96 protein-coding genes and 3 tRNA genes (2 of these 99 running past the window's edge) are annotated in these 115,343 nt (G+C 33.4%); 51 read left to right on the top strand and 48 right to left on the bottom strand.

Going from position 1 to position 115,343, the window contains the following annotated elements:
* The 25 genes from LG651_RS00985 to tsaB all read left to right on the top strand — a co-directional run.
* Positions 1-498 carry the 3' portion of a carbohydrate kinase family protein gene (locus LG651_RS00985; RefSeq protein WP_226694298.1) on the top strand. It extends 435 nt beyond the left edge of the window, so 498 of the gene's 933 nt are visible here — the last part of the coding sequence; its start codon lies beyond the left edge, outside the window; its stop codon occupies positions 496-498.
* Positions 499-518: 20 nt separating this feature from the next.
* Complete coding sequence (gtfA, locus tag LG651_RS00980) at positions 519-2,072, top strand: sucrose phosphorylase (RefSeq protein ID WP_226694297.1); 1,554 nt, start codon at positions 519-521, stop codon at positions 2,070-2,072.
* A gap of 77 nt (positions 2,073-2,149) precedes the next feature.
* The gene (locus tag LG651_RS00975; RefSeq protein ID WP_226694296.1) at positions 2,150-3,355 is read left to right on the top strand and encodes a sensor histidine kinase; all 1,206 of its coding nucleotides are present in this window, start codon (positions 2,150-2,152) and stop codon (positions 3,353-3,355) included.
* Positions 3,356-3,488: 133 nt separating this feature from the next.
* Positions 3,489-5,783, top strand: a complete 2,295-nt coding sequence (locus LG651_RS00970; RefSeq protein ID WP_226694295.1) for an NADP-dependent malic enzyme — start codon at positions 3,489-3,491, stop codon at positions 5,781-5,783.
* A 54-nt stretch (positions 5,784-5,837) separates the two neighbouring features.
* Positions 5,838-6,419 (top strand): Holliday junction branch migration protein RuvA, encoded by a 582-nt coding sequence (ruvA, locus tag LG651_RS00965; RefSeq protein ID WP_226694294.1) that lies wholly within the window; start codon positions 5,838-5,840, stop codon positions 6,417-6,419.
* 67 nt (positions 6,420-6,486) lie between these two features.
* Positions 6,487-13,767 (top strand): T9SS outer membrane translocon Sov/SprA, encoded by a 7,281-nt coding sequence (gene sov, locus LG651_RS00960; RefSeq protein WP_226694999.1) that lies wholly within the window; start codon positions 6,487-6,489, stop codon positions 13,765-13,767.
* Positions 13,768-13,834: 67 nt separating this feature from the next.
* Complete coding sequence (gcvH, locus tag LG651_RS00955) at positions 13,835-14,215, top strand: glycine cleavage system protein GcvH (protein ID WP_226694293.1); 381 nt, start codon at positions 13,835-13,837, stop codon at positions 14,213-14,215.
* Positions 14,208-14,585 carry a VanZ family protein gene (locus tag LG651_RS00950; RefSeq protein ID WP_226694292.1) on the top strand — a complete coding sequence of 126 codons (378 nt, stop codon included), beginning with the start codon at positions 14,208-14,210 and terminating at the stop codon, positions 14,583-14,585. The genes gcvH and LG651_RS00950 overlap by 8 nt, the downstream gene beginning before the upstream one ends.
* 61 nt (positions 14,586-14,646) lie before the next feature.
* Entirely contained in the window at positions 14,647-15,369 is a 723-nt protein-coding gene (locus tag LG651_RS00945; RefSeq protein WP_226694291.1) for an energy transducer TonB, read from the top strand.
* Positions 15,370-15,495: 126 nt separating this feature from the next.
* Positions 15,496-16,287, top strand: coding sequence for an energy transducer TonB (locus LG651_RS00940; protein WP_226694290.1), 792 nt, complete (start codon positions 15,496-15,498; stop codon positions 16,285-16,287).
* A gap of 145 nt (positions 16,288-16,432) precedes the next feature.
* Positions 16,433-18,535: a gliding motility protein RemB gene (locus LG651_RS00935; RefSeq protein ID WP_226694289.1), complete on the top strand. Its 2,103-nt coding sequence runs from the start codon at positions 16,433-16,435 to the stop codon at positions 18,533-18,535.
* Positions 18,536-18,610: 75 nt separating this feature from the next.
* Positions 18,611-19,504: a heme o synthase gene (gene cyoE, locus LG651_RS00930; RefSeq protein ID WP_226694288.1), complete on the top strand. Its 894-nt coding sequence runs from the start codon at positions 18,611-18,613 to the stop codon at positions 19,502-19,504.
* A 3-nt stretch (positions 19,505-19,507) separates the two neighbouring features.
* A complete protein-coding gene (locus tag LG651_RS00925; RefSeq protein ID WP_226694287.1) occupies positions 19,508-20,089 on the top strand; it encodes a cytochrome c oxidase subunit 3 in 582 nt (193 codons plus the stop codon).
* A gap of 116 nt (positions 20,090-20,205) precedes the next feature.
* Entirely contained in the window at positions 20,206-21,174 is a 969-nt protein-coding gene (locus tag LG651_RS00920) for a cytochrome c oxidase subunit 3 (RefSeq protein ID WP_226694286.1), read from the top strand.
* Positions 21,175-21,191: 17 nt separating this feature from the next.
* A complete protein-coding gene (locus LG651_RS00915) occupies positions 21,192-21,572 on the top strand; it encodes a cytochrome C oxidase subunit IV family protein (RefSeq protein ID WP_226543779.1) in 381 nt (126 codons plus the stop codon).
* Positions 21,573-21,657: 85 nt separating this feature from the next.
* Complete coding sequence (locus LG651_RS00910; RefSeq protein ID WP_226694285.1) at positions 21,658-22,383, top strand: hypothetical protein; 726 nt, start codon at positions 21,658-21,660, stop codon at positions 22,381-22,383.
* Positions 22,370-23,113 (top strand): SCO family protein, encoded by a 744-nt coding sequence (locus tag LG651_RS00905; RefSeq protein WP_226694284.1) that lies wholly within the window; start codon positions 22,370-22,372, stop codon positions 23,111-23,113. The genes LG651_RS00910 and LG651_RS00905 overlap by 14 nt, the downstream gene beginning before the upstream one ends.
* Before the next feature lies 1 nt (position 23,114).
* A complete protein-coding gene (locus LG651_RS00900; RefSeq protein ID WP_226694283.1) occupies positions 23,115-23,642 on the top strand; it encodes a DUF420 domain-containing protein in 528 nt (175 codons plus the stop codon).
* A 36-nt stretch (positions 23,643-23,678) separates the two neighbouring features.
* The gene (locus tag LG651_RS00895; RefSeq protein WP_226694282.1) at positions 23,679-23,900 is read left to right on the top strand and encodes a hypothetical protein; all 222 of its coding nucleotides are present in this window, start codon (positions 23,679-23,681) and stop codon (positions 23,898-23,900) included.
* Between the two features lie 91 nt (positions 23,901-23,991).
* On the top strand, positions 23,992-24,693 hold the full coding sequence (locus tag LG651_RS00890) for an ABC transporter ATP-binding protein (RefSeq protein WP_226543784.1): 702 nt from the start codon (positions 23,992-23,994) through the stop codon (positions 24,691-24,693).
* Positions 24,686-25,915 (top strand): ABC transporter permease, encoded by a 1,230-nt coding sequence (locus LG651_RS00885; RefSeq protein ID WP_226694281.1) that lies wholly within the window; start codon positions 24,686-24,688, stop codon positions 25,913-25,915. Before LG651_RS00890 ends, LG651_RS00885 begins: the two co-directional genes overlap by 8 nt.
* Position 25,916: 1 nt before the next feature.
* Positions 25,917-27,161 carry an ABC transporter permease gene (locus tag LG651_RS00880; RefSeq protein WP_226694280.1) on the top strand — a complete coding sequence of 415 codons (1,245 nt, stop codon included), beginning with the start codon at positions 25,917-25,919 and terminating at the stop codon, positions 27,159-27,161.
* Between the two features lie 12 nt (positions 27,162-27,173).
* Positions 27,174-28,292: an efflux RND transporter periplasmic adaptor subunit gene (locus tag LG651_RS00875; protein WP_226694279.1), complete on the top strand. Its 1,119-nt coding sequence runs from the start codon at positions 27,174-27,176 to the stop codon at positions 28,290-28,292.
* Positions 28,279-29,724, top strand: coding sequence for a TolC family protein (locus LG651_RS00870; RefSeq protein WP_226694278.1), 1,446 nt, complete (start codon positions 28,279-28,281; stop codon positions 29,722-29,724). The genes LG651_RS00875 and LG651_RS00870 overlap by 14 nt, the downstream gene beginning before the upstream one ends.
* Positions 29,725-29,833: 109 nt before the next feature.
* Positions 29,834-30,508 (top strand): tRNA (adenosine(37)-N6)-threonylcarbamoyltransferase complex dimerization subunit type 1 TsaB, encoded by a 675-nt coding sequence (tsaB, locus tag LG651_RS00865; RefSeq protein ID WP_226694277.1) that lies wholly within the window; start codon positions 29,834-29,836, stop codon positions 30,506-30,508.
* A 62-nt stretch (positions 30,509-30,570) separates the two neighbouring features.
* Here tsaB and LG651_RS00860 read toward each other — a convergent pair whose 3' ends face one another.
* The 5 genes from LG651_RS00860 to LG651_RS00840 form a co-directional block, all read right to left on the bottom strand.
* Positions 30,571-31,386: a mechanosensitive ion channel family protein gene (locus LG651_RS00860; RefSeq protein ID WP_226694276.1), complete on the bottom strand. Its 816-nt coding sequence runs from the start codon at positions 31,384-31,386 to the stop codon at positions 30,571-30,573.
* Positions 31,387-31,517: 131 nt separating this feature from the next.
* On the bottom strand, positions 31,518-31,877 hold the full coding sequence (locus tag LG651_RS00855) for a DUF1304 domain-containing protein (protein WP_226694275.1): 360 nt from the start codon (positions 31,875-31,877) through the stop codon (positions 31,518-31,520).
* Positions 31,874-33,982: a thioredoxin domain-containing protein gene (locus tag LG651_RS00850; RefSeq protein WP_226694274.1), complete on the bottom strand. Its 2,109-nt coding sequence runs from the start codon at positions 33,980-33,982 to the stop codon at positions 31,874-31,876. Before LG651_RS00850 ends, LG651_RS00855 begins: the two co-directional genes overlap by 4 nt.
* Before the next feature lie 84 nt (positions 33,983-34,066).
* Complete coding sequence (locus LG651_RS00845; RefSeq protein WP_226543793.1) at positions 34,067-34,267, bottom strand: dodecin family protein; 201 nt, start codon at positions 34,265-34,267, stop codon at positions 34,067-34,069.
* Between the two features lie 83 nt (positions 34,268-34,350).
* Positions 34,351-35,253, bottom strand: a complete 903-nt coding sequence (locus LG651_RS00840) for a NifU family protein (RefSeq protein WP_226694273.1) — start codon at positions 35,251-35,253, stop codon at positions 34,351-34,353.
* A 170-nt stretch (positions 35,254-35,423) separates the two neighbouring features.
* On the opposite strand from LG651_RS00840, the gene LG651_RS00835 reads away from it, so the two are divergent.
* Positions 35,424-36,428, top strand: a complete 1,005-nt coding sequence (locus LG651_RS00835) for a PorP/SprF family type IX secretion system membrane protein (protein WP_226694272.1) — start codon at positions 35,424-35,426, stop codon at positions 36,426-36,428.
* Between the two features lie 9 nt (positions 36,429-36,437).
* On the top strand, positions 36,438-36,956 hold the full coding sequence (locus LG651_RS00830) for a gamma carbonic anhydrase family protein (protein ID WP_226694271.1): 519 nt from the start codon (positions 36,438-36,440) through the stop codon (positions 36,954-36,956).
* A gap of 124 nt (positions 36,957-37,080) precedes the next feature.
* Here the strand turns inward: LG651_RS00830 and murI are convergent, their stop codons facing one another.
* The 8 genes from murI to LG651_RS00790 all read right to left on the bottom strand — a co-directional run bounded on the left by murI (position 37,081) and on the right by LG651_RS00790 (position 45,290).
* Positions 37,081-37,860 (bottom strand): glutamate racemase, encoded by a 780-nt coding sequence (gene murI, locus LG651_RS00825; protein ID WP_226694270.1) that lies wholly within the window; start codon positions 37,858-37,860, stop codon positions 37,081-37,083.
* Between the two features lie 66 nt (positions 37,861-37,926).
* Positions 37,927-38,427: an OmpH family outer membrane protein gene (locus LG651_RS00820; protein WP_226694269.1), complete on the bottom strand. Its 501-nt coding sequence runs from the start codon at positions 38,425-38,427 to the stop codon at positions 37,927-37,929.
* Positions 38,428-38,457: 30 nt separating this feature from the next.
* Positions 38,458-39,468 carry an OmpH family outer membrane protein gene (locus tag LG651_RS00815; RefSeq protein WP_226694268.1) on the bottom strand — a complete coding sequence of 337 codons (1,011 nt, stop codon included), beginning with the start codon at positions 39,466-39,468 and terminating at the stop codon, positions 38,458-38,460.
* Between the two features lie 171 nt (positions 39,469-39,639).
* The gene (locus LG651_RS00810; RefSeq protein WP_226694267.1) at positions 39,640-42,282 is read right to left on the bottom strand and encodes a BamA/OMP85 family outer membrane protein; all 2,643 of its coding nucleotides are present in this window, start codon (positions 42,280-42,282) and stop codon (positions 39,640-39,642) included.
* Positions 42,215-42,955: an isoprenyl transferase gene (locus tag LG651_RS00805; protein ID WP_226694266.1), complete on the bottom strand. Its 741-nt coding sequence runs from the start codon at positions 42,953-42,955 to the stop codon at positions 42,215-42,217. The genes LG651_RS00810 and LG651_RS00805 overlap by 68 nt, the downstream gene beginning before the upstream one ends.
* Before the next feature lies 1 nt (position 42,956).
* Complete coding sequence (porG, locus tag LG651_RS00800) at positions 42,957-43,640, bottom strand: type IX secretion system protein PorG (protein ID WP_226694265.1); 684 nt, start codon at positions 43,638-43,640, stop codon at positions 42,957-42,959.
* Between the two features lie 93 nt (positions 43,641-43,733).
* Entirely contained in the window at positions 43,734-44,627 is an 894-nt protein-coding gene (locus LG651_RS00795; RefSeq protein ID WP_226694264.1) for an NAD kinase, read from the bottom strand.
* A 3-nt stretch (positions 44,628-44,630) separates the two neighbouring features.
* A complete protein-coding gene (locus LG651_RS00790) occupies positions 44,631-45,290 on the bottom strand; it encodes a CBS domain-containing protein (RefSeq protein ID WP_226694263.1) in 660 nt (219 codons plus the stop codon).
* A gap of 86 nt (positions 45,291-45,376) precedes the next feature.
* Here LG651_RS00790 and LG651_RS00785 point away from each other — a divergent pair, with 86 nt between their 5' ends.
* The 6 genes from LG651_RS00785 (at position 45,377) to clpX (ending at position 50,838) form a co-directional block, all read left to right on the top strand.
* Positions 45,377-46,090, top strand: a complete 714-nt coding sequence (locus LG651_RS00785; protein WP_226694262.1) for a pyridoxine 5'-phosphate synthase — start codon at positions 45,377-45,379, stop codon at positions 46,088-46,090.
* Positions 46,090-46,857 carry an alpha/beta fold hydrolase gene (locus tag LG651_RS00780; RefSeq protein WP_226694261.1) on the top strand — a complete coding sequence of 256 codons (768 nt, stop codon included), beginning with the start codon at positions 46,090-46,092 and terminating at the stop codon, positions 46,855-46,857. Before LG651_RS00785 ends, LG651_RS00780 begins: the two co-directional genes overlap by 1 nt.
* Before the next feature lie 29 nt (positions 46,858-46,886).
* The gene (locus LG651_RS00775; RefSeq protein ID WP_226694260.1) at positions 46,887-47,234 is read left to right on the top strand and encodes a phage holin family protein; all 348 of its coding nucleotides are present in this window, start codon (positions 46,887-46,889) and stop codon (positions 47,232-47,234) included.
* A gap of 172 nt (positions 47,235-47,406) precedes the next feature.
* Complete coding sequence (tig, locus tag LG651_RS00770) at positions 47,407-48,735, top strand: trigger factor (protein ID WP_226694259.1); 1,329 nt, start codon at positions 47,407-47,409, stop codon at positions 48,733-48,735.
* A gap of 131 nt (positions 48,736-48,866) precedes the next feature.
* Positions 48,867-49,541 carry an ATP-dependent Clp endopeptidase proteolytic subunit ClpP gene (gene clpP, locus LG651_RS00765; RefSeq protein ID WP_044632868.1) on the top strand — a complete coding sequence of 225 codons (675 nt, stop codon included), beginning with the start codon at positions 48,867-48,869 and terminating at the stop codon, positions 49,539-49,541.
* Positions 49,542-49,605: 64 nt separating this feature from the next.
* Positions 49,606-50,838: an ATP-dependent Clp protease ATP-binding subunit ClpX gene (gene clpX, locus LG651_RS00760; RefSeq protein ID WP_226694258.1), complete on the top strand. Its 1,233-nt coding sequence runs from the start codon at positions 49,606-49,608 to the stop codon at positions 50,836-50,838.
* A gap of 118 nt (positions 50,839-50,956) precedes the next feature.
* Here the strand turns inward: clpX and LG651_RS00755 are convergent, their stop codons facing one another.
* Together LG651_RS00755 and LG651_RS00750 are read right to left on the bottom strand one after the other, a co-directional pair.
* A complete protein-coding gene (locus LG651_RS00755; RefSeq protein ID WP_226694257.1) occupies positions 50,957-52,585 on the bottom strand; it encodes an OmpA family protein in 1,629 nt (542 codons plus the stop codon).
* A 126-nt stretch (positions 52,586-52,711) separates the two neighbouring features.
* Entirely contained in the window at positions 52,712-54,226 is a 1,515-nt protein-coding gene (locus LG651_RS00750) for a GH3 auxin-responsive promoter family protein (RefSeq protein WP_226694256.1), read from the bottom strand.
* 42 nt (positions 54,227-54,268) lie between these two features.
* Here LG651_RS00750 and LG651_RS00745 point away from each other — a divergent pair, with 42 nt between their 5' ends.
* Positions 54,269-55,063 carry a DUF2797 domain-containing protein gene (locus LG651_RS00745; protein WP_226694255.1) on the top strand — a complete coding sequence of 265 codons (795 nt, stop codon included), beginning with the start codon at positions 54,269-54,271 and terminating at the stop codon, positions 55,061-55,063.
* A gap of 104 nt (positions 55,064-55,167) precedes the next feature.
* On the opposite strand, the gene rpsU is transcribed toward LG651_RS00745, so the two are convergent.
* The 6 genes from rpsU to mutS form a co-directional block, all read right to left on the bottom strand.
* Positions 55,168-55,362: a 30S ribosomal protein S21 gene (rpsU, locus tag LG651_RS00740; protein ID WP_226694254.1), complete on the bottom strand. Its 195-nt coding sequence runs from the start codon at positions 55,360-55,362 to the stop codon at positions 55,168-55,170.
* A gap of 40 nt (positions 55,363-55,402) precedes the next feature.
* On the bottom strand, positions 55,403-56,266 hold the full coding sequence (locus tag LG651_RS00735) for a sigma-70 family RNA polymerase sigma factor (RefSeq protein WP_226694253.1): 864 nt from the start codon (positions 56,264-56,266) through the stop codon (positions 55,403-55,405).
* A gap of 152 nt (positions 56,267-56,418) precedes the next feature.
* Positions 56,419-59,088 (bottom strand): AsmA-like C-terminal region-containing protein, encoded by a 2,670-nt coding sequence (locus tag LG651_RS00730; RefSeq protein WP_226694252.1) that lies wholly within the window; start codon positions 59,086-59,088, stop codon positions 56,419-56,421.
* A 269-nt stretch (positions 59,089-59,357) separates the two neighbouring features.
* Positions 59,358-59,441 (bottom strand) — tRNA-Leu (locus LG651_RS00725).
* A 27-nt stretch (positions 59,442-59,468) separates the two neighbouring features.
* Positions 59,469-59,540, bottom strand: a tRNA-Gly gene (locus LG651_RS00720).
* A 98-nt stretch (positions 59,541-59,638) separates the two neighbouring features.
* Positions 59,639-62,251 (bottom strand): DNA mismatch repair protein MutS, encoded by a 2,613-nt coding sequence (gene mutS, locus LG651_RS00715; RefSeq protein ID WP_226694251.1) that lies wholly within the window; start codon positions 62,249-62,251, stop codon positions 59,639-59,641.
* 219 nt (positions 62,252-62,470) lie between these two features.
* Between mutS and LG651_RS00710 the strand changes: the two genes are divergently transcribed.
* Genes LG651_RS00710 through LG651_RS00695 form a run of 4 tightly spaced genes read left to right on the top strand, consistent with a single transcriptional unit; the run spans position 62,471 to position 65,613 of the window.
* Complete coding sequence (locus tag LG651_RS00710; RefSeq protein ID WP_226694998.1) at positions 62,471-63,007, top strand: RNA methyltransferase; 537 nt, start codon at positions 62,471-62,473, stop codon at positions 63,005-63,007.
* Positions 63,004-63,774, top strand: a complete 771-nt coding sequence (locus LG651_RS00705; RefSeq protein ID WP_226694250.1) for a hypothetical protein — start codon at positions 63,004-63,006, stop codon at positions 63,772-63,774. The genes LG651_RS00710 and LG651_RS00705 overlap by 4 nt, the downstream gene beginning before the upstream one ends.
* The gene (locus LG651_RS00700) at positions 63,767-64,420 is read left to right on the top strand and encodes a class I SAM-dependent methyltransferase (RefSeq protein WP_226694249.1); all 654 of its coding nucleotides are present in this window, start codon (positions 63,767-63,769) and stop codon (positions 64,418-64,420) included. Before LG651_RS00705 ends, LG651_RS00700 begins: the two co-directional genes overlap by 8 nt.
* A 56-nt stretch (positions 64,421-64,476) precedes the next feature.
* Positions 64,477-65,613: a DUF6688 domain-containing protein gene (locus LG651_RS00695; RefSeq protein WP_226694248.1), complete on the top strand. Its 1,137-nt coding sequence runs from the start codon at positions 64,477-64,479 to the stop codon at positions 65,611-65,613.
* On the opposite strand, the gene folK is transcribed toward LG651_RS00695, so the two are convergent.
* On the bottom strand, positions 65,577-66,707 hold the full coding sequence (folK, locus tag LG651_RS00690) for a 2-amino-4-hydroxy-6-hydroxymethyldihydropteridine diphosphokinase (protein ID WP_226694247.1): 1,131 nt from the start codon (positions 66,705-66,707) through the stop codon (positions 65,577-65,579). The two genes, LG651_RS00695 and folK, sit on opposite strands and share 37 nt — an antisense overlap.
* A gap of 72 nt (positions 66,708-66,779) precedes the next feature.
* Here folK and LG651_RS00685 point away from each other — a divergent pair, with 72 nt between their 5' ends.
* Complete coding sequence (locus tag LG651_RS00685) at positions 66,780-67,484, top strand: queuosine precursor transporter (RefSeq protein ID WP_226694246.1); 705 nt, start codon at positions 66,780-66,782, stop codon at positions 67,482-67,484.
* Between the two features lie 243 nt (positions 67,485-67,727).
* On the opposite strand, the gene LG651_RS00680 is transcribed toward LG651_RS00685, so the two are convergent.
* The 6 genes from LG651_RS00680 to LG651_RS00655 all read right to left on the bottom strand — a co-directional run bounded on the left by LG651_RS00680 (position 67,728) and on the right by LG651_RS00655 (position 79,164).
* On the bottom strand, positions 67,728-69,413 hold the full coding sequence (locus LG651_RS00680) for a RagB/SusD family nutrient uptake outer membrane protein (protein WP_226694245.1): 1,686 nt from the start codon (positions 69,411-69,413) through the stop codon (positions 67,728-67,730).
* A gap of 15 nt (positions 69,414-69,428) precedes the next feature.
* On the bottom strand, positions 69,429-72,626 hold the full coding sequence (locus LG651_RS00675; RefSeq protein WP_226694244.1) for a SusC/RagA family TonB-linked outer membrane protein: 3,198 nt from the start codon (positions 72,624-72,626) through the stop codon (positions 69,429-69,431).
* 205 nt (positions 72,627-72,831) lie between these two features.
* Positions 72,832-74,247, bottom strand: coding sequence for a purine-cytosine permease family protein (locus tag LG651_RS00670; protein WP_226694243.1), 1,416 nt, complete (start codon positions 74,245-74,247; stop codon positions 72,832-72,834).
* A gap of 29 nt (positions 74,248-74,276) precedes the next feature.
* Positions 74,277-75,647: an FGGY-family carbohydrate kinase gene (locus tag LG651_RS00665; RefSeq protein ID WP_226694242.1), complete on the bottom strand. Its 1,371-nt coding sequence runs from the start codon at positions 75,645-75,647 to the stop codon at positions 74,277-74,279.
* A gap of 7 nt (positions 75,648-75,654) precedes the next feature.
* Positions 75,655-76,935: a sugar isomerase gene (locus tag LG651_RS00660; protein WP_226694241.1), complete on the bottom strand. Its 1,281-nt coding sequence runs from the start codon at positions 76,933-76,935 to the stop codon at positions 75,655-75,657.
* A gap of 132 nt (positions 76,936-77,067) precedes the next feature.
* The gene (locus LG651_RS00655; protein ID WP_226694240.1) at positions 77,068-79,164 is read right to left on the bottom strand and encodes a bifunctional aldolase/short-chain dehydrogenase; all 2,097 of its coding nucleotides are present in this window, start codon (positions 79,162-79,164) and stop codon (positions 77,068-77,070) included.
* A 158-nt stretch (positions 79,165-79,322) separates the two neighbouring features.
* On the opposite strand from LG651_RS00655, the gene LG651_RS00650 reads away from it, so the two are divergent.
* Positions 79,323-80,369 carry a GntR family transcriptional regulator gene (locus LG651_RS00650; RefSeq protein WP_226694239.1) on the top strand — a complete coding sequence of 349 codons (1,047 nt, stop codon included), beginning with the start codon at positions 79,323-79,325 and terminating at the stop codon, positions 80,367-80,369.
* 20 nt (positions 80,370-80,389) lie between these two features.
* Here the strand turns inward: LG651_RS00650 and LG651_RS00645 are convergent, their stop codons facing one another.
* From LG651_RS00645 to LG651_RS00630, 4 genes are all read right to left on the bottom strand, one after another.
* The gene (locus LG651_RS00645) at positions 80,390-80,968 is read right to left on the bottom strand and encodes a hypothetical protein (RefSeq protein WP_226694238.1); all 579 of its coding nucleotides are present in this window, start codon (positions 80,966-80,968) and stop codon (positions 80,390-80,392) included.
* Positions 80,953-82,620, bottom strand: coding sequence for a coiled-coil domain-containing protein (locus tag LG651_RS00640; protein WP_226694237.1), 1,668 nt, complete (start codon positions 82,618-82,620; stop codon positions 80,953-80,955). The genes LG651_RS00645 and LG651_RS00640 overlap by 16 nt, the downstream gene beginning before the upstream one ends.
* Positions 82,621-82,777: 157 nt before the next feature.
* On the bottom strand, positions 82,778-83,194 hold the full coding sequence (locus LG651_RS00635) for a hypothetical protein (RefSeq protein WP_226694236.1): 417 nt from the start codon (positions 83,192-83,194) through the stop codon (positions 82,778-82,780).
* 63 nt (positions 83,195-83,257) lie between these two features.
* Positions 83,258-84,493: a 3-deoxy-D-manno-octulosonic acid transferase gene (locus LG651_RS00630; protein ID WP_226694235.1), complete on the bottom strand. Its 1,236-nt coding sequence runs from the start codon at positions 84,491-84,493 to the stop codon at positions 83,258-83,260.
* A 157-nt stretch (positions 84,494-84,650) separates the two neighbouring features.
* Between LG651_RS00630 and LG651_RS00625 the strand changes: the two genes are divergently transcribed.
* Both LG651_RS00625 and galE read left to right on the top strand, forming a co-directional pair.
* Positions 84,651-85,781 (top strand): DegT/DnrJ/EryC1/StrS family aminotransferase, encoded by a 1,131-nt coding sequence (locus LG651_RS00625; RefSeq protein ID WP_226694234.1) that lies wholly within the window; start codon positions 84,651-84,653, stop codon positions 85,779-85,781.
* The gene (galE, locus tag LG651_RS00620; RefSeq protein WP_226694233.1) at positions 85,774-86,796 is read left to right on the top strand and encodes a UDP-glucose 4-epimerase GalE; all 1,023 of its coding nucleotides are present in this window, start codon (positions 85,774-85,776) and stop codon (positions 86,794-86,796) included. Before LG651_RS00625 ends, galE begins: the two co-directional genes overlap by 8 nt.
* A gap of 40 nt (positions 86,797-86,836) precedes the next feature.
* Here galE and lspA read toward each other — a convergent pair whose 3' ends face one another.
* The 4 genes from lspA to LG651_RS00600 are packed head-to-tail and all read right to left on the bottom strand — an operon-like array spanning position 86,837 to position 90,794.
* Positions 86,837-87,349: a signal peptidase II gene (gene lspA / locus LG651_RS00615; RefSeq protein WP_226694232.1), complete on the bottom strand. Its 513-nt coding sequence runs from the start codon at positions 87,347-87,349 to the stop codon at positions 86,837-86,839.
* A gap of 2 nt (positions 87,350-87,351) precedes the next feature.
* Positions 87,352-88,245, bottom strand: a complete 894-nt coding sequence (gene fabD / locus LG651_RS00610; protein WP_226694231.1) for an ACP S-malonyltransferase — start codon at positions 88,243-88,245, stop codon at positions 87,352-87,354.
* Positions 88,246-88,280: 35 nt separating this feature from the next.
* Positions 88,281-89,843 carry an NAD(P)/FAD-dependent oxidoreductase gene (locus tag LG651_RS00605; protein WP_226694230.1) on the bottom strand — a complete coding sequence of 521 codons (1,563 nt, stop codon included), beginning with the start codon at positions 89,841-89,843 and terminating at the stop codon, positions 88,281-88,283.
* A 45-nt stretch (positions 89,844-89,888) separates the two neighbouring features.
* Complete coding sequence (locus LG651_RS00600) at positions 89,889-90,794, bottom strand: dihydrofolate reductase (protein ID WP_226694229.1); 906 nt, start codon at positions 90,792-90,794, stop codon at positions 89,889-89,891.
* 262 nt (positions 90,795-91,056) lie between these two features.
* On the opposite strand from LG651_RS00600, the gene LG651_RS00595 reads away from it, so the two are divergent.
* A complete protein-coding gene (locus LG651_RS00595; protein WP_226694228.1) occupies positions 91,057-91,359 on the top strand; it encodes an isoamylase early set domain-containing protein in 303 nt (100 codons plus the stop codon).
* Between the two features lie 77 nt (positions 91,360-91,436).
* On the opposite strand, the gene LG651_RS00590 is transcribed toward LG651_RS00595, so the two are convergent.
* The 5 genes from LG651_RS00590 to LG651_RS00570 form a co-directional block, all read right to left on the bottom strand.
* Positions 91,437-92,261, bottom strand: coding sequence for a thymidylate synthase (locus LG651_RS00590; RefSeq protein ID WP_226694227.1), 825 nt, complete (start codon positions 92,259-92,261; stop codon positions 91,437-91,439).
* Positions 92,262-92,385: 124 nt separating this feature from the next.
* Entirely contained in the window at positions 92,386-93,888 is a 1,503-nt protein-coding gene (locus LG651_RS00585) for a NupC/NupG family nucleoside CNT transporter (RefSeq protein ID WP_226694226.1), read from the bottom strand.
* Positions 93,889-93,904: 16 nt separating this feature from the next.
* Positions 93,905-94,525 (bottom strand): bifunctional nuclease family protein, encoded by a 621-nt coding sequence (locus tag LG651_RS00580; RefSeq protein ID WP_226694225.1) that lies wholly within the window; start codon positions 94,523-94,525, stop codon positions 93,905-93,907.
* A 120-nt stretch (positions 94,526-94,645) separates the two neighbouring features.
* Positions 94,646-95,605: an electron transfer flavoprotein subunit alpha/FixB family protein gene (locus LG651_RS00575; RefSeq protein ID WP_226694224.1), complete on the bottom strand. Its 960-nt coding sequence runs from the start codon at positions 95,603-95,605 to the stop codon at positions 94,646-94,648.
* A 103-nt stretch (positions 95,606-95,708) separates the two neighbouring features.
* Positions 95,709-96,455, bottom strand: coding sequence for an electron transfer flavoprotein subunit beta/FixA family protein (locus LG651_RS00570; RefSeq protein WP_226694223.1), 747 nt, complete (start codon positions 96,453-96,455; stop codon positions 95,709-95,711).
* Positions 96,456-96,612: 157 nt separating this feature from the next.
* Between LG651_RS00570 and LG651_RS00565 the strand changes: the two genes are divergently transcribed.
* Both LG651_RS00565 and LG651_RS00560 read left to right on the top strand, forming a co-directional pair.
* On the top strand, positions 96,613-97,590 hold the full coding sequence (locus LG651_RS00565) for a pyruvate dehydrogenase complex E1 component subunit beta (protein ID WP_226694222.1): 978 nt from the start codon (positions 96,613-96,615) through the stop codon (positions 97,588-97,590).
* Between the two features lie 63 nt (positions 97,591-97,653).
* Positions 97,654-100,161, top strand: coding sequence for a DUF5686 and carboxypeptidase-like regulatory domain-containing protein (locus tag LG651_RS00560; RefSeq protein ID WP_226694221.1), 2,508 nt, complete (start codon positions 97,654-97,656; stop codon positions 100,159-100,161).
* 2 nt (positions 100,162-100,163) lie between these two features.
* Here LG651_RS00560 and LG651_RS00555 read toward each other — a convergent pair whose 3' ends face one another.
* The 4 genes from LG651_RS00555 to LG651_RS00540 form a co-directional block, all read right to left on the bottom strand.
* The gene (locus LG651_RS00555; protein WP_226694220.1) at positions 100,164-100,808 is read right to left on the bottom strand and encodes a YiiX/YebB-like N1pC/P60 family cysteine hydrolase; all 645 of its coding nucleotides are present in this window, start codon (positions 100,806-100,808) and stop codon (positions 100,164-100,166) included.
* A 63-nt stretch (positions 100,809-100,871) separates the two neighbouring features.
* Positions 100,872-101,960 carry a polysaccharide lyase family 7 protein gene (locus LG651_RS00550; protein ID WP_226694219.1) on the bottom strand — a complete coding sequence of 363 codons (1,089 nt, stop codon included), beginning with the start codon at positions 101,958-101,960 and terminating at the stop codon, positions 100,872-100,874.
* Between the two features lie 291 nt (positions 101,961-102,251).
* Positions 102,252-102,554 (bottom strand): PID-CTERM protein-sorting domain-containing protein, encoded by a 303-nt coding sequence (locus LG651_RS00545; RefSeq protein ID WP_226694218.1) that lies wholly within the window; start codon positions 102,552-102,554, stop codon positions 102,252-102,254.
* 129 nt (positions 102,555-102,683) lie between these two features.
* Positions 102,684-104,912, bottom strand: coding sequence for a M1 family metallopeptidase (locus LG651_RS00540; protein ID WP_226694217.1), 2,229 nt, complete (start codon positions 104,910-104,912; stop codon positions 102,684-102,686).
* A gap of 211 nt (positions 104,913-105,123) precedes the next feature.
* Between LG651_RS00540 and LG651_RS00535 the strand changes: the two genes are divergently transcribed.
* The 3 genes from LG651_RS00535 to LG651_RS00525 all read left to right on the top strand — a co-directional run bounded on the left by LG651_RS00535 (position 105,124) and on the right by LG651_RS00525 (position 109,406).
* Positions 105,124-105,651 (top strand): inorganic diphosphatase, encoded by a 528-nt coding sequence (locus tag LG651_RS00535; RefSeq protein ID WP_226694216.1) that lies wholly within the window; start codon positions 105,124-105,126, stop codon positions 105,649-105,651.
* A gap of 304 nt (positions 105,652-105,955) precedes the next feature.
* On the top strand, positions 105,956-108,331 hold the full coding sequence (locus tag LG651_RS00530) for a sodium-translocating pyrophosphatase (protein WP_226694215.1): 2,376 nt from the start codon (positions 105,956-105,958) through the stop codon (positions 108,329-108,331).
* Positions 108,332-108,407: 76 nt separating this feature from the next.
* Positions 108,408-109,406 carry an App1 family protein gene (locus LG651_RS00525; RefSeq protein ID WP_226694214.1) on the top strand — a complete coding sequence of 333 codons (999 nt, stop codon included), beginning with the start codon at positions 108,408-108,410 and terminating at the stop codon, positions 109,404-109,406.
* Positions 109,407-109,412: 6 nt separating this feature from the next.
* Here the strand turns inward: LG651_RS00525 and LG651_RS00520 are convergent, their stop codons facing one another.
* Both LG651_RS00520 and LG651_RS00515 read right to left on the bottom strand, forming a co-directional pair.
* Positions 109,413-110,027: a deoxynucleoside kinase gene (locus tag LG651_RS00520; RefSeq protein ID WP_226694213.1), complete on the bottom strand. Its 615-nt coding sequence runs from the start codon at positions 110,025-110,027 to the stop codon at positions 109,413-109,415.
* Positions 110,028-110,033: 6 nt separating this feature from the next.
* Complete coding sequence (locus LG651_RS00515; protein ID WP_226694212.1) at positions 110,034-110,807, bottom strand: hypothetical protein; 774 nt, start codon at positions 110,805-110,807, stop codon at positions 110,034-110,036.
* A 165-nt stretch (positions 110,808-110,972) separates the two neighbouring features.
* On the opposite strand from LG651_RS00515, the gene LG651_RS00510 reads away from it, so the two are divergent.
* From LG651_RS00510 to LG651_RS00500, 3 genes are all read left to right on the top strand, one after another.
* On the top strand, positions 110,973-111,842 hold the full coding sequence (locus LG651_RS00510) for a GLPGLI family protein (RefSeq protein ID WP_226694211.1): 870 nt from the start codon (positions 110,973-110,975) through the stop codon (positions 111,840-111,842).
* A gap of 29 nt (positions 111,843-111,871) precedes the next feature.
* Positions 111,872-114,643, top strand: a complete 2,772-nt coding sequence (locus LG651_RS00505; RefSeq protein ID WP_226694210.1) for a TonB-dependent receptor — start codon at positions 111,872-111,874, stop codon at positions 114,641-114,643.
* A 128-nt stretch (positions 114,644-114,771) separates the two neighbouring features.
* Positions 114,772-114,853, top strand: a tRNA-Tyr gene (locus LG651_RS00500).
* Between the two features lie 94 nt (positions 114,854-114,947).
* Here the strand turns inward: LG651_RS00500 and LG651_RS00495 are convergent.
* Positions 114,948-115,343, bottom strand: the 3' portion of a protein-coding gene (locus LG651_RS00495) for a PAS domain-containing protein (protein ID WP_226694209.1). The gene runs 213 nt beyond the window's last position; only the last 396 of its 609 coding nucleotides appear in the window; the start codon falls outside the window, past its right edge — the gene reads right to left on this strand; it ends in the stop codon at positions 114,948-114,950.

Raw genomic sequence — 115,343 nt, 5'->3', positions numbered from 1 at the left:
GACACCATAATTAAAAAAGCAGAAGAAGCTTATAATTTAGGGTGTAAACTTAGTATTGATGTAAACTATGCTAGAAAACTTTGGGAAAGCAGAGATGAAGCTTTGTCGGTAATAAAAGCCTATTGCAAATTCAATCCTTTGGTAAAAGTTAGTGAAGACGATATGTTGCGACTTTTTGAAAAAGAGCTACCTCATGAAGAAATTTTCGAGTTTTTTCATAATCAAGGTGTCGATACGGTTTGTTTAACCCTAGGAAGTAAAGGTGTTGTTTTGTCGCAAAAAGGAAAAGAACTCATAAAAATGCCTGCTATAAAAATTGAAAAGGTGATGGATGCAACGGGGGCTGGTGATGCTTTTTGGTCTGGATTTTTGTTTGCATATATCAATGAAAAACCAGTGACCGAATGTTTAGAAGTTGCGTTAAAATTGGCAGCACTTAAGCTTCAAAATGTAGGGAGATTACCCGATAACATTAATATAGTTTCAAAACTTTTATAAAATAGCCTCAATTAATCATTATGAGTTCAACTAAAAATTCTATTCCAAATGGAGTTATGCTTAACGCTTACCCAGATAGTATTGGCGAAAATTTAAGCGATATTATTTCAATGCTTAAAAAACCAGAATTTAAAGACGTCTTTTCATTGTTTTATGTGTTGCCAACTTTTTTTAATAGCGATTTAGATCGGGGTTTTTCAATAATCGATTATAATATTAACAAAGACTTGGTTTCAGAAGCCGATTTAAAAGATTTAGAAGCACTCGATATCATGCTTAAATTCGATATTGTTCTAAATCATTTGTCTGTAGCTTCACCGCAATTCAAAGATTTATTAGCACATGGTAATGCTTCTAAATACAAAGATTTTTTTATAAACTGGAATACGTTTTGGGAAGGTTATGGCGAATTAAATAGCGACGGTGTTATAAAACCAAATCCTGAATATCTCGATAAACTTTTTATGAGAAAATCAGGTTTGCCAATTTTAAAAGTGCCGTTCTCTGATGGTAGCGAACAACCTTATTGGAACACTTTTTATCAACAAATAATAGAAGATCCAGAAACTAAAGAACGTAGTTATTTAGGGCAAATGGATGTAAATGCCAAATCGGAATTGGTTTGGGAATTTTACGAAGAAACTTTAGCTAAGTTAAAACAATACGGTTGTAAAATATTAAGGTTAGATGCTTTTGCTTATTTGCATAAAGAAGTAGGAGAAACTAACTTTTTTAATAAACCAGGAACTTGGCAATATTTGGAGCGCATAAAACAAATTGCCGATAAAAATAATTTAAAATTATTACCAGAAATACATGCCGAATATGGTGTAAATCTGCATGATGAGGTCGCTAAAGAAGGTTATCAAATTTACGATTTTTTCTTACCCGGCTTAATGATTCATACATTGGAAACGGCTAGCAATAAAGCCTTGTATAAATGGATTAACGAGATTGTTGCAAAAGGTTATAAAACCGTAAATATGTTGGGGTGTCACGATGGTATTCCAGTGCTCGATTTAAAAGGAAAGGAAATTGATGGTGATTATAACGAAGGTCTTTTAAATGATAGCGAGATTGATGCCATTATGGAAACCGTGATGAGTCGCGGTGGTCGCGTAAAAAATCTTTACGGTCCCGATGGTAAAAAAATATCTTATTATCAGGTTAATGCTACGTTTTTTAGTGCATTAGGTGAAGATGAAAAAAAGCTGTTGTTGGCAAGAGCTCTTCAAATGTTTGTTCCTGGAATTCCTCAAGTATGGTATCTCGATTTATTTGCTGGGAAAAACGATTATGAAGCTGCCGATAACGCAGGAAGTGGTGGTCATAAAGAAATTAACCGTACTACATTGTCGCTAGAAGAAATTGAGTCTGGTTTAAAACAAGATGTAGTTTTGAAACAATTAGAGTTAATGCGTTTACGTAATACCAGTAAAGCTTTTTCTGGTAGTGTAAAAATAAATCCGTCTGCAACACATAAAATTGATATTACTTGGAGTAATTTAGGTGAGTCGGTACAACTCATTGCCGATTTAAAAACGGTGAATTTTAATATTGTTCATTTAAAATAGGTAGGTTCTTAATTATTAGTTTTTAATTGGTTACGTGTATTTATTTGTGTACTTTGCTAGAGTAATTTTCTCACTCTATGATTGCACCAAAAGAACCCGAAAACGAAGGCGAACGGCTGGAATTTTTAAAGTCGTTTAATATTTTAGATACTTTACCAGAGGCCGATTATGACAATATAACTAAAATTGCTGCCGAAATTTGTGGCGTTCCAATAGCCTTAGTGAGCTTAATTGATGATAGGCGTCAATGGTTTAAATCGCACCATGGTTTAAATGTTACAGAAACTCCAAAGGAATTTGCATTTTGTGCTCATGCCATTAATAGGCCAAACCAGCCATTTGTAATTAACGATTCTAGAGAAGACGAACGATTTCATGATAATCCATTAGTTACTGGTGATCCGCATGTTGTGTTTTACGCTGGTATTCCGCTTACAACCAATAAAGGGATGCCTTTAGGAACCTTATGTGTTATAGACAATAAACCGCATCAGCTTACCAACGAACAGTTAGAAACTTTAAAAGCTTTATCAAATCAAGTAATAAAATTACTCGAACTACGAAAAGCTAATGCGAATTTGCAGACCTCATTAAACGATTTAAAAGATAAAAATGAAGCATTAGAAAAATTTGCATATTTAGCAGCACACGACTTAAAATCACCTTTACTAAACATAAGTAATTTAGCTCAAATTATTAAGCAAGATTATAAATTAGATATTGACGATGCGGGTTTAAATATGCTTGAACTCATAATAAAATCATCAGAAGATTTAACCAGTTTGGTAGATGGGTTACTAAGTTATAATACGCGCGATAGTATTTTAAATAAAGAAAAAGAGGCCATTTCTTTAAAAGAATTTGAGTCAGATTTACAAGACAATATTATTAAGCATTATAAAGAAGTCAATTTTACTTTAAATTCAAGCTTATCCGAAATAGAAGTAAACAAATATGGTTTTAACCAAATTATTAGAGAATTAGTTAATAATGCTATTAGATACAACGATAAAAACCAAGTAAATATAACTTTAAATATATGCGAAACAGCAAGTCATTATAGAATATTAGTACAAGATAATGGCCCAGGAATTCATGAAAATTATCATGAAAAAATTTTCAATGTGTTTTACAAATTAAATAAGTACGATAAATTTGGGCGAACAGGCAATGGAATTGGTTTAGCAACCGTAAAAAACATAATAAAAAAACTACAAGGCGAAATACACGTTAATTCTATCTTAAACAAACAAACTACTTTTAGTGTTATTTTAAAGAAATAAATAATAATTGCATAAGGTCTATTTTTTTTAAAGAATAACCATATCATTTCATAGTATTATTATCTTTGTTTATAAATTGAATATTTAAGAAATAATATATTCTCAAAAATATATTTTCAAAATAAAATCCCTTATGAGCGAAGAAAGTAAACGCAGAGAAGCACTTGTATACCACGCCAAACCTACTCCAGGAAAAATAAAAGTAGTACCAACAAAAAAATATGCAACACAACGCGACTTATCGTTGGCATATTCGCCCGGTGTTGCAGTACCTTGTTTAGAAATTGAAAAAGATAAAGAAGCTGCTTATAAATATACTTCAAAAGGAAATTTAGTAGCTGTAATATCAAACGGTACTGCGGTTTTAGGTTTAGGTAATATTGGTGCTTTGGCTGGTAAACCTGTTATGGAAGGTAAAGGTTTATTGTTTAAAATATTTGCAGATATTGATGTTTTTGATATTGAAGTTGATACCGAAAATGTTGATGAATTTATTGAAACCGTAAAAAATATAGCGCCAACCTTTGGTGGAATTAATCTTGAAGATATTAAAGCTCCAGGAGCTTTCGAAATTGAACGTCGTTTAAAAGAAGAACTCGATATTCCAGTAATGCACGACGATCAACATGGAACGGCTATTATTTCGGCCGCAGCATTATTAAATGCTATCGAATTAACCAACAGAAAAATTGAGGATGCTAAAATTGTAATTAGTGGCGCTGGAGCCGCAGCAATTTCGTGCTCGCGTTTATACCAAGCTTGTGGTGTAAAACTAGAAAACATGGTTATGTTAGATAGTAAAGGGGTAATTAGAAAAGATAGAGATAACTTAACATCTGAAAAAGCCGAATTTGCTACCGATAGAAAAATAGATACTCTTGATGAAGCCATGAAAGATGCCGATGTGTTTATCGGGCTTTCTATGGCAAACATTGTATCACCAGAAATGTTGCTTTCTATGGCAAAAGATCCTATTGTCTTTGCTATGGCAAATCCAGATCCAGAAATTGGCTATCAATTAGCTATAGATACTCGAGACGATATTATTATGGCAACTGGGCGTAGCGATCATCCTAATCAAGTAAACAATGTATTAGGATTTCCATTTATTTTCCGTGGCGCTTTAGATGTTAGGGCTACAGGGATTAACGAAGCTATGAAAATGGCAGCTGTAAAAGCACTTGCTAAATTAGCTAAAGAACCGGTGCCAGAGCAAGTAAATATTGCTTATGGTGAAACCAGATTAACTTTTGGTAAAGATTATATTATACCAAAACCTTTCGATCCAAGGCTAATTGCCGAAATTCCTCCTGCCGTTGCAAAAGCGGCTATGGAAAGTGGTGTAGCAAAAACACCAATTACAGATTGGGAAAAATATACAGATACACTACGAGAACGTTTAGGTTCCGATAATAAAATGGTTAGGTTGTTGCTTAACAGAGCAAAATTAAACCCAAAACGTGTAGTGTATGCAGAAGCCGACCAGTTAGATGTTTTAAAAGCGGCTCAAATTGTATACGAAGAAGGTATTGCCATTCCTATTTTGTTAGGAAGAAAAGAAACAATAGAGTCTTTAATGGCAGAACTAGAGTTTGATGCCGATATAGAAATAATCGACCCAAAAACTGAAGAAGAAAACGAACGCAAAAACAAATATGCGAAAGTATATTGGGAGCAGCGTAAACGTAAAGGAGTTACTTACTACAGTGCGCAACGTTTAATGCGCGAGCGCAATTATTTTGCAGCCATGATGGTTAACGAAGGTGATGCCGATGCTTTAATTTCTGGTTATTCAAGAAATTACCCAACGGTAGTAAAACCAATGTTAGAGCTAATTGGTAAAGCTAAAGGAATATCTCGAGTGGCTACAACCAATTTAATGATGACTAAAAGAGGCCCATTATTTTTAAGTGATACCTCAATAAATATCGATCCAGATGCTAAAACTTTAGCCAGAATTGGTCAAATGACGGCTAAGGTAATTTCCATGTTTGGCCTAAACCCCGTAATGGCAATGGTTTCATATTCAAACTTTGGGTCTTCAGTAAACCCAAAAGCTTCAAAAGTAACCGAAGCTGTATCATATTTACATCGCTCTAATCCAGATATGGATGTAGATGGTGAGTTGCAAACCGATTTTGCTTTAAATGATACTATGTTACGCGAAAAATTTCCGTTCTCTAAATTGGTAGGTAAAAAAGTGAATGCACTTATTTTTCCGAATTTAGATTCAGCAAACATCACTTATAAATTGTTAAAAGAATTAAATGATGCCGAATCTATTGGTCCAATTATGATGGGAATGAGAAAGCCTGTTCACATTTTACAGTTAGGTGCAAGCGTAGATGAAATTGTAAACATGACGGCTATTGCAGTTATAGATGCGCAAGAAAAACAAAAATGGGAATTAGAGCAACTAGAGCAATAACAGCTTAAATACAATAATTTTATTACATTTGGCAGAGACTAACTGTTCTATTTCATGATAACGCACATTCAAGGAAAACTTGTAGAGAAAAACCCAACCCATGTTGTTATAGACTGTAATGGTGTTGGGTATATGCTAAATATCTCGTTACATACATTCTCTCAAATACCAGATAAAGAAAGCTTAAAGTTATTTACGCATCTTCAAATTAAAGAAGATGCGCATACACTTTATGGTTTTGCATCAATAGCCGAACGCGAAATTTTTAGGTTGTTAATATCTGTAAGTGGTATTGGGGCTAGTATTGCCCGCACTATGTTATCATCTTTAACACCAAAACAAATTCGAGAAGGAATTGCAGGAGAAGATGTAGCTTTAATTCAGTCCATAAAAGGTATAGGTGCTAAAACTGCTCAGCGTGTTATTATTGATTTAAAAGATAAAATCATAAAGATTTACGATATTGACGAAGTTTCTATTACAAAAGACAATACCAATAAAGAAGAAGCGTTATCTGCTTTAGAAGTGTTAGGATATGTTAAAAAACAAGCCGAACGTGTCGTTAATAAAATTATGGCAGCCCAACCAGACGCTAGTGTTGAAACTGTTATAAAAGAAGCACTCAAAAATTTATAATTTTATTTTGAAAATTACCAGACCAAATCTATTGCAACTACCTAAGCCATATGTTTTATGTGTTTTTATGCTTTTTTTTACGGTTGTTGTTTGGTCGCAAACCCCTCAAGACTCTACAAAAACTGGATTTAGTTTAGGGAAAATTAAAACTCCAGAACTCGATACTGTAGAATCTAAATATACCTACGATCCTGTAACCAATCGTTATATTTATACACAAACTATTGGCGACTACAATCTTAAATATCCTATAATCTTAACACCATCGGAATATTTTGATTTGGTTGCAAAAGAAAATATTAGGAATTATTACAAAGAAAAAATTGATGCCTTCGATGGTAAAAAAGAAGGTAGCGAAGATGCGAAAAAAAATCTCTTACCCGAATTTTATGTGAATTCAGGGTTTTTTGAAACTATTTTTGGAAGTAACACCATAGAGTTGGTGCCAACGGGTAGTGTAGAAATGGATTTAGGAGTACTGTTTTCTAGACAGGACAACCCAACATTTTCACCTAGAAATAGAAGTAATTTTACTTTCGATTTCGACCAACGTATCAGTTTAAGTTTGCTGGGTAATGTAGGAACACGTTTGCAAGTTACAGCAAACTACGATACCCAATCTACTTTCGATTTTCAACAGCTTATAAAACTAGAATACACGCCAACCGAAGACGACATTCTTCAAAAAATTGAAGTAGGTAATGTAAGCATGCCCTTAAACAGCTCGTTAATTACGGGAGCACAAAGTTTATTTGGTGTTAAGGCGCAGTTACAGTTTGGGAAAACAACAATTACGGGTGTGTTTTCCGAGCAAAAATCACAATCTAATACGGTTATAGCTCAAGGCGGTGGTACCGTTGAAGAATTCGAATTATTCATTAGAGAATATGATGAAAATCGGCACTTCTTTTTAGCCCAATATTTTAGAGATAATTACGATAGTGCACTCGAAAACTATCCGTTTATAAATAATAAAGGTTTACAAATAACGCGTATTGAGGTTTGGATAACGAATAGAACAAATCAAACCGAAAATGTTAGAAACATTGTAGCCTTGCAAGATTTAGGTGAATCTGTTTATAATCCAGGAGATACAAGTAACGATAATATATTTTTGGACCCGCAAGCTAATGGTTATGGCGGTTTTATTAATAGTCCAAACGCAGTACCAAATAACTCAAATAACGATTTTGATCCTACGGCAATCGATGCGGGTTCTATTTTAACCAATCAAATTCGAGATATCGCTACGGTACAACAAGGCTTTGGAACCTTTTCATCGGTTGTTAAAGAAGGCTCCGACTATGCTAAAATTGAAAATGCTAGAAAATTAACCAACGGACAAGAATATACGCTAAACGAAGATTTGGGTTACATTTCGTTAAATCAGCGTTTAACAAACGATGAGGTTTTAGCTGTGGCTTTTCAATATACATTAGGCGGAAAAGTGTATCAAGTAGGTGAGTTTGCTAACGATGGTATTGAAGCTACCAGTATTGAAACTAACGACGATGGCGATGTAACTTCCGTGGTTAATTCTACATTGGTATTAAAAATGCTAAAAAGTAGTATTACTAATGTTACGCAGCCGGTTTGGGACTTAATGATGAAAAACATATATGATACTGGTGCCTACAATTTAAGTCAAGACGATTTTAAGCTTAACATTTTTTATAACGAGGCATCGCCATTAAACTTTATAACTCCAGTTAATGACAATTTTGATTTAGATATAAACGGAAATCCTGTAACTGCAAATACAGCAGAAGACGATTTAATTCAAAACGTGCCATTATTAAGAGTGTTTAACTTAGATAAACTTAATTATAACAACGATCCGCAAACAAATGGTGATGGTTTTTTTGATTATGTTTCTGGTATTACCGTAATACCCGCAAACGGAAAAATTGTTTTTACCAGTGTAGAACCATTTGGTGAGTACCTGTTTAATAAACTTGGTGATGGTGATTATAATAACGAGGCTTCTTATAACGAAAACCAAGAAAAATACGTTTACGATATACTATATAAAAGCACTCAAACAGCAGCTTTAGAAGAAGTTGAAAAAAATAAATTTAAATTAAAAGGGCGATACACATCATCGGGAGGCGACGGTATTTCTATAGGTTCGTTTAATGTACCACGAGGTTCGGTGCGCGTTTCGGCTGGAGGTCGTGTTTTAGTTGAAGGTATCGATTATACGGTCGATTACGATTTAGGTCAGGTTTATATTTTAGACGAAGCATTAAAAGCTTCAGATACACCTATTGAGGTATCAACCGAAAACAATGCTGTTTTTGGGCAGCAAACCAGACGTTTTACAGGAGTAAATATTGAACATAAGTTTAACGAAAACTTTGTATTAGGAGCCACGCTTTTAAATCTTAACGAGCGACCCATTACACAAAAAGCAAACTACGGTACAGAATCTATAAACAATACCATTTTTGGTATTAACGGTAATTACGCTACTAAAGTGCCATTTTTAACAAGAATGGTAAACAAATTACCAAATATAGATACCGATGTAGAATCGAATTTATCACTACGTGGCGAATTTGCATATTTAATACCGGGCGCACCAAACGGAACCGACCTAAATGGAGAAACAACATCGTATATCGACGATTTTGAAGGCTCGCAAAATAGTATCGATTTAACTTCACAACAGTCATGGTATTTATCCAGTAGACCAGCCGATTTAGATGGCGATGGCGAGGTCGATGTTAATTATGTGAATGGTATAGAAAGCGGATATAATAGAGCCATGCTTAACTGGTATACAATCGATCCTATTTTTTATAGCACGCAACGTCCAGACGAGATTACCGACGAAGATATGTCTAGTTTATACACTAGCCGCGTATACATAGATGAATTATTTCCAGAAGTCGATTTGGTGCAAGGACAAAATTCGGTGTTGTTCACGCTCGATTTAGCCTATTATCCAACAGAAAGAGGGCCTTATAATTACGATCCAAATGCTTCAAGCGGAACGCTTAATAATCCAGAAGAATCTTGGGCAGGTATTACAAGGCAAATTACATCTACCGATTTCGAACAGCAAAATGTAGAGTATATCGATTTTTGGTTACAAGATCCATTTCAAGAAAACCCAACCAATCCAGGAGGAAAGTTAGTTTTAAACCTAGGAAACATCTCAGAAGATATTTTAAAAGATGGTAGAAAACTTTACGAAAACGGACTTCCAGAAGATGGTGATATTTCAATTTTAGAACAACAAGCAACCGAATGGGGAAGTATTGTGCCTCAAAATCAAAGTTTAGTTTATGCGTTCGATACCACAGGTGAAGAACGAACAAACCAAGATGTTGGTTTCGATGGTTATAATGATGAAGCCGAACAACGTTTTGCAATAAGGGAAAATTTAGCGCCAGAATATCAAGGTTTAGAAGATCCATCAAACGATAACTACACCTATTTTTTAAATACCAATGGTGATATTTTTGAACGATACAAAAAGTATAATGGAGTAGAAGGCAACACGCCAGATACATTTACCGATACCAATCGTGGCTCGAATACCCAACCCGATGTAGAGGATATTAACCGTGATAACACCATGAATACCATAGATAGTTATTACGAATACGAACTCGATATTACCAGACAAAATTTACCTTTAACAGAAACAGAATTCGATAATCTTCCAAACTCAAACCCGTTAAAAGAATATTTACGCGATTTTAAAAATAGGCCACGTTCATTACCAAATGGTGAAAGTGTCGATGTTCGTTGGTATCAATTTAGAATTCCAGTAGAAGGAGATTTAGCAAGAGCCGTTGGTGGTATTAGCGATTTAAGATCGGTGCGATTTGCACGTCTTTTCTTAAAAGAGTTTACCGAAACTACCGTTTTCCGTTTTGGAACCCTCGATTTAGTTAGAAGCGATTGGAGACGCTATACCCAAGCTTTAGATACGGGCGATCTAGATCCAACCGATGCTCAAACCGATTTTTCTGTTGGTGTAATTGGTACACTCGAAAACGAAGGGAGCTACGAAATTCCTCCAGGAATTGAGCCAGAGCAATTGTTTAATAACAATACTGTTGTTAACCAAAACGAACAGTCGTTAGTATTGAAAGTTTGTAATTTAGAGTCTGAAGATTCTAGAGCCGTTTACAAAAATATAAATATCGATATGCGCCAATATAAGCGTTTAAGAATGTTTATGCATGCCGAAGATAGCGATGAAGACTCTGGGTTATTAAGTGATGATGATTTAGTTGGTTTTATTCGAATGGGTAACGATTTAACCGATAACTATTATCAAATTGAAATACCTTTAGAAATTACAGAATCTTCAGCAGACGATGTTTGGCCTACAAATAACGAAATAAATTTATCTATAGAGGTTTTAGGGAAAGTAAAAGCACAAGGTATTTTTGATGCTTCTTTAAATAACGAAGACCCTACGTTTTACGATGTAATAGATGATGAAATATCTTTAGTTAGCGACCCGTTTGATGGGTATGTTCTTGGCCAGCACCGTGTAGGAATAAAAGGAAATCCTAACTTTGGAGATGTAAGAACCTTAATGGTTGGTGTAAAAAACATATCGAATAACAATAACGTATGTGCCGAACTTTGGTATAACGAATTACGTTTATCTGATATGGATAACGAAGGCGGTTGGGCTGCTGTAGTGAGCATGGATAGTAATATTGCCGATTTTGCTACGATTAGCGCAACAGGAAGCCAGAGTACTGCTGGTTTTGGCTCTTTGGAACAAGGACCTTCGGAACGTAGTTTAGAAGATGTTGTGCAATACGACATGGTAACCAATGTAAATATTGGGCAGTTATTCCCAAAAAAATGGGGTGTGCAATTACCTTTTAATTATGCACAAAGTGAACAATTAATTACGCCAAAGTACGATGCCTTTTATGAAGATTTAACTTTGCAATCGCGTTTAGATGCTGCAGAGACCGAATCTGATAGAGAAGAAATTTTACAAAATTCTGAAGATTATACGAAGCGTAAAAGCATCAATTTTATTGGTGTAAAAAAGAACAGAACTGGCGATAAAAAAGCCCGATTTTACGATGTGGAAAATGTGACCTTAAACTATTCTTTTAACAAGGTGGAACATCGCGATTTCGAAATTGAAAAATCGATAAACAAAACCGTGCGCATTGGTGCTAATTATGCACATAATTTTAACCAATTAACCGTAGAGCCTTTTAAAAACAACGATTCGCTTTTTACAGGAAAATATGGGAAATTTTTAAAAGATTTTAATTTTAATTTATTACCATCAAGTTTTACGGTAAGTAGCGATATTAACCGCCAGTATAATAGCCAACGATTTAGAACAATTGATTTATCGGACGATGATATTTCGGTAGAACAATTATTACAACGAAATTATACCTTCGATTTTCAGTATAACATCAATTATAACTTAACAAAATCGTTGCAGTTTAATTACTCGGCAGCCAATAATAATATTGTTAGAAATTATTATGTTGGCGATTATTCCGATGGAATACAAGACGAATCGCTCGATGTTTGGGATGGTATTTTAGATGTTGGAGATCCGAACAGGCAAACCCAAACATTAGGTTTAACCTATCAGTTACCTTTAAATAAAATACCAACCTTTAGTTTTATTGATGCTACTTACCAATATACGGGTACATTTTTATGGCAAAAAGGTTCCGATTTATATGGTGAGTTAGAGCTTGATTACACCGATCCCGACGATCCAGACAATACACTAACTGGAGTTTTCGATTTAGGCAACTCGGTGCAAAACTCTAGCGTGCATAATTTGGTGACCACTTTAGATATGAATCGTTTTTATAAATACATTGGTCTGGTTAAAAAACCAATTAGAACGGTTAGAGCAAGAACTACAACTCCAGGAGGATCTCCAGGGGCAAACAACAGAAAAGCGCCTGCGCCTAAAAATAAAAACAAAACAGCTAGAAAAATTTTAAACGCTGGTATCGATATTTTAACCAGTGTAAAACGCCTTACATTTAATTATAACGAAAATAGCGGGACATATTTACCAGGTTACACGCAAACTCCAGGTTTTATTGGTACGCTAAAACCATCAACAGCTTTTACTTTTGGTAGCCAAAGTGATATTAGATATCTAGCAGCAAAAAAAGGTTGGTTAACCTTGTATCCTGAATTTAACGAGCAATATGCAACCACTAAGCAAAATCAAATTGACTATTCGGCAAATTTAGAGCCCGTACGCGATTTAAAAATCGATATTGTTGGTAACCGTGCTTATTACGAGAATTTTACCGAAAATTATTATGTCGATAATGGCGAATACAATCCGTTAACACCAAATACCTTTGGTAATTACAATATTTCAACCGTTTTAATTAAAACAGCGTTTAAAAAAAGCGACGAGAATGTGAGTAAAGTCTTTAATGATTTTAGCGATAATCGTTTAAAAATTGCCAACCGTTTAGCTGAGGCCTTTTATGGCGGTCCAGGTTTCGAAAGAGACGACGATGGGTATCCGTTAGGTTTTGGTAAAAACAACCAGAAGGTATTATTGCCTGCCTTTTTAGCTGCTTACTCTGGGCAAGATGCAACCGATGTAAAAACTAGCGCATTTAGAGATTTTCCATTACCAAACTGGGATTTAAAGTACACCGGTTTTATGAAGTTTAATTGGTTTAAAAAACGCTTCAAACGTTTCTCGCTTACACATGGTTATCGTTCAACCTACACCATCAATCAATTTAATACCAATTTAAATTTGAATTTAGCCGATGAAGACAACGAGAAACCAATTCCTGGAACTCCATATGTCGATCAGCCGGACGAAGCAAAAGACCAATCGGGTAATTTTAAAAACGAAACTTTGTTTAGTAACATTAACTTAAGCGAATCTTTTAGCCCGTTAATGCGATTAGACTTCGAAATGAAAAATTCGGTTAAAATCTTAGCCGAAATTGCTAGAGATAGACTTATTTCCTTAAGCTTCGATAATAATTTGGTGACCGAAATTCAAGGCGACGAATATACCATAGGTTTAGGATATCGTATAAAGGATTTACGTATAAATTCCAAACTGGCAGGACCTCAAAAACGCATTGTAAGCGATTTAAATATGAAAGCCGATGTATCTGTTCGAGAAAATAAAACCATAATTCGATATCTCGATTTAGATAATAATCAAATTACTTCGGGCCAAACCGTTTGGGCTTTAAAATACAGTGCCGATTATGCATTTAGTAAAAATTTAACAGGCATATTTTATTTCGATTATACGTTCTCCGATTACGCTATTTCAACTGCATTTCCGCAAACAAGCATACGCTCGGGATTAACCTTAAGGTATAATTTTGGAAATTAATATATAAAAGGTTTTAATTTTAAGTTTGAATAAATACATTTGCTAAAATCAAATTTATATTTAAACTATGAATATTCCAACAGATTTAAAGTACACTAAAGACCACGAATGGGTTAAAATTGAGGGCGATATTGCAACGATTGGTATTACTGATTTTGCTCAAAGTGAATTAGGCGATATTGTTTACGTTGAAGTAGAAACTTTAGACGAAACCCTTGAGGCCGATGAGGTTTTTGGTACTGTTGAAGCTGTAAAAACTGTATCCGATTTATTTTTACCGCTTTCTGGTGAGATTACAGAGTTTAACGAAGCCCTAGAGGATGAACCAGAAAAAGTAAATACCGACCCTTATGGTGATGGTTGGATGATAAAAGTAAAATGTACCGATTTGTCTCAAGTAGAAGGTTTGCTTACAGCAGAAGATTATAAAACCTTAATAGGTGCTTAAAAAAGGGATACTTGCTATAACTGCATTTTATAATGTAGCGTTAGCAATAGTATGTTTAATAAACATTAAGGAATTACCCGAAGTAGCCGTATCGAACATTGATAAAATATTTCATTTTGTAACTTACGCTTTATTAATGTGTCTTTGGTACTTTTCTTTGGTTTATACCTTAAATTTTAGTCAAAAAAAAGGCCTGTGGTATGCATTTTTAATAGCCTTTGTATTTGGCATAGTAATTGAGGTTTTACAAGGTACAATTACAACAACAAGAGCATTAGATGTATTTGATGTTGTAGCAAACACCCTTGGAGCTTTACTTGCAACCTTAGTTTTAAGTATTTACAATATGTTACAAGTTAAAAACAAATAAACTGTTGCATTTTTAATAAATAAATAGTTATTTTACCAATCTTGAAAAACAATTAAATAAAATGGAACCTAAAAAAAATCCTAAAGCAAATGTGTCGCGTAATAGCTCGCTTTATTTTGCTATTGGTTTAGCTTTAATGCTATTCTTAACAAACTATGCTATTAATTACAAAACATACGAAAAGGCCGATATTGATGTCGGTATGGTCGAAATGGAAGAAGAGTTTGAAGAAGAAATTCCATTAACAGAACAAATACAAACACCGCCACCACCACCGCCACCGCCAGCAGCTCCAGAAGTTATTGAGATTGTTGAAGATGAGGTTGAGGTTGAAGAAACTGTAATTGAATCTACAGAGGTAGATCAAGAAACTGAAATTGTTGAGGTTGAAGAGGTAGAAGTAGTAGAAGTTGAAGAAGATATTGATGTACCATTCTCAGTAATTGAAAATGTACCAGTTTTTCCAGGTTGCGAAAAGGAAAAAACAAACAATGCTAAAAGAGCATGTATGTCTAAAAAAATATCTCAGTTTGTAAATAAGAAGTTTAATACCGATTTAGCAGGCGATTTAGGTTTGTCTGGAAGACAACGTATTAACGTAATATTTAAAATCGACAAAACAGGAAACATTTCTGGAGTACGTGCTAGAGCACCACACCCAGGATTAGAAAAAGAAGCAAAGCGTGTAATTGGTTTATTACCAAAAATGCAACCAGGTAAACAACGCGGAAAGCCAGTAAACGTTCCGTATTCATTACCAATTATTTTCCAAGTTCAAGATTAAACTTTGTTTTCCGAAGTTGTTCGGAAACTAAAATATAAAAACCCGTTACAGAAATGTAACGGGTTTTCTTTTTTGGTATGCTTATTGTGACTTTATCATAATATTAACATTTTAACTATAATTATTATGAAAAATTTTAAAAATGTGCCAGAGTCCACTCGCCAAAACGGACAAAGCACAAAAAAGTCGCAAAAGCATGACGCAAATTTACAAAAAAACACAACCTTGTATTTTCAAATCGGTCTAATTGTGTGTTTGCTTGCTGCCTTTGGTTTGCTAGAAATGAATTTTAAAACAAACACCCCACAGATTGCCGATGTTTTATTGCCAGACGATGACACCGAAATAGCCATCGAGAATTTTAAAGTATATCAAAAACCTCAAGCCGAAACAAAACCACAAGCTAAACAGCAAAAACTTATTATTGACGAAATTGAGCAGGTTGATAATGATTATGTTTTAGAAGAATTTAAAGATGTCATCACATCAGACCAAAACACCACAAGCGAAGAGCCAATCGATCCGAGCGATATTGTTTTAGAAGAACTAATTGACGATACTCCCATTCCGGTTAGCTTTATTCAAAATGTTCCTATTTTTCCAGGTTGCGAAAAGGAAGTAGACAATCTAGGTAGAAAAAAATGCATGGAAAAGAAAATTACCAAACTAGTACAACGTAAGTTTGATATTGATTTAGCTTCAGATTTGGGTTTAAATGGAAAACAAGTTATTCAAGCCCAATTTACAATTGATAAAACCGGGCATATTAAAAACATTAAAACCCGTGCTCCTCATAATAAGTTAGGTGCCGAAGCCGAACGTGTCATTAACTTAATTCCTGAAATGACACCTGGAAAACAAAACAATAAAAATGTAGGTGTTATTTACACACTGCCAATTGTGTTACAAGTGCACTAGGAGTATAATTTTTTAAAGACTAAGCCGTTATCTAAATCAGATAGCGGTTTTTTGTTTTATGCTTTCACTAAAATAATGGTTAGCGTGTTGCTTGTGTAAAAATAATAGTATCTTTCGCTATTAATTAAACTTTTAACTAATTAAAATGAAGCAATTCATTGTCCTTCTTCTACTTTTAGCTCAATTTAAAAGCGTTTCACAAACTATAAATTCTACCGAAAAGCAACCTGTTTTTCCTAGTTGTAAAAATGTAACTGCCGATTCTTTAAAGCAGTGTTTTACCAAAAACGTATATCAAATTATTAAATCGGAATTTAAAACGCCAGAAGTTGTTGTAAAAGACGCTTATAAAGGCGATGTCGCTGTAATTTTTGAAGTTGATACTTTAGGTGTTTTTAATCTTATTTATGTAAAATCGGTTTACAAAGAATTAAAAGAAGAAACCGAACGTGTTTTTAAGTTATTCCCAAAAATTGAACCAGCAAGTTATAATGGTCGAAAAACATTTAAGCAATATGCGCTTCCTATTAAAATTCCGTTAACAGATTTTAATAATTCACCTGTTGAAAATGAACAAGTAGCTAAGGAAATTGCAACACTTGAAGCTGCTTCACATAGTGAATACGACAATTTAAATAACAGTATTGTTGGTTATAAAGACAATGCCTTTTCAAGCCAGTTAAATGTGCAATTTACCCATAGCGATTATGCTAGGTTCGATAGAGCCATAAATGTAGTTGGAACCAATAGTCATACAGCTTCAAAACCTTTTGTTTACTCAGAGATTTCAAAGTATTATAATTTTAAAGCAGAAAAAGAAAAGTTACTTCAAGAAAGAAAAACATGGTTTGGTAAAAAGCTTTGGAACGAACATTTAGTGCAATTACAAGGTGAAAACTATTGGTTTACCATCGATCCAATTTTCGATTTACAAGTAGGTAAAGATACCGAAGCCGATTTTAGTTCAACCTACAATAACACACGAGGTTTACTTGTAAAAGGAGGGTTGGGCAAAAAGTTTAATTTTTACACCTCGGTTTTCGAAAGTCAAGGTCGTTTTGCACAATATTTTAACGAATATGCCGAAAGTTTAAAAGCTTTTGGGCCAGATCCAGCAATAATTCCTGGTCGAGGCATTGCTAAAGCTTTTAAAACTGATTCGTACGATTATCCTGTGGCAGAAGCTTATTTATCGTATGCTCCGGCCGATTTTGTAAACATTCAATTTGGACATGGAAAAAACTTTATAGGCGATGGTTACAGATCGTTGTTTTTGAGTGATGTAGCGAGTCCGCATCCATTTTTAAAACTAAACACTAAATTCTGGAAAATTAAATACACCAATACCTGGATGTGGTTAAAAGATGTACGTCCAGAAGTTACAACCGACGATGCTTTTTTAACCAAATACATGGCCACCCATTTTTTAAGTTGGAACGTAACTAAACGTTTAAATGTTGGGTTTTTCGAATCGGTAATTTGGGCAAACACTACAAACCGAAGTTTCGATGTTAATTATTTAAATCCTATTATTTTTTATCGCGCTATAGAGTTCGAAACTGGGCAAGATGCCGGAAATGCTATTATGGGTGCTTCTGCAAAATATAAATGGAACAATAACATTAATTTTTACGGCCAATTTATTTTGGATGAATTTTCGCTTAGCGATGTAAAAGCTGGAAATAAAAGTTGGAAAAATAAGTTTGGTTATCAATTAGGTGTTAAATATTATAATGCTTTTAAAGTCGATAATTTAATGTTGCAAATGGAATATAACCGCGTGCGTCCTTACACGTATTCGCATAGTACTATCGCAACAAATTATGGGCACAATAACCAATCGATGGCGCATTTATGGAGTGCTAATTTTAGCGAATTGGTACTTATGGGTAACTATTTTTATAACCGTTGGTATGCTAACGCTAAATTTATTTTTGGTAAACGTGGTTTTGACTATAATACCGATACCGATGCTTTTAGTTATGGTGGCGATATTTATAGGAATTACAACGACCGACCTCTAGATACTGGTGTAAAAGTAGGACAAGGTATTACTACAAATAGTTTTTACGGTAATTTACAAGCGGGTTACGTAGTAAATCCTTCCAGCAATTTAAAATTGTTTACCGATATTACAGTGCGAAATTTTAATCCAGATGTTACAACCGAAACAGTTTATAAAAGCAATACGGTTTGGTTTAATTTTGGTTTACGTACCGATTTGTTTAATTGGTATTTTGATTATTAAATAAAACATTGCCCAAAACGCTTTTATAAAGTATCTTTGCACTCGCAAAACAAAACGGGCGAAGCCTAAACGGAATTGAGCAAAACAAATACATCAGTAACAGCACCTTCTGTAATTTCAGATTTTAAAGAAATCACCAAAATGCGATTGGCATTAAGTGTGGTATTCTCATCGGTAGCGGGATATTTATTAGGTGTTGAAGTTGTTCAAGTAAAAACCTTAATTCTTTTAGCTTTAGGTGGTTATTTTATGGTAGGGGCTTCAAACGCATTTAATCAAATAATTGAAAAAGATTTAGATGCTTTAATGAGTCGCACTAAAAATCGTCCTATTCCATCAGGTCGTATGTCGGTTACTACAGCATTTATAATAGCTTGTATTTTTACTCTTTTAGGAATTATTATTTTATACACCATTAACAAGCAAACAGCTATGTTTGGTGCTATTTCAATATTTTTATATACATCTGTTTATACGCCTTTAAAAACAAAAACACCACTTGCTGTTTTTGTGGGTGCTATACCAGGAGCTATACCTTTTATGTTAGGTTGGGTTGCTGCTACAGATGATTTTGGAATAGAACCAGGAACCCTTTTTGCATTACAATTCTTTTGGCAATTCCCACATTTTTGGGCTATTGGCTGGTTTTTATTTGACGATTATAAAAAAGGCGGATTTTTTATGCTGCCTACGGGAAAACAAGATAAAGGTACAGCGGTGCAAACTATTATGTACACTATATGGACTATTATGGTATCAATAATTCCTGTTTTTGGCTTTACAGGACGATTACAATTATCAATTATAGCAGCTATTATTGTTTTTGCATTAGGTTTATGGATGTTGTATTACGCTATAAGATTGTTTAGATTAATGACAGAGAAAGCTGCAAAACAGCTTATGTTAGTAAGTGTATCTTACATATCGTTGGTACAAATTGTATATGTAGTCGATAAATTTTTACATTAAATTATGGATTTAACTCAAGGAACTCCTCAAGAAAAAAATATTAGAGCAAAAAAAATGATGCTATGGTTTGGCATTATTTCACTAATTATGTCTTTTGCAGGCTGGACCAGTGCTTTTGTTGTAAGTAGTTCACGTCCCGATTGGTTAAAAGATTTCCAGTTACCAAATGCATTTATAATTAGCACAATAGTTATAATAATAAGTAGCGTAACTTTTTTTATGGCAAAAAATGCTTTAAAAAAAAATAACAAAAGTCTAACAACACTATGGTTAGTAATAACTTTAGTGTTAGGTGTAGTTTTTATTTTTAATCAATTTCAAGGTTTTCAAGAAATAATTAACCTAGGTTATAACTTCACAGGACCAACGAGTAACGTAACCATGTCCTATATTTATTTAATAGCCGTGGTACATATTTTACACGTAGTAGTAGGTCTAATTTGCTTATTAGTAGTTATTTATAATCATTTAAAAGGTAAGTACAGTGCTACTGATAAATTAGGGTTCGATTTAGCATCTACCTTTTGGCATTTTATAGATATACTTTGGGTGTATTTGTTTTTATTTCTATATTTTGTAGGCTAAAAAAGTTTTTAAAAATCAACTTTTATTTAAAGTGTGTATAATTTGTAGTTTGATGTTTTATTACATAAATAAAATACCTATTTTTGTGCAACTTTTATAAACAATAACCAAAATTTATGAGTACAGCAGTAGCAGAAGGCAAAACATGGAGCGGAGGAAACGAGCCATTAAAAGCTAGTTACGGAAAGATGATGATGTGGTTTTTCATCCTTTCAGATGCCTTAACTTTTTCTGGGTTTTTAGCAGCCTACGGATTTTCAAGATTTAAATTTATTGATGCATGGCCAATTGCCGATGAAGTGTTTACCCACGTACCATTTTTACATGGGCAAGAACTACCAATGATTTATGTAGCCTTTATGACATTTATATTAATTATGTCGTCGGTTACTATGGTATTAGCTGTAGATGCAGGTCATCATTTAAATAAAGCAAAGGTTACCATTTATATGTTTTTAACTATAATTGGTGGTATTATATTCGTTGGGTCTCAAGCATGGGAATGGGCTACATTCATTAAAGGAGATTATGGTGCGGTGCAAACAAAAGGTGGTAATATTTTACAGTTTGTAGATACCGAAGGTCATCGAGTAGCATTAAGTGATTTTGTTGTTGCTAGCCATACCGACAGAACACAGCACGAAAGAAAAAACGGTTTATGGTTTGTTAACGAAGGTACGTTACCAACTTATAGTGTTCAAGATGTTATTCATGGTTTAGAGTCTCATGAAAATGTTTTAGTGCGAACTCAAACATTAACAGAAGAAGGAGAAAAAACAGTATTATCTAGAGCAGAGTCTTTAGAAGCTATAAAAACAAACGGTAAAGCAGTTGTAGAAGGTGCTAATCTTCACGTAAACGAATACGGTTCGCCATTATTTGCAGATTTCTTTTTCTTTATAACAGGATTTCACGGGTTCCACGTATTTTCAGGTATTGTACTTAACATTATCATTTTCTTTAATGTTGTAATAGGTACTTACGAAAAACGCAAAAGCTACGAAATGGTAGAAAAAGTTGGTTTATACTGGCACTTTGTAGATTTAGTTTGGGTATTTGTATTCACGTTCTTCTACTTAGTATAATAAAAAAATAAATTAAAATGGCACACGAACATAAATTAGAAATTTTTAGAGGACTTTGGAAATTTAAGTCCAACAAACAAAAAATCTGGGGTGTTTTAGCATTTCTTTCGTTTGTAACTGCAATAGAAGTTGTTTTAGGTATATACAAACCAGAAGGATTAATGGCTAAGTTTTTAGGAATGAAATTACTTAACTGGATTTTCATAATATTAACTATTGTAAAGGCCTATTATATCGCTTGGGATTTTATGCACATGCGCGACGAAACTAAAGGATTGAGACGTGCAGTAGTTTGGACAGGTGTTTTCTTAATAATATATTTATCATTTATATTATTACAAGAAGGAGGATATGTATTCAATGTATACGATAACGGTTACATAAAACGAGATTTTTAATTATAAAATCAGTTAAATATAGATATTAAGGCGGTTTTTAAACCGCCTTTTTTTATTTTTGTAAAATGATTTTTGCACCTGTTTTATGAGTAAGAAAAAAGCAAGCACATATTTTGTTTTAGTAGTATTGTTCTTTTTGCCAGTAGCGTTTTTATTGATGTTGTATCCTGCAACGCACAACTACACTCCTCTAGAAATAATAAATGAGAATGTTTCTGATTTAAACGGGTTTACATCTCTTACCAAAGAAGACGTTCAATTAAAAGATCATATTACAGTTTTAGGCTTTTTAGGCGAAAACCCAATAGATCATACCATTGCAGCTTCCAATTTAAAAGAACTAGTTTACGATAAATTTAAAGGCTTTAAAAAGTTTCAAATAGTAATGCTTTTACCTACAGGTACTGAAGCTTCAGTTGAAACTGTAAAAAAAGAAATAAGTTCTTATGAAGCTTTAGATTATTGGCATTTTGTTTTTGCATCACCAAGTAAAATAAAACAAATCCATAATAGTTTAAAAACAGATACACCGCTATCGGAAGATTTATACTCGCAAAAGGTTTTTGTTGTAGATAAAGATTTAACACAACGTGGGCGACTAGATGATAGAGAAGATAATGAAAAAGAAAAAAATAAACCTGTTTATGGTTTAAACGGTTACGATTGTATTGAAGTAGCCGAAATAAAAAATAAAATGAGCGACGATTTGCGTGTATTGTTTACAGAATATCGCCAAAAGCGAAAGGGAGAATTTGAAAACACAGATACAAGGCGCGCTAACGATTTAAAAAATAATAATGAAGAAAACTAATTATTCATACGTTGGTATAGCATTTATAATACTGCTTTTTGGTATTTTATTTGTTCCTAAAATAGTTGATAGAATTACTCAAGGCGATGTTATTAGAAACGAAAGCCGAAGTGATTATGCAAACGATAAAAAAAATCAAGCTTCAGATTTAGTTTTTATTGACAATAATGGTGAAAAACGCAAAGTTCCAGAATTTAGTTTTACCAATCAGGAAGGTAAAACAATTACTAATAAAGATTATTTAGGAAAAGTATATGTAGTTGAATTCTTTTTTACAACATGTCCAACTATTTGCCCAAGAATGAATAATAATTTGGTTAAAATACAGGATACATTTAAAGATTTTGAAAATTTTGGTGTAGCATCATTCACTATAAATCCAGATTACGATACTCCAGAAGTTTTAAAAAGTTATGCTCAAACATACGGTATTACTAACCCTAATTGGAATTTACTAACTGGAGAAAAAGAGGCAATATATAATTTGGCGAATGCTGGTTTTTATATTTATGCAGCACAAAACGAGAATGTGTTAGGTGGCTTCGAGCATTCAGGAAACTTCGCTTTAATTGATAAAAACGGATACATTCGCTCTAGAAAAGACGAAAACGGAAATCCAATAATATATTACAGAGGCATTGTATCTGAAGAAGAACAAACCGACGACGACGGTATAGCCGAAGAAATAAGCATATTAAAAGAAGACATAGCAAAACTTTTAAAAGAATAAAATGAATACCAATACAAATACGCAAGACCATAAAAAATACAATACCTTAATAATTATATTATCTGTAGTTATACCCATTGTAGTAGCAATACTTTTTGGTGTAAAGTTAGATATTGAATTACCAATATTTTTACCACCAGTTTACGCAGTAATAAACGGTATTACTGCTGTTGTTTTAGTTCTTGCTGTGTGGCAAATAAAAAAAGGAAACCAAAGGGCTCACGAATTATTAATGAAATTTGCCATAGGGTTATCGCTACTGTTTTTGGTAATGTATGTGTTGTATCACATGACTAGCGACTCAACAAGTTACCAAGGTAGTTACGGCGCTATTTATTACACAATTTTAATAAGTCATATAATTTTGTCGGTAGCAGTTATACCATTTGTATTAATTACTTATGCAAGAGCCATTACCCAAAATTTTAAATTACATAAAAAGATAGCTAAAATAACATATCCAATTTGGTTGTATGTTGCAGTAACAGGAGTTATTGTTTATTTAATGATTTCACCGTATTATAACTAAATCCAATATTTAGAATAAAAAAAGTAATTGTTTAAAATGAAGCAAAAAGCAGTCTTTTCTTTAATCACTCTATTTCTTTTTTTTAAAGGAAATGCGCAATGTGCTATGTGTCGTGCTGTATTAGAGAGTGAAGAAAGTCAAACTGCAGCCGAAGCCATAAACGATGGTATAGTGTATTTAATGGCAATACCGTACATTTTAGTTGGCGGGCTCATCTATTTTATATATCAGAAATACAAAACCTCAAGCACTAAATAATTTTTTTAAATCTTTTTGTAACATTTTTTTTAATTGATAGTCTAAGAAGAAAGGCTTAACTTAAAGGTCGGCTAATCAATCAAAAATTAAAATGTTAAAAATCAACCAGCTTCACAAATCCTATCCCATAGGAGACTCAAGTTTACATGTATTAAAAGGAATTGATATTTCTGTTGAAGAAGGCGAAATGGTTGCCATAATGGGCTCTTCAGGTTCAGGTAAATCAACGCTTTTAAATATTATTGGTATGTTAGATGAAGCCGATACCGGCGATTATATTCTAGATGGTTTACCTATAAAAAATCTTACTGAAAAAAAAGCAGCAGTTTACAGGAATAAATTTTTAGGCTTTATTTTCCAATCTTTCAATTTAATAAACTACAAAAATGCTATTGAAAACGTGGCCCTTCCATTGTATTATCAAGGAATAAAGCGTAAAGAACGTATTGAAAAAGCAAAATTTCATTTACAAAAAGTAGGTTTATTAGATTGGGCCGATCATTTACCAAAAGAACTTTCAGGAGGGCAAAAACAACGTGTTGCCATTGCTAGAGCATTAGCTGCAAACCCTAAATTATTACTTGCCGATGAGCCAACCGGAGCTTTAGATACTAAAACCTCTCACGAAATTATGGCTTTTATTCAAAGTTTAAACGATGAAGGTAAAACCATTTTAATGGTAACTCACGAAGAAGACATAGCAAATATGTGTAAACGTATTGTGCGTTTGCGAGATGGCGTAATAATGGAAGATAAAAAGGTAAACCAAGTAAGAGCAGAACAATATGTTTGATATAGACCTTTGGCGCGAAATTTTTCAGAGTATAAACATGAATAGAACGCGTAGTTTACTCTCTGGCTTTACGGTAGCTTTTGCAATTTTGTTATTCGCCATACTTTTTGGTATTGCAAATGGCTTACAAAACACATTTGAAGAAGCCTTTGTAGACGATGCAGACAACGCCATTTTTATAAGGTCTGGCTTAACAACTAAAGCAAATAAAGGTTACCAAGCAGGGCGAAAAATTCAGTTTGAAAATGAAGATTACGAGTTTGTAAAAGAAGAATTTGGTGATGATATTGAGTATATAACATCACGAGTTTATAAAAATTTAAATGCTTCCTACAAAAACGAGCAGAATACTTATGATATTCGAGCGGTGCATCCAGACCATCAATTTCTTGAAAAAACATTAGTAAAAGAAGGACGCTATTTAAACTTCAACGATATTCAAAACAATACTAAAGTTGTTGTTGTTGGAAGAATGGTAGAAACCGATTTATATAAAACGGTTCCGGCTCTTGGTAAGTATATAAATTTAAACGGTATTCAATACAAAATTGTTGGTGTTTTTGAAGATGAAGGAAGCGAATATGAAGAACGCCGTATTTACATGCCTGTTACAACAGCTCAAAAAATTTATGGCAATAACGATTATGTAGATGAAATAAGCCTAACCTATAATCCGGAAATGAATTCCGACCAAGCCTTAGCTTTTGGAAATAAAATTCAAGCTAAGTTAAAAGAACGGTTTTCTGTAGCGCCATCAGATCAACGCGCTATTAGAATCTGGAATATGGCACAAGGCACAAAACAAGTAGATATAATGACATCTAGTTTAACTGTAATTATATTAATTATTGGTTTTGGCACCTTAATCGCAGGTATTGTAGGTATAAGTAATATAATGATTTTTATAGTAAAAGAGCGCACCAAAGAAATAGGTATACGTAAAGCTTTAGGAGCATCTCCCAGATCTATTGTAGCAATTATACTAATAGAATCTATTATAATTACTGCCATTGCTGGGTATGTTGGGCTATTAATTGGTGTTGCAGTTTTAGAGTTGGTTGGGCCATCACTAGAAGTCTATTTTATTAAAGATCCAGGGGTAAGTAACACTTTGGTTTTTGGAGCCACTTTAACTCTAATTATAGCCGGAACTATTGCAGGTTATGTACCTGCAAAAAAGGCGTCGAGAATTAAACCAATTGTAGCATTAAGAAACGACTAGTATGTTAAAATTTTTATTAGAAAGAGACACTTGGCAAGAAATTTTCGATAGCTTAGGTAAAAACAAACTGAGGTCTATTTTAACCATGGTTGGCGTTTGGTGGGGTATTTTATTATTAATAGGATTGTTAGGTTCTGCCCGAGGTTTAGAGAATGCATTTAACCGCTTATTTGGTGATTTTGCAACAAATACAGTGTTTGTGTGGGGACAAAGTACAGACCAGGCTTTTAAAGGTTTTCAAAAAGGCAGACAAGTAAGTTTAAGTTTAAACGATGCTAAAAGTATTGAAGCCAATGTAGAAGGTGTAGAGTTTGTTTTACCAAGAAGCCAGCAAACAGTTAGCGCAACCAGAAATTTTTTATCAGGAAGCTTTCAAATGGCGGGCGATTACCCGTTGCTCGATCAACTTCAAAAAAAGAATTTAATTCATGGGCGTTTCATTAATCAAAATGATATAAATGATAGAAAAAAAGTTGTGGTTATTTCTGAAGACAGCTATCAGCAATTATTCGAAAAAGATGAAGAAGCTATTGGTACTTACATTGAAATAAATGATATTAATTTTAAAGTTATAGGTGTTTTTGAAGTTAGTAATGTAAATATGGGACCACGAACAGATATGCATGTACCCTTTACTACATTCCAGCAAATTTACAACCGAGGCGATAAAATTGGTTGGATGATGATAACTGGTCAACCAGAATACGATATTAAGCAAATTGAAACAGATGTTAAGTTAATGCTTAAAAACTTAAACGATATTCACCCTGAAGACGAGCGTGCCTTTGGTAGCTTTAACTTAGGTAAAGAGTTTAAAAAAATGACAGGCTTTTTAGTAGGTATGCAATTTTTAACATGGTTTGTAGGTATTGCAACATTAATTGCTGGTGTGTTTGCCATAGGTAATATTTTACTTATCACAGTAAAAGAGCGTACTAAAGAAATTGGTGTAAGGCGTGCTTTAGGCGCCACACCCTACGAAATAAAAAGGCAAATAGTAACAGAAGCAGTGTTTTTAACACTTATGGCTGGGTTATTGGGTATAATAACCGGTGGTTGGATTTTAATTATATTGGACTACCTTTTTGGTCAAGGTCCAGATGCAGCTATCGTAAACGCATCAGTTTCAATAGCCGTTGTGTTTGTAGCCCTATTAATATTAGTAGCCTTAGGCACGTTAATAGGCTTAATTCCTGCATTTAAAGCAACAAGTATAAAACCCATAGAAGCATTAAGAGAAGAATAAACAATCAAAAAAATGAATAAAACAGTTAAAATTATTTTAGGAATAGTAGCCCTAATTTTATTAGTATTTGTATTAAAATACTTTAAGGATGCCAACTCAAAATCTATTGAAGATTTTAAAGTAGAAGAACCCTTTTACACATCAATAAACACTAAAGCAGTAGCAACGGGAAAATTAAATCCAGAGGAAGAAATTGAATTAAAACCCCAAATTTCTGGTATTGTTGACGAGATTTTTGTTGAAGAAGGGGATTTAGTAAAAAAAGGCGATTTAATAGCTAAAATTAGAGTTGTACCAAACGAACAGAGTTTAGTAAGTGCAAGAAGCCGTATAAAAAGTGAACAATTAGGTTATAATAATGCTAAAGTATTATTCGATAGAAATAAAGCGTTGTTTGAAAAAGGTGTTATTTCTCAGCAAGATTTTGAAAATAGCGAATTAGCATTTAATCAATCCAAAGAAACTTTAGCACAAGCACAAAACGATTATAAAATTATTAAACAAGGTTCTATTTCTGGCGGAAGTGCTGCAAACACAAGTATTGTAGCCCAAATACCAGGTACTATTTTAGAAATTCCGGTGCGTGAAGGAGATCAAGTTATACAAAGTAATAACTTTAACGATGGTACAACCATAGCAACAATTGCCGATATGAGTTTAATGATTTTTGAAGGTAAGGTTGATGAAGCCGAAATAGGAAAACTTAAAGAAGGTAAAGAAATAAAAGTAGTTTTAGGAGCCATTAACGACAAAGAATTTCCTGCTACTTTAACCTTTTTAGCACCCAAAGGAATAGAAGAAAATGGCGCAGTACAGTTTACCATAAAAGCCGATGTTAAGTTAGATTCTTTAACAAATATACGCGCTGGGTATAGTGCAAACGCCGAAATAGATATTGAGGCAAAAGATAGTGTTTTAGCTATTCGTGAAGCCTTATTACAATACAACCGAATTACCGAAAAACCTTTTGTAGAAATTCAGCAAGAAGATGGTAAATTTAAAAAAGAAAATGTAGAGCTTGGTTTATCTGATGGTATTAACGTTGAAATAGTTGAAGGTGTTAAAGAAGGCGATAAAATTAAAGTGTGGAACAAAGCATCAAAAGACAATGAGGAGGATGAAGAAAAGTAATATGAAAAGTATTTTTATAGCGTGTTTACTGTTAATTGTTGTCTCAGGCGGTTATGCTCAGCAAAAAACATGGACATTACAAGAGTGTGTAACCTATGCACTAGAAAATAATATTTCTGTAAAGCAATCGGAGTTAGATTTAGATCAGAGTGAGATTAATAAAAGTGATGCTTTTGGAAATTTTTTACCAACACTTAATGCCTCTGGTAATCACTCTTGGAATATTGGTTTAAACCAAAATATTACCACAGGAATTTTAGAAAATCTTACTACTCAATTTACATCATTAGGACTAAACTCCAACGTAGCTATATATAGAGGATTAAGAAACTTAAACACTTTTAGGCGTTCTAATTTAGCCATAATTGCAAGCCAATATCAAATTGATAAGATGAAAGACGATATTTCTTTATCCGTAGCAAACGCTTATCTGCAAATACTTTTTAACAGAGAGCAATTAAAAGTTTTAAGAGGACAAAATCAATTAACTGTTGAAAATATTGCACAGACACAAAAACTAATCGAAGCCGGAGTAATCCCGTCTGGAGATATTTTAGAGTTGGAAGCAACAGATGCAACACAAAAGCAACAAATCGTATCCGCTCAAAATAATTTATTTCTTTCAAAAATAAGTTTAGCACAACTCTTACAACTAAAAGATTATAGAAATTTTGATGTAGAAACTATTGATTATAATTTAATAAATGAAGAAATTTTAAATGAAGACCCTAGTACTATAATTAGCAGAGCTAAAGCGGAAATAAATGATATTAAGATAGCCGAAACAAATTTAGAATTAGCAGAATATGATGTTAAAGTAGCGAAAGGTGCTTTATTGCCAACCCTTTCCGGGTTTTATAGTTATAGCACAAGAGCATCATACAGCGACCAAGTTGTGGGAGCAGAATTAAACTCTGATGATCCAAGTACTATTATAGGTTTTGTTGAAGATACAAACCAAAATGTTGTAACTCCAAATTATTCATCAATTATTGGTGGACCAGATCCTATTTTCGATCAATTTAGTAGAAATGATGGTCATAATTTTGGACTTCAAATAAGTATACCAATACTTAATGGTTTTTCGGCTAAGAATAATATTAGTAGAAATAAAGTTAGTTTAGAGCGTTCTAAATATCAGTTAGAGCAGGCAAATTTAGATTTAGAAGCCACTGTATATCAAGCGTACAATGATGCAAAAAATGCTAAACAAGCTTTTGAAGCAGCAACAAAAACAAGAGATGCAAGAGAAAAAGCTTTTGGTTATGTAAGTGATAGGTACGAGTTAGGTGTAATTAATTCTTTTGACTTCAATCAATCTAAAATTCAGTTCGAAAATTCGCAAGCCGATGTTATTAGAACTAAATATGATTTTATATTTAAATTGAAAATTTTAGAATTTTATTTTGGGATACCGATAAGACAAATTTAGAAACTGTAATTTGAGAATATCCTTAACAAATTAATATGTAATTTTGCAATCTAAGCATTATAAATAATCACATAAATCATTCCCGCTTAGGCGGGAATTTGTTTTTAAAATGAGTACACATATATTAAACATAGAAACTGCTACAACAAATTGTTCGGTTTCCGTTTCAAAAAATGGAAAAACCATTGCTTTAATTGAAGATAACGATAAAGGCTACTCGCACGCCGAACGTTTGCATGTTTACATCGATGAGGTTTTAAAAAAGGCAGGTATTACAACTCAAGATTTAAACGCCATTGCTGTAAGCAAAGGTCCTGGTTCTTACACAGGTTTGCGAATAGGAGTTTCAGCAGCCAAAGGACTTTCTTTTTCCTTAAACATTCCTTTAATTTCAGTACCAACATTAACCGCATTGGCTCATCAAGTTTCTATAAACGATGGCGAAATAGTTGCTATGCTAGATGCTAGGAGGCTAGAAGTATATTCAGCTATTTTTGATGGTTGTTTTAATCAAATAAGAGAAACTCAAGCACAAATATTAGATGAAAACGCTTTCGCAGAAAATTTAAAAGCAGGCAAAGTTTACTTTATAGGAAACGGTGTAGAGAAAACAAAAACACTTATTAATCATCAGAATGCCATTTTTATTGAGGATAAATTACCTTCGGCAAACGAAATGAGCCTAATAGCTTTCAAGAAATATGAAGAAGAAAAATTTGAAGATGTAGCCTATTTTGAGCCCTATTACTTAAAAGATTTTGTGGCAATAAAATCAAAAAAATAGAGACAAAAAAGGCGAGAGTGTAAAACTTTCGCCTTTTTAATTTATATACTGTTGCTTAGTAATTAAGCATCTTTATGTATTTCAACACTGTGTGGGTAAGGAATTTCAATACCAGCAGCGTCAAGAGCTAATTTCACATTTTCTGTAACATCAAAATAAACAGTCCAATAATCTTCGGTTTTACACCAAGGTCTTGTAGCAAAGTTTACCGAACTATCTGCCAATTCTAAAACAGTAACAGCTGGAGCAGGATCTTTTAAAACTTTTGGGTGCGATGTTAAAACATTCATTATAACGTCTTTTGTTTGCTTAATATCGGCATCATAGCTAACACCAAAAACTAAATCAACACGACGCGTACCTTCGGTAGTATAATTAATAATATTACCGTTTGATAGAGCTGCATTAGGTATTATAATTTCTCGGTTAGATAACCCAGTAAGTTTAGTTGTAAAAATTTCAATTTCTTTTACAACACCAATTTCGCCTTGAGCTTCAATTAAATCTCCAATTTTTATTGGTTTAAAAATCATTAATAACACACCACCAGCAAAATTTCCTAACGACCCTTGTAAAGCCATACCAATTGCTAAACCAGCAGCAGCTAAAATAGCAGCAAACGACGTGGTTTCAACACCTAAAGTTCCTAGAACAACAATAATTAAAACAATTTTAAAAATCCAGCTTAATAAGTTAATTAAAAACTTTTGTAAGCTTTCGTCGTAATTTTGCTTAAGCATTACTTTTTTAAGGCCTTTAATTAAAGTTTTAATTACCCAAGAACCAATAATCCAGATAGCAATGGCTCCTATAATTTTCAGGCCATAATCTAAAATGAGGTCCATCCATTTTGATGCGTCAATGTTTTTTAAATCCATAATTTCTGATATTTATAATTATATTAAAGTTAGTAACTATTTATTTGCTTTTAACTTGGCTTAGGTAAAATAAAAGTTAAATTGTTTACAATATTATAGACACAGAAATATTAAACGGTCACTTTAAAAAACTAAAAACTCAATAAAATAATTATTAGTGTAATTATAGCTGGAACCGATTGAAAATAAAATAGCTTAATTTGTTTAGTTGAGTAAGCCCCATAAATACCAGCAATTATTACACAAACCGTAAAAAATAACGCGGTTGAAATATCATTTTTAATAATAGAAAATATAATTCCGGCAGCTATAAAACCATTATATAAACCTTGATTAGCGGCTAAAACTTTAGTTTCTTTAGCAAAAGCTTCAGATTTTATATTAAAGGCTTTTATGCCTTTTGGTTTGGTCCAGAAAAACATTTCTAAAATTAAAAAGTAAAAATGTTCTATAGCTACAAATGCGAGTAATATTATGGTTAATGTTTTCATTGTTTTGTTATAAGTTTTAAGGCTTCTTTAGTTTTGCTTACAGGTAATTTACATGATTTGTTTACACAAACATAAATTAAGGTTTTATCTGGTGTAAATCTGTTTTTTAATAGAGGCATACTGTTTTCATATTTAGATACAGCAATTAATTTATTTGGTAAATAGTTTTTATTTAATTCGGTTAGTTGTTTATTAACTTCATTACCAACTAATGCAACTTCGTAATATGGATGTGTGTAATTTAGCATTAAATTAAACCAATTTGAATAGCCAGATGGGTAATCTTGCATTTCCAAAGTTACGTTGTTTAGCATGTTTGTTGCTGTGTTATAAAAATATTCATTATCAAAATAATGTGACAATTTAAACAAGTTATTTGCCATAATAGAATTGCTGGCTGCTATTACGTTATCGCGGTATTCTACACTTCTAGATACTAAAGCTTCATCTTTACTGGATGTGAAGAAAAACATATTACTGGTTTTATTAAAAAAGAAATCGAAGGTGTAATTCGTTAAATCGCGCGATGTTTTTAACCATTTTTCTTCTCCGGTAACTTCGTAAAGCGCAATAAATGCCTCAATAGTGGTGGCGTAATCTTCTAAAAAACCATTAATGGAGCTTTTTCCATTTTTGTAATTATGAAACAAGCTACCATCGTTTTGTAACTGATTGTTTAAAATAAAGTTTGCGTTTTTTTCTGCAGAAGCGAGATAAATTTCATCACCTAAAACTCGGTAAGCATCCACGTAGGCTTTAAGCATTAAGGCATTCCAAGAGGTTAGAGTTTTATCGTCTAACCTTGGTTTTGGGCGTTTATTTCTAATTTCTAATAGTGTTTGCTTCCATTTTGTTTTATAGGATTGAAGGGCTTCTATTGAAATGTTATGTTTTTCCGCGAAAGCGTTATCGTCTTCATTTTTTATTAGTACGTAATTGTTATGCTCCCAAAACCCGAAATCGTTTACATTATAATAGTTGGAAAATAATAAGAAATCTTCTTTTAAAATATGTTCTAACTCTTGTTTTGTCCATACGTAAAACGCGCCTTCTTCTAATTCGTTGTTTTTATTTAAGCTATCGGCATCTAAAGAGGAGAAAAATGCACCGTTTTTAGTTGTCATTTCATTGTTTACAAAATTTAATGTTTCTGTAATTACGTTTTTGTAGAGTTCGCTTTTTGTAAGTTGGTAAGCATCGGCATATAAACTTACCAGTTGTGCATTGTCGTAAAGCATTTTTTCGAAATGCGGCACATGCCATTTAATATCGACAGAATATCGAGAAAAACCACCGCCAATATGGTCGTACAATCCGCCATAAGCCATTTTGGTTAGCGTAAGGTTTACAAAATTTAAAATGTCTTGGTCGTTATTTTGATAAGCATAACGAAGTAAAAATTGATAGTTATTTGGCATCATAAATTTTGGAGCTCGGTTAGTGCCACCATAATGCTTATCGAAACTTTTAGACCAATTTTTTATGGCATTATTTATAAATGTTTTATTAAAATCGGGTTTGTTATTGTTTGTAGCAACAACATCCATGCTTTTTATGCCTTGTTCTAATTTATTGGCATATTCATGTAGTTTTTCTGGGTTACTTTTATATAATTCTGCAATTTGGTTTAAAGCGCTAATCCATTGTTCTTTTTTAAAATATGTACCGCCCCAAACAGGTCTGCCATCTGGTAAGGCTACAATATTTAAAGGCCAACCACCTTGGCCAGTCATAAGTTGTACGGCATTCATGTAAACTTGGTCTACATCTGGGCGTTCTTCTCTATCAATTTTAATATTGATGTAATTGATGTTCATGGTTTGTGCTACCAACGAATCTTCAAAACTTTCATGTTCCATAACATGGCACCAATGGCAAGCCGCATACCCAATACTAATTAAAACAAGTTTGTTTTCTGTTTTAGCTTGATTTAATGTTTTACTATTCCAAGGTTGCCAATTAACAGGGTTATGCGCATGTTGTAAAAGATATGGGCTTGTTTCGTTAATTAATGCATTTGTATATTTATGGGTCATGGGTTTTGACGATTTAGAAGTACAAGAAAATAAAACAATAAAAATTACTAAAAGATAAAGATGTTTCATGTTATAAAAATAAGTATTATAAAATGAAAAAGCACTCTAAAAAAGAGTGCTTTAAAATATATATAAATAGGTAGTATTTAGGACTTATTCAATTTCGAAAGTAACTTTTAAATTTACTCGAAACTCGGTTACATCCCCATCTTTTACAATAGCGCTTTGGTCTTGAACGTAAACCGAACGAATATTTTTTAAGGTTTTTGAGGCTTCTTTTACTGCTTTTTTAGTAGCATCTTCCCAACTTTTATTTGAGTTAGAAAGCACCTCGATTACTTTTAATACTGCCATAATATTTTGTTTTTAAATTAATTTTGTTTTCTATTAATTTAGAAACAATTGGCTTTAAAAAGTCACATTAAGTTCTAAAAAACTTATCCATTAATAGCTTCAACCATGGCTACTTTGCCTGGAAGCATTTCTTTTAGCATATTTTCTATACCGTTTTTAAGTGTAAATGTTGACGATGGACAACCACTACATGCACCTTGAAGTAACACACTCACGTTTTTAGTGTTTTCGTCGTAACCAATAAACTGAATATTACCACCATCGCTCGCAACAGCTGGTTTTACATATTCTTCTAGAATATTTACAATTTGTTTCGATGTATCATCTAAAGCTTCGAAGTGATGGTCTAACTGTTCTGTAGATTTTTTAAGTGTTTCGGTAGCTTCTGGTAAAACAATGTCTTTACCCTTCTCAATAAAACTTCTTATAAATTCACGAATTTCAAATGTAATTTCTTGCCATTCGGTAATATCAAATTTTGTAATAGAAACATAGTTTTCATCAAAAAATACACTTTTTACAAAAGGAAAATGAAATAACTCTGTAGCTAGTGGCGATAATTTGGCTTCTTCAATAGAGGTAAACTCAAACATGGCTGTTACTAATTTTTTGTTAGCTACAAATTTCATTACGCTTGGGTTTGGTGTACTTTCAGCATATACCGTTACAGGTACTTTTTTTGCAGTTGCAGTTTCTGTTATTACAGTACCACCGTCGTTTAAATAAGCTTCAATTTGCTGAGCTACTTCATCTTGAACGTCTTTCCATTCTACAATATTATAGCGTTCTACGGCAATAAAGTTTCCAGATATATAAATTTTCTTTACGAAAGGTAAATAAAATAATTGTTGAGCCAGTGGCGAAGACTTTGCTTCGTCTATGTTGTTAAATTCGAAACTCTGATTTTTAGTTACAAATTGGTTTAATTCAAATTTTACAATGGCATTGTTTGTTGTTTCTTGCACAGAAACCTTAAAAGTGTTCATTTCAACTAATTTTTTACAAAAATACTAAAAGAAACATTTTCTTGCTTAAATATTTGAGGTTTGTTCCAATTGTTAAATAATAGAAATTACCGATTAAAATTCGTATTTTTTGCAAGTAATTTTTTTTGAAAACAAACGTTTATTCAATATTAACCTACTTGGTTTTATCTATGATTAAAAAAAATACGTTAGCAGTAATTCTTTTTACTTTGGTATCGTTTGTTGCAACTTCGCAGGAAGGTTTGCCAATATATACTGATTATTTAACCGATAACTACTACTTAATTCATCCATCAATGGCTGGAGCGGCTAACTGTGCTAAAGTAAGGTTAACAGGCCGCCAACAATGGTTTGGTCATGAGGATGCACCGCGATTAATGACGGTTAGTGCTAATGGAAGAATAGGCGATTCACCATCTGGTATTGGTGGTATTGTTTTTGCCGATAAAAACGGATATCATTCCCAAACAGGCGCTTATTTTACTTATGCGCATCACTTAATGTTTTCCAGAAGTGAAGTAGATTTAAACATGCTGTCCTTTGGTTTAAGTGCAGGCTTTATTCAATATCAACTCGATGAAACTAGTTTTTTGTTCGATGGTCCAGATCCTATTGTTAGTGGTGGTGTAGAAAACGCAACTAATTTTAATATCGATTTTGGTTTTTCTTATCATTATCTGGATTTTTATCTGCACGGAACCATTAAAAATGTTTTAGAAAATTCTGGTGTAAACAACGATTTAGCTATAACTAGTAATTTACGTCGCTATTTATTTTCTACTGGTTACGTGTTTAATAAATATGGAAGCTCTTGGAGTTTCGAGCCTTCCGTTATGTTTCAATTGCGAGAATTAACCCAAGAAGCAGCAATCGATTTTAACGCAAAAGCTTACAAAACTATGGATTTTGGTAAAATTTGGGCCGGTTTATCTTATCGTAAAAGCTTCGATGGTGCCGAGTATCTTAACGATGGAAACGCTATAGATAGCCAAACCTTAAACCAAATTACACCTATACTAGGAATTGATTACAACAGTTTAATGTTTGCCTATAACTATACCCACCAGTTAGACGATGTTGTTTATACCAACGGTGGCTTTCATCAAATTACTATAGGGTTTAACTTTAGTTGTCGTCGCGAACGTTTCGACTGTAATTGCCCTGCAGTTAATTAAAAATAAACTATGCCAATTATAAAGTCTGTAAACGGTAAACATCCGCAATTACCAGAAGATTGTTATATCGCGGAAAACGCAACAATTGTTGGCGAGGTTACGGCAGGAAACCAATGTAGTTTTTGGTTTAATGCTGTAGTGCGAGGCGATGTGCATTTTATAAAAATGGGAAATAAAGTTAACGTACAGGACGGTGCGGTAATTCACGCTACATATAAAACATCTCCAACAACAATAGGTAATAACGTTTCCATAGGGCACAATGCCATAGTGCACGGTTGCACCATTCACGATAATGTTTTGGTTGGCATGGGCAGTATTATTATGGATAATTGTATCGTGGAAAGCAATAGTATCATCGCTGCAGGAGCCGTTTTAACGCAAAATACCCACGTAGAATCTGGCAGTATTTATGCCGGAGTTCCAGCTAAAAAAATAAAAGATGTTAGCCCAGAACTAATTTCTGGTCAAATTGATAGAATAGCGAATAACTATATTAAATATTCCAGTTGGTTTAAAGAAGATTAAAACAAACGCATTATAAATAAATTGGGCGTTACCACAAGGGTCAGACTTTTCGTTACTAGTTTTGGCTCGATGCGCGCCTCGCCAAAAGCTAACCACTTCAATCCTTAACGCAATTTAAGTTACCTTAAAAATCTAAATAATTAACGGTATAATTAGTTCCTAAAAGGCTTTTCATAACTTCCGTATTACTATTTGAGAAGAATGTATTTTCACCTTTTACATGCAATGAATTAAGTAAATCGTTCTGTTCTAAAACAGATTTAGTTTGTCGTGCAACAGCGGCACCAGAATCTATAATTTTAACATGTTTTGGTAAAAGTTTTATAAGCAACGGCATTAAGTAGGGGTAATGCGTGCAGCCTAATACCAAATAATCAATATTAGCATCAATCATGGGTTGCAAATACCCTGTTAAAATGCTATTCATTTCATCCGAAAATAGCTTGCCATTTTCAATAAGTTCTACAATACCATCGCCATGCTGTTCAATTACTTTTATGTTACTAGCAAACAAGGTTGAGGTTTTCGAGAATAACGCACTACTCAATGTACCGCGTGTAGCTAAAATACCTATGCTGTTTGTTTTTGTTTGCAAAGCAGCTGGTTTAATAGCAGGTTCAATACCAATAAACGGTAAGCTGTAATTAGCTCTTAAGTAATCTATGGCATTTGTAGTGGCCGTGTTGCATGCCACAACAATAAGCTTACAGTTTTGTTTTATTAAGTACTCTGTATTTTTAATGCTTAAATTTATAATGGCCTCTTTTCCTTTTGGGCCGTAAGGCGCATTTTTACTATCGGCTAAATAAATGGTGTTTTCGTTTGGAAGCAGTGTGTTAATTTCCGTCCAAATGGAAGTACCCCCAATTCCAGAATCGAAAATGCCAATATCGTTTGTTTTCATAGTTTAACAAAAATAAAAAAGCTGCTTTAAAAAGCAGCTTTTTTATTTTTAAGAGTAAAGGTTTTATTAAATACCTAATTTTTTCTTTACATCTGTAGAGATATCTTTTCCTTCGGCTACAATTAAAGTAGCTCTGTCTAAAACGTAATCGTAACCTAAAGATTTTGCAACTTCGTTAATAGCATTCATCGCTTTTTCTTGAATAGGCTTAAATAATTCAGCTTCTTTTTCTGCAATGTGCTTTTGTGCATCAGCTCTAAATTGAGCAATACGTTGTTGCTTTTCTTGTAACTCTAAACCACGTTTTTGGTTTTCTTCATCGGTTTTAGTACTAGCTTCTGCTTCGTATTGCTTAACCGTGTTTTGGTACTCGGTAATAGATGCTTGAATATCGGTTTGGTAGGTTTTACCAAGTGTTTCAAGTTCAGACTGAGCAGCTTTAGCCTCTGGCATAGCAGCAATTAATTCTTGAGTGTTTATATGTGCAACTTTACTTTGTGCTTGAGTAAAGCTAATAGTACCAATGCATAATGCCGTCGCTAATAAAATAGTTTTTAAGTGTTTCATTGTTAAAGTATTAATGTGTGTTATAAATTATTAATTGTTGTTTAAGCTATCTTTAGCTTTTTGTCTTTCTTCTAGTATTTTCTTCTTTTTTTCTTCTAGTTCTTTTTTTCTGGCAGCTCTTTCGGCTAATTTACGTTGCCTATTTTCTTCAATAAGCTGTTCTCTAGTTTTAGGTGCTTCAGATTCCGTTTCTTCGGTTTCTTCGGTTTTTTCAGTTCCTGTTTTTTCAGTGCCTGCGCCTTCAGTTACTTTAGTTTCTGTATCGGAGCCTTCTAGTTTAGCCTGTCTAGCTTTTTCACGTTCTTCTAATATTTTTTTACGACGTTCTTCGGCAGCTTTAACTTTAGCTTCGCGAGCAGCTAATTTTTCTTGTCTTGCTTTTTCAATAGCACTTTCTCTAGCAGCTTTTTTTTCTTCTAAAGCTTTTTGTCTGGCTTCTAATTCGGTGTTTATTTCCGGAATTAACTCTTCTTCTTTAGCTGCTTTTCTTTCAGCTTTGGTTTGCGCTTGGTTTCGTTTTGCTGTTCTTGTTATACTTCGTAAAATTTGCTCGCTAATATCGTAAGCTTTGTTAGAGTATAACATGTTTACTTCGGCTTTATCTAAAACCATATCGTAGCTTTTGCCCGCAGCGATGTCTTGTACGGCTGCAAAAATTTGATCTTGAATAGGCTGCATTAATTGTTTTTGCTGAATAAACAAATCTCCGTTTGGGCCAAATCGCTTTTGTTGATAATCTAGAATTTCTTGCTCTTCAAACAAAATGTCCTCTTCGCGTTCGTTTATTAACTCTTTAGTTAAAAGTGCCTTTTCGTTACTTAAATCTTTTCGCTTTTGCTCGATTGCGGTTAGCTTTTGATGGATTTCATTTTTCCATTTTTCGGCTTTAGTATTAAGTTGATTTGACGCTTCTTGGTATTCTGGAACATTTTCTAAAATATATTCGGTATCAATATAAGCAACTCTTAAACCACGTTGAGCAAACGACGATAGACTTACAGTAAGAACTAATGTCAATAAAAAAAGAACTTTATTTTGCATGGGTTTATATTTTATAATTTGAAAATTCATAAATGTTAAATATAATCGTAAAATTTTACTTCGGTAAATTTACTGTTTTCAAAATTAACGAATTTTAACATTAAAAATTTTAATTATTATGCAAAACATCAAAGTGTTATTAGAAAATATCGTGCCAAAATTATTTTTTAATTAAAATTGCTGCCCGATTATGAAGTGAGTTTCCCATCCGTTTTTAACTGTTTGCCCTGGTAATGGGTCGAATCCGTGACCAAAATCGATTCCTAATAAACCAAATGCTGGCATAAAAATACGAACACCTAAACCAGCCGAACGTTTTATATTAAATGGGTTGTAGTCTCTAAAACTGTTATACGATACTCCGCCTTCTAAAAAACCTAGGGCATATATTTTAGCCGATGCTTTTAACGTTATTGGGTAACGTAATTCTAAAGAAAACTTGTTGTAAATAGTACCACCATCGCTCGATGCTTGATTGGTTGATTCATCAAGTGGTGTTAGCGATTGGTTAGGGTAACCACGTAATTGTATTACTTCACGGCCATCTAAACTATAGTTTGCTAAACCATCGCCTCCTAAAAAGTAGCGCTCAAAAGGAATTACACCTCTATCTTGATTGTAGGCACCTAAAAAGCCAAATTCCACTAACGGACGCAGCACTAAATCTTTAGTAAGTTGTGTGTACCATTCTCCTTGAAAGTTAACTTTGTAAAATTCTAACCACTTAAAACGTTCTTGATCTATTTCTCCAGCACGCGCGTAATCATCAGCATCTGTTAAATCAAGGTCATCATATTCATCTTTTAATTCGGCATAGTCCACACCGTTAAAGAGTGAATATGGAAGCGTAAGTTTAGCGGTAACACTAAATTTAGATCCACCGGTAGGATAAATAGGGTCTACACTCGTATTATTTCTACTTAACCCAACGGTGTAAGATAAGTTGTTCGAGTAACCATCACCAAATGTAAATAAACCGGTATTGTAATTATTTAAATCGTAACGCTGAAAACTTATGGCTTGCGATAATGTAAAATAATCGTCTGGAACAGTTAATCGTTTTGCTAAGCCAAAGGTAAGTCCGGTGATATTAAAGCTTCTGCTTTTATCGGCATTTCCAGTAGTATAATCATATAAAAACTGTTTTGTGTGCGATAATGATGTTGAAAATTGCACTGGGCGTTTACCACCTAACCAAGGCTCGGAGAACGAGAAACTATAGGTTTGGAAAAAACGGCTTGCTTGTAAACGTAATGCTAATTTTTGTCCGTCGCCCATTGGTATTGGTTTGTATGCTTCTTTTTTGAAAATATCTTTTATTGAAAAGTTATTAAACGATAAACCTAAAGTACCAATAAAACCACCACCACCGTAGCCACCTTGAAGTTCGATTTGGCTAGAACCGGTTTCTTTAACCGAATATTCCATATCGATGGTTCCTTCGTTAGGGTTTGGGTTGTTAAAGTTTGGTGTAATTTCTTGGGCATCGAAAAACCCTAATTGCCCAAGTTCACGAACGGTACGTACTACATTGGCTTTACTATATAATTGCCCTGGGCGCGTACGTATTTCACGATACACTACATGATCGTTTGTTTTGTCGTTACCAACCACAGATACATTATTGAAATATGCTGGCTTTCCTTCAGAAATTCTAACTTCAATATCAATAACGTTATTATCGGCACTAACTTCAACTGGGTTTATGGTAGAGAATAAGTATCCGTTATTTTGGTATTGGTTTGTAATATCGAAACCGTCTGGTTTAGTGTCGTCTGCAATTCGTTTTTGTAGTTCTACACCGTTATATGTGTCGCCTTTATTAATTCTTAAAATACGGCTTAAATATTCGTTTGAGTATACGGTATTACCAATAAATGTAATATCGCCAAAGGTGTAAAGTTCGCCTTCATTTACGACTATTTTTAACGAGATAGTTTTGTCGTCGTTTACAATAACGCTATCGGTAATTATACGTGCATCGCGATAGCCGTTTTCTTTGTATTTATCTACGATGTGTCCTAAATCGGCTTGATATGCAGAATCGATAAATTTTGAACGCTTGTAAACACGTAAACGGTTAATTTTTTTGGTGCTTTTCATAGCTTTTCTAAGCTTTTTATCACTTAAAATGGAGTTGCCTGAAAATGCTATATCTTTAATTTTTACTTTTTCACCTTTATCAATATTAAGCACCATATTTACTCGAGCTGTAGGAATAGAATCCTTAACTTCTATAGTGTTAACATGTACTTTTGTATTTAAAAAACCGTCCTTCTTGTATTTTTTTTGTAAATAATTTTTTGTTGTTGTAATAAGGTTTTCGGTAACTTTTACTCCTTTATTAAGTTTGGCTTCTTTAATAATAGCTTCTTGTTTCCCTTTTTTTACACCGTTAATTTTTAAAAGGTTTAGCTGTGGTAAATCGGAAAGGTTAATTTCTAAATAAGCTACATCGCCTTCGGTGCGAGTTACGAAAACTTCGATATCGCTAAACAATTTTGAGTTCCAAAGTTTTTTAATTGCATTTGCTATTTCTTCGCCAGGAATGGTAATTTCTTTGCCTTTTGTTAAGCCAGAATAAGAAATTATGGTTTGCTCATTAAATGAAGTGTCTCCAGAAACAGTTATTGCTCCTATAGTGTATTTGCTACCTTCGCTATAAGTTTGAGCTTCAATGCTTAAGCAGGTAATTAAAAAAAGTAATGTTAAAGTATACTTTACATTTAGTTTTGAAATTAGCGTGTTAGCTAAGTTGTTCACTTGTTTTCCCAAATCGTCGTTCTCTTTTTTGATATTCAATAATAGCTTCATACAAATGTTGCTTGGTAAAATCTGGCCATAATACTTTTGTAAAATATAATTCGGCGTAAGCGATTTGCCAGAGCAAAAAATTACTAATACGTTGTTCTCCACTAGTTCTAATAAGCAAATCCACGTCTGGTAAATTTTGCGTGTAAAGATGCTTATTTATAATTGATTCTTCAATATTTTCCGGCGAAATTATATTATTTTTAACTTTAATGCTAATTTCTTTAACAGTGTTTAGTAATTCTTCTCTAGAACCATAGCTTAACGCAAGGGTAAGCGTCATTCTTGAATTATTCGCAGTTTTGTTAATAACGTCGGTAAGCTCGCTGTGTACTTTTTTTGGTAGTGTATTTAAATTTCCAATGGCAGCGAGTTTTATATTGTTGTCTTGAAGCGTTGAAATTTCTTTTTTAAGCGAAGAGACTAAAAGCTTCATTAAGGTTTGTACTTCAAGTTTTGGACGATTCCAGTTTTCGGTAGAAAATGCGTATAATGTTAGGTTTTCTATGCCTAATTCGGCGCAAGCTTCAACGGTTTGTCTTACCGCTTTTGTTCCGTTTTCATGCCCAAAAGCACGAATCATGCCTTGTTGTTTTGCCCAACGCCCATTACCATCCATAATAATGGCGATGTGTTTTGGTAATCTATTTAGTTTTATGTTTTCTTTTAAATCCATTTTAATCTATACAATAGCATGGTTTTTCTCCAAAGGTGTAAGTTAGTGTAAAACCTGTAAATACATACCAGTCGTTATTGTTTATATTTCCGAAACTATAATCTTCTGATGTGTTTTCTGGAAAGCTGCCATCTATTTGATCTGTAAAGGTGTATCTTGCTCCGATTTCGAAACTGAGGATAAAATTACCCAAAAAATTTGATTTTATACCTATAGCCATAGGTATTCCAAAGGTCCATTCTCTTTTATTTTGATCAATGGGTAAAGCATTCTCGTAATAATAGTTTATGTAGTTAACGGCACTTATACCTGAAAATAAGTAGGGTGTTATTAATTTATCTTCGGAGTGTAAATTGAAGTCTAAAAAAGTAAATTCCATTCCAGCAGAAATTTCTAATAAATTTGAATCTAAGTAATAATCTCTTTGTTGTCGTCTTGGGTCGTCTGAATCGCTATCGTATGCTTTTAAATCGGAATAAACTATTGAGGCTCTCCAAGAATGTCGCGGACTAGCATTCCATTTATAAACTAATCCCAGAGAAGGCGCATTCGGGGCTATATACTGCGTAGAACCAATATCGCCAATAAAATTACTGCCCCCACCAAAAACACCAATTTCGTTTATTTGAGCGTTAGAGAATTGAATATATAAAATACTTAATGTCAATAGAATAAATTGCTTCATAAATATTCAAAAGTTTGCAAATATAATAAATAAGATGAGTTTACAATGTGTAAGACCCTTTTAGTCTGAGTTTAAAACAGATTTTCTTATAAATTATTGTTTCTGGTTGCGGTTGTCTTCCCCCCAAAGCAATTTTTTTCTTAAAGTGTCTAAAAAGCTTTCATTGAATAAATCTATCATTTTAATAGTAAAATCGGCTTTCTTAATTTTAATGATGGTTCCATTATCTAAAGTCGCAATTCTGGAATCTAACGATATTAAATGCTGTTGCTCTCTACCATCAACTTTTAATTGTATTTCGGTAGAATCTGGTATAACTAAGGGGCGTGCACTTAAATTATGCGGTGCTATTGGTGTGAGTACAAAACTGTAGGCGCCTGGTGTAATTACTGGTCCACCGCAACTTAAGGAATATCCTGTAGAGCCTGTTGGTGTAGATACTATTAAACCGTCGCTCCAGTACGACGTTAAGTGTTCACCATCTAGATGAGTTTCAACGGTTATCATAGATGTTGTGTTTTTGCGGCTAACAGTAACTTCATTTAATGCGAAATATAAATTTTCTACATCCTCGTTTGTTGGTAATGTTTCAACAGCTAATAAACTACGTTCGGAAATTTTGTATTTACCATCAATTATATTTTGAAAGGCTTGTTCAATAGCTTCAACATGTATCGTGGCTAAAAAACCTAAACGGCCAGTGTTTATACCAATTATTGGTATGTCTATGTCTTTTACGTAAGTTATAGCTCTTAAAATTGTACCATCGCCACCAACACTTACCAGTAAATCAAAGGTTTTATCAAGTTGGTTAAATTTATTGAAGGTTTCAAAGCCTTTTATATTGTGAGCTTCGTTGTTTATTAAATTATAAAATTCATCTTCAATGTAGGCTTCAATATCTTGTCTAAACAAATAATTAAACAATGTTTCAACAGATTTGCTTGTTGTTTTGTTGTAATAGCGTCCAAAAACGGCAACTTTCATAAGTTAAATGTTTAAATATCGGTTTAAATAATCGCTTCGTTCTTTTAAGTTGGCAACGTAGCTATCCTCTTCATGGTTTGATATAATGTTGTAACTGTAACGACGAAAAGTTTGAATAATATCGTTAAGTCCAATATTGCCAATTTTTATGGTAATTTGCACTAAATCGGAATTCATTTTAGATAAAAAGGCACCTAGTAATTTACCATCGTTCGATTCTACAATCTGGCTAATCTCGCTAAAAGAGTAATCGTTTATGCCTTTTTCTACAACTAAAACACCGCCTGGTTCTGCAAAAAATGGAGAATCGCCAAATAAATTAATTATATCGTTTAGTTCGTAGTAGCCTAAGTAGGTGTTGTTTTCGCTTAAAACGGGCATAATATTAGCCGAGTTAATTGAAAAAGCTTCTAAAACATCCAGTAATAAGGTGGTGTTACGAACGTAAAAATCTTCAATAGCATATTTGTATTCATCTAGTTGTTTGTTGCTGTCAAAACAATGAGCATCAGTTTCAGAGAAACAACCTAGATAGGTATTGTTATCATCTTTTATTGGGATGTGAGTTAAGGTTAACTGATTAAATAGCTGTTGCATATCACTAATTTTACTTTTACTATTTAACGGTTTTATATCGTTTAAAATAAATTCTGAAAGTTTCATAACACGATTATTTACCCGCAAATTAATCAAAAAAATACTATGTAAGCCTGTTCTACTTTGTATTTTTGTTTAATAAAAATAGATTTATGACTAAGTTAAGTGTAAATATTAACAAGATAGCCACATTAAGAAACTCCAGAGGTGGCGATGTTCCAAATGTAGTGCAGTTTGCCAAAGATGCGCAGCGTTTTGGGGCAGAAGGTATAACCATACATCCAAGGCCAGACGAGCGCCATATTCGTTACCAAGACGCTAGAGATTTAAAACCAGAAGTTTATACAGAATATAATATTGAAGGAAACCCAGTAGAATCGTTTATGAAATTGGTTTTAGAAGTAAAACCTACACAGGTTACTTTAGTGCCAGATGCAGTTGATGCTATTACAAGTAATGCCGGTTGGGATACCATTAAGCATAAAGATTTTTTAATTGATGTTATAAAAGAATTTAAGCAAAACGATATTAGAACTTCCATATTTGTAGACCCTGTTTTAAAGCAAATAGAAGGAGCTAAAGCTACAGGAACAGATAGAATAGAACTCTATACTGAAGCTTTTGCGCACCAATATAGTTTAGGAAATAAAGATGCAATAAAACCTTATACCGAAAGCGCAAAACTTGCAGGAGAATTAGGTTTAGGGTTAAACGCAGGACACGATTTATCTCTAGATAACATTAAGTTTTTTAAAGAAAATATTCCAGGGTTGTTAGAGGTTTCTATAGGTCACGCCTTGATAGCTGAAAGTTTATATTTAGGTGCAGAAAATGTTATACAAATGTATTTACATAAATTAAAATAATGGAACAGCTTTATTCAAATATTTTAGGCGAGGGTAAACCCTTTATAATTTTGCATGGTTTTTTAGGTATGAGCGATAACTGGAAAACTTTAGGCAAGCAATTTAGCGAACAAGGTTACCAAATGCATTTAATAGACCAACGAAATCATGGACGTAGTTTTTGGAGCGAAACATTTAACTACGAAGTATTAGCCCAAGATTTAAAAAACTATTGCGACCATAATAACTTTAAAGATGTTGTTTTGTTGGGGCATTCTATGGGAGGTAAAACAGCTATGATGTTTTCTACCTTATATCCAGAATATGTTTCTAAATTAATTGTTGCCGATATTTCTCCGCGTTTTTATCCGGTGCATCACGATGGCATTTTAAACGGATTAAGTGCTATAAATTTTGATGCCATTAAAAGTAGAGGGGAAGCCGACAAAATGTTAAGTGAATATGTTGATGATTTTGGTACTCGCCAGTTTTTACTAAAAAACGTTTACCGTGTTACTAAAGATAAGTTAGGGCTTCGTATAAATTTAGAAGTATTAAAAAATGAAGTAGGAGAAGTAGGTGAAGCTTTACCAACACAACAAACATTTGGGAAAGATACTTTGTTTTTGCGTGGAGACCGATCGGAATACATAGGGGTTGGAGACGAAAGTATTATTAAAAGTCATTTTGAAAAAGCCAAAATTGTAACCATTTCCAATGCAGGACATTGGTTACATGCCGAAAATCCTAAAGAGTTTTATGAATCTGTTATGAACTTCTTAAGCTAAGTTTTGTTATATTTAGTAAAACAATCCTTATGAAATTAATAATCAGACTTCTTTTAAACGCAATAATTGTATTCGCCTTAGCGCATGTGTTAAGTGGCGTTTACGTAAATAGTTACGTTACAGCAATAATTGTAGCTGTAGTTATTTCAATTTTAAACTTAATTGTAAAGCCAATTTTAGTCATCTTTACCTTGCCAATAACCATTGTAACTCTAGGGCTATTTCTTTTGGTAATTAATGCAATAATTATTTTGCTTGCAGATAATTTAATAGCCGGATTTTCGGTAAGTAGTATCTGGACCGCTATTTTATTTAGTTTATTATTGTCGTTTTTGCAATCTATAGTACAATCTACACTAAAAGAAGACAAAAAGTAGTCTAAAAATCAAGTAATTAAAAACTTTGTTGGGATGTAAAAATAGCTTACTTTTGCATCCCGATTTTAATTTCTGTTAAAGTTGAATTTCCGCGAAAGCGAAATTGGTAAAGTTTGGGTTGTAAAACCTACATTAAATTGTTAAACACCTTTATAGGTTATATATTGTTACAATGAATATTACAAGAGAAAACGTTGATGCATTAAATGCTGTAGTAAAAGTAGATATCGCAAAAGAAGATTACAGCGATAAAGTAGAAAAAATCTTAACAGATTACAGAAAAACAGCTAACATTCCTGGTTTTAGAAAAGGGCATGTGCCAATGGGAATGGTGAAGAAACAATACGGAAAAGCCGTTTTAGTTGATGAAGTAAATAAGCTTTTACAAGATGCTTTAAACAAGTATTTAACCGAAGAGAAATTAGACGTTCTTGGGCAACCATTACCAAAACCTCAGGATGATATTGATTGGGATGCCGAAAAATTCTCATTTGAATTCGAATTAGGTTTAGCTCCAGAATTTGAAGTAGAATTAAAAGGTAAAAAAGCCATTACGCAATACAATATTGTTGCAGACGATAAAATGATTGATGAGCAAGTAGAGCGTATTCAAAAACAATATGGCAAATTAGTATCTCAAGAAACTGTTGAAAAAGACAGTGAAATTACAGGAACTTTTACCAACGAAGAAAAAGAAATAGATAATAAAGTAACTTTAACTTTAGATAAGTTTGAAGGAAAAGCTACCGAAAAACAATTTATAGGAGCTAAAGTTGGCGATGTAATTACATTAAAAACAAAAGGCCTTTATAGTGATGAGCATGAATTAATGCACGCTTTAAAATTAAGTCACGACGATGTACATGGTTTAGATATTGAAGTAAACTTTACCATTAACGAAATAAACAAGCGTGAACTTGCAGATTTAGATCAAGAGTTGTTCGATAAGCTTTTTGGTGAAGGAACCGTAAAGTCTGTAACTGAGCTTAAAGACAAGATTAAGGAAGATGCCGAAAAGCAATTTGTGCAACAAGCAGACCAAAAGTTATTAAACGATGTTACCGAATATTTAGTTGAAAACACAAAATTCGATTTACCAGCAGAATTTTTAACAAAATGGATGCAAACTGCAGGTGAAAAAGAAATGAATGCAGAAGAGGCTAAAGAAGAATACGAAAAGTCTGAAAAAAGCTTACGTTACCAATTAATTGAAGGTAAATTAATTGAAGCTAACGATATTAAAATTACTATGGATGATATTAAAGATCATGCACGTAATATGATTAAAGCGCAAATGGCTCAATTCGGTCAAATGAATCCATCAGATAAAGAATTAGACGATATTGCTGCTCGTGTTTTATCTAACCAAGATGAAGCTCGCAGAATTTCAGAACAAATAATAAGTCAGAGATTGTTAGAGGTTTACAAAGAAAAAGCAAACCTTAAAACAAAAGAATTAAGTTACGAAAACTTTGTTAAAGAAGTTTATGGCGACAAGTAATTAAAAAATTAAATGCTTATCTTTAGGCGCTTAAATCGATAGGTTTAAGCGCCTTTTTATTATAAACTTAATTAGATTTTGATTTAACTTATTTTAAATCAAATAATTATAAAATAAATTTCGTATTATATATGGATTACGCAAAAGAATTTGAAAAATTCGCGATAAAAGATCAAGGTATAAGCAGTACATACTACAATAAAATAATAAGCAGTATGTATCCAACCAATTTAACGCCAAATATTATTGAAGAACGCCAAATGAATATAGCTGTTTTCGATGTATTTTCACGTTTAATGATGGATAGAATTATATTTTTAGGAACAGGAATAAACGATCAGGTAGCAAATATTGTACAAGCACAATTACTGTTTTTAGAAAGTACAGATGCTAATAAAGATATTCAAATATACATTAACTCACCAGGAGGAAGCGTTTATGCAGGTTTAGGTATTTACGATACTATGCAATTTATAAAGCCAGATGTCGCTACAATTTGTACAGGTATGGCAGCTTCGATGGGTGCGGTTTTACTTTGTGCAGGAGCCAAAGGTAAGCGAAGTGGTTTAACACACTCTCGTGTAATGATTCACCAACCATTAGGAGGCGCTCAAGGTCAAGCTAGTGATATTGAAATTACAGCCAAAGAAATTCTTACTTTAAAAGAAGAACTTTATAAAATAATAAGTAAGCATTCAGGGCAAGATTACGACAAAATATATGAAGATAGTGATAGAGATTACTGGATGAAAGCCGATAAAGCTAAAGAATACGGTATGATTGACGAGATTTTGGCTCGTAATTAAAATATAATTTTGTAAATTTAATATTGATTTACAGTGATTTACAACAAAAAATAGAAATAGATTAATGGCAAAGGAAGAATTAGAATGTTCATTTTGCGGTCGTAAAAAATCGGAAACTAACTTATTAATTGCAGGTCTAGATGCACATATTTGCGACAGATGTATCGAGCAAGCTCATGGCATTGTTTTAGAAGAATCGAAGCAAAACGATGGTAGCGATTTATCTGCGGAATTAAAGCTTAAAAAGCCACTGCAAATAAAAGAGTTTTTAGATGAATATATAATTGGTCAAGATGTTACAAAAAAAGTAATGTCTGTAGCTGTATATAACCATTACAAGCGTTTGTTGCAAACCCCAACAAAGGATGATATTGATATTCAAAAAAGTAATATCGTTATGGTTGGGCAAACAGGAACCGGTAAAACTTTAATGGCAAAAACGGTTGCAAGAATGTTAAACGTACCTTTAGCTATTGTTGATGCTACAGTTTTAACAGAAGCTGGATATGTAGGTGAAGATGTAGAAAGTATTTTAACAAGACTATTACAAGCAGCCGATTATAATTTAGAAAAAGCAGAAAAAGGAATTGTTTTTATAGATGAAATTGATAAAATTGCTCGTAAAAGCGATAACCCTTCTATAACTAGAGATGTATCAGGCGAAGGCGTACAACAAGCCTTATTAAAGCTTTTAGAAGGAACTGTTGTAAATGTACCACCAAAAGGAGGTCGTAAACACCCCGATCAAAAATTTATTGAGGTTAATACCGAAAATATTCTGTTTATTGCAGGAGGAGCCTTCGATGGTATTGAGCGCGTTATTTCAAAACGTTTAAATATGCAAGCTGTTGGTTACAGTGCTTCAATGTCTGATGATGTTGTAGATCAGAATCATTTACTTCAATACATTATACCAAAAGATTTAAAAGATTTTGGTTTAATACCAGAAATAATTGGTCGTTTACCAGTGCTAACCTACATGGATCCGTTAGATGCTAAAACATTAAGAGCAATTTTAACCGAGCCTAAAAATGCCTTAATCAAACAATATAAAAAATTGTTTGGTATGGACGATATAGAATTTAGCATAACAGATGGTGCCTTAGAGTTTATTGTTGAAAAAGCAATAGAGTATAAATTAGGAGCAAGAGGTTTACGTTCGCTTTGTGAAGAAATATTAACCGATGCTATGTTTGAATTACCAAGTAGCAAAGAGAAAAAATTAAACGTTACCAAAACCTACGCGGAAGAAAAACTTACAAAAACTACTTTAAAAAAGCTTAAGGCAGTTTCATAAAAGTTTATCATATAAAAAAAATAAAAAACCACGATAATTTATTTTATCGTGGTTTTTTTATGGGTTTTAGTTTTGTGCTAAAAGTGTTTTATTTTGAATACACTGTGTTTCGTTTGGCTTATTCTTCTAAAATTACAAACTCAACACGTCTATTTGCTTGTAACTCTTCATCGGTACAATTATTTGTACAGTTTATTAATGGTTTAGATTCTCCGTGTCCTTTTGATTGTAGTCTGTTTGCATCAATACCATTTTGTATTAAAAACTTAACGGCCGAATCAGCACGTTTGTTCGATAGGTTTAAGTTATAAGCATCTCTGCCTTTATTATCTGTATGTGCATTAATAACTAACTTCATTGTTGGGTGTGCTTTTAAAACTTTTACTACTTTGTTCAATGAAATAGTAGATTCTTCTTTTACACTATATTTATTAAAATCGAAATAAATATTTTCTAAAACAATTCGTAATTCGTCGTTTACTTTAGCAATTACAGGCTCGGTGGTTTGTAATTCTAAATTTTTATTGTAAGTGGTTTTAGTGCTTTTAAACGCTTCAAAGGTTTCGGCGGTATCTTTAAATCCATCCTTTTGTGCACTGATTACATATTTTTCCAAAGGTGCTACGTTAAAGCTGTATTTTGCATCTTCACCAGTAATAGTCCTCGCTATTTCTTCGCCATCTTCATCTTTTAAAATAACTACCGTATTTGGTAATTTTATTTGGGTGTTTAAATCTAATACCTCGCCTTCAATATTTTGAATAACTTCATTGTTTACAGCTGTATAAATATCGAAGCTTCCGCGACCGTTTTGTCTGTTAGATGATAAATAACCTTTGTTTTTAGCTGCTAAGAAATAGGCTACTTCGTCGTAAACCGTATTAATGGTATTACCTAAGTTTCTTGGTGATTTATACCCCGAAGCGTTTGAAATTTTACTAACAAACAAATCATATCCTCCAATATTATCGTGTCCTTGTGAGGAGAAGTATAAGTATTTACCATCTATAGAAAGCGACGGATATTTGTCGTTTTCTGGGGTGTTTACATTTTTGCCTAAATTTTCTGGAGTGCTTAAAGTACCATCGGCATTAATGTTGGATACGTATAAATCGTAACCGCCAATGGCATCTGGTAAATTTGCAGAAAAATATAATTTGTCTCCTGCAGGATTAATAAAAGGATTTTCTATTGAAACATTTTCCTTGTTAATACTAAGTAACTGTTCGTTAATCCAATTCCCATGCGAATCTGGTTCTAAATCAGCTTTGTAAATTTTATATTCTAAAGAATTTTCTTTACTACTTCTGGTGTAGTACACGGTATTTTGATCTTTCGAAAATGTTAGTTGATCTTCGCTAGCATTCGTGTTTAATATTCTTGAAAATAGCATCGGGGAACTTAATTGGCCATTTTTAGAAATGTCTAAGCAGTAGTAGTCTTTGTAAGCCTCGCCCGTATTAGGATCGATTTTAGCTAAACCACCAATTTTTTTAGAAGAAACCATAATGAGTTTGTTTCTAAAAAAACCAGACCCAAATTCAGAGAATTTTGTATTAACACCAGCATCTAAAATTTTGAATTCAAATCCATTTGCTCCAATTTCTTCGGCAGGAACCGTTTTGTTTAGTTTAAAAAAAGAGTTGGTTTCGTTTAAATAATTTGCAGCAATTAGGTTGGAAGGCCCTTGTTGACTAATGGCTATATTAGTAATAAGGAAAACTATGAGGGAAAGTTTAGTTTTCATTTTAAATAAGAGGGATTGGTTAATTAATTAAAATAAATATATAAGCAAACACCTTGGTGAAAGAATTTCTTAGACCAAAAACAATTTAAATCGATAAGGATAGAAAATAAACTATGCTATTGCTTGTTAGTTGTTTAATTTTAGTAATTCTTCTAAATAATCTCTCGAATTGGATAAACGTGGAATTTTATGCTGGCCCCCAAGCTTATTATTTTGTTTTAACCAATCGTAAAAAAGGTTTTCACGAGCTACATTTATTTTGGGTTTATTTAAAGTGATGTTGTTAAATCGTTTAGCTTCATAATCGGAGTTTAGGGCTTTTAAAGCCTCGTCGAACAAATGATTAAAATTATCCATGTTTTTTGGTGGCGTTTTAAACTCAATTAGCCACTCGTGCGCTCCTTTTTCTTTGCCTTTCATAAAAATAGGAGCAGCAGTAAAATCTTTAATATCGCTTTGTGTTTGTTCGCAAACTTGTTTTATGGCTTGTTCGGCATTTTCAATTATAAGTTCTTCGCCAAAAACATTAATATGATGTTTAGTTCGTCCTGATATTTTTATGCGATATGGATTTAATGATGTAAACCTAACAGTATCTCCAATTTTATAACGCCATAAACCGGCATTCGTAGTTATAATTATAGCATAATTTTTACCGAGCTCTACAGCACTAAGCGGAATTGCGTATTCCTGTGGTGTAGCGTAAACTTCCATAGGAATAAACTCGTAAAATACACCGTAGTCTAGCATGAGTAATAACTCGTCTGAATTGTTTCTGTCTTGAATTGCAAAAAAGCCTTCGGATGCATTATAAATTTCGTAATAACGGAATCCAGATTTAGGTAATAATTTTTTGTATTGATCTTTGTATGGTGTGAAACTAACGCCGCCATGAAAGTAAACTTCTAGGTTTGGCCAAACATCGAATAAATTATTTTTTCCTGTAGTTTCTAAAACGTTATTTAATAAAACAAGCATCCAGGAAGGTACACCGGCTAAACTAGTAACATTTTCGTTTATAGTTTCGTTAACAATAGCCTGCATTTTATATTCCCAATCGCTCATAAGCGAAACTTTATTGCTTGGCGTACTGCTAAATTCGGCCCAAAATGGCATATTGTCTATTAAAATAGCCGATAAATCGCCAAACGAAGTGCCTTTTTCTTTGTAAAGTTGTTTGCTGCCCCCAAGACGTAAACTTTTACCTTTAAATAATTGCGCATCTTCGTTATTGTTTAAATACATGCATAACAAATCTTTACTCGCTGCATAGTGGCAATCTTCTAGAGATTCTTCACTTACGGGAATAAATTTACTTTTACTGCGCGTAGTGCCGCTCGATTTGGCAAACCATTTTATGGGTGTTGGCCAAAATAAATTGTTTTCGCCTTGCCTTGCACGTTGTATAACATCTTGCCAGTCGTCGTAATTTTGAATAGGAACACGTTCGGTAAATGTTTTGTAGCTTTTAATTGAGGCAAAATCGTATTTTTTACCTAATTCGGTATGTTTTGCAAAATCTAAAAGATTGAATAGCAGTTCATTTTGAACCTCGTTGGGGTATTTTAAAAACAGCTCAATTTGATGAATCCGTTTTTTCAAAATCCATGAAGCAATTGAATTTACTATGGTTATTGGCATATTTAGATTATATTTAAGATTTTAAAAATAAGATTTTTTTTTATGACTTACCAAGGTGTATTAACAAAAATGGAAACGGAGTTTTTAGAACCAATTAATTATTATTTGGTGTTCGAAAACGACTTTATAAACATGAACCAGTTGTTAAATAAAAGTATAACCTTACAGTTTGTTAAATACCAATGCTTAAACTGCGGTTTAAATAAAGCTATTTACCGACAAGGGTTTTGCAAAAGCTGTTTTTTTGATATTCCGCAGGCGGCCGATTGGATTATGCGCCCCGAATTAAGCACTGCCCATCTTGATAAAGAAGACCGCGATTTAGAATACGAAAAAAAGGTACAATTGCAGCCGCATATAGTGTATTTAGCAAATTCTAGTAATGTAAAAGTAGGAGTAACCAGAAAAAGCCAAGTACCAACACGATGGATAGACCAAGGTGCTCATGAAGCTATTGAAATTGTTGAGGTGCCTAATCGTTATTTGGCTGGAATTACGGAGGTAGCCTTGAAGGAATATGTTAGCGATAAAACAAATTGGCGAACTATGCTAAAAAACGAAATAGTGGACGAAAATTTAGTTGAATGGCGCGAAAAATTAAAAGCCTATATTCCAGATGAAGCTAAATCGTATTTTATAGAAAGTAATACCGAAACCAATTTAAATTTTCCGGTAGTAAAGTATCCAATAAAACCAAAAAGTTTAAACTTGGTAAAAAGCCAAACTTACACTGGTGTCCTTGCTGGAATAAAAGGTCAATATTTAATTTTTGAAGACGAAACCGTTTTTAATGTAAGAAGTAACGAAGGCTTGGTGGTCGATTTAATTGTTAATTAATCACTTATAGACCTTTAAAAATAAAATAACTGAGTGTAGCCAAAATAGATTAAATGTACTTTGGGCGCACTCAGTTATTTTATTTCAAGGAGATTTTGAAGTGTTTATATTTCTTCTTGATCTCTTAGCCCTTGTATGTAAGATGCTTTTTGTACTTCACGGCGACGCTCTACAGATGGTTTAGTAAAATATTGTTTGTCGCGTAAATTTTGCATTACTTTTACATTACGGTGTTTGCGTTTATAACGCTTTAAAGCACGTTCTATGCTTTCTCCTTCTTTTAAAATGATTTTTAACATATAGTTGTTTTAATTATTAAATATTTAATTGAATTTAGGTTTATCCTAAATATGTTTTTAATACCTTACTTTTCGAATTATGCCTAAGCCTACGAATTGCTTTTTCTTTTATTTGCCTTACACGTTCACGAGTTAAACCAAAAGCATCTCCTATTTCTTGCAAACTCATGGGGTGTTTTTGGCTAATGCCATAATAACACCTAATAACCTCGGCTTCTTTATTAGACAACATGTTTAAGGCACGATTTACCTCGGTGTTTAAAGATTTTTTTATTAAACCAGCATCTGGTTTAGGAGATTGGTTTGACGATACAACATCATATAAATTTGATGTTTCTCCTTCTTTAAATGGTGCATCCATCGATACATGTTTTCCAGAAACTTTCATCGATTGCTTAACATCGCTAATTGTTAAGTCGAGTTCGTTGGCTATTTCTTGGGCATTTGGCTCACGTTGGTACTCTTGTTCTAAAAAAGAATACGCTTTTTTTATTTTGTTAATTGAGCCAATTTTGTTCAAAGGTAAGCGAACTATTCGAGATTGTTCGGCTAAAGCTTGTAAAATTGCTTGACGAATCCACCAAACGGCATAAGAAATGAATTTAAAACCTCTAGTTTCATCAAAACGTTTCGCTGCTTTTACTAAGCCAGCATTACCTTCGTTTATTAAATCGGGTAGCGTTAAACCTTGATTTTGGTATTGTTTAGCTACCGAAACCACAAAACGTAAATTTGCCGTTGTTAGCTTGTCTAAGGCTTTTTGGTCGCCTTTTTTTATTCGCTGCGCTAATTCTACTTCTTCATCGGCAGTAATCATCGAAATTTTGCTAATGTCTTGTAAATATTTGTCTAGCGATTTAGACTCACGGTTTGTTACTTGTTTTGTGATTTTTAATTGTCTCATATATTACAGGTGCATTTTTAAAAAAAAGTTCTAACCTATAACATAGAGAAATAATCTAATAAACCTAATTTTTAGCCGTTTTTGTTTAAAAATAGGGTGAAAATGACTAAAAATTAACTAATTTTTAAGTTTTTTAATGGTTTTAAAAGTTTTTACTCGTCCGTTTTTTTGTTTTTGCTAAATAAACCTCCCAAAACGTTTTTTACTGTTTCCTTTGTAGAATTGTTTTGAGTTGAGTCTGTTGTTGTCGATTTGCTCGAAACAATATCTTGTAACACATTTGTAACCGTACTTTTTTGCTCACTTTTTATAGAATCGGTTTTGGTGTTATTACTTCCAATTAAACCTCCAAGCATGTCCTTTACTTTACTTTTTCCTTGGTCTAGCAATTTTTGTTTTTCAATTTCAATAAGTTGTGTGGTAAGGTTTTTCACACCACTTGTTAAGTCGGTTTTCACACTCGGGCTAGTTAAACTGCCGCCAATATTTGCAGTAACAGGAATGGTAATGTTGTTAGCTTCTTCTGTGTTTATTTTACCAATTAACTGGTTTACTTCACTTCCTAAGTATTTTGCTGGCACATCTAAAATGGCACTGTATTCTAAGCTTTGGTCGAAACCGTGAGCTCCGGAAACACTAATGTTAATGTCGTTGTATTTAATATCGAAAGGTTTTACGCTTACTTTGCCATTGGCAAAACTTAAACTTGTTTTTAAATCTTTTAAATCGATTTTACTAAAGTCAATAAAATTTAAAGCGCCATCTAACTTAGTTAACAGGGCACTATTTTTTTCTTCAATGTTTGTGGTTAAAAGTTCGGCAAGTGCATTACCCGAAATTGTACTAAGGTTTGGTGCAAGTTCATTATCTAAATCGCCCGAAAAACTTAAGGTTGTATTTAATTTACCTTGAAAGAAATTTGCAATTGGCGCAATGCTTTGTAGTAACTCTAAATCTTTAAACGATTGTGCAATATCGAAGCCATCGGCACCCAGTTTTAAATTAAAGGTTGGCGTTTCGTTTTTTGTTGAAACATCGCCCGAAACAGTTAATGCACCATCAAAAATTGATGATTTTAAGTTTTCGAGTGTGGCCTGTTGATCTTTTATATAAACCGTTCCGCTTAGGTTTTTCAAATTTAAATTATCGTAAACAACTGTATTTGCATTAGCGTGAATTATACACTCTAAAAATTGTGGAATTTTTAAAGCTTCTGTTGTAGTTGGTGCCTTGTTTTCTGGAGTTTCGGTTTCAGTTTCACTGGTCATAAAATCGCTCACTTTAAATGTATTCGATTTTAAATAAAAATCACCTTTTAAAGTATTGTCGCTAAGTAAAAATCCCATTAGGTTTTTAATTGTTCCGGTAGCATTTATATCGCTTTCTCCGGTTTTAGCTTCAAAATTATTGAGCGTTACATCGTCTGCCTTTAAACTCATTGAGGCGTTGGTAATATGAAGCGGATTATTTAGGTCTTCCGAAGAAAATACAAAATCGGTAATACTCGCTGTACCGCTATTTTTTATTCTTGAGTACGCATTGGTTTCAATAGCTTCCATATCGAAAGCAGTATTTAAATTAGCTTTTAAAATACCTGTTAATGTGGTTTCTAATTCTATTGGATAAGCTTTTGTAAGATTGGCTAAGTTTAAAACACCATTAACATTGGCGTTTACCAACATGTTTTTGGTTATGTTTTTTAAGGTTGCAGACGATTTAAATATATCTTGATCTATTTTAAAATCTAACTGATTTATGTTTACATAAGTGTCATCAACATTACCGGTTGTGTTTTTAATTTCGGTGTTGAGGTAAATATTATTTATTCCTTTAGGTAAATCGGGATATTTAAATGAGGCGTTGTTCGATGCTAAACTAATATCGAGGGTTGGTATAGTTTCTTCTGTAACTTTACCTTTTATAATACCTTTAATTTTAAAATTACCGGTAGTTTGTACGTTTTCAATACTTTTTGAATAGGTTTCAGGAATTAAGGCTAAAAAGTTTTTAAAGTCCGATTCTGGATTTTCAAAAGTGATGTCAATATCTTGACCATCTTCTATGAGTTGCACAAAACCATCAAACTCAATAGGTAATTGGTTAATGTAACCTTTGTTGTCTTTAAAAGTATATTTACTATTGGTTAAATCTAAACCAATAATGGCATCAAGTTTTATAGTATTATTGTTTAAATACATGGTGCTATCTAAACTAAAACTTACGTTTGTTTGGGTTTTTGTATTTAATTCTGAAGTTTCTGCAGAAAATGTTCCATGGCCTTCATGATTTAATTCGGTTAAAGAAAGTTGTGTTGCCGTAGCTTCGTCAATATAGGTAATGGCACTATTGTTTATACTATAATCTTGAATATCGAAAGTAAAACTGCTATTGCTATCTGCTTCTACTTGATTTTCGGTTTCTTTAGCAATGTCGTAATTGGCATTACCAAATTTATCGGTTTTTATGGTTAAAAGCGCTTCTTCAACAACAATAGATTTTACAGCCAATGGATCTTCGCTTGCTTTTTTTAGGAGCTCTTTTACATCCATAGTAAAAGCAATGTGTTTTGCAGAAACGAGCGTTTCGTTTTCAAAAGGTTTAAAAGTGGTAATTAGTAAATCGTCTACACTAATATGAGCCTTTGGAAAACTTTTTATAAAACTTAGGCTAACATCTTTAAATTCTACATTAGCATTTACACTTTCGTTAGCGTAACGTTTTATAATATCTTTTAATTTACCTTGAAAAGCAAAGGGAATTATAAGTAAAATAGCAAATAAAGTAAGTAAAGTTATGCCTATAATTTTTAAAAATTTTTTCATAAAAAGAATTTTTGGGGTTAGCGCTTTCGCGGAAGCAAATTTACAGGAATATACGTTGAAAAGCTGTTAAAAGTTGAAAATGGAGTCTTATCTTTTTGTTAATATTTAAGATGATTGAAGCTTTAAACGAATAGTCTATCTGTGGCTTTAAATTGTATTTTTAAGGGATTAGATTGCTAACTTAAAGCTCTTGATGTTAAAATGAAGGAAAAAAAGCTGCTAAAAACAAAAAAAACCGTTGAAAATCAATTGATTAACAACGGCTTTTGTACTGAAGGCGGGACTTGAACCCGCACGACCTAATGGTCATTGGATTTTAAGTCCAACGTGTCTACCAATTCCACCACTTCAGCAACTTGGTATATTTTAGAAAGTATCAGAGCGAAAGACGGGATTTGAACCCGCGACCCTCACCTTGGCAAGGTGATGCTCTACCCCTGAGCTACTTTCGCAGTCTTTTAATGAACGTGCAACCTCTCGATTGCGGATGCAAATTTAAACCTTTTCTTTTAATTACAAAGCCTTTTTTAAAAAATTAATAAAAATAATTTTATGCATGTTTTTTCTTAACCAACATACGTTTTATTTCATTTAATTTCATTAAAGCTTCTACAGGTGTAAGTGTGTCAATATCAGTGTTTAAAATTTCATCTTTAATATTTTCTAATAAAGGATCGTCTAAATTAAAAAAACTGAGTTGCATATCGTTTTCTAAAGTTTTTACCTTATCGGTGAGTTCTTCACTAGAATGCGATTGTTCTAATCTATTTAAAATTTTATTAGCACGCTGTAAAACTAATTGTGGCATTCCTGCCATTTTTGCTACATGAATACCAAAGCTATGCGCGCTTCCGCCTTTAACTAGCTTTCTTAAAAATAATACATTATCTTCTAGTTCTTTTACTGAAACATTAAAGTTTTTAATGCGCTCAAAAGTTTCAGTCATTTCATTTAACTCATGGTAATGCGTTGCAAACAATGTTTTTGGTTGCGCAGGGTGTTGGTGCAAATATTCGCTTATTGCCCAAGCTATAGAAATACCATCGTAAGTACTTGTACCACGCCCAATTTCGTCGAGCAACACCAAACTTCTGTCGCTTATATTATTTAAAATTGAAGCGGTTTCATTCATTTCTACCATAAAAGTAGATTCGCCCATCGATATATTATCGCTTGCACCAACCCGTGTAAAAATTTTATCAACTAACCCTATTTTTGCTTCTTTTGCAGGCACAAAACTTCCTATTTGGGCTAACAATACAATTAATGCAGTTTGACGCAAAATAGCAGATTTACCAGACATATTTGGGCCGGTAATCATTATAATTTGTTGCTCGCTTCTATCTAAAAAAATATCGTTTGCTATGTAAGCTTCACCTATTGGTAATTGTTTTTCAATAACTGGGTGGCGCCCCTCCTTTATGTCTAAATCGAATGAATCATCAATTGTTGGATACACATAATTATTATCGTTTGCTAACTGTGCGAAACCACACAAACAGTCTAATTGCCCAATTAAAAAAGCATTTTGTTGCACAGATTTTATGTATAAATTCATCCAACTAACCAAATCGGCAAAAAGCTGTTGTTCAATGGCCAAAATACGTTCTTCTGCACCTAAAATTTTGGTTTCGTATTCCTTTAATTCTTCGGTAATATAGCGTTCTGCACTTACTAAAGTTTGTTTTCTAACCCAATCTGTAGGCACTTTATCTTTATGGGTGTTTCTAACCTCAATATAATACCCAAACACATTATTTGAAGCTATTTTTAATGACGGAATACCAGTGCGCTCACTTTCGCGCTCCAACATTTTATCAAGATAATCTTTACCAGATTTTGATAAATTTCTAAGCTCATCTAACTCTTTTGAAAAGCCTTCAGCAATTGTATTTCCTTTTAAAACATTAACAGGCGCATCTTCATTTAAGGTCTGTTTTATTTTTTCACGAAGCACATCACAACCTTGTAACGTATCGCCAATAACTTTTAAAGAGTCGTTTTCGCAGTTTGATGCTATCGATTTTATGGGAACAATAGCTTCTAATGAATTTTTAAGCTGAATAACCTCGCGCGGACTTACTTTTCCGGTTGCTGTTTTTGAGATTAATCGCTCTAAATCGCCAATGTGTTTTATATGGTTTTGTATATTTTGAAGCGTGCCGCTTTCAGTTTTTAAAAAATGTACAACTTCGTGGCGCTGCTTAATTTTATCGCTACTTTTTAACGGTAAGGCTAACCAACGTTTTAGCATGCGCCCGCCCATTGGCGAAATGGTTTTATCGATAATATTTAATAACGTAACCGCATTGTTATTTGTTGAGCTATAAAGTTCTAAATTACGTATTGTAAATTTATCCATCCACACATAATCATCTTCAGCAATTCTTGCAATGGCAGTAATATGCTTTAATTTGTTATGCTGTGTTTCGCTTAAATAATGAAGTATGGAACCTGATGCAATAATGCCTTCATACAAATCTTCAACCCCAAAACCTTTTAAAGTCTTTGTGTTAAAATGTTTAATTAAAGTTTCGTTAGCGTAATCGGTTTGGTATACCCAATCTTCTAAATAAAAAGTGTGTAAATCGTCTCCAAAAGTGTCTTTAAAAATGGCTTTTTTCTGTTTAGAAACCAGAACTTCGCTAGGGTTAAAATTTTGAATTAACTTATCAATATATTCAGCATTCCCCTGTGAGGTTAAAAATTCGCCGGTAGAAATATCTAAAAAAGCAATCCCAATTGTTTTTTTATCGAAATATACCGAACATAAAAAATTGTTACTTTTTGATGTTAACACTTCATCATTTAAAGCAACACCAGGTGTAACAAGCTCGGTAACTCCTCTTTTTACAATGGTTTTGGTTTGTTTAGGATCTTCAAGTTGGTCGCAAATAGCAACGCGTTCTCCCGCTTTTACCAATTTTGGCAAATATGTATTTAAAGAATGGTGCGGAAAACCAGCTAAAGCCGTTTCGTTTTCACTTCCAGCGCCTCGTTTGGTTAAAATAATGCCTAAAATACCAGCCGCTTTAACCGCATCGTCTCCAAAAGTTTCGTAAAAATCTCCCACACGAAACAATAATAAAGCATCTGGATATTTTGCTTTAATGGCATTATACTGCTTCATTAACGGGGTTACTTTTTTTGCTTTTTTAGCCAACTGTAAAGTGATTTTTAAATGTTATTTTTGCCTCGATACTTATCGAGATTGTAAGATTGCTAAAGTAATGTATTTTCAACTTTTTATTTAAAATGAAAAACGATATTTTATTTACAATTTGCGATAGATTTTCAACAATTACCAATGTTATTACGAACCTAATGACATTAAAACTTTTATAAGATTTCCACTTTAAAGGAAATGAAAAAACAAACAGTAATGCGTAAACTAAAAAACAGCGAATTAAACAGGCTTAGTGTTGAAGCTTTTAAAGCTACAGAAAAAACACCTTTAATTATTGTTCTGGATAATATTAGAAGCTTAAACAATATTGGTTCGGTTTTTAGAACAAGTGATGCCTTTTTAGTTGAAAAAATTTATTTATGCGGTATTACTGCAACGCCTCCACATAAAGACATACACAAAACCGCTTTAGGAAGCACAGACACTGTAGGTTGGGAATATGCGGAAAACACTTTAGAGGTAATTAACAAACTTAAGGCAGAAAACATAAAGATTTGTTCTATTGAACAAGCTGAAAAGGCTACTATGTTAAACAATTTTAAAATTGAGCCTAACACAAAATATGCACTAGTGTTTGGTAATGAGGTTAAAGGTGTAGCCCAAAACGTAGTAAGCGAAAGCGATTATGTTATTGAAATTCCGCAATTTGGGACAAAACACTCCTTAAATATTTCGGTAAGTTGTGGTGTAGTAGTTTGGGATGTTTTTAGTAAATTGAGTAGCATTAAATGAAAAAAATAACCGCATTTTTATTGTTATTGCTATGCTTAGCATCTTTTGGGCAAGAGGATGAACAAAACAAAAATTTCAAGAAAGTTACTGAAACTGAAACTTATTCCACACGATATTCCGACGGAAAAAAACATATCTCAACTTCCGAAATAAACGAATACTACTACAACAAACAAGGTAAAATAACCCAGAACAAACGTAAAACATTTTACAAAAACGAACCCTATATATCAACCAGAACCACCTATTTTTATAATACGAATAACAAAATTGATTATACAGAAACAATAATTCTAGAAGATTCGTTAAAATACCGAACACTATACACTTACCAAAATGGTGAAATTTATAAAAAAACGACTTCTTACACCCGCAACAATAATCTAACTAATTATAACGAGTCTTACAATTACAACCTACAAAACGAACTCATAACATGTGTTTTTTTGTATTCTGTAATGGATTTATACACCGAAAACCTGCGTCGTAATTTAATAACCACTTTTACTTACAACAAAAAAGGACAAATGATTGAATCGGACTGGACAAAATCGGACAGCACATACAAATACGATAGAATTGTCCATGTTAGAAACCGAAAAGGACTCAGAACGAAGGATAAAATTTTCAATAAAAACAATAAGCATTTAAAAACAGTAAATTTTAAATATGAGTTTGATGATAAAAACAATTGGATTATCATGAAACATTATGAAAAAAGACAGTTAACAAAGGCTATTTATCGTGAAATTGAATACTATGAGTAAACCCAAAAAACCATGGCCAACAAAAGATGCCATGACTCAAATTTACGACTTGCACCTATGGGGAGGAAATGACCATGATTTTTATTCGGGTGAAGGTTCTCACGATCCCGAAATTATAAATCCGTATATAGAAGTTGTTACTCATTTTTTTAAATCTTTTAGCAAACCTATCACTGTTTGCGATTTAGGTTGTGGCGATTTTAATATTGGGAAACATTTTTACAAGCACACAAAAAATTATATCGCAATCGATATTGTTGAGCCATTAATAACACGAAACCAAGTCAAATTTCAGGCCGAAAACTTAACGTTTAATTGTCTCGATATTACCAAAGACGAGCTTCCTAAAGCTGATTGTATCGTGTTAAGACAAGTGCTTCAGCATTTATCGAATACAGAAATAGAACGCATTGTAAAAAAGCTAAAACATTACAAATACATTTTATTAACCGAGCATATTCCAAAGGGTGATTTTACTGCAAACATCGATATTATTTCGGGCCAAGGAAATAGAACTAAAAAGCAGAGTGGTGTTGATATTTTAAAATCGCCTTTTGGCTTAAACATTACGAGTAAAACCATACTTAATTCGCATGTTTTAAAAAATAATAAAGGGCAAATAGTAACAACGCTTTTTAAAATATAATTAAAACTTGATTTAACCCCCGAATAATAATAACTTAGCTCGAAACCAATATCATAATGGGCTTTTTAGTTTTACCTATAATATTAGCTATCCCTTTTTTATTTGTAATAGTAAATTTTACAGCGTATTTGGTTAAAGGTAAAACACTAACCAAAAAGCGTATTTGGCAACCTGTTGCACTGTTTATTTTTGCTGGTTTTCCGTTTTTGTTTTTTATGTTTTTCGATTGGGGATTAGAAAACAGTTGCTGTACTGATAGTCCTGCATTTGCGCCAGAAAACAAATTTGGCATTTATACACTTATAATAATTTGTATAATGGCTTATGCCTTTTCTAGTTTTAGAGTTGCCATTTTTGCTCCCATTCCAGAATTATTATTAAACACATTATTAATTCTTGGGTTAGTAATAAATGGCATAATGATGTTTCACATTAAACCTGTTGAACTTGGCGGATTAATGATTTTAATTGGCAACTCCCCATTAATTTTACTTTTAATACTTCAACTTCATAAAAATCACTTATTGTTAATTGAACACAATTACAAAAACAAAGTTGCTCCGATTAAATTATTGGACAGAATTTGTTTCAAAGTTTTGCATTTAAAACCATTAATAAAATATCCCGTATTAATAGTTTTACTAGTTCCTTTATTAATAGTTTTCTCGCTTTTGTTGTTTTTATTCGGACAAAAACCAGACACTTTAATACGGGCTTTTACAGATACCTACAAACATGGTTTTTCTCAACTTGATTATTTATGTGATAATGTAAACTGTGGTGGACATTTTTTATGTTCGGTGGGCGCATTAGGGAATAAAAAAATAGTAAAACCTATAAGATTAGGAGAAAGAAATAACGAAAAAATAATTTGCAACAGGCAACTTTTAATTTCGAACGCTTTTGAAGAAATACTTCATAAAAAATTACCCAAAGCACATTATTTTCTTAGAAAGAATTATAATAAAGTGGGCGCTAAAATTCATAAACATTATTATCTATTTAATAATTCCAACATTTCTAATATCGTTTATATTTTAATGAAACCTTTGGAATGGATTTTTCTATTTACACTTTATTGTGTAGATAAAAACCCAGAAAACAGAATAGCTATGCAATATTTAAATCCAAAGGATAGGCAGAAAATTAAAAATAGTTACTCGCCACAAACCTGCTCTAAAACCCAAATATAATCGGCTCTATTTTTAACAAAATCTTTATCGGAAACATCAATTATTTTTACGTTAAAGTCTGTTTGAGTTTTTAAAAATTCCAGATAGCCCGTGTTTATTTTTTCAAGATATTCGTCGGCTATGTCTTGTTCGTATTTTCTGCCGCGTTTTTTTATATTTTGTTGTAAACGCTCTGTGTTTTGGTATAAATACACATAAAGTTCTGGTTTAGCGATATCCTTGTACATTAGGTAAAATAATTTTCGATAAAGCTTAAACTCATCTTCTTGTAAGGTGATTTTTGAAAAAATTAAAGATTTAAATACATCGTAGTCGCTAACCACGAAATTTTTAAATAAATCGAGCTGCTCTAAATCGTCGCTAATTTGCTGATAACGGTCTGCCAGAAACGACATTTCAAGCGGAAAAGCATAACGTGAAGCATCTTTATAAAATTTTGGTAAAAAAGGATTATCGGCAAAACGTTCTAAAATTAATTTAGCATTAAAATCGTGTGCAATTTTTGTTGCTAAACTCGTTTTTCCTGCACCAATATTTCCTTCAATAGCTATGTAATTAAATTTGGCTAAATTATACGCTTTACTTGGGTTTTTTATCCACACGTTTAAAGGCTCCAATACCGAATTGTCTTGGCAGGTGCTTAATAAATCTTCGACTGCGGCATTAAGTATTGGATGATTTATTTTAGGCGCAATATCTGCTAAAGGTTGCAAAACAAACTTGCGTTTGTGCATTTCGGGGTGAGGCAACTTTAGTAATTTTGTATCGACAATTTGGTCTTCGGCAAAAACTATATCTAAATCAATGGTTCTTGCTTCATAAACATTTGTTTTAGTGCGTGTTCTGCCCAAGTCTGTTTCTATGGCTAATAACGTACGTAGCACCTTAGCTGGTTTTAATTGGCTTTCTAAAATAAGGCAACAATTAAAAAAATCATCACTTTTAAACCCTAAAGCTTCCGATTTATAAATCTTAGAGATCAATTTTACATTCCCAATTTTATGATAAATAGCCTTAACAGCCGCTTGTAAATTTTTAAATTTATCGCCTTTATTACTGCCAAGTGCTATATAATATGTTGTGAAGTTATCCATAAGAGATGGCAAAATAACTAAATCAAATTTTATTCTTTTATATTTACCTGAGTTAATTATTCACAATTATAAATGACAGACAAAAACAAACTTGCCGCTCAGCGCATTTATATCCTTTTAGGTGCTTTATTTATAACGTCTTTGGTGGTTTCTAATCTTATTTTTCAAAAGTTTTTTTATTGGTATCCGTTTGATATTGAAATTTTTGGCAGCAAGCTTTTTGAGATTTCTGTTGGCATTTTACCTTACCCAATTACCTTTTTAATTACCGACTTAATAAGCGAAATTTACGGTAAAAAACGCGCTAACGATGTGGTTATCGCGGGTATATTTGCTTCGATATTTTCGCTATTAATCATTTATATTTCTAGCGCAGTACCCGCTACATCGTGGTCTGCTATAGATGATACTACGTTTAAGAATGTGTTTGGTAATTCGGCCATTGCCGTTTTTGCAAGTATGCTTACCTATTTGTTTGCGCAGTTTGTCGATATTCAAATTTATCACTTCTGGAAACGCGTTACTCAAGGTAAAAAACTGTGGCTACGTAATAATTTTTCAACCTGGACCTCTCAGTTTGTCGATACTTTTACCATTGTATTTTTATTGTGCTCGTTTGGTATTATTGAATGGGCTAACTTTAAAGGTTTACTGGTAAGTGGCTTTTTATTCAAGGTTATAGTTGCGGCTTGCGATACGCCATTTTTATATTTGGGTGTGTATTTGTTTAAAAAACGCTTCAATTTAAAAACAAACGAAGAAATTAATTTGCTTTAACACGATCGATTTTAAAAAATTATACTTAAAAAAGAAAACCTATTTGCGATTCTTTGGAAAGTTTTGGGTACTTCTTGGTAAGTTATGTTATTGTTTCGTTTCTGCCTAAGCCAATTTTACAATAACATATTAATTGTGCTTAAAATTAATTTACACAAGTTTTAAAGATATTTTTAAACTTATAAATAAAAAGCCAAAATGTAATATTTTGGCTTTTTATTTTTTTAAGATTAAGGTTGTTAATTATCTGTTTTCCCAACCTGGGTTTTGTTCCCAAACAACATCTTTATTTCTGTCGATAACCGTTTGTGGAATTGGAAATGTATTAAAATCGAAGGTTAAACTATTTACTTGATAGTCGTATCTTGCATAAGTTCTAATTCTATCGGAAGCAATGCTGCCTCCCATGCGTAATAGGGTATTCCAGCGACTTTCTTCTCCAAATAGCTCTCTTGCTCTTTCGTCTAAAATAAAATCTAAATCAACCATAGCAGCTGTTGCCAAAATATTACATTGTGCTCTTTCTCTAATAATATTAATGTCGTCTGCAGCGCCTTGATTATCGCCTTTTCTTAATTTAGCTTCAGCTCTTAATAAAATAGTTTCTGGAAGTCTAATAACGTAATCGTCTCTCCAAATATTTTGACGTCTTTCTCCGTCTTCTAATCCTTCAAATTGATCGGTCGTAAACTTTTCGTATATTGGGAAATACGCTCCATCTGCTAACCCAATATTAGCTGCATCTAGTTCGTCTTGCGGTACTTCTTGTCCTACTAAGGACCCATTTTCGTAACTAGGGTCGTTATAGTACACGGTGCGTCTAATATTGCTTTCGTCTCCTCTCATATCGCCATCAGAAATGCTAGGTTCCCATATTATGGTTTCTGTTAGTTCTGTTGGTCTTAAAAAAGCTACACCACGACCGCCAGTATATTCATCTTCACCAATAACTCCAGGAATAGCTCGCCATACTGGGCTTAAATAATAGGGTAATGCTAGTCTTGCGTTTTCATCACCTGCTAAATATGCTTGATAATCGAATTGATACGCCCAAATGCTTTCGGTATTCCCATCGGCATAGTTTTGGTTGTTTAAACGGAATAAATCCCACCATACGTTTTTTCCTGCTTCGGTAGCTCTAGAGCCAAATCGCTCTGTCATTAAAGAGTAAATGCCACCATCAATTACATCAGACGCATAATTAATCGCTTGATCGTAGGCAGTATCGCTGTTGGTTTCAATACCAAGTCCTAAATAAAATTCGCTTAAAAAATGTTGAGCTGCACCTTTTACAACTCTACCAGGTTCGTTAGTAGTTTCTGGTAAATCATCAAGTATAGATTCTAAATCGTCTATTGCAAATTGGTATATTTCATATCTCTCAGATTGTTCGTAGTCAAACCTAACGGTTGTTGTTGGTTCATCTACAATGGCAACTCTACCAAAAAGTTCGGCTGCTTGCCCATGAGCTTTGGCTCTAAAAAATTTGGCTTGTGCAAGTACATAACTTCTTATGTCTTCGGATTCAAAAGGAATATCCTCTCGTTCTGCTAAAGAAATGGCTAAGTTAGCTCTACCAATCATTTGATATAAATCGGTATAAATATTATATAATCTACCTGCATTTGGGGTAATTGTAGAGTTATAATCACTAAAATTTGTGTTTTCTCTAAATGTTGGAACGGTAAAAACATCGGTGCCTTGACCATACATTACTCGACCTTGGTTGTTATCGATATACCCATGAAGAGCCCTGTCTTGCTGATACATTGTAAGTATTAGTTGCTCGACTTGAACTCCAGATGTAAAAACATTATCTACAGTTAAAAAAGTTTCAGGATCTTGAGTTAAAAACTCTTCATCGTCGCAGCTAAGATTTAAAAGAATAGCCGCTATAATTACTATTTTATATTTTAAATATTTTTTCATATTGTTTTTTTTAAATTAGAAGCTAACGTTTAAACCTACAGTATATGCTGTCATTACAGGTAAAGTGCCACTTTGCGCAGATACGCCTAGTTCTGGGTCGCCACCACCAAACCAGTTTGTGAATATTAGTGGATTGTCTGCATTTGCATATAAATCTAACGATGCTATTCCTAAATTTAATCTATTTAAAAGGTCTTGATTAAAACTATATTTTAAGTTTATATTTTGTAAGCGAACAAAACCTCTAGATTGTAAACCTAAGTATCTCGAATCGTTAAAATCTGCACGAAGGTTTGTTGTACTTTGGTTTTCGGGTGTCCACCAAGCGCCGTTATCAATATCGTTGTAGTCAAATCTGTTTTGTAAAGAATTGTGTCTGGGGTTAGAACCTAAATAATACCCATTACCACCAAAGGTTCCTGTAAATAGAAAGTATAAACTTAAGTTTTTATAATTTATAGTATTTGCAAAGGACATTCTAAAGTTTGGTGCCGTGAACCCTAAAATTTTTCGATCACCATCTGCGGTAATTCCTGGAACGCCATCTAAATCTCTATACATGGCGTCTCCTGGTTCGGCTCCTGTATCGGCAATGTATTGCGTATCGCTTTCTTGAACTACCCCAATATATTCGTAACCATAAATGGCTCCAAGAGATTCGCCTATAAATAAGCTATTTGAAATATCGTCGTCTTCAACACCATCCCCATCAATATCATCGCCATATAGCTCTGCTATTTTATTACTGTTTTTCCAATAAGCTAAATTAGATGTCCAAGAGAATTTATCTGTTTTAAAATTGGTAGTTTCTAAAGAAATTTCAACACCTTGGTTATCAATTTGTCCTAAACTTGCTAGTATTGATGTAAAGCCACTTGTACTTGGAATATTTCTGTTAAAAATTTGGTCTCTGGTTTTAGAAAAATAAACATCAGCATTTAAATTAATTCTACTATCAAGCCAACTTGAATGAATCCCGAAGTTTAAAGCAGTTGTAGATTCCCATCCTAATTCGGTGTTTCCTAAACTTGTTTGTTCAATTCCAAATTCACTTTCAGAAGGGTTGTCTCCAAAAGCATATTCAATATCTCCTGGTTGCCCAGTAATAACACCCGAAAGTGTTTCGTATGGGTCTAAACCTTGGTTTCCATTTGTACCATAAGAGGCATTTATTTTTAAATAGCTTAATATTTTATTCGGTTTTAAAAAGTTCTCCTTGGTTACTGTCCAGGCACCACCTACAGACCAAAATGTACCGAATCTATTATCTTCACCAAAAACAGATGCACCATCACGTCTTACTGAAGCTGTAATATTATATTTATTGTCGAATCCGTAAGCTATTCTACCTAAGTAGCCAACATTAGATCTTTCTGTTATGTCGTAAGAATTATTGATTGTTTCGGCAAATGTAAGCCCGTTTACACCCAAGCTTGTATTACCTAAAGAAGCAAAGTTATTGCCAGATAGGGTAGAGACATCTGCTTTTCTGTAGTCGCGTGTTGCTACTAAGGTTAAATCTATATTATGTTGATTGAAACTTTTATTGTAATTAATAATATTATCAATTACATAATTATAATCTTTATAACGTGAGTTAGACCCGTTTGCTTGCGAAAGATTGGCTTGTATTGCCTCCTGTGAGTACCTATTAAAATAGGGTTCTCCTTCTGTTGGAAGCCCTATGTAATAACCTTCATAATAAAAACTATCTAAGCTTCTGTATTGCGAACTAATGGAATAGTTTACGGTGTATTTTAAACCTTCTATCCATGGTATTTTAACCGTTGCATTCGCAGCTAACCTAAAATAGTTTCGTTTATCGAATAAATCGCGTGTTCCATCTGTTCCCCAAAGCGGATTTTCCACGTTGTTGGCAGTAGGGTACCTTTCTAAGTCGGTAGAGGTGTTAGAGGCTGTATTAAATGGTTGCCCATCGTATCTATACGGATAGCCAATAGGAGCTATAAACATAGCTTGTCCAAGATTTGCAGTAACACCAGAAAAATCGCTATTGGTATATGAACCATCTATACCAACCTCGAGCCAATCGGTAACATCGGCTTGAAGCCTTGAACGAAGTGAGATTCTATTAAAATCGTCACCCAAAATAACACCTTGTTGCTCTTCATAACCACCAGAAAAGAAATAATTGAAATTATCTGACCTTCCTGACACAGAAACATTATGCTTTTGAATAGTACCTGTACGAGATACAAGGTCTATCCAGTCTGTATCAACGCCTTCATCTTGCAGCACGTTTCTATATTCCTCTTCCCAAACAATGTCATCTACCGAAGCAGCACCAACTTGAGTAGCATATTTTTCTAAATAGGCATCTCTTGATAAAAGGTTAGGTTTATTTTGCCAAACATTAACACCAGTATTTGAAGAAAGTTTAATAACTGGTTTTGATGTTTTTCCTTTTTTAGTATTTATTAAAATAACACCGTTACCTGCACGAGAACCATAAACCACTGCCGCCGATGCATCTTTTAAAATGTCTATAGAAGCAATGTCGTTAGGGTTTATGTCGTTTACACTACCAAGAAAAACAATGCCATCTAGCACAATTAAGGGGTCGTTATTTCCATTTATTGAATTTTGCCCTCTAATAATAATACTTGGAGTTTGGCCTGCTTGATTTTGAGTTCCAATATTAATACCAGGTGTTGCGCCTCTAACCGATTGTAGAATACTTGTATTAGACGATAGCGCTACTGGAGAATCTTCTAGCGTAACTCGTTCAACCGAACCCGTGATATCTTTACGTTTTGCAGTTCCGTAACCAACAACAATTACCTCATCTAGACTTTGAGCATCTTCCTCTAAAATAATATTGATGTTTGATTGATTGTTTACCGAAATTTCTTTTGTAACATAACCTACGTATGAGATTATTAATGTCGGGTTTTCGCTAGTAACTTCTATTGAAAAGTTTCCGTCAAAATCTGAATAGGCGCCATTAGTGGTTCCTTTTTCTGAAATACTTGCTCCAGGTAAAGGAATATTATTGCTGTCTGTTATTATTCCGGAAATAATTAAATTTTGAACGGAATAGAGGTCTCTATTTGCTCCATAAACTTCGTTACCATAAGCAGTTGCAGTACTAAAACACGTGTTTATAACGAGTATTAGACTTAATAATTTGAAACACGAATTTTTTGCAAAATAATTTGAAATTCGCATTTTTTGAAATAAGTTTTCTTTCATAAAAATGAATTTAGTTAATGATTAAGTTAGCGCGGTAGTTTATTTTGTTTAATAAAAGTAGAATTTATAATTTTTGGTAGCATCCTGCTCCATCCTGTATGAAATAGGATGTTATGCCACCGCAGGAAGTGAGTTTATTTGTTAAGAGTTGTAAATTGATTACAAGGTTAAAGCGTGTAATTTTTAAAAGAAAATAACCGAATATTCAAAATTTTTGTTTTTGGAAATAATAACTGAATATTAAATAAAGTATACCACAAAATAACCAAGTAGGAAGTGTAAGAAACGATAGGAATATATTAAATTGAATAGATAAAAAATAAAATATGCCAAAGCTACAAGCCCAAGCAAATAGAACAGATTTGTTGAAATTTAAAGTTTTAATTTCTGCATAATTTTTAACAAGTCCAAATCTCTTTGCAAAGAAATGCTCGAATACAATGATGGCTCCAATTGGCGCTAGAATAAAACCGTATAAGGCAACAAAACTAAGAAGTTTCATAGCAAAAGCGGGAAAAATACCGGCAATTGTAGCTACCAATCCAGCTAAAAAAGTAACTTTTGATGTGCTTAACTTTGGAAAAATAGCTTGAAATGCCAAACCAGCCCTGTAAATTGTTGGGTTTGCCGTAGTCCAACCTGCTAGTACAACTACTAAAATTCCAAAAACACCTATGGCGTTGTAAGCTAATGGGCCGGGAGCAACAGGAGGTGCTTCACCTTGGTTTAATATAGCTATTGCTTCGGGAGATTTTAAATATACAGCATATAATAAGGCCGCTGCAACCCAAGCCATAAAATGGCCAATATACATTCCTGCAGCCGTTGTCCAACCGGCCGATGCCTTTTTTGCAAACCTAAAAACAGATAAGTCTGACATACCGATGTGCATGGCGGCATTAGCAAACCAAGACCAGATTACAACGTGCCAAAACGTGTATTTTATTTGTCCGGGAAAGGGTTTTGTGCCTTCACCCCAAATATTCCAAAAATCGCTAAAACTAGTCACGTTTAGCTGTTTTAAAGCTACAATTCCGCATAAAATAAAGCCCGTAACAATTACTGGAGACATATAATTTGCAGCTTTTGCTACAGTATTGTAACCTTTTGCAGCAATTATCGATATTACAATACCTATAAACAATACAATAGCAATCCAAGTGGGGCCATTTGGCATACTGTCGGTTAGTTTGGGCATAGGCATATTAAACGGAATTCCAACTGCTGTTGCCGAAACTGTTATCATGGATCCGGCTAAGAAACAAAATAAAATACCGTTCGCAAGATTATAACCAATAACAAGCTTTTTACCACAAATTTTTTCTAGCTGGTAGTATAAAGTTAATCTGTATTTTACAGCTATTTCTGCGGTTAAAAATCGCCAGCTAAGAACAGCTAAAAAGTTTCCTAAAAGTAATCCAATAATTAAATCGAAGGCACTTACGCCGGCAGTAAGAAATAAAGGACCTATTAAAAATTCTGTACCAGCAGCATGTTCTCCTGCATACACGCCTAAGAAATTAGACCAACTTTTTAATTTTTTTTGTGGTACAGCAGTTCGCTCAAACTCGCCACTGGAATTTGTTTTTTGCTCTTTTATTTTGCTATTAATCGGTTTCATTAATGTTTAGTTTAGTTCGGTTGGTTTTTTTATGATATTATAAAGGGAACATGTTTTTTTAGGGAGTAATTCTTTTTTAAAAATTTCGAGTTTAGTTTTTTATCAGAAATAGATAAGGCAGCGCCAAGCGCAGAGCCTAATGATGCATTTGTGGTTCTTAATTTGGTGTTTCTAAAAAAGTGCGATAATAAATTTATGTATAAATCGTTGTCGCTAAAACCGCCATCTACATAGAGTTTTTTTATTTCCTCATTTCCAATAACATCTTCTATACTTTTAATTTGAAGTAGTACTAATTCAAGCATGAGTTGGTGGTAGGCCTCATCGAAATTAGTATAAGGTATTGTTGTTTTTGGTGGCATTTGGCTTTCGTTTAAACTTTCCCATTTAAACATGTGTTTAAAATCTTTATTTATTTTAGTGAAGATTTCTGAATTAAATTTAACTTCACGATGATAGTTTTCTGGAACCCCAAAGTGTTTATGTAATTTGTTTATTTGAATTTTATATTCGTTTCCTAAAAATAAACGTGTGGCTTTTACAGGTTTACCATTAATTCGCATATAATTTATAAAATCTTTTTCCTGGTTATCGTCTACTAGTGGCTGCTCTGTGAAAGGGTTTAATGTTATGCTCCATGTACCTGTTGAAATTAATACAAATTTTTTTTTGATGCTTCGTATATAAGGTAACAATGCAGATGAACTGTCATGAATACCAACACCAATTTTAATTCTTCTGCCATTATAGTTCATGTTGATGCTTGTTTCTGTGGAAACTATGGTGGGTAAAATGGTATCTAATTTTTCTTTATATACCCAATCATGATAGTCTTTTTTAGTGTAATCCCATAATGCCGTATGGCAGCCAATACTTGTGTATTCGCTAAGAGGAATTCCAGTAAATACATAGCTTAAGTATTGAGGAAAATGTAAGGTGTATTTAATTTCTTTAAAAATTTCTGGTTTAGTTTGTTTTAACCAATAAAGTTGTAAGCCAGAATTTAATAAGTTTAAATTATAACAGCCTGTTGCCTTTAAAAAGGTTTCTTTTGGGCCGTATTTTTCTAGAAAGGAATTTACAATTTCTTTTTTTATTGGTTTTGTGTAGTTGTAAAGCGGAGTTAAAACTTCCCCATTTTTATTAATGTGCACTAAGCTTGCGCCATAGGTTGAAAAATTTATGGCTGTTACATTAAATGCTTTTGAAGTTAATATTTTTTCAAAAACGGTTTTTAACCAATTTAAAAGTTCGGTTAAGTTTTCGGTGGGGTGTCCATCTTCATCTTTTATTTCATCAAATTGTATATATTCTTTATAAACTTCTTTGTAGTCTTTGTCAAACAGAAAAAATTTTTTGTTCGTTTTTCCAATATCAAAAATAGCTGTTACATTAATCATAAAAATATTATAAACCGGTTGCAATAGAGTATTTACCTCTTTCTTTAATTAATTGGTTTCTTACGTTTAAGGCGCGATAAGTTTCTATAGGGTTTATTGCGCCACCTAGGTTTAATCGAGCTTTGGCTACTAATGGTCTAACATCGGTGCGATAAGCATCGTGTAATATTTCTTGGCATGTAACAATATCGTTGTTTAACTGCGCGTTTTTTAATTTGTTTTGATCTATTAGTAGGGCTTTAGCAAATGCCTCTTGTATGGCTTCTAGGGATTGTAGTAAATCTTCTAATGGATCTTTTAAATTATGACTAGCATCAATCATCCATTCTAAATCTGGGTTGTTAGGGTTGTTTTCCATACCATAAACCAACTCGTTAAAAATCAAGAACAGGGTGTATGGTTTTATGCTTCCTACAGTTAAATCGTCGTCGCCATATTTACTGTCGTTAAAATGAAACCCGCCAAGTTTTCCTTTATACATTAATGTTGAAACAATTTGTTCAATATTACAGTTTGGTAAATGATGACCAAGATCTACGAGCGAGTATGCTTTATCTCCACAGGCAGTCGCAAGCATAAATGATGTGCCCCAGTCTTGAATAACAGTGCTGTAAAAATTAGGCTCAAAGGGTTTATATTCAATTAGCATTTTCCAATCTTTGGGCAACGTAGCATAAATTTCTTTTAAACTATTTTCTGTGTTAATTAAAGCAGTTTGGAAGTTGTTTTGACCAGGAAAACTAGCGCCGTCTGCCAGCCACACGGTTAAACTTTTTGACCCTAGTTTTTTACCAATATTTATAACGTCTATGTTGTGTTGAATGGCTTGTTGCCTAATATCTTTTGAAGTATTGCTTAAGGAACCAAATTTATAGCTTAATGCCGCATTGTTTTGGTCTTGAAACGTATTGGAGTTTACAGCATCAAACTTAATATTTAAACTATTTGCTAATGTTTTAATACCATTATAATCTTCTGGGATATCCCATGGTATGTGTAATGAAACTGCCCCTGCAGAATGAGTTAAAGCATTTAAAATACCTATATCTTCAATTTTTTGTTCTAAATTTTTGGGTTCTCCAAAAAAAGAAAATCTTCCAAATCTTGTTCCGCCAGCTCCTAAGGCCCAACTTGGAATTGCAATTTGAAGATTCTGTAGTTTTTTTATAATTGCATTTACATCTACACCTTTATTGTTTAAGGTGTTTGATGTGTAATTAAATTGCTCTTCGAGCGTTTTTATTGATGTTTTATTGTTTTCTTGTATTTGATTTTGATTTATTCGCATTCGCTCATTAATTTGTTTTGAAGCTGTAAAATATATTTACACCTGTGTAATTTAAGATAATAAAACTTCCACTTTAAATTTAAATTTTCCGTGGAAGTTTTTACTAACTAAACTAATTAACAATATATTTTCTTATCTAACAAAAGCATTTGCCATGCCTCCGTCGATATTTATTATGTTTCCTGTTGATTTGTTTAAAATTGCAACAAGTGTAAAAACACCATTAGCAATATCTTGTGGCGTAATTATTTCGTTAAGTAAGTTACGTTTTGCATAAAATGCAGGTAGTTCTTCAATGGATATATTATTGGCTTTCGCACGGCCTTCTGCCCAAGCACCTTGCCAAATTTTACTTCCAATTATAACGCCGTCTGGATTTACTGTATTTACTCTAATTTTTTCTTTTGCCATTTCGCTAGCTAATAATCGTACCATGTGTTGTTGGGCAGCTTTTGCTGTTCCATAAGCAACATTGTTTGGGCCAGCAACTAAGCCGTTTTTACTAGCAATTGAAATAAAGTCGCCACCTAAACCTTGTTTTTTGTTAATCTTTGAAAACTGTTTTGCTAAATTAAACTGGCCTTTAACTAAAATATTTTGCAAAATATCCCAATCTTTTTCTGTTGTATCATTTAATGGTTTTGATATTGCTAATCCGGCGCTGTGTACAATGATATCAATGCCTCCAAAAGTTAAACATGCTTTTTTATAAGCATTGGCAATAGAATCTGGGTTTGTAACATCGCAAACGACATAGGTAGAAGTGTCGTTAGGGTAGGTGCTATTTGCGGCAACTAAACTTTCTTCATTAATATCTGTTAGCACAACATTGGCGCCTTCGGCGGCTAATTTATCGGCTATTGCTTTACCAATACCACCACCAGCCCCTGTAATAAGAGCAACTTTTCTGGAAAGTGGTTTTTCTTTAGGCATGCGCTGTAATTTTGCTTCTTCCAGTAGCCAATATTCAATATTAAATGCTTCTTGTCGAGGTAAAGATGTATATTCGGTTATCGCTTCAGCACCTTTCATTACGTTAATAGCGTTAACGTAAAATTCGTTTGCAACTCGAGCTGTTTGCTTGTTCTTTGCAAAGCTAAACATACCAACACCAGGATATATTATTATAACCGGGTTAGGATCTCGCATAGCCGGACTATTGTTGTTTTTACAGACGTTATAATAGTTTGTGTATTCTTTTCTGTACTGGTTAAACTCTGGTTTTAATTTTTCTAGAATAATTTCTGTATTTGTTAAGTCTTCGTCTTTACTTAATTTTAAAACTAATGGTTGAATTTTAGTTCGTAGGAAATGATCTGGACAAGATGTTCCCATGGGAGCCAGTCTTTCTAAATCGTTACTGTTTATATATTCTAAAACCGTTTCACTATCTGAAAAATGCCCAACCATTCGTTGTTCCGATGAGCATAAGCCTCTAAGAATTGGCATTATTTGTGATGCTTTTTCTAAGCGTTCTTCTTTTGGTAAACTTTCTATTTTTTTACCTGAAAACACAGAGCCTTTCTCTTTTATTTTTTGAGCAATAAATTCTGAGGCTTGTTCTATTACATCTAAACTGTTTATATAGCTTTCGTAAGATGTGTTTCCCCAGGTAAATATACCGTGACTACCTAAAACAATTCCTTTAATTCCTGGATTTTCGTTCAAGCATTTTTCTAATTGCAACCCAAGGTCGAAACCTGGTCTTTGCCATGGCACCCAACCCATTGTGTCGCCCCAAATTTCTTTGGTTACTTTTTCACCATCTTTAGCGGCGGCCACTGCAATTAAAGCATCTGGGTGTAAATGATCGATATGAGCAAATGGCAGTAAACCATGTAATGGCGTGTCTATGGAAGGAGCTTTACTATTTAAATCGAAAATGCAATGGTTAAAAAGGCTTACCATACGATCTTCATCATGCAAACCTTGGTAAACATTTTTTAAATTTCGTAATCTTTTTGTGTATAAACCGGCAATACCACTTCGTGTTAATGTGCCAATATCGCCACCAGAACCTTTTACCCACATAACTTCAACATTTTCATTAGTTAAAGGGTCTTTTTCTATGGTTTTACAGCTGGTGTTTCCTCCACCATAGTTTGTAATTCTTAAGTCAGCACCTAATATATTAGAACGATAAAGAAATAATGCAATTTGGTCATCTCCTAAGGTCTTAGCTTTATTTTCGTCCCACAAGTAATTAACATGCTTATATTTTTTAATCATATTTTAGTTTTTTTATGTCTTTATTTAATAATGATGATAGCCAATTTAAGTTAAGATTATCATAATTCAATCCTGCACTATGCTGCTTTTTATTAATATTGAAAACTTATCTTTATACTTATGGAGTATAACAAATAAAAATAAACCAGTCTTTTTTTATGGAGATTTATAATTTAATTGAAATTAATGGCGAGTCTCGAATCCCAAAATATCAGCAAATTGTAGATTCTATTATCGCAAATATTTCTAACGGAAAATTAAAGATTGATGATAAAATTCCCTCAATAAATAAATTTAGCGAGGAATTTTATCTTTCTAGAGATACAGTAGAAAAAGCGTATAATATATTAAAAGAAAGAAAAATTATCACCTCAATTAGAGGTAAAGGGTTTTATATAGCGAGAACACAACTAATTTCTAAATTAAATATTCTGTTTTTAATCAATAAACTAAGCACTTATAAAATGAAAATTTATAATTCGTTTATTGATAGCCTTGGGAGTGCCTCGCATACAGAGTTACAAATTTATCATTGCGATGAAACGTTGTTTTTAAATTTACTTGAAAAAAATTATAAAGTTTACGATTACTTTGTAATAATGCCGCATTTTAAAACAGAAACCCTGAGGCACATAAGTTTTACCTCGTTAACAGAAAAAGCAATAAAACGAATTCCGAAAGAAAAATTGCTTTTACTAGATAATGAAAAAGTTAATATAGATACAGGTATAAATATAGTATATCAAGATTTTGAAAATGATATTTATTGCGCTTTAACCGAAGGACTTTCTAAAATAAAAAAATATAAAAAGTTGTTTTTAGCGTATCCTAGCAAATCCATGTATCCTTATCCCGGAAGAATTTTACATGGTTTTAGGAAGTTTTGTGTGGAAAATAATCTAGATTTTGAAATTATTGATGAAATTTATGAGGATATGATTTTAAAAAAACGGGATTTATTTATAACAATTGAAGAATTAGATTTAGTTAATTTAATAAACCGCATTCGGGAGTATAAATTTAAACTAGGTAAAGATGTTGGTGTTATCTCGTATAACGATACTCCATTAAAACAGCTATTAGGAATTACCTGTATATCTACCGATTTTAAAATGATGGGGGAAACAGCCGCAGATGTAGTTTTAAACAAAAGAAGCGGGAAAATTAAAAATCCGTTTAATTTTATAGATAGAAAGTCGGTTTAATTTAACAATCAGTTAATTTTCTACTTGTTTTGTTGTTTATATAGTTTAATTGCCCTTTTTAATTTTATTGCGCCTGCCTCTGTTTGGTTGTACATGAAGTTTTTTAAATTAGGATGATGCGTCTCAATCCAGTTTAAAAAATTCGATTTATTAGTTTCCCAAACATCATTATTAAAATTTAAATAGGTGGTTTCAATTGAAACTATTTTGTTGTTTTTAAAGTGAAAAACTTCGTTGGTAATAAAAGGTTCTTCCATGAAAAAATTAATGCGTTCATCGGTTTTTGAAACTTTAACTTTTATAAAATCACTTTCTTCTTCAATTTTTAAAATTTTATAAGATGGATTAAAAACTGAATCCCATTTTAACCAATTATTTAAATAATCTGGTTTTGAGTAAACTACCTTATAATTGTGGGCCGGAATAACTGTTGTTAAACTATCTGATAATAAATGGGATAGTTGAGTTCTGTTCGATAAATTAAGACCTTGAATAAATTCTTTGGTTTTGGTTATATTATCGGTGCTATTGATGGCTTTCTTACAGCTTGTAAAAGTGATAAGAAAAAGGGACAATAACAGAATTAATATTCTATGCATTTTAGCTTTTCAATAAAGAAGGTTTTATAATTAATATCGGTTAATAGTACTTCGCCTTTTGATGCTTTTAAATTAATTGATTTAATTGGAGACTGCTTTAATAAACTTATATACGATTCTGATAAATTAGCCTTTAAACTAAAAAAATTGCAATCTAAACTACCAGAATGATAGAAGGTTAAACTTTGATCGTTTTCCAGAATAACGCGAACCGTCGATCGTCTACTTGGAACATAATCAACACAACCTAAATCTTCAGCGAAATTAAAATGAATTTTGGTTGTGCTACCTTCGCGTAACAGCTCTATATTTAGTTGTTCGCTAATAAAATATTTTTCTGTTATTATTAATTGTTGATGGTTAAAACTATCGTATTCGTTAATAAAATAATGACATGTATTGTGGTATACTTGGTCTTGGCTAGCAGCTTTACTAGACTGGGCTTTGGCGATTGAGTCGGTAATACGCTGCTTTTCTATAGTTTCTAAACGCTGTTTTTCGGCAGCTGCTGCAATTAGTTGTTTACGTTTTTCTATTTGTTTCGCTCTATCTATAGCGTCATCCTGCGCTTCAGCTTTAACCTTAGCAATAGAATCTTGAATTCTTTTTTGTTTTATTTGTTCAAGTTTTAGTTTTTCGGTTCTAGCAATTTCCGCCTTAACTTTAGCAATAGAGTCTTGCTGACGTTGATATTTTAAATTTTGTAAACGGATTTTTTCCAAGCGCGCTGCTTCAGCTTTAACCTTAGCAATAGAATCTTGAATTCGTTTTTGTTTTAACTGCTCAAGTTTTAGTTTTTCGGTTCTAGCAATTTCCGCTTTCACTTTAGCAATAGAGTCTTGCTGGCGTTGATATTTTAAATTTTGTAAACGGATTTTTTCTAGGCGCGCTGCTTCGGCTTTAACCTTAGCAAGAGAATCTTGAATTCTTTTTTGTTTTAACTGCTCAAGTTTTAGTTTTTCGGCATTAGCAATTTCCGCTTTCACTTTAGCAATAGAGTCTTGCTGACGTTGATATTTTAAATTTTGTAAACGTATTTTTTCTAGGCGCACTGCTTCGGCTTTAACCTTAGCAAGAGAATCTTGAATTCGTTTTTGTTTTAACTGCTCAAGTTTTAGTTTTTCGGCATTAGCAATTTCCGCTTTCACTTTAGCAATAGAGTCTTGCTGATGCTGATATTTTAAATTTTGTAAACGAATTTTTTCCAAGCGCGCCGCTTCAGCTTTAACCTTAGCAACAGAATCTTCAGCTTTTTTATTTTGAATGTTTGCTAAACGTAGTTGTTCTGTTTTTAAAGCTTCAATTTGTTTTCGTTCTTCTTCCACTTTGTTGGTAGAATCTTCTTTTAGTTGGGCTATAATTTCTAAATCTTTTGCGCTTTTTCCGCGAGATTTTATAGCTTTTAGCTTTTGGGCTTCTTCATAATCGAAATATAAGTCCATCATGGCCTCATTAACTAAAAGAAATCGATCTCGAACATAGCCTTCAACGCCTTTAAACTTTACTTTGTAAGTGTATTTTCCAACGAAACTAATAACATTACATTTGTCAAATTCTTCAAACTGAATCAGGGCGGTTGTGTTGTTGGCATTTTTATATATGCTGCCATTGTCTACAAATTCGGTTACAATTCCGTTCTTTTGAGCCGACATGAAAAAAACGGTTGAAATGAATAGAATGAAAAAGAAAGTTGTTTTTTTTAAAGTATACATTGTTTACTTAAGCGCTTGGGGTTTTAGGGCTTAAATTTAATAAAAAAAACCGCTATTTAGCGGTTTTTAAAGTTTATTACAAAAAGAGTATTAGGTTCTAGTGTTCTTTTAAATCGTTAACTTTTTTCTCTACAGCATCACCTGCATTTTTTAACGATTCTTTTGAAGATTCTACTGCTTTATTAGTAGCTTCTTTAGTGTTTTCAACTGCATTATTTACAGATTCTCCTGCTTTGGCAGCGGCATCTTTTGCAGAATCTACGGCACCTTCAACGGCTTCTCCAGCTTTTGTGGCAGCACCTTCGGCAGCATCAGCAGCATCGTCAATGGCTTTGTCGGCACTATCTACCGCCTTATCTACAGCATGTCCAGCTTTTTCTAAAGCATTTTCAGTGGCATCTGCAGCTTCTTCTATGGCTTGTTTGGCAGAATCGGCATTTTTTGAGTCTCTACAAGAAGTAAATGTTAAACTTAAAGCTAAAATAAAAACTGAACTTAAAATTAATTTTTTCATTGGTTTTTGTTGTTTGTTTAATAATTTTTAAAAAATGATAATTACATTTTTTTCGTTTCGTCTTTATATACGAAGGTAGTTTAGTATCTGGATTACCGCGCCTTTGTTTTCTTTAACATATTGTAAATTTTTTTGTCCAGATTGTAATCGCAGGGCTTCGTTTTTAATAAGTTGATTTAAGTTATCGTTAAATTCGGTTTGGTTAGCAACCGAGAACATACCACCTTGTAAAATCATAGCGGCAGCTTCGGGAAATTTTGCGTAATTGTTACCTATAATAACAGGTATTCCAAATATCGCCGGTTCTAAAGTGTTATGTAAACCGGTATTGCCCAATGCACCACCAACGTAAGCAATATCGGCATAATTGTAAATTTTAGATAAAATACCAATTGTATCTACTATAAAGACTTTGGCTTCTTTAAGGTTGTTATTTGATTTTTCTGAAAACAAAACAGTTTTACAATGTAAATTAGATTTTAGGTTAAGAATTTCGCCAGTTTTAATATTGTGCGGTGCTATTATGTATTTTACGTCTAAATTGATATTTGTATTTATAAAATTAGATAATAGGCGTTCGCCTTCGGGCCATGTGCTGCCGGCCACAATGCAAAGTTTATTGTCTTTAAAAGTTTTTATATAAGGCAAGTTGTTGTCTAATTCTAACTGGCTAGAAACTCTATCGAAACGCGTGTCCCCAGATACAGACACATTTTTATAGTTTATACTTTCTAATAATGTTTTACTGCTATCGTTTTGAGTAAAAATGTATTCAAAAGCAAATAATGCTTGTTTAAAAAAGTGACCATAAAACTTAAAATAGGGTTGATTTTTTCTAAACACTGCCGAAATTAAGATAGCACGTAAACTACGTTTTTTAAGTTGATTTAATATGTTCGGCCAAATGTCATATTTAACAAAAACGGTAAGTTCCGGTTTTACAATGTCTAAAAATGTATTGGCATTTTTTTTACTATCTAAAGTAAGATAAACTACCATGTCGGCAATTGGTGAATTTTTACGGATTTCGTATCCCGAAGGCGAAAAAAAACTCAGCACGATTTTATGGTTTTTGTAATACGCTCTTAAGGCTTTAAAAACAGGTAGACCTTGTTCGTATTCGCCAAGGGAAGCGCAATGAAACCATAAGGTTTTGTCGGCTTCGTTAATATTTTGCTTTAAAATCGAAAAGGTCTCTTTTCTGCCTAAAACACCTTTTTTAATTTTTTCATTAAACGGAGCTATACCTTTTAAAGCTAATCCGGTGGCTTGTATCGCAATATTATATAAAAAACTCAAACTTTAATTTTATGCTAAAATACATTTCTTTTGAATTAAAATTATTGATAACAAAGTCGAATTTCGTAATTTCGTAGCCAACAACGCTAAGTAAGGTGTTTAATGAAAGTTGGTCTTAATATCTTATATAGAAGACTTTAACTATAATTGATTTTAGATGAAGAAAATACAAATGGTAGACCTAAAGGGTCAATACAATGATATAAAAACAACTGTAAACGCTTCGATTGAAGAAGTTTTAGAAAACACAGCATATATTAATGGGCCAAAGGTTCATGAATTTCAAAAAAACTTAGAAGCTTACTTAGGGGTAAAGCATGTAATTCCTTGTGCTAATGGTACCGATGCTTTACAAATTGCAATGATGGGTTTAGGTTTAAAGCCAGGTGATGAGGTAATTACTGCCGATTTTACTTTTGCAGCAACCGTTGAGGTAATTGCTCTTTTACAATTAACTCCTGTTTTGGTTGATGTAAACCCGGACGATTTTAATATAAATATCGACGCTATAAAAAAAGCGATTACTCCTAAAACAAAGGCCATTGTTCCTGTGCATTTATTTGGGCAATGTGCTAACATGGATGCAATAATGGAGTTAGCTAAAGCGCACAATCTGTATGTTATTGAAGATAATGCGCAAGCTATTGGAGCCAGTTATAAAAGTAAAAACGGACAAATCTTTAAGGCGGGAACTATGGGAGATGTAGGTGCTACATCGTTTTTTCCATCAAAAAATTTAGGTTGTTATGGCGATGGTGGAGCTATTTTTACAAACAATGATGATTTAGCGCATACTATTCGAGGTATTGTAAATCATGGGATGTATGAGAGATATCATCATGATGTTGTAGGTGTAAATTCTAGGTTAGATAGTATTCAAGCTGCAGTTTTAGACGCTAAATTACCAAAATTAGATGTTTATAATAAAGCCAGACAAGATGCCGCTAAAAAATACGACGAGGCTTTAAAAAATATAGATGCTGTCGTTCTTCCATTCCGAAACCAACACGGTCATGTTTTTCATCAGTATACTTTAAGAATTAAATCTGGTAATCGCGATGCTTTAGTTAAGCATTTAAACAATAATGGAATTCCTTGTGGCGTATATTACCCAATACCGTTGCATAAACAAAAGGCTTATGCCGATGAAAAAAGATATAATGAAACCGATTTTATAGTAACCAATCAACTCGTACAAGAAGTTATTTCTTTACCAATGCATACCGAGTTAGATGATGAACAAATTGCACACATAACATCAACCATAATAAATTTTTTAAATGAGTAAAATATTAGTAACTGGTGGGTTAGGCTTTATAGGGTCTCATACCGTTGTAGAATTGCAAAACGAGGGCTTTGAAGTTGTTATTATTGACGATTTATCTAATTCATCTGAGGCGGTTCTAGATGGAATTACTGCAATTACAGGTAAAACACCCATTTTTGAAAAATTAGATTTAAGAGAGAAAGCTTCAGTTGAAGCTTTTTTTACAAAACACAGCGATGTTAAAGGTGTAATTCATTTTGCAGCCAGTAAAGCGGTTGGCGAAAGCGTTAAAGAACCTTTGTTATATTACGAAAATAATATTTCTGCTTTAGTTTACATTCTAAAAGAATTAAAAAAATTACCAGAGGCTAATTTTATTTTTAGCTCATCATGTACGGTTTATGGGCAAGCCGATAAATTGCCAATTACCGAAGATGCGGCTGTTAAACAAGCAGAATCTCCATACGGAAATACCAAACAAATAGGTGAAGAAGTTATTCAGCATACTTGTAATGCCGTAAGAAGTTTAAAAGCCATAGCACTAAGATATTTTAACCCTATTGGTGCTCACGAATCGGCTAATATAGGTGAGTTACCTCTAGGTGTTCCACAAAATTTAGTGCCATTTATTACTCAAACAGCAGTTGGCTTAAGAGAACAATTGTCGGTTTTTGGAGATGATTATCCAACACAGGATGGAACTTGTATTCGCGATTATATTCACGTGGTAGATTTAGCAAAAGCTCATGTGGTAGCCTTGAAACGATTATTAGAAGCCAAAAATAAAGCGCAATACGAAACCTTTAACCTTGGTACAGGTACAGGAAGTTCAGTTTTAGAAGTTATAAAATCCTTTGAGAAAGTATCAGGAGAAAAATTAAATTATAAAATAGTAGATAGAAGGGCAGGCGATGTTGTTGCAGCTTATGCCGATACTAATCATGCCAAAAACGAATTAGGTTGGGAAACTAAACTAACCTTAGATGATGCCATGGCCTCGGCTTGGAAATGGGAAAAAAAGGTAAGAGGAAAATAAGGTTTTATTCAATATTTATATAAAACAAAAAAGGCTGCTATTAATTAGCAGCCTTTTTCGTTTTAAAGTTGGTGAAAATTAAAATTATCATACCAGTAGTAACCGAAACATCGGCCATATTAAAAATCCCCGTTTTAAAGACACCACCCAAATCAATAAACAGAAAGTCGGTAACCGAACCTAAAAAAATCCTGTCGTAAATATTGGCAATGCCTCCACCAATTATACTGGCATAGGCAAAAAGAGACAAGTTGCTTAAACTTTTATCTTTTATAATGTATCGTAAAACAAGAGCTAAAACTAATATTGGTAAAATAAGTAACAAAATTAATCTTAAGGTAGGGTTTAAATCGCTACCCATACCTAGAAAAGCACCTGTGTTTTCAACATTCATTAACCAAAAACTATCTCCAAAAATAGAAATTCGTTCACTTGGCTGTGTTTCCGTTTGTCCAACAACATTGGCTCTTACAAGAACTTTAGAAATTTGATCTACCACAATTGTTAAAACAATAACAACTGTTATAAAAATATAACGTTTGGTAAACTTCATTTTTAGCTAATTGTTTCTAAAGTGGCAGAAGTAACTTCAGCTTGCCTGTTTATTTTTTTAACTAACCCTTGTAGCACTTTTCCTGGTCCAACTTCTGTAAACAAAGTGGCACCATCGGCAATCATTTGTTGCACAGACTGTGTCCATTTTACAGGAGCTGTAAGCTGAGAAATTAAGTTGGTTTTAATCGCTGTTTCATCGGTTACAGCACTGGCTGTTACGTTTTGGTAAATAGGGCAATTAGGTTTGCTAAATGTTGTGCTTTCTATAGCAGCCGCTAGCTCTTCGCGCGCGGGCTCCATTACAGGTGAGTGAAAAGCACCACCTACTGGTAATACTAATGCACGACGTGCACCTACTTCTTTTAAGGTTTCGCAGGCCGCGTTAATGGCTTCAATCTCACCAGAAATAACCAATTGTCCTGGACAGTTGTAGTTTGCAGCAACAACAATACCTTCGGTTTTAGCACAGGTTTCTTCAACAATATTATCTTCTAATCCTAAAACCGCAGCCATTGTACTTGGTTTAATTTCGCATGCTTTTTGCATTGCCAAAGCACGTTTTGAAACTAATTTTAATGCATCTTCAAAATTTAATGCGCCACTAGCAACTAGCGCCGAAAATTCACCTAAAGAATGCCCTGCAACCATGTCTGGTTTAAAGCTATCGCCTAAAGTTTTGGCCAAAATTACCGAATGTAAAAAAATGGCTGGTTGCGTTACTTTAGTTTCTTTTAAGGCTTCAGCAGTGCCTTCAAACATGATATCTGTAATGTTGAAACCTAAAATGCTATTTGCTTGTTCAAATAATTCTTGTGCTAAAGGTGAATTTTCATAAAGGTCTAAGCCCATTCCTGAAAATTGCGCACCTTGTCCTGGGAAAATATATGCGTTCATCTTTTATTATTTAGTTTTGCAAAAGTAGTAATTAATTATAACTTCAAGTTATTAGTTGCAGCTTCGGCGCAACGTTCCCCATCCATAGCTGCCGAAATAATTCCTCCGGCATATCCGGCACCTTCCCCACAAGGAAATAAATTAGTTATTTCGGGGTGTTCTAAAGTCATGGTTCTTGGAATTGAAACAGGAGATGAGGTTCTAGATTCTACGCCAATAATGTTGGCTTGTTCGGTGTAATAGCCTTTCATTTTTTCACCAAAAGCAGCAAAGCCTTTTCTTAATCGGCTCCCAATTAATTTTGGAAGCAACGAATGTAATGGTGCACTGTTTATTCCCGGTTGATATGAGGTTTCGTTTAGGGTGTTAGATAGTTTTCCATCTACAAAATCTGTTAAGCGTTGGGCAGGTGCAACCTGACTTCTACCTCCAGATGTAAAAGCTAATTTTTCTAAATTCTTTTGGTATTCAAGCCCTTTTAAAGCTCCAAATTGTTCGTGTTTTGGTAAATCGTTATTCACATCAATTTCTACCACAATCCCGGAATTGGCAAATTGGTTATTACGTTTAGAGGGAGACATGCCATTTACAACAACTTCGCCGTTTGCTGTTGCTGCAGGCACAATAAAACCTCCGGGACACATGCAAAAACTATATACGCCACGACCATTTACCTGTTGAACTAAGCTATACGATGCGGCTGGTAATAATTCATGTCTTTCTCCCGAGCAGTGATACTGAATAGAATCTATAATTTGTTGCGGATGCTCTACACGAACACCCATTGCAAACGATTTTGCTTCAATTACAATTTGTTTTTTATGTAAAAGGTAAAAAATATCACGAGCGGAATGTCCGGTTGCTAAAATTACCTTTTCAACGGGCGTTTCTTCTGTGTCGTTTAAAATTAAAGCATTTATTGTATTGTTTTTTATTACAAAATCGGAGACACGAGTATTAAAATGAATTTCTCCGCCGTATTTTAATATCGTTTCACGAATATTTTGAACCACTTTAGGTAGTTTATTAGTACCGATATGCGGATGCGCATCGACTAAGATTTGAGGAGTTGCACCATGGTAGACTAGATTTTCGAAAATTCTACGTACATCGCCACGTTTTAAACTGCGTGTATAGAGTTTGCCATCGCTATATGTTCCTGCGCCACCTTCTCCAAAACAATAATTAGAGTTTTCGTTTACATCGTGATGTTGGTTTATAGCTCTTAAATCGCGACGTCGATCTTGAACGTTTTTGCCACGTTCTAAAACGATGGGTTTAAACCCCAATTCAATACAACGTAAAGCAGCATACATACCCGCAGGTCCAAAACCAATAATGTGAACGCATTTTGCTTTTGATACATCTTTATAATTAAAATCGTATTCTGACGATTTTGGAACAGGTTCTTTTATAAAAACTGCAACTTTATAGTTGAAAATTATTTTTGGTTTTCGTGCGTCAATAGATTTGCGTAACACTTTTATTCCTGTAATATCGTCTTGATTAATGGCTAGTTTTATAGCTGATTTTATAACAAGAATATTACTAATTTCTTCTTCTTTTAGAGAAATACGAAGTTGAATTTCTTTTACCATAATTTAAACCTAAGGTGAAATCACCTCTCGCTATTCATAATTAGTTTACTTTCTTTCGTAGGTAATAAAAGAAAATTCATAATCGTGTTCGGCATCCTTTTTATGTAAGGTGTTGGCTGTTTCTTTCCAAATAGATTCATCAATTTCTGGAAAAAATGTATCAGCTTCAAAGCTGTGGTGCACTCTAGTTAATTCTATTTTACTAGCAAATGTAAGCGCTTGTTTATAAATTTCTCCACCACCAATTATAAAGGGTTGGGAGTCACTTTTTGCAGCATCAATGGCGTCCTGTAAATTATTTACAACAATAACACCTGAAGGGACTTCGTAGTTTTTTTGTCGTGTAATAACAATGTGTGTTCTATTTGGTAGAGGTTTTGGGAAACTTTCAAATGTTTTTCTCCCCATAATAATGTGGTGCCCGCTAGTTAATGCCTTAAAGCGTTTAAGGTCGTCGCTTAAATGCCAAATAAGCTTGTTTCCCTTACCTATGGCATTATTTTCTGCAGCGGCAACAATAATAGTAAGGTTTGAGTTTTTAATATTAGTATCTTTAAAAGCTTCAGATTTTGCAATTAGAGTCTCTTCTTTTAAGAAGCCTTCTTTTAATTTGTTAATTCGGTCTTGTTGCTTACTAACTAGTTTTTCGAGCTGTTCCTTTTCCCAAGCTTTTCCCATAAATTTATGAGTGACAAAAACATTAAAAAGGTGATAAATAAAAAGGAATAGCCAAATTAAAATAGCGTATAAAAACCATTCTTTTCCAAAAGGCGTTATTGTTTCACCAATTCCTAAAACAGTATTAGCAATTATTAAAAATATAGCTCCTATTAAAAAAATGACGAAATGTACGTATAATCGCTTTTTTTGTTTAATACGTTTTTGCGCATTTTCTATAAGTTCTAATTGGTCTTTGTCTATTTGAGGTTTAGTTTTCTTTTTTCCAAACATGGGCAATAAATAAAGTGTAAAGTTAATGCTTTTTTTAAGTTCTATTCTGATTAAAATTTAGGGTAAAACTCTTTGAAAATCAGTAAAAAGGAAAATTTAGGCTTTCAATAAAAGTGGTTAACCAGCAAAAAATAAATAAAAGTAAGAAAAATTAACTTCAATTTTATTAAATTAATAATTCTATTACGTTTAGATTTAAAAAAAGTTACTTAAAAAAATTCTTTTATAAATTTGTAACAATACAAAACTAAAAATAAAAATTATGTCTATTAAAAAACAGTATTTAAAATCGAAGCCTATTTGTAAAGTTACTTTTGCAATTACTCCAGAAGATGATGCTGCACAGGTTTCTGTAGTTGGAAGTTTTAACGAATGGAGTGCTGAGGCGAACCCGTTAAAAAAATTAAAAAACGGAACTTTTAAAGGGACAATTGATCTGGAAAAAGATAAGTCTTACGAATTTAAGTATTTAATTGATGAAACAGTTTATACAAACGACGAAGCTGCCGATGCTTTAGTTTGGAACGACTACGCTGGGGCAGAAAATAGCGTTGTTACTGTTTAATTATTAGTGCTATATATTACTACCTAATTATACAAAAAAAAAGCACTTTTTTATAAAAGTGCTTTAGAATTGTTTTGTTAGACAGCAACTGTACCTTTAATATGCGGGTGTGGATTGTAGTCTAACAATGTAAAATCATCAAATGTAAACTCAAAAATATCTTTAATTTCTGGGTTTAAAATCATTTTTGGAAGAGTTCTAGGTGTTCTGGTTAATTGTAGTTCTAATTGCTCAAAATGATTGCTATAAATATGAGCATCACCAAAGGTGTGTATAAAATCTCCTGCTTGATAACCGCAAACTTGAGCCATCATCATTGTGAATAAGGCATAAGAAGCTATATTAAAAGGTACACCTAAAAATATATCGGCACTTCGTTGATATAATTGGCACGATAATTTTCCATTGGCTACGTAAAATTGAAAAAAGGCATGACAAGGAGGTAAAGCTGCTTTTCCATTTGCAACATTTTCGCTGAAGCTTTTAGATGTATCTGGTAAAACTGAAGGGTTCCATGCAGAGACTAGCATTCTACGACTATTAGGGTTGTTTTTTAAAGTTTCAATTACCTCTTTAATTTGATCTATTTCATCGCTATTCCAATTTCGCCATTGGTGGCCATAAACAGGTCCTAAATCACCATTTTCATCTGCCCATTCATTCCAAATACGCACACCATTTTCCGTTAAATAGTTAATATTGGTATCGCCTTTTAAAAACCATAGAAGTTCGTAAATAATAGATTTTAAGTGAAGCTTTTTTGTTGTAACCATAGGGAAGCCTTCGCTTAAATCGAAACGCATTTGGTACCCAAAAACACTTTTAGTTCCTGTTCCTGTTCTATCACCTTTTTCATTCCCGTTTTCTAAAACGTGTTTTACTAAGTCGTGGTATTGTTTCATGTTCGTTTTCCACAGAAGTGGAAATCTTATTTAATTAAACAGATATTTTAAAAGATAAAAATATAAAAAAGCATCAAAATTTAATTTGCTGCTTTACATTTCTTATTACAAAGTTATTAACGAGTTAACCAATAATCATACCTGCAATAGTTGCAGAAATTAAAGAAGCAATGGTTCCGCCAATTAATGCTTTCATACCAAATTGAGACAATACTTTTCGTTGACCTGGAGCCAAAGAACCAATACCGCCAATTTGTATACCAATTGATGCGAAGTTTGCAAAACCACACAACATGTAAGTGGCCATTATAATTGACTTTTCGTAAGTTAAATGTATGGAGTTTGTGGCATTTTTTAAATCGGCTAATTGAATATATCCTATAAATTCGCTTGCTGCTAATTTAATTCCAAGAAGCTGCCCCATAAGTGCCATGTCTTCTTTGGCTACTCCTATTAACCACATTAAAGGTGAAAATATATACCCCAAAATAAACTCTAAAGAAAGACTTTCGTAGCGTGTATTTTCAACTATCCATGTGTTTAAGCCTAGGAAATATCCAATTTTATCGAAACCGAAGTTTATCATTGCAATAAATGCTACAAAAACAAGAAGCATAGCGCCCACATTAACAGCTAGCTTTAAACCTTCGGTAGTACCGTTCGCTATTGCATCGAGTATATTTGAACCAATTTTTTCTTGAGATACCGAAACATCTGTGTTAACGTTTTCGGTTTGTGGAAATAATATTTTTGAAATAACAATGGCTCCTGGGGCGGCCATTACAGATGCTGCTAGTAAATGTTTTGCATAAAATAAACGTAGTTCTGGGTCGTCACCTCCTAAAAAACCAATGTAGGCAGCCAAAACAGCACCAGCAACGGTCGCCATTCCACCAATCATGACTAAAAGCATTTCAGATTTGTTCATTTTTTCTAAATATGCCTTAATTAAAAGAGGTGCTTCGGTTTGTCCTAAAAATATGTTTCCAGCAACGCTTAAACTTTCGGCACCAGAAATTTTTAATATTTTCGAAAGTAACCACGCCATGATTTTTACTACACGCTGAATTATGCCTAAATAAAATAAAACAGATGTTAAGGCAGAGAAGAAAATAATGGTTGGTAAAACCTGAAAAGCAAAAATAAACCCGAAAGTATCCATGTCTACAACTAAGCCTTCAAATAAAAATTTACTACCGGCTCGTGTAAATTCTAAAACTTGAACGAATAAACTACCAATAAATTCGAATATATTTTTAATTAAATCTACTTTTAAAACACCAACAGCTATAATAAGTTGAAACCCTAAACCAAGACCTACAATTTTCCAATTAATAGCTTTTTTGTTGCTGCTAAATAAAAAGGCAATAAATACGAGTGTAATCATGCCTAAGGCACCGCGCCATAAACTATTAAAGGTAAAGCCTTGACTTGGAATTATACTATTTTCTGTTGAAACGTTATCCGTTTCGTTAATAACATTTACGGTAGCTTGTATAGTATCGTTAAGCGTATAGGCCGCATTTTCGATGACTTCTTGTTGCCGTATTGTATCTAAATCTTGAGAAAATGTTAATGATGTAAAAAGAAGAAATAATGGAATTAGGTACAAATAAGGCTTGCTCATAATTAAATATTGGGTATTATTCTCGTTTTGAAATTTCGTCACGAATATGCGCTGCTTTTTCGTAATCTTCGTTGGTTACAGCTTCATCTAATAGCTTGTGAAGTTCTTCTATAGTTTTAGATGCGAAATTATCTTTAGGTTTGTCTGGTTCTAATTCGCTCGCAACTAAATCATCCATTAAAATACTGTCTTGCTCTTCGTTTTCGTCTTCTTTTTTCGGGTTTACTTTTAAGTATATACCTGCTTTGTCAAGAATGTTTTTATAAGTAAAAATAGGAGCTTGAAAACGTAAAGCTAACGCAATAGCATCACTGGTTCTTGCATCTATAATTTCTTCAATTTTATCACGTTCGCAAATTAAGCTAGAGTAAAAAACGCCATCAACTAGTTTGTGAATTATAACTTGTTTTACAACAATATCGAACCTGTCGGCAAAGTTTTTAAATAAATCGTGGGTTAGTGGTCGTGGTGGGCTAATTTCCTTTTCAAGAGCTATGGCAATCGATTGAGCTTCAAATGCACCAATAACAATTGGAAGTTTACGGTCTCCTTCTACTTCATTTAAAATTAAGGCATAGGCACCGTTTTGTGTTTGGCTGTACGATATACCTTTTATATTTAATCTTACTAAACTCATAATTTATTAAAACGCAAAGAACTGTTTAAATTGGGAATTTACCAACTACAAATCGTAGTTTTATGATAAAGTGCTAATTTAAACAGTTCTTTAGAATAATACAATTTATAGAAATTATATTTATTGTTGGGCTTTAAATGCTTTTAATTTTTCTATTAATGTAGGAACTACTTCAAAAGCGTCTCCAACAACACCGTAATCGGCAGCTTTAAAAAATGGCGCTTCAGGATCTGTGTTAATAACTACTTTTACTTTAGAAGCATTTATACCTGCTAAATGTTGTATGGCTCCAGATATTCCAATGGCAATATAAAGGTTAGAGGCTACTGGTTTACCGGTTTGCCCAACGTGCTCGCTGTGTGGACGCCATCCTAAATCTGATACCGGTTTCGAGCAAGCTGTTGCGGCTCCTAAAACATCGGCTAAATCTTCAACCATTCCCCAATTTTCAGGGCCTTTTAATCCACGTCCGCCAGAAACAACTATTTCGGCATCGGCAATGCTTACTTTGTCTGATGCTTTATCAACAGATTCTACAGTGATTCCTAAATCGGGAACTGAAGGCGAAAAGTCTTCCGCGGAAGCGTTACCGCTAGATTCAACTAATCCGAATGAATTATTGGACACACCAACAATTTTTACTTCTGATGTGATTTCTGTTATTTCGAATGCTTTATTTGTAAACGCTGTTCGTTTTACTTTAAACGGACTTGTACTTTCTGGTTTTGCAATAACATTTGATGCATAACCTGCATTTAAGCCAACCGATAATAACGGAGCTAAATACTTACTGTCGGCAGAAGAACTTACTACAACTACGGTTGCATTTTCTTTTTCTGCCGCTTGCTTAATAACTTGTGCATAGGCATTAGCGTTGAAAGCTTTTAATGTGTCGTTATTTACTTGTAAAACGTTGTCTACACCATAAGTTCCAAGAGCAGCCGTATCGTTTGCATTAATCGCGATTGCTGTAACTGTGGTTCCTAAGTCGGTTGCTATTGCTTTTGCGTAACTAGCAACTTCGAAAGCGGCCTTTTTAAAGACACCTTGATCTGATTCTGTATATACTAAAACTGACATAATTTTTTCTTTTTGTTTTTCCTAAAAAATGGAAATCTGATTAATTTTTACTTCTAAATTCTCAAAAGATCCTGAAATTAATTCAGGAAGATTTAATTACAAATTAAATCACTTTTGCTTCGTTATGAAGTAAGTTTACCAATTCATCTAAATTATCTGGTGCAACTAACGTTACTGCGCCTTTTGGGGCTGGTTTTTCAAAAGCCTTTGAGCTTGTTTGTGCAGTTGCAGTAATAGGTTCGGCAACAGTTAATGGTTTTTTACGCGCCATCATAATACCACGCATGTTTGGAATACGTAAATCGCTTTCTTCAACTAAGCCTTTTTGTCCTCCAATAACTAAGGGTAAACTTGTGGCAACGGTTTCTTTACCGCCATCTATTTCGCGGATCGCTTTAGCGGTTGTTCCCTCAATTTCTAGACCAATACAGTTGTTTACAAAATTGACTTGGTTTAAACCAGCAATCATACCTGGTACCATGCCGCCGTTATAATCGATAGATTCTCTTCCGGCAATTACTAAATCGAAGCTTCCAGATTGAGCAATATGCGCCAGTTGTTTTGCAACAGAAAAACCATCGGTAGCTGGTGTATTTACACGAATAGCTTCGTCTGCACCAATAGCTAATGCTTTGCGTAAGGTAGGTTCGGTTTCTGGTCCACCAACATTTACAACAGTAACGCTAGCGCCTTGTTTTTCTTTAAACCACATGGCTCTTGTTAGTCCAAATTCGTCGTTTGGGTTTATTACAAATTGTACACCCGTGGTATCGAATTTAGTGTCGTTGTCGGTAAAATTTATTTTAGAAGTCGTGTCCGGAACATGACTTATACAAACTAATATTTTCATAATATTTAGAGTTTAAGGGTCTTATTTTTTTTTGTCGCTACGAAGTTAGTTATTTATTTTGAAAAATACTATGCATGCATAATAAATTTTAGTTAAAATCTTATTAGAGAGTTTAGCATTTATTGTTATTTTTGTGACTCGATAAAAAAATATTTTAATGAAGACAATTCAATTTAGAGAAGCTATCGCCGAAGCCATGAGCGAAGAAATGCGTCGTGATGAGAGCATTTACTTAATGGGCGAAGAGGTTGCAGAATATAATGGTGCTTACAAAGCATCAAAAGGAATGTTAGACGAGTTTGGACCTAAACGAGTTATAGACACTCCAATTGCAGAACTTGGTTTTGCGGGTATTGCTATTGGTTCTACTATGACGGGTAACAGACCTATTGTCGAGTACATGACCTTTAACTTCTCTTTAGTTGGTATTGACCAAATTATAAATAACGCTGCTAAAATTAGACAAATGTCTGGTGGACAGTTTAATTGTCCTATTGTATTTCGTGGGCCAACAGCCTCTGCAGGACAGTTAGGAGCAACACACTCACAAGCTTTCGAAAATTGGTTTGCTAATACTCCAGGTTTAAAAGTTGTGGTGCCATCTAATCCTTACGATGCTAAAGGATTATTAAAAGCATCTATACGCGATAACGATCCTGTTATATTTATGGAAAGTGAGCAAATGTATGGTGATAAAGGTGAAGTTCCAGAAGGAGAGTATATTATTCCATTAGGTGTTGCAGATATTAAGCGTGAAGGAACAGATGTTACTATTGTTTCTTTCGGTAAAATTATAAAAGAAGCATACAAAGCAGCCGATGTTTTAGAAAAAGAAGGTATTTCTTGTGAAATTATAGATTTGCGTACTGTTCGCCCAATGGATAGAAAAGCGATTTTAGATTCTGTAAAGAAAACCAATCGATTAGTAATTTTAGAAGAAGCATGGCCATTTGGTAATGTAGCTACCGAAATTACATATTTAGTCCAAGATCAAGCTTTTGATTATTTGGACGCACCAGTTGTTAAAATAAATACAGCCGACACACCAGCACCTTATTCGCCAGTGTTGTTAGAAGAGTGGTTGCCAAACAGCGACGACGTTATAAAAGCTGTTAAAAAAGTATTATATAAATAATTTGTATTTTTTTACGTTATACAAACTTCATCGGCATTATTGTTGATGAAGTTTTTTTGTATTATGAATTTTAAGTTACTATTTGCCCTTTTCTTTTTAGGAATTTTTTCCGCCCTGTCTCAAACCAAAGTGAGTGGTTATGTGTTTGATGAGTTCGAGCAGCCTGTATCGTTTGCTAATGTTATTTTTAAAGGGTCTACCCAAGGCACCATTACCGACGAGAATGGTAAGTTTTATTTAGAATCTGATGAAAGTTGGAGCGATTTAGTAGTTTCTTTTATTGGGTATGAAACATTAAATATTCATTTAGATAAAAAGGTAAATTACGATTTAAAATTTATTTTAAAAGAAGAAACTAGTCAGCTCGATCAGGTTGTTATTTTTACAGGTAAGCAATCGAAAAAAAATAATCCTGCTATCGATTTACTTCGAAAAATATGGGAGCATAAACGCAGTAATGGTTTAAAACAGTTTAAGCAATATCAATATGATAAATACGAAAAAGTTGAATTCGATATCAATTCCATAGATAGTGCTTTAGTGAAAAGTAACTTGTTTAAAGGTATGGAGTTTGTTTTTGACCATGTAGATACTTCAAACGTTACAGGAAAGGCTTATTTGCCTATGTTTATTAACGAAGCGGTTTCAAAAGTTTATGGCGATAATCAATTAAATAAAACTAAAGAAGTTCTCGAAGGGAATAAAAATTCTGGTTTTAGCGATAATCAAATTATCATCGATTTTGTAAACGATTTGTATAACGATTTTAGCGTTTACGACAATTACCTTAAGTTTTTCGATAAGAGTTTTGTAAGTCCGCTTTCTAGAACAGGAATAAGTACTTACAATTACGTGTTAACAGATAGTTCTTTTATAGACGATAAATGGTGTTACAATATAGTTTATTACCCGCGTCGTAAAAACGAACTTACGTTTAAAGGCGATTTCTGGGTAGCCGATACCACCTATGCGATAAAAGAAATTAACCTTCAAGCATCAAAAAGTGCCAATATAAATTGGGTGAAAGATATTTATATTGAACAAGAGTTTGAGGTGCTAACCGATTCGCTTTTCTTGGTTAAACGCGACTATATGATGAGTGATTTCTCATTTAGTAAAAAAGATCAAGCACGTGGAATTTACGGGAAGCGAACCACGATTTACAATAATTATAAGTTTGATATCGCTAAGGATAAAAAATTCTATGATCGAGAAGTTTATAACTATAATAAAGATGTATATAATCGTGACGACGAATTTTGGGCAAATAACCGTTTAGAAGAATTAAATAAGGACGAAAAAGGGGTTTATAAAATGTTAGACACCTTAAAAACCGTAAAAAAGTTTCAACGTCTGTACAATTTAGGGAGTATTTTGGCTTCTGGTTACATAGAGTTTAACACGCTTCCGTTGGATTACGGACCAATTTTCTCAACGTTCGGGTTTAACGAAGTTGAAGGTTTGCGTTTACGAGCTGGTGGACGAACGTATTTTGGGCCAAACGATTTGTGGCGATTAGAAGGTTTTACAGCCTACGGTTTTCGTGACGATAAGTTTAAGTATGGAATTTCTGGTAAATGGCTACTCGATAAAAGAAGCCGATTAATAATTTCTGGAGGAAACCGGCGGGATGTAGAACAAATAGGAGCTAGCCTAACAACAAGTACCGATGTTTTGGGGCGAAGTTTAGCCTCGTCTTCGGTGGTTGGTACCAGCACTAACGATAAATTAACCTCGATAAACTTAAGTAGTTTAGCTATTGAAGCAGAACCTTGGAGAAATGTTATTTTTAGAGTCTCTGGAAATTACAGAACGCTAGAATCGGCATCGCCAACCTTTAGTCTAGATTATAATACGCCCGATGGTATTGCTTCCCAGATTAAACAATTTGAAAGCTCGTTATCATTGTCGTATTACCCAAAAAGGAAAATGACAGGTTTTGGTGTTGAGCGTAGAGTGGCAAACGACGATTTTCCTAGTTTGTTCGCTCAAGTTACTCGCGGAGATAAAGGTGTTTTTGATAGTGATTTCGATTATACTAAATTGCAGTTTTCATACATTCAGCCGTGGCAAATTGGAGGTTTTGGTCGTTTAACAACTACTATTGAAGCTGGTAAAACTTTTGGTGAAGTGCCTCTTGGTTTGCTAAGCGTTATTCCTGGTAATCAGTCGTACTTTTCAATTTATAACACCTTTTCTCAGTTAGATTTTTACGAATTTGTAACCGATACTTATGCGTCGTTTCATTTTCAGCATAATTTTAACGGACGATTATTTTCTAGAATACCGCTTTTGCGAACATTAAATTTAAGAGAAATAGTTAGTATACGAGGTGCTTGGGGCGACATCTCTCAGGAAAACATCGAAATAAATAATGTGCCTTCGAATCTGAATAATATTCCGCTAATTGCCCCAAAAAACGAGCCTTATTATGAATATAGCGTCGGCATTGGCAATATTTTTAAGGTGTTTAGAATAGACTTTAATTTTAGAGGAAATTATAAAGATGACTTAGCTTATCCAAATGCTCGAAAATTTGGTATTACAGGTAGTTTTGGGTTCGATTTTTAAAACTAATTAATCGTAGCAATAAATTGTAAACGGTTACTATTTGCCATTCCGTTTGGGTTACAACCTAATTTGTCTTCCGGAATAGGAATGCCTAAGTTGTTGTAATGGTTAACCCATCCTTCATGAAAAGTTTTGGTTTTAGGATTTTTAAAAGTCATAGGTTCGAGGGTGAAAACTGAATCGTTTTTAAAAACTTCGTAAATATATTCCGAGCAATAATAGCCTTCGTCTTCTAATATATAAGTGAAGTTGTAAGGCTTTCCAACGAGCTCTTTTGCTTTTTTTAGAGCTTGCTGTAATTGGTTGTTATCTATGTTTTTTATTCGAAACAAGTCTACCGAATAATCATTTTTTTCAGAGGTGTAAAATTCTTCAATTGTTTCTTTTACAACACCTGTGTCACTATCGGAATGATATACATAAACCATGTTGTTTAAAACTTCGCAAACCCCAATATGCGTATAATTGCTTTTTTTTGCGGTTTGTGTAACCTCGTTAATCGCCTCAGATAATTCAGCATTGGTAACACTTCTAAAAACAATATCTCCAGTTTGTATTTGTAACGGTGAACTACTACAGTTAACGAGTAAAGTGGTTAAGATAAAATGAGCAAATGGCTTTAGTTTTTTTAATATAGCAGATTTCATTTATAAAATTTTAAATAATACATCATAAAAAACAAAGTGTATTTTAATGCTGATTTATTAAAACTATTTATGGTCGTTTTTAGTAAAATAACCTTCGTTTGAAATGGCATCCTCACTAATATACAGGCTTGCTTTTTTAAACCATACTTCGGCATAATTTCCAGTTTCATATTGCTTTTTTATATCACCACCAAAAGTTTGCGCTCCCGAACACCAATTTTTGTTAATTTCTGGAGATTTTCCGTTAGTTTGGTTGTACGCGCCTTGTTTAAAAAATAAACCTTCATTGGCATAAGCGTTTGCACGTTCGGTTCCATTTTGACCAATAGGAACAAATAACTTTTTAGTTTGTTCTGGCAAATCTTTTATAGTTGTATACTCTGATTCTACTAAGTTTTTTGTAAACGTTTTGGTTTCATGGCCAGCACTCATGAATTTTAAATGCATAATGCCTTCTTTTACTTCAATTTCGTAGCTAAATTCTTCATTTAAAGCAATGCCGTCTTGAGGTTCTTCTGGATAAGTATTTTCGGTAATACCTACTACAGAAAAGTCGTTGCCCCAAACCGCGGTAGAGAAGTCCCATCTTTTAGAATTATCGTCGCCAGCAGTATTAATTTCGTAATGCCAAAAAACCGATCCTTTTTCATGGCCAGGGAATTTTTTGTAGAAAATTTTTAAAGGCTCGTTTTCGTGTCCATCTGCACTATGAATTTGTCCAACAACCACAGCGTAAGAGGCGGCAACACGAGCGTCTCCAGTGGTAGAAACATGCATCACTTTTAAACTAGCGGTTAGCTTATTATGACTATTAGCATACCATTTTTTAGATTGTGCTAATTCGGTTCTGGTGTTATTCGAAGTGCCGTGAGTACTACCAGCATTTGGTGTTTTATAAACAACCCAATTGGCATCGTTGTCGTGAGTTGTGTAGAAAAAATCTTTGTTTTCAAAATTATTAGCATGACCTATGTTTGTACCATCGCCTAATATTAAACTCCAGTCATTAAAAAAAGGTATAACTTCGCTAGGGAAAGTTGTTTTAGTTGTTAAATCTTGGATTGAACTTTCTTCTTTCGTCTTGTTTTTACAACTAAATATGATAAAAGTAAAAGCTAATAGTATACTTAATAGTGTGGTGTTTTTATTCATTTTTTTAGTTTAGATGGAGTAGTTAATAGTTTATTCTTTTGTTTTTTTAAATTTATCGAATTCTGTTTCTTCTTCCTTAGGGAAACTGTTGTTTTGTGTATTAGCATCAGCTAATTGAAGATTCGGGTCTAAATATATTTTAGCAATTTCCTTGTCTTTTATAAGGATATGCTAGCCCAAATTTTTTCCTTGTGCAATAATAAACAATTAATTAGTAGTAGATTTATGATTAAAATAAAAAAGACTATCAATCAATGAGAGATAGTCTTTTTTTTGTTTTTTTAAACAATATTAGCTTTTGCGGAGTTTTTTTATTCCAAAAGCCGTAGCTCCCAACAGTAGTACGCTTAAACCACCATCTAAAGGAACACTAGTGTTTTTTTTCCCTCCATTATTATTAGTGGAATTCCCGTTGGTTTGTGTGAAACCGCTGTTATTGTTGTTTTGTCCGTTGTTGTTGCTAGTTCCACCACCATTTCCGTTTCCGTTTCCATTTCCGTTTCCATTTCCACCACCGTTTCCTGCATACGAGGTATTGCAGAAAGAAATTGCAATAACTGTGAATATTCCTAAAATTATTTTCTTTGTCGTCATAAAATATTTAATTAAAATTATTAATAGCAATGTAAACTTAATACATTTAAGATTGATTAAAAATTATTAACGACAATATGATTATATTAACGTTAAAAGTCTCTTTTTTAGTGTTTTAAAGTTATTTTGTCATTTCTTTCTGGCTTTAAAAGCATCAAATTCCGATTTCTTTTCTTCCTTAGGGAAACTGTTGTTTTGTGTATTAGCATCAGCTAATTGAAAATTCGGGTCTAAATTTATTTTAGCGACTTCCTTGTCTTTTATAAAAGTATGCTGAATTTCATATTCGTTTCTACGCCAAACTTCGGCAGGTAGTTTATCTGTTTCTTTTGTGCCATCGGTAAAAGTCCACTCAATAATAACAGGCATTACTAATCCGCCTTGGTTTTTTACTGTAATTTCGTAAATGTTTTTTCCAGAAAGTTGTTTTCTTATTTCATTTTCATCTAAACGAGAGAGAAATTGGCCGTAATCTTTATCAGGTGTTTCAATCATGTTTATATACTCAGGGCCATTACTGAAATCTTGTGCTTCTCCATTAGAATTTGTGCCTTGAGCCGTAATTTTAGTTTTCGAGTTTATGTTTTTATCTTCAATATTGGTGTTTTCTTCAAAAACTTTAAACCATTTTACATTGCTTAGTTCCATGTCAACGTGGTCTGTGGTAAAAAACCAACCTCTAAAAAACCAGTCTAAATCGGTAGCAGTTGCATCTTCAAGTGTTCTAAACAAATCGCTCGGATTCGGGTGCTTGTATTTCCAGCGATTGGCATATTCTTTAAAAGCTTCATCAAAAAGTTCTTTTCCAATAATGGTATTACGCAGCATTTGTAATCCAACTGTTGGTTTTATATAAAAGTTTCTTCCAAATTGATTGAATAACTCGTTGTCGGACGTTGTCATTATTGGTCTTAAAATGTTTTTATCACCACTCATAAAAGGTGCAATAACTTTCGGCGTTACATGATTAAAATCAGGATAACGTTCTTCGAGTGTACGTTGGTGTAAAAATGTGTTTAAGCCTTCGTCCATCCACATCCATTTGCGCTCGTCCGAACTCACAATCATAGGGAACCAGTTGTGTCCAACTTCATGAATAATTGTACTTAACATTCCCTGTTTAGCAGCTTTACTAATGTTTCCGTTTTTATCGGGTCTGCCGCCATTAAAACTTATCATAGGAAATTCCATTCCAATATTTGAAGTATTAACCGAAATACAAACAGGGTAAGGATAATCGAAAGTTGCTTCGGAATAAACTTCTAAAGCATGTTTTATGGCAATTGTAGAGTTGTCTTTCCAAACAGGCAATCCTTCTTTTGGATATAATGACATGGCTAAAACTGTGTTAGATTCTAGTTTAACCGCTTGGGCATCCCACAAAAACTTTCTTGAAGAAGCAAAGGCAAAATCGCGTACATTTTTTGCTTTAAATTTCCATGTTTTTTCTTTCGTTGTTTTCGATGATTCGTTTTTAATGGCTTCTTCCTTCGTAATAATCATCATAGGACTATCGAAGGTTTTTTTCGCTTTTTCTAAACGTTTGCGCTGTGTTTTAGTTAAAACAGATTCACTATTTTCTAACATTCCGGTGGCTGCAACAATATGGTCAGCAGGAACGGTAATTTCAACATCATAGTCTCCAAATTCTAAGGCAAATTCACCTAGTTTTTGAAATTGTTGGTTTTGCCACCCTTCGGTATCGTTATAAACAGCCATTCTTGGAAACCAATGTGCCATTAAATAAGTGGTATTGTCATCTTCTGGAAAGTATTCGTAACCTTCACGAGAAAGGCGGTACATGCTTCTATCGGTAATTGGGTAAGACCAAGAAATATTAAATGTTGCCGATTCACCAGGTTTTAAAACAGTATTTAACTTTACCTTCATCATGGTATTGTTAATAATGGTTTTTAAAGTTTTATCATTTCCGTCTGTTATAGATTTTATAGTATAACCCGCAGGAAAATCTACCACACGCGTTAAGCGTTGCATGTTTTGGGTGGTCATAGAATCTTTAACAGGGTTGTTTATAGAGCCGAAATCTTCATTACCTTTTTTATTAACATTTTGCTCTAGTTGCATCCAGACGTAATTTAAATTGTCGGGCGAATTATTAAAGTATGTAATTGTTTCTTCGCCAGAAAGTACGTTTGTTTTTTCGTTAATACTGGCTTTAATTTTGTAATTGGCACGTTGCTGCCAATAATCTTTACCAGGTGCACCACTAGCAGTTCTGTAATTATTTGCTGGTGCAATTAAATTATCAATGGGTTCAAATTTACCTTGCCAAGGTTGGTTTTGGGCCTGTAAAGATGATGTTATAGTAAGAATTATCAGTATGAAATAATTACGCATTATGTTTTCTTTAAAAATTTGTTACAATATAATGAATAGTTGAGCATTTTAAAGTTAAAGTTTCTTGAATGCTCAAAACTATATCGTTATAGTGCTTAAATAACATATAAAAAACAGCCTTTTGTTGTTAAATGCTATGTTGTTTTTTACATTTGCCACCTAATACCAGTCTAAATTAGTCACAAACCTATAACAACATATTCTTTAAGTTATGAGTAAAAAAAAATCTACAACTTTTGATGTTTTAATTGAAATACCAAAAGGCAGTCGAAATAAATACGAATACGATTTTACATTACACAAAATACGTTTTGATAGAACACTTTTCTCTTCGATGATGTACCCTGGAGATTATGGGTTTATTCCAGAAACTTTGGCTCTTGATCAGGATCCGCTTGATGTTTTAGTGTTGTCTACAGAACCTTCGTATCCAATGGTGGTAATGGAAGTGCGCCCAATTGGTGTTTTCCATATGACTGATGAAAAAGGTCCTGACGAAAAAATTATTTGTGTGCCAGTTTCCGATCCTGTTTGGAACAAGCGTGCCGATATTGTCGATTTAAATCCGCACCGTTTAAAAGAAATTGAACACTTTTTTCAAGTTTATAAAGATTTAGAAAAGAAAAAAGTTGATGTTGGTGGTTGGGGAAATGCTGAAGAAGCCGTTAAAATTTATCATGAATGTGTACAACGCTACGACGAAAGTGAACACAAGAAAAAGCGCACATTTACTATATAAGGTTTTGTAAAAACACAACCACATTTTTAAATACAAAAAAAGCCATCTATTTTTAGATGGCTTTTTTTGTATGTCCTTGTAAAATAACAGATTAAAAAATGAGGTGTTTTATTCTTTTGTTAATTTAACAATCAATTTTAAAATTTTTACTAGCTCTTTTTTTATTGTTAAAATGCGAAATTGTTAGTTTAAGCAATGTTCGTTTAATAATTTTTAAACTAAATACGGTTTTTTTTATTGATTTTATTTTTTACATTAGGGGCTTGTATACTAATTTAAGTTTTAATTAATACCAACTAACCACATGGAAAATATTCTCAAATTTTTACCTCTTTTCGGGGTGCTAGCCCTAGTTTTTGTTTTTGTTAAAAGTTCTTGGGTAGGTAAACAAGATCAAGGCGACGATAAAATGAAGCGTATCGCAAAAAATATTGCCGATGGCGCTATGTCTTTTTTAAAAGCCGAATATAAAATATTATCAATTTTCGTAATTGCTGTTGCGATTTTACTGTTTTTTAAAGGCAGTAACGAACAAGGTTCTAACGGTATGGTTGCAGTTTCATTTGTTGTCGGTGCAATTTGTTCTGCTTTAGCCGGCTTTATAGGTATGAAGGTAGCTACAAAAGCAAACGTACGAACCACAAGTGCAGCGCGGAATTCTTTAGGAAAAGCTTTAGAAGTCGCTTTTGCTGGAGGCGCAGTAATGGGCTTGGGTGTGGTTGGCTTAGGAGTTTTAGGTTTAAGCGGACTATTTATGATTTATAGTGAATTAGGTTGGGGCTTAAACGAAGTACTTAATGTACTTTCAGGTTTTTCTCTTGGCGCTTCATCTATTGCGTTATTTGCACGTGTTGGAGGTGGAATTTACACTAAGGCAGCCGATGTTGGTGCTGATTTAGTAGGTAAAGTTGAAGCCGGAATCCCAGAAGATCATCCGTTAAATCCTGCTACCATAGCAGATAATGTAGGTGATAATGTTGGCGATGTCGCAGGAATGGGAGCCGATTTATTTGAGTCGTATGTTGGCTCTATAATTGGAACAATGGTTTTAGGTGCTTTCATAATAACCCCAAATGTTGCAAACGGCATTGGTGCTGTTTATTTGCCCTTAGTGCTGGCAGCTGTAGGAATTATTATGTCTATTATAGGAACTTTTTTTGTTAAAGTAAAAGATGGAGGAAATCCACAAACGGCTTTAAATATTGGCGAATTTGGTTCGGCAGGATTAATGCTTATTGCTTCGTATTTTATAATTAATGCATTTATTCCAGAAACCACCGAAGGACTTTCGCACGGAGCAACTGGAGTTTTTGTTGCTGTATTAGCTGGTTTAGTGGCTGGTTTAGCTGTTGGTAAAGTAACCGAATATTATACCGGTACAGGAACAAAGCCTGTTAATTCTATTGTAAAACAATCTGAAACTGGTTCTGCAACAAATATTATTGCTGGTTTGGGTATTGGCATGATGTCTACAGCCATTCCAATTATTTTAATAGCTGCGGCTATTTTGGTATCGCATTATTATGCAGGTTTGTACGGGATAGCTATTGCCGCAGTTGGAATGTTAGCTAATACCGGAATTCAATTGGCGGTAGATGCTTACGGACCAATTTCAGACAATGCTGGTGGAATAGCTGAAATGGCTGAATTGCCAAGTGAAGTGCGTGAACGTACCGATAAGTTAGATGCGGTGGGTAATACCACAGCAGCCATAGGAAAAGGATTTGCAATTGCATCGGCAGCTTTAACGGCATTGGCTCTTTTTGCAGCGTTTATGAAAACAGCCGGAATTACATCAATAGATGTGTCACAACCCAATATTATGGCAGGGTTATTAGTCGGCGGGATGTTGCCGTTCGTGTTTTCGGCCTTATCTATGAATGCTGTTGGACGTGCGGCTATGGCTATGATTGAAGAGGTTCGTCGTCAATTTAGAGATATACCACAGTTAAAAGCCGCTTTAGAAATAATGCGTAAATACGACTCCGACATGTCTAAAGCATCAGAAGCCGATAGGAAAATTTTCGATGCGGCCGATGGTGTAGCAGAATACGATAAATGTGTAGCTATTTCTACGCAAGCCTCTATTAAGGAAATGGTATTGCCCGGTTTATTGGCTATTGCGGTGCCTGTAGCTATTGGTTTTCTTGGAGGTGCCGAAATGTTAGGAGGAACGCTTGCAGGTGTTACAACCTGTGGGGTTTTAATGGCTATTTTTCAATCGAATGCTGGTGGCGCTTGGGATAATGCTAAAAAAACTATTGAAGAACAAGGACGAAAAGGTACCGATGCACATAAAGCTGCCGTAGTTGGAGATACGGTTGGAGACCCGTTTAAAGATACTTCAGGACCGTCGTTAAATATTTTATTAAAACTGATGTCGGTAGTAGCTTTAGTTATTGCACCAAGTTTAGTTAATGAAGTCTCTGTGGAGGCATATGCTTCAGATCAAATTGAAATTAAAAAAGAAGTTAAAGTTGAAATGACGAAAATCGATGATCAAGCGGTTAAAGCAGTGGTTACAACAATTATAAATAAAAATGGTGTTGAAACAACCTATTATGATACTTTTGAAGGTGCTGAAAATGAGGTGCTGGCAAATGTTGAAGCTTTAAAAGAACATACTAGTGGCGCTAATATAAAAGTGAGCGAAAAAGTGAATCATCCAAAAGTACATTAACCTGAAATAATTTTATAATATCAAACCACGTATTTTGTCGTGGTTTTTTTATTTTTAACAAATAGATTTCGTGGTAATGTTAAAAAAAGATCCGTTACAAATTATAGCGTTCCAAACTTACGGAACATCAAAACGTTTGTATTTGCGAGGTCGTGCCCTTGAAGATGAAAGTATAAATTTAGAACAACGAGGAGCTTTTAAATTGTTATTTAATGCATGGAAACGTTTTGAAACCGACGAGATAAGATATGCTAAAATTAGAGTTAAAATTGGTAACGATAGATTTTACTACACAAAAACGAATCATCGGGGTTATTTTTTGTTTGATGAGAAAGTAGAAAACTTAAAACCTTATGCTAATTCTGAAGGTTGGGTGCAACTGGAGTTTGCTTACGATACGGTAAATAAAGATCGCGTAATTCAATTGAATAATAAATTTCCAGGCGAAATGTTAATACCATCTTCTAGCGCTTCATTTGGTGTTATTAGCGATATAGATGATACTATCTTACATACAGGTTTAGTTTCTATTTTAAAATGGCGCGTTATTTTTAATACATTTTTAACTTCCGCGGGTAAACGTATGCCGCTTGATGGTGCTCCAGGATTTTATCACTTATTACATCGCGGAAAATCGGGAAAAGAAGCTAATCCTATTTTTTATGTAAGCCATAGCCCGTGGAATTTATACCGCTATTTAAACTACTTTTTATATAAAAATAATTTTCCCAAAGGCCCCATTGTATTGCGTAATTTTCCGAAGCCTTTCAGTAAAAAAAAGAAAGGTTATATGCCGCAAAAACAAAAGGAAATTATAAATCTTTTAGAAACATATCCTAATTTAAAGTTTGTGCTTATTGGAGACAGCGGAGAGCATGATCCTTATATTTACAAGCAACTGGCAAACGATTATCCAAGTCGTATACTGGCTATATATTTAATGAATGTAGACCATAAACGTAAAATGAACAAGGTAAAGTTGTTATACGATAATTATAAAGAGATACCTGTGCTTTTAGTAGGTTCAACCTCCGAAGCTATTAGTCACGCCCGAAACAACGGGCTAATAAAATAAAATGGTTTAAAACAAGCCGTTAATTTCGGCATCAATGCGGTTTATTATGCTCCCTAAATCTTCTGGATTGGCAACAAAATCTAGGTTATCTACATCTATAATGAGTAATTTTCCTTTATCGTAGCCATGAATCCAAGCTTCGTAACGCTCGTTAAGTCGGCTTAAATAATCAATACTTATGCTATTTTCGTAATCGCGCCCGCGTTTATGTATTTGAGACACTAAGTTCGATATTGAGCTGCGTAAATAAATAAGTAAATCTGGGCCTTGAACTAACGATTCCATAAGTTCAAAAAGCGATCTGTAGTTTTCAAAATCTCTATTTGTCATTAAGCCCATAGCATGTAAGTTTGGTGCAAAAATATGAGCGTCCTCATAAATAGTTCTGTCCTGAATAATATCTTTACCGCTTTGGCGAATTTGTAAAACTTGACGAAATCTACTGTTTAAAAAATATACTTGCAAGTTAAAACTCCAACGTTCCATTTGGTTGTAAAAATCATCTAAATAAGGGTTGTCTACAACATCTTCAAGTTGAGCTTCCCATTTAAAATGTTTTGCTAGTAGTTTGGTAAGGGTTGTCTTTCCTGCGCCAATATTTCCGGCAATAGCAATGTGCATAGTAAGTTATATTTTTAATTGGAATTCTTGCAAGCTTTCGTTGTTGTAAATATACAAGGTTTCGTTGGTTACAAAAAACTGATTTATTTTTAAATTTGAAGTTTCTATTCGCCGTGCAAAAGTGCTGTTTTCTTCTAAAAAAAACAACTCATTATCTTTTTTTAAAATGATGTTTTCGTCGCTTTGAGCTATTTTAGAATAGCCTTCGTTGGTTATTTTTTTTATTAGGCTGCCAAAATAATTATAAACATATAAAAAGTTTTTAGTAAGTAACCAGCAGTAGTTGTAATTGCTTTTAATATCCAAAACTTCGCTTTGTACAGGCCTTGTTTGGGCTTTTACTGTGTTAGTTTTGTAGTTGTAAAGTTCTAACTTTTGTTGGTCTTGATTAAAAATCCAAATAGTATTATCGAAAGCTGTAGAAATGTGACTAACCGTTCTGTAGGGGTGTAAGGTGTTAAAATCAATTTTAAAAATTTCGGCTAACCTATTATCTAAAACCACTACGGTATTAAAGTCTTTATAAAATAAATTGATTTTTAAAGGGTTAAAAGCATTAGCGTCAATTAGTTCGCCAAGTTGAATATTATTGTATGAAGCTTTGCGGTCTTTGCTATGCACGTAAAAAACATTTTCTTTCTTATAAAAAAGCGTATTAAAGGAATCTATACTAAAAATAACATCAGCTTTAAAACTAGTGCTTTTAATAAAGGTGGTTTCAATGTTCTGAGTGAAAACTGAAAGTGAAAAAAAGAGGAATATATACGGGTAATATTTCATAGTAGCGATTTGTAAATTACAAAATGATATGAACTTTAAAGTTTATGTTTATTAATTTTTTAAGAATCATTTAACGTTTGCGGTTTAAACCTGGGTAAATATTGTGAGTCTAATACCATGAATAATGAATAATTTAAATTTACGCTGTAATTAAAACGCGATTTTATGAAACTTAATTTACAAAAAACAGTTTTTGCCAGTTTAATATTGCTGGTTTCATGCTTTACCTGGGGGCAATCCGATTTTCAAGGGGTGGCTCATTATATGTCTAAAACATCAATAGATACCGAAAATTTTGGGCGACCAGATATGAGCGAGGAGCAAAAAAAGCGTATTGCAGAACGTATGAAGAGTATGTTTGAAAAAACATACACACTAACATTTAATCAAACAGAATCTTTGTATAAAGAAGATGAAACTCTAGAAGCTCCCGGGCAAAATCAAGGTGGGCGTAGAGGTTTTGGCGCTATGATGAGTAGTAGTTTTACCGGCGGGCCAGAGTATAAAAATGTAAAAACAAACGAGTTATTGCAAGAACAAGAGTTTTTTGGTAAGCAGTTTTTAGTTAAAGATGAATTGCAAAAATACGAATGGCAAATGACAGGTGAAACCAAGCAAATTGGACAATACACTTGTTTTAAAGCAACTGCCACCATACAGTCCAACGCCGTGGCATTTGAGGATTTTAGACCACCAAGAAGAGGAAATAACGAAGGCGAAGCAGAAGAAACTAAGCCAAAAGGACCTAAAACCGTTAATATAGAAGCTTGGTATACTATGCAAATTCCAGTTAATCAGGGGCCATCAGACTATTGGGGGTTGCCTGGTTTAATTCTTGAAGTAAATGCAGGAAAAACAACCATTTTATGTACAAAAATAGTGGTTAATCCTGAAGAAAAAACTACGATAAAAGCGCCAAAAAAAGGTAAAGAAGTTACGCGCGAAGAGTACAACGAAATTGTACAAAAGAAAACCGAAGAAATGCGAAACAATTTTGGTAACCGTAGAGGTGGTGGCCCAGGAGGAAGACGCTAATTTTTTCTGCAATTTTACAAAATATACTTATGAAAATTAAACTTACCTTGTTGCTTGTAATGTTTACAGGCTTGACAGCTTATGCTCAAATTAAATTAGAAGGTGTTGTTAGGGATAGTATCGGGAATCCGTTAGAGTTGGCTAATATTGTAGCTATAAATCAATCTACTAATGTTTTAGATGGTTATAGTATTACCACAGATAAAGGGTTTTACAGGTTAACCTTAAAAGAAAATACAGCTTATAAATTGCAGGTAACCTACATTGGTATGAAACCTGGAGAAAAATTTATTGAAACAAAAACCAGTAACCTTATTGAAGATTTTGTCTTGCAATATGATAACGCACTAGATGCTGTTGAGTTGGTTTACGAAATGCCTGTTACGGTTAAAGGCGATACCATAATTTATAACGCCGATTCTTTTAAAAATGGCTCCGAGCGAAAACTTGAAGATGTTATTGATAAATTACCAGGTGTTGAAATTAATGACAGCGGACAAATAGAGGTTGAAGGTACCGTAGTGCAGAAACTTACCGTAAACGGAAAAGATTTTTTTGATGGTGACTCTAAATTAGCCACCGAAAATATTCCGTCGAATGCCGTAGATAAAATTGAAGTTTTACGAAATTTCTCCGAGGTAAGTCAGTTAAAAGGTGTAGAGAATAACAGTAATAATTACGCTATAAATGTAAAACTAAAAGAAGGTAAAGAAAATTTTTGGTTTGGCGATGTTACCGTTGGTGCAGGAATCGCACCGTCACCAAACAATGAGTTGTATTTGGTACAACCAAAGTTGTTTTATTACAATCCAAAATATAGTGTAAACGTAATTGGAGACTTAAATAATATTGGCGAACCCGCCTTAACCAACCGTGAGGTAAGAAACTTTGGAGGTGGTTTTAGGGCGCCAAGTCGCGATAGCGGTACAAGTTTAAGTTTAGGCGATAATGGTTTAAGCGGTTTAACTAGCGTTGCTAACTCGCAAAAAGTAGACGCTAAATTAGCAGCAACAAACTTTAGTTATGCGCCAATTTCTACACTCGATTTAAGTGGTTTTGTAATTTTTAATAGTACTAGGTTAAATACTAGACAAGAAAGTTATGTGAGATATACAGATCCAGAACTAGGCATTCCAGATGAAGAAACTATTAATACAGGGCGAGAAGCTTCAGACCAAGGTTTGGTTAAATTAAGTGCTTTGTTTAAGCCTAATGTAAACAACCAAATAGAGTATGATGTTTTAGGGAGTCTTTCTAAAGATTCAGAAGAACAAATAGAGTTATCCTCAGTTATAGGTGAAACTAATCAAATAGATGAGGTTACTCCTTTTAGCTTAAAACAAAATTTAAAATATTATTACACGCTTAACGAGAATAATATTTTTGCTTTTGAAGCGCTTCATGTTTTAAAAGATGAAGATCCGTTTTATAATGCGTATTTAGAAAACGACCCAACAAACAATGACGCAAACGACGATAACGATGAAAGCACAGAAGAAGATGCTTACGATGAAACAGCAGAACAGCTAGGGTTAGATAGAAGTTTAGATTATTACAATATTGGGCAAGATCAATATGTGAAATCAAATCAGTTTGATGCGAAACTAGATTATTACAATATTTTAAATTCAAAAAGCAATATCAGTTTTACTTTAGGAACCATTTTTAGTCGTCAAGATTACAACTCTAATATATTCCAATTTTTAGCGGATGATGATGTGGTTGATGCTACACCAACATTACAAGATACCGATGGGAATTTGTTGTTAGGTGAAAACGATACGCAATACAGTTTTAGCGATATTTATTTAGGAACACGCTACAATTTAAAAATAGGGAAATTTACGCTTCGTCCGGGGTTATCTTTTCATGCCTATGGTAATCAAAACATTCAGTTTGGCGATACTTACGAAGATAATTTCTTCCGTCTTTTGCCAGAATTTGAAACAAGCGTACAGTTTAAAAAGTCCGAAAGCCTTCAGTTTAACTATCGTATGAGCAATCAGTTTACCGACGTTACAAATATAGCAAGAGGCTTGGTGCTAAATAGTTTCGATAATTTATCATATGGAAACCCAACTTTACAAAACGGTTTAGCCCATAATTTAACGTTGCGCTATCGTAGTTTTAATTTGTTTAACTACACCAATGTTTTTGCTACCGTAAATTATTCAAAAAACATCGATCAAATAAGATCCTTAACCAATTTTGAGAACGTTATTACTACAAGTACTTATTTTAATTCGCAGTTTGCCGATGAGTCGCTGTCTGCAAATGGGCGTTGGCAACGCACCTTTGGTAAAATACGTACAGGCCTAAGTGCAGGTTTCAATTATAGTTTGCAAAATCAGTTTATTGAAAACGTTCAGTCCATTAATAAAACCTTGTCACAAACCTATCGTCCAGAAATTAGAACTAATTTTAATAACGCTCCAAACGTTAGGTTGCGTTACACTTACTCAATTAGTAATACAGATCAAGGAACGAGAACAACAAAAATTATTAGAAATGCACCATCAATAAGCTTTGATGCTTATATATGGAAATCGATAACATTTGTAACCGATTATTCTTATACAAACCAAGATGTTGATGGGGAATCTGATTCTTTTCAAAGTTGGGATGCAGGTTTAGCGTACAGAAACAATGAAGATTCACATTGGGAATTCGAAGTAAAAGCAAGTAACTTACTTAATATTGATGCAAATATTAATAACAATGTTGGTACCTTTTCGGTGTCTAACTCATCTACATATATTTTACCCCGATTTGTAACCTTTAGAGTAATTTATAGTTTATAAAGAAGCAAAACACTCAAGTAAAAAAGGAAGTTTCTAAAGTAAAAAGGAAACTTCTTTTTTTTATTTAATATTTTGATTGTAAAATTTTGTAGATACAAAGAAGCGTAATATATTTGCGCTCGGTTTTTGGGAAGATACTCAAGCGGCCAACGAGGGCAGACTGTAAATCTGCTGACTATGTCTTCGCAGGTTCGAATCCTGCTCTTCCCACTTAAAAGTGAAAAGCCTGCAGAAATGCAGGCTTTTTTTATTTTGTAGAATTTGCAGTGTACTTTGTTTGTGTTTTAATGAATATTTTAGAAAGTTAATCCTCGTTTAAAGTTTCTAAAATATTTTCCATGCGGCGCTCTATATCTTTCATTGTTTTCGAATAATCGTTGTCGGTCTTATTTTGCGTTCTTATGGCTTTAGCGCTATCTTTTATTAGTTTTAATGATTGGGCTATTTTTTTCGAACTGTTATATGCACGAATTAATGATTCTGTCTCATCATTTTCTTTTTTCTTTTTAACTTTTGGCTTTATGTGCTTTGTGTTCGAAATATCTCTTAGGCAGGAATTGCTGTAAATAATTTCGCCATAAACATTTCTAATTGCTTCTACTTTTAGTAAAATTGGGGTTTTATTTTTAAGAATTAGTTCAAGGTTGTTTAAGCGGCCTTTCTCTATAAAAGTCTTAAATGCATTTTCAACGCTTTCAAT

This window comes from Neotamlana sargassicola (assembly GCF_020523965.1).
GTDB lineage: Bacteria > Bacteroidota > Bacteroidia > Flavobacteriales > Flavobacteriaceae > Neotamlana > Neotamlana sargassicola.
The sequence above is the reverse complement of the archived record's forward strand: the minus strand, read 5'-3'. Positions and strand labels throughout refer to the sequence as shown.

Excerpts from the sequence above, each read along its gene's own strand:
- galE (WP_226694233.1), top strand. The coding sequence starts at position 85,774 with ATGAGTAAAATATTAGTAACTGGTGGGTTAGGCTTTATAGGGTCTCAT.
- LG651_RS00600 (WP_226694229.1), bottom strand. The coding sequence starts at position 90,794 with ATGTTTGGAAAAAAGAAAACTAAACCTCAAATAGACAAAGACCAATTA.
- LG651_RS00785 (WP_226694262.1), top strand. The coding sequence starts at position 45,377 with ATGACTAAGTTAAGTGTAAATATTAACAAGATAGCCACATTAAGAAAC.
- lspA (WP_226694232.1), bottom strand. The coding sequence starts at position 87,349 with ATGAAGTTTACCAAACGTTATATTTTTATAACAGTTGTTATTGTTTTA.
- LG651_RS00805 (WP_226694266.1), bottom strand. The coding sequence starts at position 42,955 with ATGGATTTAAAAGAAAACATAAAACTAAATAGATTACCAAAACACATC.
- LG651_RS00680 (WP_226694245.1), bottom strand. The coding sequence starts at position 69,413 with ATGAAAAAATATTTAAAATATAAAATAGTAATTATAGCGGCTATTCTT.
- LG651_RS00855 (WP_226694275.1), bottom strand. The coding sequence starts at position 31,877 with ATGAAAACATTAACCATAATATTACTCGCATTTGTAGCTATAGAACAT.
- LG651_RS00905 (WP_226694284.1), top strand. The coding sequence starts at position 22,370 with ATGAAGAAAACTAATTATTCATACGTTGGTATAGCATTTATAATACTG.
- LG651_RS00885 (WP_226694281.1), top strand. The coding sequence starts at position 24,686 with ATGTTTGATATAGACCTTTGGCGCGAAATTTTTCAGAGTATAAACATG.
- LG651_RS00520 (WP_226694213.1), bottom strand. The coding sequence starts at position 110,027 with ATGCACATTGCTATTGCCGGAAATATTGGCGCAGGAAAGACAACCCTT.
- LG651_RS00845 (WP_226543793.1), bottom strand. The coding sequence starts at position 34,267 with ATGGCAGTATTAAAAGTAATCGAGGTGCTTTCTAACTCAAATAAAAGT.
- LG651_RS00900 (WP_226694283.1), top strand. The coding sequence starts at position 23,115 with ATGAATACCAATACAAATACGCAAGACCATAAAAAATACAATACCTTA.
- LG651_RS00590 (WP_226694227.1), bottom strand. The coding sequence starts at position 92,261 with ATGAAACAATACCACGACTTAGTAAAACACGTTTTAGAAAACGGGAAT.
- gtfA (WP_226694297.1), top strand. The coding sequence starts at position 519 with ATGAGTTCAACTAAAAATTCTATTCCAAATGGAGTTATGCTTAACGCT.
- LG651_RS00505 (WP_226694210.1), top strand. The coding sequence starts at position 111,872 with ATGAAAATTAAACTTACCTTGTTGCTTGTAATGTTTACAGGCTTGACA.
- LG651_RS00935 (WP_226694289.1), top strand. The coding sequence starts at position 16,433 with ATGAAGCAATTCATTGTCCTTCTTCTACTTTTAGCTCAATTTAAAAGC.
- LG651_RS00550 (WP_226694219.1), bottom strand. The coding sequence starts at position 101,960 with ATGAATAAAAACACCACACTATTAAGTATACTATTAGCTTTTACTTTT.
- LG651_RS00875 (WP_226694279.1), top strand. The coding sequence starts at position 27,174 with ATGAATAAAACAGTTAAAATTATTTTAGGAATAGTAGCCCTAATTTTA.
- ruvA (WP_226694294.1), top strand. The coding sequence starts at position 5,838 with ATGATAACGCACATTCAAGGAAAACTTGTAGAGAAAAACCCAACCCAT.
- LG651_RS00695 (WP_226694248.1), top strand. The coding sequence starts at position 64,477 with ATGGGCTTTTTAGTTTTACCTATAATATTAGCTATCCCTTTTTTATTT.
- LG651_RS00860 (WP_226694276.1), bottom strand. The coding sequence starts at position 31,386 with ATGGATTTAAAAAACATTGACGCATCAAAATGGATGGACCTCATTTTA.
- LG651_RS00820 (WP_226694269.1), bottom strand. The coding sequence starts at position 38,427 with ATGAAACACTTAAAAACTATTTTATTAGCGACGGCATTATGCATTGGT.
- LG651_RS00595 (WP_226694228.1), top strand. The coding sequence starts at position 91,057 with ATGTCTATTAAAAAACAGTATTTAAAATCGAAGCCTATTTGTAAAGTT.
- LG651_RS00650 (WP_226694239.1), top strand. The coding sequence starts at position 79,323 with ATGGAGATTTATAATTTAATTGAAATTAATGGCGAGTCTCGAATCCCA.
- LG651_RS00840 (WP_226694273.1), bottom strand. The coding sequence starts at position 35,253 with ATGAACACTTTTAAGGTTTCTGTGCAAGAAACAACAAACAATGCCATT.
- LG651_RS00685 (WP_226694246.1), top strand. The coding sequence starts at position 66,780 with ATGACAGACAAAAACAAACTTGCCGCTCAGCGCATTTATATCCTTTTA.
- LG651_RS00830 (WP_226694271.1), top strand. The coding sequence starts at position 36,438 with ATGCCAATTATAAAGTCTGTAAACGGTAAACATCCGCAATTACCAGAA.
- clpX (WP_226694258.1), top strand. The coding sequence starts at position 49,606 with ATGGCAAAGGAAGAATTAGAATGTTCATTTTGCGGTCGTAAAAAATCG.
- LG651_RS00735 (WP_226694253.1), bottom strand. The coding sequence starts at position 56,266 with ATGAGACAATTAAAAATCACAAAACAAGTAACAAACCGTGAGTCTAAA.
- LG651_RS00850 (WP_226694274.1), bottom strand. The coding sequence starts at position 33,982 with ATGAAACATCTTTATCTTTTAGTAATTTTTATTGTTTTATTTTCTTGT.
- murI (WP_226694270.1), bottom strand. The coding sequence starts at position 37,860 with ATGAAAACAAACGATATTGGCATTTTCGATTCTGGAATTGGGGGTACT.
- LG651_RS00670 (WP_226694243.1), bottom strand. The coding sequence starts at position 74,247 with ATGAAACCGATTAATAGCAAAATAAAAGAGCAAAAAACAAATTCCAGT.
- LG651_RS00780 (WP_226694261.1), top strand. The coding sequence starts at position 46,090 with ATGGAACAGCTTTATTCAAATATTTTAGGCGAGGGTAAACCCTTTATA.
- folK (WP_226694247.1), bottom strand. The coding sequence starts at position 66,707 with ATGGATAACTTCACAACATATTATATAGCACTTGGCAGTAATAAAGGC.
- LG651_RS00655 (WP_226694240.1), bottom strand. The coding sequence starts at position 79,164 with ATGATTAAAAAATATAAGCATGTTAATTACTTGTGGGACGAAAATAAA.
- LG651_RS00540 (WP_226694217.1), bottom strand. The coding sequence starts at position 104,912 with ATGCGTAATTATTTCATACTGATAATTCTTACTATAACATCATCTTTA.
- LG651_RS00745 (WP_226694255.1), top strand. The coding sequence starts at position 54,269 with ATGACTTACCAAGGTGTATTAACAAAAATGGAAACGGAGTTTTTAGAA.
- LG651_RS00705 (WP_226694250.1), top strand. The coding sequence starts at position 63,004 with ATGAAAAAAATAACCGCATTTTTATTGTTATTGCTATGCTTAGCATCT.
- LG651_RS00700 (WP_226694249.1), top strand. The coding sequence starts at position 63,767 with ATGAGTAAACCCAAAAAACCATGGCCAACAAAAGATGCCATGACTCAA.
- sov (WP_226694999.1), top strand. The coding sequence starts at position 6,487 with ATGCTTTTTTTTACGGTTGTTGTTTGGTCGCAAACCCCTCAAGACTCT.
- LG651_RS00795 (WP_226694264.1), bottom strand. The coding sequence starts at position 44,627 with ATGAAAGTTGCCGTTTTTGGACGCTATTACAACAAAACAACAAGCAAA.
- LG651_RS00580 (WP_226694225.1), bottom strand. The coding sequence starts at position 94,525 with ATGAGTTTAGTAAGATTAAATATAAAAGGTATATCGTACAGCCAAACA.
- tig (WP_226694259.1), top strand. The coding sequence starts at position 47,407 with ATGAATATTACAAGAGAAAACGTTGATGCATTAAATGCTGTAGTAAAA.
- LG651_RS00835 (WP_226694272.1), top strand. The coding sequence starts at position 35,424 with ATGATTAAAAAAAATACGTTAGCAGTAATTCTTTTTACTTTGGTATCG.
- LG651_RS00940 (WP_226694290.1), top strand. The coding sequence starts at position 15,496 with ATGAAAAATTTTAAAAATGTGCCAGAGTCCACTCGCCAAAACGGACAA.
- LG651_RS00605 (WP_226694230.1), bottom strand. The coding sequence starts at position 89,843 with ATGGTAAAAGAAATTCAACTTCGTATTTCTCTAAAAGAAGAAGAAATT.
- LG651_RS00790 (WP_226694263.1), bottom strand. The coding sequence starts at position 45,290 with ATGAAACTTTCAGAATTTATTTTAAACGATATAAAACCGTTAAATAGT.
- LG651_RS00535 (WP_226694216.1), top strand. The coding sequence starts at position 105,124 with ATGAGTAAAAAAAAATCTACAACTTTTGATGTTTTAATTGAAATACCA.
- LG651_RS00945 (WP_226694291.1), top strand. The coding sequence starts at position 14,647 with ATGGAACCTAAAAAAAATCCTAAAGCAAATGTGTCGCGTAATAGCTCG.
- LG651_RS00975 (WP_226694296.1), top strand. The coding sequence starts at position 2,150 with ATGATTGCACCAAAAGAACCCGAAAACGAAGGCGAACGGCTGGAATTT.
- LG651_RS00895 (WP_226694282.1), top strand. The coding sequence starts at position 23,679 with ATGAAGCAAAAAGCAGTCTTTTCTTTAATCACTCTATTTCTTTTTTTT.
- LG651_RS00555 (WP_226694220.1), bottom strand. The coding sequence starts at position 100,808 with ATGAAATCTGCTATATTAAAAAAACTAAAGCCATTTGCTCATTTTATC.
- LG651_RS00970 (WP_226694295.1), top strand. The coding sequence starts at position 3,489 with ATGAGCGAAGAAAGTAAACGCAGAGAAGCACTTGTATACCACGCCAAA.
- LG651_RS00515 (WP_226694212.1), bottom strand. The coding sequence starts at position 110,807 with ATGAAATATTACCCGTATATATTCCTCTTTTTTTCACTTTCAGTTTTC.
- LG651_RS00575 (WP_226694224.1), bottom strand. The coding sequence starts at position 95,605 with ATGTCAGTTTTAGTATATACAGAATCAGATCAAGGTGTCTTTAAAAAG.
- LG651_RS00665 (WP_226694242.1), bottom strand. The coding sequence starts at position 75,647 with ATGATTAATGTAACAGCTATTTTTGATATTGGAAAAACGAACAAAAAA.
- LG651_RS00910 (WP_226694285.1), top strand. The coding sequence starts at position 21,658 with ATGAGTAAGAAAAAAGCAAGCACATATTTTGTTTTAGTAGTATTGTTC.
- LG651_RS00730 (WP_226694252.1), bottom strand. The coding sequence starts at position 59,088 with ATGAAAAAATTTTTAAAAATTATAGGCATAACTTTACTTACTTTATTT.
- LG651_RS00815 (WP_226694268.1), bottom strand. The coding sequence starts at position 39,468 with ATGCAAAATAAAGTTCTTTTTTTATTGACATTAGTTCTTACTGTAAGT.
- tsaB (WP_226694277.1), top strand. The coding sequence starts at position 29,834 with ATGAGTACACATATATTAAACATAGAAACTGCTACAACAAATTGTTCG.
- rpsU (WP_226694254.1), bottom strand. The coding sequence starts at position 55,362 with ATGTTAAAAATCATTTTAAAAGAAGGAGAAAGCATAGAACGTGCTTTA.
- LG651_RS00565 (WP_226694222.1), top strand. The coding sequence starts at position 96,613 with ATGAAGACAATTCAATTTAGAGAAGCTATCGCCGAAGCCATGAGCGAA.
- LG651_RS00755 (WP_226694257.1), bottom strand. The coding sequence starts at position 52,585 with ATGAAAACTAAACTTTCCCTCATAGTTTTCCTTATTACTAATATAGCC.
- LG651_RS00645 (WP_226694238.1), bottom strand. The coding sequence starts at position 80,968 with ATGCATAGAATATTAATTCTGTTATTGTCCCTTTTTCTTATCACTTTT.
- porG (WP_226694265.1), bottom strand. The coding sequence starts at position 43,640 with ATGAAGCAATTTATTCTATTGACATTAAGTATTTTATATATTCAATTC.
- LG651_RS00530 (WP_226694215.1), top strand. The coding sequence starts at position 105,956 with ATGGAAAATATTCTCAAATTTTTACCTCTTTTCGGGGTGCTAGCCCTA.
- LG651_RS00560 (WP_226694221.1), top strand. The coding sequence starts at position 97,654 with ATGAATTTTAAGTTACTATTTGCCCTTTTCTTTTTAGGAATTTTTTCC.
- LG651_RS00915 (WP_226543779.1), top strand. The coding sequence starts at position 21,192 with ATGGCACACGAACATAAATTAGAAATTTTTAGAGGACTTTGGAAATTT.
- LG651_RS00925 (WP_226694287.1), top strand. The coding sequence starts at position 19,508 with ATGGATTTAACTCAAGGAACTCCTCAAGAAAAAAATATTAGAGCAAAA.
- LG651_RS00510 (WP_226694211.1), top strand. The coding sequence starts at position 110,973 with ATGAAACTTAATTTACAAAAAACAGTTTTTGCCAGTTTAATATTGCTG.
- LG651_RS00570 (WP_226694223.1), bottom strand. The coding sequence starts at position 96,455 with ATGAAAATATTAGTTTGTATAAGTCATGTTCCGGACACGACTTCTAAA.
- LG651_RS00880 (WP_226694280.1), top strand. The coding sequence starts at position 25,917 with ATGTTAAAATTTTTATTAGAAAGAGACACTTGGCAAGAAATTTTCGAT.
- LG651_RS00585 (WP_226694226.1), bottom strand. The coding sequence starts at position 93,888 with ATGAGCAAGCCTTATTTGTACCTAATTCCATTATTTCTTCTTTTTACA.
- LG651_RS00635 (WP_226694236.1), bottom strand. The coding sequence starts at position 83,194 with ATGAAAAAATTAATTTTAAGTTCAGTTTTTATTTTAGCTTTAAGTTTA.
- LG651_RS00640 (WP_226694237.1), bottom strand. The coding sequence starts at position 82,620 with ATGTCGGCTCAAAAGAACGGAATTGTAACCGAATTTGTAGACAATGGC.
- fabD (WP_226694231.1), bottom strand. The coding sequence starts at position 88,245 with ATGAACGCATATATTTTCCCAGGACAAGGTGCGCAATTTTCAGGAATG.
- LG651_RS00525 (WP_226694214.1), top strand. The coding sequence starts at position 108,408 with ATGTTAAAAAAAGATCCGTTACAAATTATAGCGTTCCAAACTTACGGA.
- LG651_RS00625 (WP_226694234.1), top strand. The coding sequence starts at position 84,651 with ATGAAGAAAATACAAATGGTAGACCTAAAGGGTCAATACAATGATATA.
- LG651_RS00870 (WP_226694278.1), top strand. The coding sequence starts at position 28,279 with ATGAAGAAAAGTAATATGAAAAGTATTTTTATAGCGTGTTTACTGTTA.
- LG651_RS00775 (WP_226694260.1), top strand. The coding sequence starts at position 46,887 with ATGAAATTAATAATCAGACTTCTTTTAAACGCAATAATTGTATTCGCC.
- LG651_RS00890 (WP_226543784.1), top strand. The coding sequence starts at position 23,992 with ATGTTAAAAATCAACCAGCTTCACAAATCCTATCCCATAGGAGACTCA.
- LG651_RS00710 (WP_226694998.1), top strand. The coding sequence starts at position 62,471 with ATGCGTAAACTAAAAAACAGCGAATTAAACAGGCTTAGTGTTGAAGCT.
- LG651_RS00750 (WP_226694256.1), bottom strand. The coding sequence starts at position 54,226 with ATGCCAATAACCATAGTAAATTCAATTGCTTCATGGATTTTGAAAAAA.
- clpP (WP_044632868.1), top strand. The coding sequence starts at position 48,867 with ATGGATTACGCAAAAGAATTTGAAAAATTCGCGATAAAAGATCAAGGT.
- LG651_RS00545 (WP_226694218.1), bottom strand. The coding sequence starts at position 102,554 with ATGACGACAAAGAAAATAATTTTAGGAATATTCACAGTTATTGCAATT.
- LG651_RS00810 (WP_226694267.1), bottom strand. The coding sequence starts at position 42,282 with ATGAAGCTATTATTGAATATCAAAAAAGAGAACGACGATTTGGGAAAA.
- LG651_RS00675 (WP_226694244.1), bottom strand. The coding sequence starts at position 72,626 with ATGAAAGAAAACTTATTTCAAAAAATGCGAATTTCAAATTATTTTGCA.
- gcvH (WP_226694293.1), top strand. The coding sequence starts at position 13,835 with ATGAATATTCCAACAGATTTAAAGTACACTAAAGACCACGAATGGGTT.
- LG651_RS00920 (WP_226694286.1), top strand. The coding sequence starts at position 20,206 with ATGAGTACAGCAGTAGCAGAAGGCAAAACATGGAGCGGAGGAAACGAG.
- LG651_RS00660 (WP_226694241.1), bottom strand. The coding sequence starts at position 76,935 with ATGCGAATAAATCAAAATCAAATACAAGAAAACAATAAAACATCAATA.